At 62.6% G+C, this 112,263-nt stretch carries 80 protein-coding genes; 45 read left to right on the plus strand and 35 right to left on the minus strand.

The window, feature by feature from the left end:
• The first annotated feature begins 197 nt into the window (after window positions 1–197).
• Both NPS56_RS15805 and NPS56_RS15810 read left to right on the plus strand, forming a co-directional pair.
• Complete coding sequence (locus NPS56_RS15805; protein ID WP_274075444.1) at window positions 198–479, plus strand: BrnT family toxin; 282 nt, start codon at window positions 198–200, stop codon at window positions 477–479.
• 3 nt (window positions 480–482) lie between these two features.
• Window positions 483–806 (plus strand): BrnA antitoxin family protein, encoded by a 324-nt coding sequence (locus NPS56_RS15810; RefSeq protein ID WP_274075445.1) that lies wholly within the window; start codon window positions 483–485, stop codon window positions 804–806.
• A gap of 59 nt (window positions 807–865) precedes the next feature.
• On the opposite strand, the gene NPS56_RS15815 is transcribed toward NPS56_RS15810, so the two are convergent.
• Window positions 866–1,693: an arylamine N-acetyltransferase family protein gene (locus NPS56_RS15815; RefSeq protein WP_274075446.1), complete on the minus strand. Its 828-nt coding sequence runs from the start codon at window positions 1,691–1,693 to the stop codon at window positions 866–868.
• Window positions 1,694–1,804: 111 nt separating this feature from the next.
• Window positions 1,805–2,599: an exodeoxyribonuclease III gene (locus NPS56_RS15820; protein ID WP_274075447.1), complete on the minus strand. Its 795-nt coding sequence runs from the start codon at window positions 2,597–2,599 to the stop codon at window positions 1,805–1,807.
• A 157-nt stretch (window positions 2,600–2,756) separates the two neighbouring features.
• On the opposite strand from NPS56_RS15820, the gene NPS56_RS15825 reads away from it, so the two are divergent.
• The gene (locus NPS56_RS15825) at window positions 2,757–3,056 is read left to right on the plus strand and encodes a hypothetical protein (RefSeq protein WP_274075448.1); all 300 of its coding nucleotides are present in this window, start codon (window positions 2,757–2,759) and stop codon (window positions 3,054–3,056) included.
• Between the two features lie 54 nt (window positions 3,057–3,110).
• Here NPS56_RS15825 and NPS56_RS15830 read toward each other — a convergent pair whose 3' ends face one another.
• Window positions 3,111–4,517, minus strand: a complete 1,407-nt coding sequence (locus NPS56_RS15830; protein ID WP_274075449.1) for a DUF1254 domain-containing protein — start codon at window positions 4,515–4,517, stop codon at window positions 3,111–3,113.
• 116 nt (window positions 4,518–4,633) lie between these two features.
• A complete protein-coding gene (locus NPS56_RS15835) occupies window positions 4,634–6,205 on the minus strand; it encodes a sensor domain-containing diguanylate cyclase (protein ID WP_274075450.1) in 1,572 nt (523 codons plus the stop codon).
• A 212-nt stretch (window positions 6,206–6,417) separates the two neighbouring features.
• On the opposite strand from NPS56_RS15835, the gene NPS56_RS15840 reads away from it, so the two are divergent.
• The gene (locus NPS56_RS15840) at window positions 6,418–6,885 is read left to right on the plus strand and encodes a hypothetical protein (protein ID WP_274075451.1); all 468 of its coding nucleotides are present in this window, start codon (window positions 6,418–6,420) and stop codon (window positions 6,883–6,885) included.
• On the opposite strand, the gene NPS56_RS15845 is transcribed toward NPS56_RS15840, so the two are convergent.
• From NPS56_RS15845 to NPS56_RS15855, 3 genes are all read right to left on the minus strand, one after another.
• On the minus strand, window positions 6,886–7,545 hold the full coding sequence (locus NPS56_RS15845; protein WP_274075452.1) for a ribonuclease T2: 660 nt from the start codon (window positions 7,543–7,545) through the stop codon (window positions 6,886–6,888). It abuts the gene before it with no gap.
• A gap of 122 nt (window positions 7,546–7,667) precedes the next feature.
• On the minus strand, window positions 7,668–8,456 hold the full coding sequence (locus tag NPS56_RS15850; RefSeq protein WP_274075453.1) for a lipopolysaccharide biosynthesis protein: 789 nt from the start codon (window positions 8,454–8,456) through the stop codon (window positions 7,668–7,670).
• A 105-nt stretch (window positions 8,457–8,561) separates the two neighbouring features.
• Complete coding sequence (locus NPS56_RS15855) at window positions 8,562–10,316, minus strand: L,D-transpeptidase family protein (RefSeq protein WP_274075454.1); 1,755 nt, start codon at window positions 10,314–10,316, stop codon at window positions 8,562–8,564.
• Window positions 10,317–10,398: 82 nt separating this feature from the next.
• Here NPS56_RS15855 and NPS56_RS15860 point away from each other — a divergent pair, with 82 nt between their 5' ends.
• The 5 genes from NPS56_RS15860 to codA all read left to right on the plus strand — a co-directional run bounded on the left by NPS56_RS15860 (window position 10,399) and on the right by codA (window position 14,966).
• Window positions 10,399–11,097: a murein L,D-transpeptidase catalytic domain family protein gene (locus NPS56_RS15860; protein ID WP_274075455.1), complete on the plus strand. Its 699-nt coding sequence runs from the start codon at window positions 10,399–10,401 to the stop codon at window positions 11,095–11,097.
• A gap of 103 nt (window positions 11,098–11,200) precedes the next feature.
• The gene (locus NPS56_RS15865) at window positions 11,201–12,280 is read left to right on the plus strand and encodes a patatin-like phospholipase family protein (RefSeq protein WP_274075456.1); all 1,080 of its coding nucleotides are present in this window, start codon (window positions 11,201–11,203) and stop codon (window positions 12,278–12,280) included.
• Between the two features lie 75 nt (window positions 12,281–12,355).
• Window positions 12,356–12,712 carry a 6-carboxytetrahydropterin synthase QueD gene (queD, locus tag NPS56_RS15870; protein WP_008056290.1) on the plus strand — a complete coding sequence of 119 codons (357 nt, stop codon included), beginning with the start codon at window positions 12,356–12,358 and terminating at the stop codon, window positions 12,710–12,712.
• Window positions 12,713–12,796: 84 nt separating this feature from the next.
• Entirely contained in the window at window positions 12,797–13,627 is an 831-nt protein-coding gene (locus NPS56_RS15875; RefSeq protein ID WP_274075457.1) for an alpha/beta fold hydrolase, read from the plus strand.
• 91 nt (window positions 13,628–13,718) lie between these two features.
• Window positions 13,719–14,966, plus strand: a complete 1,248-nt coding sequence (gene codA, locus NPS56_RS15880) for a cytosine deaminase (RefSeq protein ID WP_274075458.1) — start codon at window positions 13,719–13,721, stop codon at window positions 14,964–14,966.
• A 109-nt stretch (window positions 14,967–15,075) separates the two neighbouring features.
• On the opposite strand, the gene NPS56_RS15885 is transcribed toward codA, so the two are convergent.
• Window positions 15,076–16,068, minus strand: coding sequence for a diaminopimelate epimerase (locus tag NPS56_RS15885; protein ID WP_274075459.1), 993 nt, complete (start codon window positions 16,066–16,068; stop codon window positions 15,076–15,078).
• Between the two features lie 169 nt (window positions 16,069–16,237).
• Here NPS56_RS15885 and NPS56_RS15890 point away from each other — a divergent pair, with 169 nt between their 5' ends.
• Window positions 16,238–17,389, plus strand: a complete 1,152-nt coding sequence (locus NPS56_RS15890) for an MFS transporter (RefSeq protein ID WP_274075460.1) — start codon at window positions 16,238–16,240, stop codon at window positions 17,387–17,389.
• 86 nt (window positions 17,390–17,475) lie between these two features.
• On the opposite strand, the gene NPS56_RS15895 is transcribed toward NPS56_RS15890, so the two are convergent.
• The 5 genes from NPS56_RS15895 to NPS56_RS15915 all read right to left on the minus strand — a co-directional run bounded on the left by NPS56_RS15895 (window position 17,476) and on the right by NPS56_RS15915 (window position 23,792).
• Complete coding sequence (locus NPS56_RS15895) at window positions 17,476–19,905, minus strand: TonB-dependent siderophore receptor (protein ID WP_274075461.1); 2,430 nt, start codon at window positions 19,903–19,905, stop codon at window positions 17,476–17,478.
• A 98-nt stretch (window positions 19,906–20,003) separates the two neighbouring features.
• Window positions 20,004–20,987: a FecR family protein gene (locus tag NPS56_RS15900; protein WP_274075462.1), complete on the minus strand. Its 984-nt coding sequence runs from the start codon at window positions 20,985–20,987 to the stop codon at window positions 20,004–20,006.
• Between the two features lie 157 nt (window positions 20,988–21,144).
• Window positions 21,145–21,645 (minus strand): sigma-70 family RNA polymerase sigma factor, encoded by a 501-nt coding sequence (locus tag NPS56_RS15905; protein WP_274075463.1) that lies wholly within the window; start codon window positions 21,643–21,645, stop codon window positions 21,145–21,147.
• Between the two features lie 96 nt (window positions 21,646–21,741).
• Complete coding sequence (locus NPS56_RS15910; protein ID WP_274075464.1) at window positions 21,742–23,088, minus strand: ATP-binding protein; 1,347 nt, start codon at window positions 23,086–23,088, stop codon at window positions 21,742–21,744.
• Window positions 23,085–23,792: a response regulator gene (locus tag NPS56_RS15915; protein ID WP_274075465.1), complete on the minus strand. Its 708-nt coding sequence runs from the start codon at window positions 23,790–23,792 to the stop codon at window positions 23,085–23,087. The genes NPS56_RS15910 and NPS56_RS15915 overlap by 4 nt, the downstream gene beginning before the upstream one ends.
• A 164-nt stretch (window positions 23,793–23,956) precedes the next feature.
• On the opposite strand from NPS56_RS15915, the gene NPS56_RS15920 reads away from it, so the two are divergent.
• From NPS56_RS15920 to tynA, 3 genes are all read left to right on the plus strand, one after another.
• Entirely contained in the window at window positions 23,957–24,271 is a 315-nt protein-coding gene (locus NPS56_RS15920; RefSeq protein ID WP_274075466.1) for a hypothetical protein, read from the plus strand.
• Window positions 24,271–24,939 carry a DUF3313 domain-containing protein gene (locus NPS56_RS15925; RefSeq protein ID WP_274075467.1) on the plus strand — a complete coding sequence of 223 codons (669 nt, stop codon included), beginning with the start codon at window positions 24,271–24,273 and terminating at the stop codon, window positions 24,937–24,939. Before NPS56_RS15920 ends, NPS56_RS15925 begins: the two co-directional genes overlap by 1 nt.
• A gap of 106 nt (window positions 24,940–25,045) precedes the next feature.
• Complete coding sequence (tynA, locus tag NPS56_RS15930; RefSeq protein WP_274075468.1) at window positions 25,046–27,334, plus strand: primary-amine oxidase; 2,289 nt, start codon at window positions 25,046–25,048, stop codon at window positions 27,332–27,334.
• A gap of 132 nt (window positions 27,335–27,466) precedes the next feature.
• On the opposite strand, the gene feaR is transcribed toward tynA, so the two are convergent.
• The 3 genes from feaR to paaY all read right to left on the minus strand — a co-directional run bounded on the left by feaR (window position 27,467) and on the right by paaY (window position 30,151).
• The gene (gene feaR, locus NPS56_RS15935; RefSeq protein WP_274075469.1) at window positions 27,467–28,381 is read right to left on the minus strand and encodes a transcriptional regulator FeaR; all 915 of its coding nucleotides are present in this window, start codon (window positions 28,379–28,381) and stop codon (window positions 27,467–27,469) included.
• Window positions 28,382–28,466: 85 nt separating this feature from the next.
• Window positions 28,467–29,390 carry a phenylacetic acid degradation operon negative regulatory protein PaaX gene (gene paaX / locus NPS56_RS15940; protein ID WP_274075470.1) on the minus strand — a complete coding sequence of 308 codons (924 nt, stop codon included), beginning with the start codon at window positions 29,388–29,390 and terminating at the stop codon, window positions 28,467–28,469.
• A gap of 164 nt (window positions 29,391–29,554) precedes the next feature.
• Window positions 29,555–30,151, minus strand: coding sequence for a phenylacetic acid degradation protein PaaY (gene paaY, locus NPS56_RS15945; RefSeq protein WP_274075471.1), 597 nt, complete (start codon window positions 30,149–30,151; stop codon window positions 29,555–29,557).
• Between the two features lie 349 nt (window positions 30,152–30,500).
• Here paaY and paaF point away from each other — a divergent pair, with 349 nt between their 5' ends.
• The 17 genes from paaF (at window position 30,501) to NPS56_RS16030 (ending at window position 47,155) form a co-directional block, all read left to right on the plus strand.
• The gene (paaF, locus tag NPS56_RS15950) at window positions 30,501–31,274 is read left to right on the plus strand and encodes a 2,3-dehydroadipyl-CoA hydratase PaaF (protein WP_274075472.1); all 774 of its coding nucleotides are present in this window, start codon (window positions 30,501–30,503) and stop codon (window positions 31,272–31,274) included.
• A gap of 37 nt (window positions 31,275–31,311) precedes the next feature.
• Window positions 31,312–32,103, plus strand: coding sequence for a 2-(1,2-epoxy-1,2-dihydrophenyl)acetyl-CoA isomerase PaaG (paaG, locus tag NPS56_RS15955; RefSeq protein WP_274075473.1), 792 nt, complete (start codon window positions 31,312–31,314; stop codon window positions 32,101–32,103).
• A 3-nt stretch (window positions 32,104–32,106) separates the two neighbouring features.
• Complete coding sequence (gene paaH / locus NPS56_RS15960; RefSeq protein WP_274075474.1) at window positions 32,107–33,624, plus strand: 3-hydroxyacyl-CoA dehydrogenase PaaH; 1,518 nt, start codon at window positions 32,107–32,109, stop codon at window positions 33,622–33,624.
• On the plus strand, window positions 33,617–34,066 hold the full coding sequence (gene paaI / locus NPS56_RS15965) for a hydroxyphenylacetyl-CoA thioesterase PaaI (RefSeq protein ID WP_274075475.1): 450 nt from the start codon (window positions 33,617–33,619) through the stop codon (window positions 34,064–34,066). Before paaH ends, paaI begins: the two co-directional genes overlap by 8 nt.
• Complete coding sequence (gene pcaF, locus NPS56_RS15970; protein ID WP_274075476.1) at window positions 34,059–35,270, plus strand: 3-oxoadipyl-CoA thiolase; 1,212 nt, start codon at window positions 34,059–34,061, stop codon at window positions 35,268–35,270. The genes paaI and pcaF overlap by 8 nt, the downstream gene beginning before the upstream one ends.
• 99 nt (window positions 35,271–35,369) lie before the next feature.
• Complete coding sequence (gene paaK / locus NPS56_RS15975) at window positions 35,370–36,695, plus strand: phenylacetate--CoA ligase PaaK (protein ID WP_274075477.1); 1,326 nt, start codon at window positions 35,370–35,372, stop codon at window positions 36,693–36,695.
• A 311-nt stretch (window positions 36,696–37,006) separates the two neighbouring features.
• Complete coding sequence (paaA, locus tag NPS56_RS15980) at window positions 37,007–37,996, plus strand: 1,2-phenylacetyl-CoA epoxidase subunit PaaA (RefSeq protein ID WP_274075478.1); 990 nt, start codon at window positions 37,007–37,009, stop codon at window positions 37,994–37,996.
• 171 nt (window positions 37,997–38,167) lie between these two features.
• Window positions 38,168–38,449, plus strand: coding sequence for a 1,2-phenylacetyl-CoA epoxidase subunit PaaB (paaB, locus tag NPS56_RS15985; RefSeq protein ID WP_020795551.1), 282 nt, complete (start codon window positions 38,168–38,170; stop codon window positions 38,447–38,449).
• 8 nt (window positions 38,450–38,457) lie between these two features.
• Window positions 38,458–39,219: a 1,2-phenylacetyl-CoA epoxidase subunit PaaC gene (gene paaC / locus NPS56_RS15990; protein WP_274075479.1), complete on the plus strand. Its 762-nt coding sequence runs from the start codon at window positions 38,458–38,460 to the stop codon at window positions 39,217–39,219.
• Window positions 39,206–39,739, plus strand: a complete 534-nt coding sequence (gene paaD / locus NPS56_RS15995) for a 1,2-phenylacetyl-CoA epoxidase subunit PaaD (protein ID WP_274075480.1) — start codon at window positions 39,206–39,208, stop codon at window positions 39,737–39,739. The genes paaC and paaD overlap by 14 nt, the downstream gene beginning before the upstream one ends.
• A gap of 34 nt (window positions 39,740–39,773) precedes the next feature.
• Window positions 39,774–40,850, plus strand: a complete 1,077-nt coding sequence (gene paaE, locus NPS56_RS16000) for a 1,2-phenylacetyl-CoA epoxidase subunit PaaE (protein ID WP_274075481.1) — start codon at window positions 39,774–39,776, stop codon at window positions 40,848–40,850.
• A 166-nt stretch (window positions 40,851–41,016) separates the two neighbouring features.
• Window positions 41,017–41,325, plus strand: a complete 309-nt coding sequence (locus tag NPS56_RS16005; RefSeq protein WP_007978006.1) for a DUF485 domain-containing protein — start codon at window positions 41,017–41,019, stop codon at window positions 41,323–41,325.
• Window positions 41,322–42,968, plus strand: coding sequence for a cation acetate symporter (locus tag NPS56_RS16010; RefSeq protein ID WP_274075482.1), 1,647 nt, complete (start codon window positions 41,322–41,324; stop codon window positions 42,966–42,968). Before NPS56_RS16005 ends, NPS56_RS16010 begins: the two co-directional genes overlap by 4 nt.
• Window positions 42,969–42,990: 22 nt before the next feature.
• Window positions 42,991–44,244 carry an OprD family porin gene (locus NPS56_RS16015; RefSeq protein ID WP_274075483.1) on the plus strand — a complete coding sequence of 418 codons (1,254 nt, stop codon included), beginning with the start codon at window positions 42,991–42,993 and terminating at the stop codon, window positions 44,242–44,244.
• Window positions 44,245–44,302: 58 nt separating this feature from the next.
• A complete protein-coding gene (paaZ, locus tag NPS56_RS16020; RefSeq protein WP_274075484.1) occupies window positions 44,303–46,372 on the plus strand; it encodes a phenylacetic acid degradation bifunctional protein PaaZ in 2,070 nt (689 codons plus the stop codon).
• Between the two features lie 178 nt (window positions 46,373–46,550).
• Window positions 46,551–46,844 (plus strand): type II toxin-antitoxin system RelE/ParE family toxin, encoded by a 294-nt coding sequence (locus tag NPS56_RS16025; protein WP_274075485.1) that lies wholly within the window; start codon window positions 46,551–46,553, stop codon window positions 46,842–46,844.
• A gap of 2 nt (window positions 46,845–46,846) precedes the next feature.
• Window positions 46,847–47,155: an addiction module antidote protein gene (locus NPS56_RS16030; protein ID WP_274075486.1), complete on the plus strand. Its 309-nt coding sequence runs from the start codon at window positions 46,847–46,849 to the stop codon at window positions 47,153–47,155.
• A gap of 54 nt (window positions 47,156–47,209) precedes the next feature.
• Here the strand turns inward: NPS56_RS16030 and NPS56_RS16035 are convergent, their stop codons facing one another.
• Genes NPS56_RS16035 through NPS56_RS16045 form a run of 3 tightly spaced genes read right to left on the minus strand, consistent with a single transcriptional unit; the run spans window position 47,210 to window position 50,677 of the window.
• On the minus strand, window positions 47,210–48,118 hold the full coding sequence (locus NPS56_RS16035) for a LuxR C-terminal-related transcriptional regulator (protein WP_274075487.1): 909 nt from the start codon (window positions 48,116–48,118) through the stop codon (window positions 47,210–47,212).
• Window positions 48,115–49,533, minus strand: a complete 1,419-nt coding sequence (locus NPS56_RS16040; protein ID WP_274075488.1) for an aminotransferase — start codon at window positions 49,531–49,533, stop codon at window positions 48,115–48,117. The genes NPS56_RS16035 and NPS56_RS16040 overlap by 4 nt, the downstream gene beginning before the upstream one ends.
• A 37-nt stretch (window positions 49,534–49,570) precedes the next feature.
• On the minus strand, window positions 49,571–50,677 hold the full coding sequence (locus NPS56_RS16045) for a polyamine ABC transporter substrate-binding protein (RefSeq protein WP_274075489.1): 1,107 nt from the start codon (window positions 50,675–50,677) through the stop codon (window positions 49,571–49,573).
• Window positions 50,678–50,895: 218 nt separating this feature from the next.
• Between NPS56_RS16045 and NPS56_RS16050 the strand changes: the two genes are divergently transcribed.
• The 4 genes from NPS56_RS16050 to NPS56_RS16065 all read left to right on the plus strand — a co-directional run bounded on the left by NPS56_RS16050 (window position 50,896) and on the right by NPS56_RS16065 (window position 55,864).
• Entirely contained in the window at window positions 50,896–51,678 is a 783-nt protein-coding gene (locus tag NPS56_RS16050; RefSeq protein ID WP_274075490.1) for an enoyl-CoA hydratase-related protein, read from the plus strand.
• The gene (locus tag NPS56_RS16055; protein ID WP_274075491.1) at window positions 51,675–52,856 is read left to right on the plus strand and encodes an acetyl-CoA C-acyltransferase family protein; all 1,182 of its coding nucleotides are present in this window, start codon (window positions 51,675–51,677) and stop codon (window positions 52,854–52,856) included. The genes NPS56_RS16050 and NPS56_RS16055 overlap by 4 nt, the downstream gene beginning before the upstream one ends.
• Before the next feature lie 300 nt (window positions 52,857–53,156).
• Window positions 53,157–54,275, plus strand: coding sequence for an HlyD family secretion protein (locus NPS56_RS16060; protein ID WP_274075492.1), 1,119 nt, complete (start codon window positions 53,157–53,159; stop codon window positions 54,273–54,275).
• Complete coding sequence (locus tag NPS56_RS16065; protein ID WP_274075493.1) at window positions 54,272–55,864, plus strand: DHA2 family efflux MFS transporter permease subunit; 1,593 nt, start codon at window positions 54,272–54,274, stop codon at window positions 55,862–55,864. Before NPS56_RS16060 ends, NPS56_RS16065 begins: the two co-directional genes overlap by 4 nt.
• Before the next feature lie 27 nt (window positions 55,865–55,891).
• Here NPS56_RS16065 and NPS56_RS16070 read toward each other — a convergent pair whose 3' ends face one another.
• The 5 genes from NPS56_RS16070 to NPS56_RS16090 all read right to left on the minus strand — a co-directional run bounded on the left by NPS56_RS16070 (window position 55,892) and on the right by NPS56_RS16090 (window position 60,408).
• Window positions 55,892–56,332 (minus strand): carboxymuconolactone decarboxylase family protein, encoded by a 441-nt coding sequence (locus tag NPS56_RS16070; protein ID WP_274075494.1) that lies wholly within the window; start codon window positions 56,330–56,332, stop codon window positions 55,892–55,894.
• A gap of 106 nt (window positions 56,333–56,438) precedes the next feature.
• Complete coding sequence (locus NPS56_RS16075) at window positions 56,439–57,881, minus strand: mechanosensitive ion channel domain-containing protein (protein WP_274075495.1); 1,443 nt, start codon at window positions 57,879–57,881, stop codon at window positions 56,439–56,441.
• Window positions 57,882–58,083: 202 nt separating this feature from the next.
• Window positions 58,084–58,710, minus strand: a complete 627-nt coding sequence (gene ycaC / locus NPS56_RS16080; RefSeq protein ID WP_274075496.1) for an isochorismate family cysteine hydrolase YcaC — start codon at window positions 58,708–58,710, stop codon at window positions 58,084–58,086.
• 54 nt (window positions 58,711–58,764) lie between these two features.
• Window positions 58,765–59,448, minus strand: coding sequence for an isochorismatase family protein (locus NPS56_RS16085; protein WP_274075497.1), 684 nt, complete (start codon window positions 59,446–59,448; stop codon window positions 58,765–58,767).
• 93 nt (window positions 59,449–59,541) lie between these two features.
• Window positions 59,542–60,408, minus strand: a complete 867-nt coding sequence (locus tag NPS56_RS16090) for a pirin family protein (RefSeq protein WP_274075498.1) — start codon at window positions 60,406–60,408, stop codon at window positions 59,542–59,544.
• A 104-nt stretch (window positions 60,409–60,512) separates the two neighbouring features.
• Between NPS56_RS16090 and NPS56_RS16095 the strand changes: the two genes are divergently transcribed.
• Both NPS56_RS16095 and NPS56_RS16100 read left to right on the plus strand, forming a co-directional pair.
• A complete protein-coding gene (locus tag NPS56_RS16095; protein WP_274075499.1) occupies window positions 60,513–61,421 on the plus strand; it encodes a LysR substrate-binding domain-containing protein in 909 nt (302 codons plus the stop codon).
• A gap of 126 nt (window positions 61,422–61,547) precedes the next feature.
• Window positions 61,548–62,087: a PaaI family thioesterase gene (locus NPS56_RS16100; RefSeq protein WP_274075500.1), complete on the plus strand. Its 540-nt coding sequence runs from the start codon at window positions 61,548–61,550 to the stop codon at window positions 62,085–62,087.
• A gap of 73 nt (window positions 62,088–62,160) precedes the next feature.
• Here NPS56_RS16100 and NPS56_RS16105 read toward each other — a convergent pair whose 3' ends face one another.
• The 5 genes from NPS56_RS16105 to NPS56_RS16125 all read right to left on the minus strand — a co-directional run bounded on the left by NPS56_RS16105 (window position 62,161) and on the right by NPS56_RS16125 (window position 68,749).
• Window positions 62,161–65,397, minus strand: a complete 3,237-nt coding sequence (locus NPS56_RS16105; RefSeq protein WP_274075501.1) for a transporter substrate-binding domain-containing protein — start codon at window positions 65,395–65,397, stop codon at window positions 62,161–62,163.
• Window positions 65,398–66,024 (minus strand): response regulator transcription factor, encoded by a 627-nt coding sequence (locus NPS56_RS16110; RefSeq protein WP_274075502.1) that lies wholly within the window; start codon window positions 66,022–66,024, stop codon window positions 65,398–65,400. It abuts the gene before it with no gap.
• Between the two features lie 111 nt (window positions 66,025–66,135).
• A complete protein-coding gene (locus tag NPS56_RS16115) occupies window positions 66,136–66,549 on the minus strand; it encodes a response regulator (RefSeq protein WP_274075503.1) in 414 nt (137 codons plus the stop codon).
• A 237-nt stretch (window positions 66,550–66,786) separates the two neighbouring features.
• Window positions 66,787–68,121: a lysine N(6)-hydroxylase/L-ornithine N(5)-oxygenase family protein gene (locus NPS56_RS16120; protein ID WP_274075504.1), complete on the minus strand. Its 1,335-nt coding sequence runs from the start codon at window positions 68,119–68,121 to the stop codon at window positions 66,787–66,789.
• Between the two features lie 145 nt (window positions 68,122–68,266).
• On the minus strand, window positions 68,267–68,749 hold the full coding sequence (locus NPS56_RS16125) for a sigma-70 family RNA polymerase sigma factor (RefSeq protein ID WP_168758677.1): 483 nt from the start codon (window positions 68,747–68,749) through the stop codon (window positions 68,267–68,269).
• 368 nt (window positions 68,750–69,117) lie between these two features.
• Here NPS56_RS16125 and NPS56_RS16130 point away from each other — a divergent pair, with 368 nt between their 5' ends.
• The 3 genes from NPS56_RS16130 to NPS56_RS16140 are packed head-to-tail and all read left to right on the plus strand — an operon-like array spanning window position 69,118 to window position 73,666.
• Entirely contained in the window at window positions 69,118–70,290 is a 1,173-nt protein-coding gene (locus tag NPS56_RS16130) for an efflux RND transporter periplasmic adaptor subunit (RefSeq protein ID WP_274075505.1), read from the plus strand.
• Entirely contained in the window at window positions 70,291–72,264 is a 1,974-nt protein-coding gene (locus tag NPS56_RS16135) for a MacB family efflux pump subunit (protein WP_274075506.1), read from the plus strand.
• 7 nt (window positions 72,265–72,271) lie between these two features.
• Complete coding sequence (locus NPS56_RS16140) at window positions 72,272–73,666, plus strand: efflux transporter outer membrane subunit (RefSeq protein ID WP_274075507.1); 1,395 nt, start codon at window positions 72,272–72,274, stop codon at window positions 73,664–73,666.
• A 143-nt stretch (window positions 73,667–73,809) separates the two neighbouring features.
• On the opposite strand, the gene NPS56_RS16145 is transcribed toward NPS56_RS16140, so the two are convergent.
• Complete coding sequence (locus tag NPS56_RS16145; protein ID WP_274075508.1) at window positions 73,810–75,429, minus strand: PvdJ/PvdD/PvdP-like protein; 1,620 nt, start codon at window positions 75,427–75,429, stop codon at window positions 73,810–73,812.
• A 185-nt stretch (window positions 75,430–75,614) separates the two neighbouring features.
• Between NPS56_RS16145 and pvdM the strand changes: the two genes are divergently transcribed.
• From pvdM to NPS56_RS16170, 5 genes are all read left to right on the plus strand, one after another.
• The gene (gene pvdM, locus NPS56_RS16150; protein ID WP_274075509.1) at window positions 75,615–76,964 is read left to right on the plus strand and encodes a pyoverdine-tailoring dipeptidase-like protein PvdM; all 1,350 of its coding nucleotides are present in this window, start codon (window positions 75,615–75,617) and stop codon (window positions 76,962–76,964) included.
• A gap of 29 nt (window positions 76,965–76,993) precedes the next feature.
• A complete protein-coding gene (locus NPS56_RS16155; protein ID WP_274075523.1) occupies window positions 76,994–78,274 on the plus strand; it encodes an aminotransferase class V-fold PLP-dependent enzyme in 1,281 nt (426 codons plus the stop codon).
• A gap of 154 nt (window positions 78,275–78,428) precedes the next feature.
• Entirely contained in the window at window positions 78,429–79,292 is an 864-nt protein-coding gene (locus tag NPS56_RS16160; protein ID WP_274075510.1) for a formylglycine-generating enzyme family protein, read from the plus strand.
• 215 nt (window positions 79,293–79,507) lie between these two features.
• Window positions 79,508–81,157 (plus strand): cyclic peptide export ABC transporter, encoded by a 1,650-nt coding sequence (locus NPS56_RS16165; protein WP_274075511.1) that lies wholly within the window; start codon window positions 79,508–79,510, stop codon window positions 81,155–81,157.
• A gap of 234 nt (window positions 81,158–81,391) precedes the next feature.
• On the plus strand, window positions 81,392–83,872 hold the full coding sequence (locus tag NPS56_RS16170) for a TonB-dependent siderophore receptor (protein WP_274075512.1): 2,481 nt from the start codon (window positions 81,392–81,394) through the stop codon (window positions 83,870–83,872).
• A gap of 83 nt (window positions 83,873–83,955) precedes the next feature.
• On the opposite strand, the gene NPS56_RS16175 is transcribed toward NPS56_RS16170, so the two are convergent.
• The 5 genes from NPS56_RS16175 to NPS56_RS16195 form a co-directional block, all read right to left on the minus strand.
• Window positions 83,956–84,912: an alpha/beta hydrolase gene (locus NPS56_RS16175; protein ID WP_274075513.1), complete on the minus strand. Its 957-nt coding sequence runs from the start codon at window positions 84,910–84,912 to the stop codon at window positions 83,956–83,958.
• A 235-nt stretch (window positions 84,913–85,147) separates the two neighbouring features.
• Entirely contained in the window at window positions 85,148–96,904 is an 11,757-nt protein-coding gene (locus tag NPS56_RS16180; RefSeq protein WP_274075514.1) for a non-ribosomal peptide synthase/polyketide synthase, read from the minus strand.
• Window positions 96,904–107,886, minus strand: a complete 10,983-nt coding sequence (locus tag NPS56_RS16185) for a non-ribosomal peptide synthetase (RefSeq protein WP_274075515.1) — start codon at window positions 107,884–107,886, stop codon at window positions 96,904–96,906. Before NPS56_RS16185 ends, NPS56_RS16180 begins: the two co-directional genes overlap by 1 nt.
• Before the next feature lie 228 nt (window positions 107,887–108,114).
• Complete coding sequence (locus NPS56_RS16190; protein WP_274075516.1) at window positions 108,115–108,849, minus strand: thioesterase II family protein; 735 nt, start codon at window positions 108,847–108,849, stop codon at window positions 108,115–108,117.
• A gap of 169 nt (window positions 108,850–109,018) precedes the next feature.
• A complete protein-coding gene (locus NPS56_RS16195) occupies window positions 109,019–110,191 on the minus strand; it encodes an MFS transporter (RefSeq protein WP_274075517.1) in 1,173 nt (390 codons plus the stop codon).
• 242 nt (window positions 110,192–110,433) lie between these two features.
• Here NPS56_RS16195 and NPS56_RS16200 point away from each other — a divergent pair, with 242 nt between their 5' ends.
• Complete coding sequence (locus tag NPS56_RS16200; protein WP_274075518.1) at window positions 110,434–112,254, plus strand: glycoside hydrolase family 15 protein; 1,821 nt, start codon at window positions 110,434–110,436, stop codon at window positions 112,252–112,254.
• Window positions 112,255–112,263 lie beyond the last annotated feature (9 nt).

Genomic DNA, 112,263 nt, shown 5'->3' on the forward strand with positions numbered 1-112,263 from the left:
GTCCATAGAGTTGTATACAACTTGCCAGTCAAATTATGAACGGTCGTTCATGCAGACTGTGTGCCACCACGCTCCTTCTCATAAAAAACCTTGAAATACATCCGTCCGGCCCATTGTCCTGCGCCCACTAGTCTTTTGAATTCATGGCGACCATCGGTAGTAATCGCCGTCTTCCAAATACATATAAAGTATGCATAATGAAGCCATTCGAAATTCAGTATCACAAGGCGAAGAATGCGGCCAACAAACTCAAGCATCTGGGCATCAGCCTCGCAGAGACAGAGCCCGTGTTCTACGACGAACGTGCCCTGACCTTGCAGGACGATCACCATGATGAACCGCGCTGGATCATCATGGGGCTGGATGGCAAGGGGCGTTTGCTGGTCGTTGCGTACACCTACCGTGAACCGAATTTCGTTCGAATCATTTCCGCGCGCCTCGCCAGCAAAAACGAGCGCCGCCAGTATCTGGAGGCTTGACCCATGAAAGACGAGTACGACTTCAGCCATGCCAGCCGCGGGGCGGTTGCCCCCGGCAAAGGCAAGACCCGCATCACCATCATGCTCGACGACGTCGTCATCGAGGCAGCGCGAGCGCTCGCGGAAAGCGAGGGTTATGGCTACCAGACCGCGATCAACAACACGCTGCGCCGGGCGTTGCTGACCGAACACGACAAGGCAGGGACCGGAACTGTTAAACACCTGAAAAAGGGCATCACCGGCTCTGATCTGAAAAGCCTGGAAAAAAAGCTCGCGCAAGCCCTTAGCGAAATTCAGCGGTTGATGGAGCCCGAAGCCCGTCCGTAGGCACGAAAAAGGGGCAGGCTGATCCAATCTGCCCCTTTTTTGTGTGCACGATGATCCGCCTATTGCGGCACTATCAATCTCTCAAGTGTGCGCATCAATGTCGCATTGTTTGGCACCCGAATCCCGAACTCGCTTTCCAGTACACCCATCAACTCCTGCACATCGGCCACTTCCCGGCGTTCGCTGTCATGCCCCATGCGATGGATCGCAAAGCTGCCGTTATTGAGGGTACGACGCCAGCCCTCCCCCGTCCGCGCCACCATCAGTTGCCTGGCGAAGGACGATTCGGGGTGGGTCGAGACATACCAGTTGCCGACGGCGTAATCGATGTCCTCCTGGCGTTGCAGGTCGAAGATGTACATCGCGCGCCACTCCTCCCCGACCTTCGCGCGAAGGGTGTAGCCGTCGGCATGCTGCTCGATCCGATACGGCTCGTGAGGCGTCGACTGTTCATCACGGCTGTCGAGCAACAGCGGTACGGTGGGCACCATGCCGCCGAAGCCGACGTCAGTGATGTAGCGCACGCCATCGAGCGTCACCAGGCTCAAGCGGTGCGTTCGAGCGGTCCAGGCGCCTTCTGGCTGGCCCATCACCACACGCCCGCTGATGCCCCGCGCTTCGTAGCCAAGCGCCTGCAGCAAAGCCAGAAAGAGATAGTTGAGCTCGTAGCAGTAACCGCCACGTCCATCCTGCAGGACCTTTTGCTCGATCGACTTCAGGTCGATGCGCACCGGTTCGCCCGCCAGCGTAGTGAGGTTTTCAAACACAAAGGCGCCGGTGTGGCGCAATTGAAGCAGGCGCAGGGTGTCAAGGGTCGGTGCCGGGGGAGCATCGAAGCCCAGACGTTGCAGGTATGACGCAAGGTTTGTCAGACGTGGCTCGCTCATCGCTAGATCCTTATGCACGCAAGCTGCGGATCGCTCCGCCAGGGGGGCTATGTATAAAGGATGAAGGGCCACGGCCGACAATTGATTTAGCCAATCGGCCGGCAAGACAATTCACCGGCGCTTGCGCGAGCCCAATTGAATCCAGGTGGGCGCATGGTCGCTGGCATGGGGCTCGTTGCGCACCCAGGCATCGACCCCGGCTTCTTCGAGGTAAGGACTCAAGGCCGGGTTGAGCAACAGGTGATCGATGCGCAAGCCGGAGTTCTTTTGCCAGTGCTGGCGAAAATAGTCCCAGAAGGTGTAGACCCTCTCCTGCGGATACAGATGACGTACGGCATCGGTCCAGCCCTGGTCCAGCAGACGCTGATAACACTCACGGCTCTCGGGTTGCAGCAAGGCATCCTTGAGCCAGGAACGCGGGTTATAGATGTCGAGATCGGTGGGCACCACATTGTAGTCACCCGCCAGCACCACCGGATGCTCGCTGCCCTGCAGCGATTGCGCGTAGCGTATCAGGCGCTCGAACCAGGCCAGCTTGTAATCGAACTTCGGCCCGGGTTGCGGATTGCCATTGGGCAAATACAGGCAACCCACCAGCACCCCGTGGACGGCCGCTTCCAGATACCGACTGTGATTATCGTCGTCATCGCCCGGCAGACCTCGGCGGCTTTCCAGCGGCTGCGCATCCCGGGCCAGTATCGCCACCCCGTTCCACGACGCTTGCCCCTGCCAGATCGCCCCGTAGCCGATGGCCTCAAGCTGCGCGGCGGGAAATGCGCTGTCGACCGACTTGAGCTCCTGCAGACAGGCGATGTCCGGCTGCTCACGCTCCAGCCAGGCCAACAGATTCGGCAGGCGGGCGCGCATGCCGTTGACGTTGAACGTCGCGATTCGCAACTTTTTCATGACCACCGTCCCGTTTGGCTGGGCCTTTTGGGTGTGACCGCGCCGCCTGCAAGGTGTTCGGTCGGTCACGGCCTGTGCCACTCGTCATCCAGCCGGCACCAACCACCCTGCCCTTCACACCAACTTCAGGTAACGACTCATCTTTTGGAGACGGACCATGATCAACACCAAAATCACTTCGCTGTTTCTCGCTGGATTGCTCTGCGCGGCGCCCTTGGCCACTTTCGCAGAATCCGGCGATGGCGCTGACGCGACGGGCACCAAATCCGGTGCTACCAGCGGCCCGGTCATGCCGCCCGACAACACGCCAAGCTCGCCCTCGGGCGGCAACGCCGGTGACGGTGGCGCAACCGGCTCTTCGAGTGGGAGTGCGGGTGGCAGCAGCAGTTCGGGTGCCGGAGGGGGTACCGGGGCCGGCGGCGGGACTGGCGGGGCTGGCGGCGGGACGGGTAGCTGAACGCGTAAAGGCAGCCGATGGTGATTCAGCGTCGGCTGCCTTTATAGGATGCGCCTACATCTGCTTGACCGCCGGAGGATTCCACTTGCCATTCAACGCCTCGGCCTTCGGACCGTACAAGCGCATGGTCAGGTTGAACGGCCCCTTGGGCGCCGGCAGCCAATTGGCTTCCAGCTCCTTGCCGGGGCTTTCGTTCTGGAAATAGATATCCAGCGAACCGTCGGCGTTGCTCTTGAACGGCATCCAGCTGCTGACCGCGAAGCGGTTGAGCCCGTTGCCCACCTGGAAACCTTCGGGGTCGTACAGCGTGATCGACCAGAAGGCGTTCACCGGAGGCGTCTCGTCCTTGGGGAAATGCAGTACGTACTTGTGCGCTCCATCGAGGGTCTTGCCGTTTTCATCGCCCATATTCAACGGATAAATCGCGTCTTCGGGCAAGTTGGCGCCGAGCCCCATCTGCGCCACGATCGCGCGCTTGAGGTAGTAGTTGCCGTAGACGCCCATGGTGTCGGTGTTCATCGACCACCCGTTGACTACTCGCGCCAGGGTCGGCACCTTCCACGCCATCAGCGCTTGTGCGTCCTTGGGTGCAGTCTCCAGGGCGGCTTTTATTTCCGGGTCCAGTGCATTCATGTCGAACGACTTGCCCGGCTCGATGCCGATACGCTTGAGCTGCGCCAGTAGCGGCTGATCGGTGCTGTGGGCGGGATGCACCTTGAGCAGCTCGGCGGCATAGGCGAAGTAGTCGGCCGCCGACAGGGTGTCGACCTGGATTTTCGGTGGGGTCGTCATGTCCACGGCCGGGTCGATCTTGACACTGACCGGCTCTGCGCCCTTGCCCAGCCGCGACAACGGCGTCACGGTGTAGCCGGCCTGGATCTTGTGCACCGCCGCGTAGTCCGCCGCGCCATCGGTCTTGGTTCGCCCGATGACCCAGACAAAGGGCGTCGGCGCCGGCAGGTGGTTGAGTCCAGCAGGCACAGTGCCGGTCCAGCCCGGTGGCGTTACCAGGAATTGCGCGGCGTCGGTACCCGTGGTGCGCCATCCGGGCGATGCGAATACGTCACTCCACATGTCGAGCATCGGCAGCAAGTAAAAACGTCCGGCGGTGTCCGGGGCGGCGATGACCAGCGGCTCCTTGGTCAGGTCGAGCCATGCAATGGAATACAAGGTGTCGAAGTTCGAGCGCACCACCCCTTTGAAATTCGCCGGCGGGTACTCGGGCACACTCACGAACATGTTCATCGGGCCCTTGCCGAATTCCTTGCCCGGTTCGATGTTGGTGAATTGCTTGCGGGTGATGTCCATGGTCAACAGCGGATAAAAATAAACGTAGGCATCCACGCCGATGGCGTGGGCTTCTTCTGCGGTCATTTTCGCTTGCGCATGACTGACCAGCGGCAAGACAGCGCTGGACACAAGGGTAAGGGCAATGGCGGTCAATGCTTGGGTTATCGACATGGTGGCGATCGTCCGTGCGATGGGGAGATCTGCCGGGAGCGGCAGAGCTACCGCAACTCTAGACGATCAATTGCCCAAGTTCTGACAGGCGGACAATCGGGCAATCGAACCTCGCCTCAACGATCCGATCGCATCAGCGCCTCGACCCCGCCCTCCATCGACAACACCGCCGAACGGTTTCTACCCGAATGTTTGGCCTGATACAGGGCAGCATCCGCGCGCTGGATGAACACCTCCATGCTGTCACGCCCCGTCGGCACGAACGAATAACAACCGAGGCTTACGGTCACGTATCCGGTAGGCGAGCCCGTATGGACGATGTTCTTGCCCATGACGCTGCGGCGAATCTGTTCGGCGAGGGTCATGGCACCATGGAGATCGGTGTCAGGCAGCAACACCGCAAACTCTTCTCCACCGTAACGCACCGCCAAATCGGCCTTGCGATGGCAGCAGCTCTTCACGGCCCGGGCCACTTCGGCCAGGCAGTGATCGCCCACCACATGACCGTAGGTGTCGTTGTAGCGCTTGAAGAAATCGATATCGAGCATGATCAGGCTCAACGGGCTGTTTTGCCGGGCGCCGCGGCCGAATTCGATATCCAGGGCTCGCTCGAACAGCCTCCGATTGGCCAGGCCGGTCAGGCTGTCGTGGGTGGCAATCAGCTCCAGCGCCTGCTGAGCCATGCGCAGATCCGCCTCGACCTGTTCACCGACACGCACCTGGCGAATGAACACCCAACCGATCAGGCCAACGCCCAGCATCACCAGCACGACGATCGCACTGGAACGAAACGCCGTGTCGTACCAGTCCGCCAGGATCGAGTCCCGGGACGAGGCCGCCGAGACCACGAGGGGGTATGCCTCCAGCTGCCGATAGCCATACAGGCGGACAATGCCATCCACTTGGGAAGCGAACATCGCGTTGCCGGAAGTCGCCTGGGGCAACAGGTTCTGAAAGATTTCCCCCTTGGCCAATGAGGTACCGATCTGCGCCTGCACATAGGGTCGACGGGCCAGCAGCGTGCCATCGGTCAGCGCCAGAAACATCGCGCCGTTGTCGTCGATACTGAAGCTTTTGAAGAACTGCTCGAAGTACGACATCTTGATCCCGGCCAGCAGCACCCCCTGGAACTGGCCATTGCGGTCGTTGACCCGCCGGGAGATCGGAATGATCCATTCGCCATTTTCCCGACTGCGGATGGCCGGGCCGATGTGCGCCACGGTCGAGACGTTCTGTTGGTGAAACTTGAAGTACTCGCGATCTGCCACGCCGCTGCCGCGAGGCAGTGCCGCAAATGAGGTGACGACCCACTGGCCCTTTTGGTCGAACAGCAGGATGCCGTGCAATTGGCTGAGCGCCTGCACCCGTCGGGTGAAGGTCTTCTGCAAGCGCGGACGCTGGGCCGCGCCGAACCCATCGGCCTGGATCCAGTCAACCAGGCTGGTCAGCACCAGGTCGGCTTGCATAAAGGTGTCTTCGGCCTGCTGTGCCATGGCCCGCGTCAGGTTCGACGAAGCGACCTGGGCCTGGCTCAGGTCGTGGCGCCGGGATTGTTCCAGTTGCAGATAAAGCAAGGCGCACAGGCACAGGCACACCGTGCCGATAAACCACACTGCCGCCTTGCGCAGCGGGATGCGCTTCAGGGCGACGCCGGGGGCGTGGTACAGGTCATCAAGGCGTGTTGGCAAAAATGCGCTCCCTGAAAGGGCAAGGCATGAGCGACACCCCATGCCCCTGGTTTCGGGCGCCAAGTCTACGGTGTTCCAAACGGGAAAAGGGCACCAGACGCCAAATGGTTGCCCCGCCCACCTGGAAACCGTCAGAGGGCCTGACGCAGGACAACAACCTGATCGCCCTCAACCAGCTAGGATGTGTCTTACACCACGTCAGGGAATTGAACATGAGCAAGGCAGACGAGCTCGCGATAAAATTGAAACAGACCCGATCTACCGGCATTGGTCAGGCGATCGACAGCTGGCCGGGCCAGGTCTACGAGCTGTATCACCAGATCGAGGCCTGGCTGCAGCCTTTGACCGAGGCCGGTCTGGTCCTGCGGCGCAACCCCACTCACGTCTTCGAGAGTCACCCGCTGGGTGACACGTTCGACTATGCCATCGACCAACTGGTGATCAGCGCCAATCGCCTGAGCATCACGTTCGACCCTGTTGCGCGCTTTACGGCGGATGGCGAAGGGCGAGTCGAAATTCACTGCCAGGGCAACGAACTTGCCCTGTTGCGCACCGTGGACGAACACGGTGCAACACATTGGTGGCTGCAAGGGATCGAGCAGGCTGCCACGCGACCGGATGCGGTGGCGCTGACAGAAAACAATCTGCTGTCGGTGGTACAGGCAGGACTGGCGCTCTGATCAGCGCAAAGGTGGAACCCGGATATCCCCGGCGCGGCATTGGGTCTTCACGCCTTTGCCGCAAGAGGCAAACGCCAGGTCCTTGTCCATGCAGACCCGAACCTCCGACAATTCCGGCCCCCTGCAGATCACCACAATGCCATCCGCCGGAATCTGCGGATTGCTCTGGCGGAACATCCGCGTTATGTCCGCGGCTGTAAAATAATGCGTGGTGCTCAAGGGTTGCAGTTGCTCGGGAATGCTGACCGCGCCCAGGGCCTTGTCGGAGGCCTCCAGGTACCCGTCGGCGCCGAGGCCGCTGCACGTGCCGTGCTTGGCCCATTCGTGCTCGAGTAGTTTCCTCGACGGGTATAACATCAAGCCCTTGGCCCGCTCCTCTGCCGAGAGCTTCTCCCTCGGCGCGCAGGACTTCGGCCAACCGCCCCCGGTGTATTGCGGCCAGAGGCCGTGAAGCACAAAGCCATAGCCTTTGCCGGAACATTGCGCGTCGTCAGCATGGGTCAGGCAGTAAGTGGGTGACCAGGACAGCGCCAACAGGTAGTAATCAAACACCCCTGCCACGGATGCCGGCCCGCCATTTCGCGAGTCCCGGGCGCTGCTCGTGCCGACGCTGGCGAACGTCAACAGGATCAGCGCGACCACGGCGTATAGTCTGTTCATCGGCACGCTCCCGCAGGGTGGCTTGACCGATGATGGGTCGATCAAAAGCCGCTACTTTGGCATAGCCACCAGCGCTTTCGCACCACGAGAGTGAGTCGAAATAATTAATGTCGCGTGATCCGTCAGAGCAACCTGTCGAGCTCTTGCAGCGTCATCCGGGGGATCACCCGCGGTGGAATTTTCGAGATGTCGGACAGGTTGTAAACCTGAAAATCCTTGTTCACCACCTGCTGCGACAGGATCTTGAACGACGGCAGGATTCGCGTATGAAAATGCTCATCGAGCACACAGGGAGAAGCGAAACTGCCCGACCTCTCATAGAAGCGCCCCGCCGTCGGGTCCAGGTCGACGCCCACCAGGAATACCCGGGTAAATCCCAGGTGGTAGGCAAGCTGCAAAGCCAGGTAGGCGACGGTACGGGCGTCAAAAAAACCACGTTTGAGATTCTTGCTGAAACCCAGGGTTTTGTTGCGGCCACTGCCTAGCCTGCGGACCCTGACCAAATCCTTGTCTGTCCTGAAAAATTCGCTCCACGAAAGCCTGGGTGCCCGGCTCAGCAAGTACAGCTTGCCCTGAGGCTTTACCGAGGTGTGCCAGATATGTTTTTCCCACAGCGCAACCCGCTCGCTGAGGCGCATGGCTTCGGTAAACAGTTCCGGTTGCTGCTCGGAAAAACCCTGATCCGTACAGACATAGAAGTACGGCTTGATCCCCGTCCCGGTGAATTTCGAAATGGCACCGTTCATGGTAATCATTGGAACGCCGGCATACTTGTGTAACGGGAAATCTTTTGCCGACGCACCCGACGCCACGATGAACACGGGACCCGTTTGAGTGTTGCGGCACTCATCCAGATCATGCACCCGAAACGAATCTGTGATGTGTGTCATTTTTTTATCGGCAACATCCATCGTCAATGTCTCTATCCCTGTTATTGATCAACTGTGACCCACTTCCATGTCGATAGTTTTCAGCGGGTAAACCTTCGGCTCGGCAGCTCGAAAAGACGCCTGGGGTTACGATTTGTCCTGGCCTGTGACCACCATTGGCGGTTCTGCACGTTGCAACTCCAGAGCGGGCAACTTCGACGGCTGGTTCAAGAGTCGCAGCACCGGGGAATCGTAACCGTAAACGTCGGGTTTGAACGTCACCCGTCCGTCGGTATTCAGGTCCACCGTCCAATAGGCCAGCAGCACGGGCACCTTGACGGGAAGCTTGATGTTTTCGGTTCTACCGTTGGCCAGTTGCTTTTGAATACCCGCCGAATTCCAGCGCACAGGGTCGTTGAACAGCAGTTCGACCAACTGCAACGGATTCTCCACCCGGATGCAGCCGGAGCTGGTGGCCCGCATGGATTTGGCAAACAGCTCGCGATGGGGGGTGTCGTGGAGGTAGATCGCATAGTCGTTGGGGAAGCGGATGACCACCTGCCCCAGTGAGTTTTCCGGACCGGCGTCCTGGCGCAGCGTGATGCCGCGCGCGTTGGACCAGTCGACGGTCGACGGATCGAGCGTGTTGCCTTCGCGGTCCAGGGCGCGAATCCGGTTGGCCGCGAGGTAGCCCGGATTCTGCTGGATCTTGGGCAGCATATCCTTGACCAGAATCGTCGGCGGAACGGTCCAGGTGGGGTTGAACGTGACGTAGGTGATTTCCGACTGGAACACCGGCGTGCTGCGAAACGGTTTGCCGACCTGCACCCGGGAACGCCAGACCGGCTGGCCGTCGCGGTACAAGGCGACCTTGTAGCCGGCGATATCGACGATGACAAAAGTGCCTTGCAGCTTATAGAGCAACCAGCGCGCCCGTTCCATGTTCACCCGAACCTGATCGATTCGCGCCTCGACCGGCACATTCAGTGCCGCCAGCGTCGTCGCCCCCGCCACGCCATCGGCGCCGAGGTACTGTTCGAGCTGATACTTCTTCACCGCGGCGATGACACTGTCGTCGTAATCGGTACGCTTCGATTTGTGCGGGTCCAGATAACCGGCTGCCACCAGGCGTGCGCGCAATTGCCGGACCGCGGCATTGTCCATGCCGGGCTTGAGCGACTGCCCTTCGGCGACTTTTGGCCAGCCACCGGCGTCACGAATCTGGCGCAACTGCGCAAGGCTCTCGCGCAGGCTGCGATAAACCGCCTCCTGAGGTGGCGCCAGAACGAACGCACGAGCGACGTCGTGATCATCCAGGGCAGTAAAGAAGCTGTTCATATCCTCGCGCGGGTCAATGCCCTCGGGCTCGAAGTTCCAGTGAAAATCCAACCGGGCCGGATCTACCTTGCCACGGCGCAACTGCAGCAGCGCCGTGATGTACGTACGAGTTGCCGCGATGTCGAAAGCCGCCCATTGCGCCGGCGTCGGCGCCGTGGCCTGCAGCGCCAGTTGCGCCTGGGCCAGTTCGCCAGCCCGGTAATCCTCGGGGATCAGGCCATCGGCCTGGGTACCATCAAGTCCTTGGAGCAACTGGCTGACATCTCGCCCGTTGGTCCAGGCGGCGCGGAAATTGCGATGCGAATAGAAATCCAGGACTACCCGGGCGACATCCACCCGTTGATGTTTGCGCGAGGTCAACAGAGGCGGGAATGAAGATTGCAGCGGTTCGAGCTCCGACTGGATGGCCTGACCAACGACGTCATCGGGCGCAGCACCGAGCACACTCACTGGCGCCGGAGATACCTGCACGATCGGCGAAGTTTCACCCATCGCAGCGCCGCTGATCAGAAAGACCATAAAAAATACACGGCTTATGACGAATGACCTTGTTAATTGACCCATGGATAATCCTTAATCGCCTGTAATCAAAGGGCTAGCGTCCAACTCACTGCTAGACTCGAAATATTCCTGAAGAGACATTTTTATGGCGCTACATCGCTTTGGCCTGACAGCCCTGTTGCTGACGTCGGCTATCCTCCCGTCAGCCTACGCCGATTCGCTCGAAGTCGCGCTGGCCAAAGCGGCTCCAAACGCCAATGCCAAGGTCATTGCCCTGGCGGTTCGCGCCACACAGTGTACCCGCGCCCAAGGCTCTGTTCCGGCACAGAGACTAGCAGTGATCGATTATTCCCTACCTTCGACCGAACAACGCCTGTGGGTGTTCGATCTGAAAAAACGCAAGCTGCTGTTCCACGAACTTGTCGCCCATGGCCGCAACAGCGGCGAAAACATGACCACCCAGTTTTCCAACCAGAATGAAAGCTTCGCCACCAGCCTTGGCCTGTACCGCACCCAACAGAGTTACGTCGGCAAGAACGGCTATTCCTTGCGCATGGAAGGCCTGGAGCCTGGCTTCAACGATAACGCCTTTGACCGGGCCATCGTCATTCACGGCGCGCCCTATGTCAGCCCGGTGCTGGCTCGCGCCAACGGCCGGATCGGCAGGAGCCTGGGTTGCCCGGCGGTCAGGCCCGCCATCGCTCATCGCCTGATTGACTCGATGAAGGATGGACAGCTGCTGTTTTCCTACTATCCGGACCAGCGTTGGCTGAAATCGTCTTCTTACATCAATTGCGGCGGCGGTACTGTAGCCTCGTCGGACAAAGTCACTTCACGCCAGTAAACGGCCCACGCAAGCGGTCATCGGCCAAAGACGGGAACCACGTCAGGGAAATTGCGTGTAAGCACGCTTATAATCCGCCGGTTCGCCCGCATTCGAGACCGGTATGACCGCTATCCATATCAAGTTCCCCTCCCTGACGCTCAAGGCCGGCGCCCGGGCACTGGCACGCATTCGCCAGAACGGCTTGAGCGCCGCCGATGTCGGCACGCTGCCCGGTGCCGCCGGCGGTCCCAAGGCCTTGGGCATTCAGGGACTGGACCTGGCCTTGTTTGGCGAATGGTTGCCGGCGGTGCCGCGCGAGCGCTCGTTGATCGGTGCATCGGTGGGCTCCTGGCGTTTCGCCAGTGCCTGCCTGCCGGATGCCGCCGCAGGCCTGCGGCGTCTCGGCCAGCTGTACACCGAGCAGAACTTTGCCAAAGGCGTGACCATGGCGCAGATCAGCGAAAGCTCCCGGCGCATGCTCGATGATCTGCTCGACGGGCGTGACGCGGCTGTGCTCGACAACCCCCATTACCGCTTGAATATCATGGTGGTCAAAAGCCACGGACTGCTCGCGGACGACCACCGGGGCCGACTGGGCCTGGGCCTGTCGTCAGTGATCGCCGACAACCTGCGCGGTCGTGCGCGGCTGTCCCGGCACTTCGAGCGGCTGATCATCCACGATCCGCGCCTGGCACCGCCGGTCAACGCGCTGAACGACTTTCCGTCGCGCTTCGTCGCCCTGGACAGCGCCAATCTGCGCCAAGCCCTGCTCGCCTCGGGTTCTATCCCGATGGTGATGGAAGGCGTGCGTCATCTTCCTGGCGCAGGTACGGGTACATTCCGCGATGGCGGTCTGCTGGACTATCACCTGGACTTGCCCTACAGCGGCAACGACATCGTGCTTTATCCGCACTTCACCGACCGGGTGATTCCCGGCTGGTTCGACAAGACCCTGCCATGGCGTCGCGCCTGCCCCAAGCGCTTGCAGGATGTGCTGCTGCTGGCGCCTTCGAAGGAGCACCTGGCGCGCCTGCCCTATGGCAAATTGCCAGACCGCAATGACTTCAAGCGTTTCATGGGCGACGCCCCGAGCCGCCAGAAATACTGGCGCACGACCATGGATGAAAGCCGCCGCCTGGGCGACGAGTTTCTCGAACTGGCGGCCAACGGTCGTCTCGCCGAACGCTTGCTGACCCTTTAGTCAGGACAAGCTGTTAAACTCGCCACCTGCCCACATCGCCGCGGCGATCGCCACCTGAACAGAGCTGAAACCACTGTGGAAATCTTCAAAGAATTTACCTTCGAATCCGCCCACCGCCTGCCCCACGTCCCGGACGGCCACAAGTGCGGCCGCCTGCACGGTCACTCGTTCAAAGTGGCGATTCACCTCAGTGGCGACCTCGATCCGCACACCGGCTGGATTCGTGACTTTTCGGAAATCAAGGCGATCTTCAAGCCGCTGTATGAGCGTCTGGACCACAACTACCTGAACGATATTCCTGGCCTGGAGAATCCGACCAGTGAAGTGCTGGCCAAATTCATCTGGGCTGAACTCAAGCCGCTGCTGCCGGAATTGAGCGCCATCCGGATTCACGAGACCTGCACCAGCGGGTGCATCTATCGCGGCGAGTGAGCCAATCGATCAAAAAAACCACCGAGACCGGTGGTTTTTTTATGCCTATGCTTTTTGGCTCGCACCTGCCAAGAGGACACGCACATGACTGACTGGCCGCTGGCTCAAAGCTATCGCTTCAATGGGCATTCCGTTCGCTATGCCGTGCGCGGCGATGGCCCGCCGCTGGTGTTCGTGCATGGCACGCCCTTCTCTTCCCATGTCTGGCACCGGATTGCGCCGCACTTCATCACCACGCATCGGGTGCACTACTTCGACCTACTGGGCTACGGGCAATCGGAAAAGGTCGATGGCGACGTCTCCCTGGGTGTGCAAAACCAGTTAATGGCGCAGTTGCTGGAACACTGGGGCCTGGATCACCCGGACGTAGTGGCCCACGACTTTGGCGGGGCCACTGCCCTGCGCTGCCATTTGCTCAACGGCAAGGATTACCGCAGCCTCACGCTAATCGACCCGGTGGCGCTGACGCCCTGGGGTTCGCCGTTCGTGCAACATGTGCGTCAGCACCAAGCTGCGTTCAGCGGTGTGCCGGACTACATTCAGCGGGCCATAGTCCCGGCTTATATCCGCGGGGCGATCAAGCGCGACATCCCGGATGACGAACTCGCACCCTATGTGCAACCGTGGCTGGGCGATCCGGGGCAGGCGGCATTCTATCGCCAGATCGCGCAGATGGACGAGCGCTACACCCGCGAGGCCGAGGGGCTGTACCCGACGATTCGCTGCCCGGTGCAGATTCTCTGGGGCGAGGACGACCAGTGGATTCCCATCGATCGCGGGCGGGCCCTGCAGGCCATGATTCCGGGGGCGCAGTTTCATGCGGTGGCCAAAGCCGGGCATCTGGTTCAGGAAGATGCACCGGAAGCCGTTGTCGCTGCATTGATGCGTTTTTTGCCGTTGAACATGACGGTCTGATAGCGCCCGCGAAAAGACCGCTGGCGGCATTTGCCGCTGCCGAGCTAACGTAGAGATATCGTCCAAACGGTTCTCTGAAAGGATCTGCCCGATGCACATCATCAACGCCCGGCTGCGCAACCAGGAAGGCCTGCATGAACTGCACCTGGAAAACGGCCTGATCAGCAACATCGCCCGGCAGACCGAAGCGCCGACCCTGGGTCCCGACGATCTGGACGCCGGTGGCAACCTGGTGGTGCCGCCCTTCGTCGAACCGCACATCCACCTCGACGCCACCCTCACCGCTGGCGAGCCGCGCTGGAACATGAGCGGCACGCTGTTCGAAGGCATCGAATGCTGGGGCGAGCGCAAGGTCACCATCACCGAGGAAGACACCAAGGTGCGCGCCAGGAAAACCCTCCAGGCCCTTGCCGCCCACGGCATCCAGCATGTGCGCACCCACGTCGACGTCACCGACCCGCAGCTCACCGCGCTCAAGGCCATGCTCGAGGTGCGCGAAGAAAGCCGGCATCTGGTCGACATGCAGATTGTCGCATTCCCCCAGGAGGGCATCGAGTCGTACCGCAATGGCCGCGAGCTGATGGAAGAAGCCATCCGCATGGGTGCCGATGTGGTGGGCGGCATTCCGCATTTCGAGTACACCCGCGACCAGGGCGTCAGCTCGATAAAATTCCTCATGGACCTGGCCGAGCGCACCGGTTGCCTGGTGGACGTGCATTGCGATGAAACCGATGACCCGCAGTCACGCTTCCTCGAAGTGCTGGCCGAAGAAGCCCGCAGCCGCGACATGGGCTCGCGGGTCACCGCCAGCCATACCACGGCGATGGGCTCGTATGACAACGCCTACTGCGCCAAGCTGTTTCGCCTGCTCGGGCACGCGGGGATCAGCTTCGTCTCCTGCCCCACCGAAAGCATCCACCTGCAAGGGCGTTTCGACAATTTCCCGAAACGCCGGGGCGTGACCCGGGTCAACGAGCTGCTGGAAGCCGGCATGAACGTGTGTTTCGGCCAGGATTCGATCGTCGACCCCTGGTACCCCCTGGGCAATGGCAACATCCTGCGGGTGCTCGAAGCCGGCCTGCACATCTGTCACATGCTCGGTTATCGCAACCTGCAAAACGCCCTGGACCTGGTCACCGTCAACAGCGCCAGGGCCATGGCATTGGATGAGCGCTACGGGCTTGAACCCGGACGGCCGGCGAACTTGCTGATCCTGTCCGCGGAGAACGATTACGAGGTCATTCGCAGCCAGGGCTTGCCGCTGTATTCGGTGCGTGGCGGCAAGGTGTTGATGAAGCGGACGATGCCGGTGGTGGAGTTCTCCGGCGAGCAGATCTGAAGGTTGCGGTGACTGGGCTGGCCCCTTCGCGGGCAAGCCCGCTCCTACAGTGGATTGCGAACACTGACCCACTGTGGGAGCGGGCTTGCTCGCGAAGGCGACTTCAAATTCAACCGATCAATCGAGCCGTACCAAACAGGCTGACCCGACTCAGCTCTCCCAGCTCTTCTTCCAGCAAAATCGGCGCCGTGCCACCAGGCATCGTCACCTTCACCTCGCCAGCGCGGACCCAACCGACCCGCCACGCCGCACACGCCACCGCCGTCGCACTCGTCCCCGAGGACGCCGTCGGCCCTTCGCCCCGCTCGAACACTCGCGCAACCACGCACTGCCCGGATTCATGCATCGCCCATTGCAAATTGATCCCCGCCGCACAAGGCTGCCCGGCCCCGGTCGGCATGGCGAACGCGATACGCGTCAGCCCTTCGCCCATCGCCGGCTCGCGCATCTGCTCATTGCTCGGCAAGGCCTCGGCGCCGTCCACCAGCGTCACGCAATGGGGATTGCCGACCCGTACTAACTGACTGCGCGACCAGGCGCCATTAAGCGCCGACAATTGCCGCACGTGACTGAGCTCACACCCGTTCAATTGCGTAGCTTCAACGCCAACGGCACTGACCGCCGACGGCCCGAATCCAGGCTGGCCCAGGTCGAGCCAGAAACCCTGCACGCCCTCGACTTGCGCAGCTTTCACTGCGGTCTGCCCCGGTGAAGGCGTGTCGGATTTGTCGTGATGCACCCTGAGCGCGCAGGCTTCGTCGCCGGGAAAAAGCCCCTGGTCGCTCAACGCCTGGGAAAAAATCGTCAGCCCGTTACCGCTGCGCTCGGCCAGGGTGCCGTCGGTATTGACGATCAACAGATCAAAGGGCGGCGCTGACTGAAAGGGGCCGACCAGCAAGCCGTCGCTGCGATGATCCTTGCTGCCCGGCGGTTGCGTGCCGGGTGCCCAGGCACAGCACGCATTGATGGCCGCCAGCGTCCAGGCCTCACGGGTCTGTGCGGCATGGTCGGCCTGATCGGGCACATCGATGCCCTGCCGGCGCAGCGTCTCTGGCGCCACCACCCCGTAGATATTGCCCCGTGCATCGTACATCCGCGCCATGGCGCCCCTCCCTGCTGGATATTTGGCTTTGGCACAACATATCGCGAAACAGGGTCCGGCTGTGCAAGGATGTCAGCCTGTCGGCGTGCAGGACGCCACGACCGCTGAACGAACCCACGGGGCAAGTCATTGTCCCTTGCAGACGCGACGTTTTTTGCCAAGGATTGATATGACCAACCTCAACACCCGGACCTCATTCGTGCCAGGACGCCAGGAACAGATGTCCACGCGCATCGCCTTTTTCATCGCCGGCTTCGGTATCGCCGCGTGGGCGCCGCTGGTGCCCTATGCCAAGGCGCGGGCCGGGCTGGATGAAGGCACCCTGGGTTTGCTGCTGCTGTGCCTGGGTGTCGGCTCGATACTGGCCATGCCCGTGGCCGGCCTCCTGGCCTCGCGCTTCGGTTGCCGCAAGGTGGCGACCGGCGGCACCCTGTTGATCTGTGCGGCGCTGCCGCTGCTGGCTACGGTAACGTCGATTCCAGCCCTGATTGGCGCACTGTTCATGTTCGGCGCGGGCCTGGGCACTGTGGATTCGACGGTGAACCTGCAAGCGGTGATCGTCGAACGGGCCAGCGGCAAAAACATGATGTCGGGGTTCCACGGCTTGTTCAGCCTGGGCGGAATCGTCGGCGCGGCGGGCGTCAGTGCGCTGCTCGGCCTGGGGCTCGCGCCGCTGGGCGCGATGCTGGTGGTCATTGTCCTGCTGCTGGTTGCGCTGTTGAAGGCTGCACCGCACATGCTGCCCTATGGCAGCGAAAGTTCGGGGCCGGCGTTCGCGGTTCCCCACGGCATCGTGCTGTTTATCGGCGGGATGTGTTTCATCGTGTTCCTCGCCGAAGGCGCCGCCCTGGACTGGAGCGCGGTATTCCTGGCGCAGGAACGCGGCATCGACAAGGCCTATGCCGGTTTGGGCTACGCAGCATTTGCCCTGACCATGACGGTGGGTCGCCTGACCGGCGATTCGATAGTGCGGCGCCTGGGTGCGACCCGGGTCATTGTCTTCGGCGGGGTGACGGCGGCGGCCGGGCTGTGCCTGGCCACGTTCGCCCCCAGTTGGGAAGCGGCGCTGGTGGGTTATGCATTGCTGGGCGCCGGCTGTTCCAACATCGTGCCGGTGCTGTATACCGCAGTAGGCAAGCAAACCGTGATGCCGGAAAGCATCGCCGTGCCGGCCATTACCACCCTGGGCTACGCGGGCATACTCGCCGGGCCCGCGGTGATCGGATTTGTCGCCCATGCCGCCAGCTTGAGTTTTGCCTTCGGCTTGATGGCGCTGTTGTTGCTGGCGGTGGCGATTGGCGGGAAGGTGTTGAAGGTTTAAAAGCTTCGCTGGCAAGCCAGCTCCTACAGGGTTTGCGCGACCCTTGTAGGAGCTGGCTTGCCAGCGAATGCAGGCACCTCGGTCTGTCAGAACCCGACGCTGGCCTGCACAAAGAACGTGCGCGGCGTACCCACATACATGCCCGCATTGTTGTCGCTGGAGCGAGTGAAGTACTGCTTGTCGAAGATGTTCTTCACCCCGGCCCCGAGCTTCAGGTTCGACACCTGCGGACCGAAATCGTAGCCCGCACGCGCGTTCCAGGTGACGTAGCCCGGAATGTCGCCGTACTGCCCATCCGCCGTGCCTTCGGTGATGTAGTTGTTGCTGAAGCTGCCGTCAGCGTTCACCGCCACGCCCGGCGAGCGTTGTTTGGACTGGGCGAAGGCATCCAGGTTGTAGGTCCAGCGATTGATGTCGTAGCGCAGCCCGGCGGTCGCCACCTGGCGCGAGTAGAACGGCAGGTCGCGGCCCTTGAAGTCCGGAATCTCGCCTTCATAGACAGCGCGGGTGTAGGTGTAGCCGGCGTTGGCGGTCAGGCCGGCCAGGCGCGGGTCGAGGGCCGCCATGTCATAGTGCACCGAAGCCTCGATCCCCTGGTGCGTGGTGGCGCCGAGGTTGGTCCAGCCGGCATCGTTGCTGATGTATTGCAGCTCTTTATCGAAGTCGATGTAGAACAGCGTCACTTCACCGCCCCACACTTCATCGTTGTAGCGCGTACCGAGCTCGTAGGTCTTGGCTTTTTCCGGCTCAAGGCCATTGGCGGTCTCGTCACCCGTGCCGCCCTGGCCCAGCTGGAAGTACTGCAGGCTGCCGAACGAAGTCTCGTAGTTGGCGAACAGTTTCCAGGCATCGGAGATGTGATACATCACGCTCAGGGCCGGCAGCGGCTCGTTGCTTTCGATACTGCGGTTCTTCTCCGGCACCGGCCTGCCAGCGGTGTCGAGCACTGGGCGGTCATGCCAATCGGTGCTGATGTGTTCGAAACGGATACCCGGGGTGACGGTCCAGTTGCCGACGTCGATCTTGTTGTCGATGTACACCGAGTTGGCTTCAGTGCCACCGGTACGGTCCTGATAGACGTGGCCGTCCGAACCCGGACGCACCACCGGCTCGTTGTTGACCAGCGCCAGGCGGCTGGCTTCTTCGTGCATGGCTTCTTTCAGGTAGCGATAACCGACGCTGACTTCCTGGGTGCTCGGGCCGACATCGAACACATGGGAGACCCGTGGTTCGATACCGAAGGTGTAGTAGGTGCGCGGGAACGAGCCGAGGGTTTTCTGGTCGCGAGCGGCGATGTTGCTGCCACGAAAACTGTCGGTGTAGTAGGTCAGCACCTCGGCCTGGGTGCGGTCGTCAAGTTGCCGAATCCACTTGAACGACACATCCTTGCGCCGGCCGCTGAAGTTGTCGTGGTCGCGGTCGGACTGGAACGGATCGGCGTCATATTGGGCCTGGGTCAGGCCGCCGGGCATGTCGGCGCTGGCGTCGTAGTAGTGGAAATTGAGACTGAAGTCATCCACATCGGTCGGCGCCCAGTGCGTCTTGAGGATCACGTCGTCGATGTCATTGCCGTTGTTGCTTTTGCGGTAACCGTTGCCGTTCACCGCGGAATACAACAGCGCCACGCCCATGCCGTTGTCGGCGGTGCCGCCGGCGAAAACTGTATCGATGTGCTTCCAGCCACCATGCTGGGAGGTTTCCAGGGTGCTGCCGATTTCCGCCGAGGCTGTTTCCGGGATTGCTCGCGTCACGAAGTTGATCACCCCGCCGACGTTCTGTGGCCCGTAACGCACGGAGCCTGCGCCACGTACCACGTCGATGCTGTCGAGGTTGCCGGAGGAAATCGGCGCCATGGACAATTGCGGCTGGCCATAGGGGGCGAAGGCTGCCGGTACGCCATCGATCAACACAGTCGAGCGTGGCGACAGGCGCGAGGTCAATCCGCGCACGCCGACGTTCAGCGAAATATCGCTACCACCGGTGCCGTTGGCCTCCTGCACCTGGACACCCGGCACACGCTTCAAGACGTCGCCGACATTCATTGCGCCCTGCTCGACCATGGCCTCGCGGCGAATCACGGTACGGGCACCGGGGTGGTTCTGTACCACCGCGGCATCGGCATCACCGAGCCAGTCGCCCACCACCTTGATGTCGGTCACGCCGAGCTCCAGCGGGCCGTTCGCCGCAGAGGTCGCTGCCGCGGCTGGCAGCAGCGTCACCGAGCCTTCATCGATCTGGTACTGCAGGCCGCTGCCTTGCAGCAACTGGCGCAGCGCTTCTTCCGGGGCGATATTGCCTTCCACCGCCGGGGCCTGTTTGCCGGCCACCAATTCCGGACTGAAAAATACCTGCAGCGAGGTTTGCTGGCCCAGCTGACTCAGGGCCTGACCCAGGGGTTGCGCCGGAATGTGGATAGCGTCGGCAGCGAATGCCTGAGGCAGCGCCAGGTTGACCGCCAGTGCAAGGGCCAGCGGCAACCAAGTGGATTTGTTGTTTTTAGCGGTGGTCTTTTTCACGTCGAACGTAATCCTGAAGATCGCAAGAGTGTGCGCTTGTTAATGCAAACCAGTTGCAGTTGAACAGGAAGACGATGAACTCGAAAAAAACCTGAATTTTATTTTGAAATTATTTCCTGGCTGCCGTCGTCGAGGGTGCGCACGGCCACCGGCAGGATGTTCGGCAAGGCCTTGAGCAAGGCGTCGGTATTGTCGGACTTGAACACGCTGGTCAGGCGCAGATTGCCCACGGCGGCATTGCCGACCTTGAGCGGCTTTTCCCGATAGCGCGAGACCTGCTCGGCAACGTCGGCCAGGCTGGCGTTGTTGAACACCAGTTTGCCGCTGCGCCAGGCCGTCAGTTCGGCGGAATTGACCGCGTAGGCCGGCGCGACCTTGCCCGCGGCATCGACATGGCTGCCCAGGCCGGCGGTCAGGCTGATGAAGTCGTCGGCGGCGGCGTCGCGTCCCTGCACCTTGACCGTGCCCTGCTCCACCACCACCCGAGTGTCGCTGCTGCCCCGGCGCACATCGAAGCGCGTGCCGGTGACGATGACCTTGCCGCTACCCGCCTCGACCACAAAGGGCCGGTTGCTGTCGTGTTCGACGTTGAACAGCGCTTCGCCATCGCTCAGTTCAATGGCGCGACGATCCTTTTCAAAACGCACCTGAATGCGGCTGCGGCTATCCAGATCGACTGTCGAGCCGTCGGGCAAGGCGACCTGGCGACGCTCGCCCAGCGCCGTGGAGAACTCGGCGGTGTAGGGCGAAGGTTGCTGCAAAACGTTGAATAGCCCCAGGCCGACGGCCATCGCCAACACACTGGCCGCAACCGCGTAGCGCAGCAACGGGCGTCGTTTGCTCCGATTCGGCGCTTCCTCGCACAACGCCTGCAGACGCGTCGTCGGCAGCAGGTCGGCGGCGCTCCACAGGCCCTGGAGCACTTCGAATTCGTTGCGGTGTTGAGGATGCTGGTTCAGCCAGCTGTCGAATTGGCGATACGCCTCGACATCGACCGCGGGTTCCTGAAAACGCACAAACCACCGCGCCGCTTCATCGCGAACCGCTGTTTGCCCGCACGCACAATCACGAGTATCCATCATGGAAGTTCCTGTTTGGCCGGGGATGAGAAATCACGCGGTATGCGGTTGGTGTAGGAGCTGCCGAAGGCTGCGATCTTTTGATCTTCGGCCACTTCAAGACCGCCAAAAGATCGCGGCCTGCGGCAGCTCCTACGGGTATTTTCAAGGCCACCGCACATCATGACTGCAACTCATCCAGGCGGTCGCGCAGATGCCGCAGCGTGCGGATCATATACTTTTCCACCATGTTCTTGGACAGTCCCAGGCGTTCGGCGATTTCAGCCTGGGTCAGGCCTTCGATTTTCTGCCAGACAAACACCTTGCGGCAGTTGACCGGCAGCTCGGTGAGCGCCCGTTCGATGGAATCCGCCAACTGGATCGCTTGCATGAAATGCTCCGGGTCGCCGGATGACGACACACTGAGATCGATCGCCTCCGACTCCATGGCGCCCCGCCGATCCTCACGCCGATAACCGTCCACCGCGATGTTGCGCGCCGTCTGGTGCAGATAGGCCCGGGGCTGCTGCACCACCGCCGAATCCGACTCGAGCACCCGCACGAAGGTATCGTGGGCCAGGTCCTCGGCCTGTTGACGGTTTCTCAGGCGACGGGTCCAGGTGCCAACCAACTCTTCGTAGTGCTCGAAAAAGCCGTGTCTGCGGGGCAGCTTGGGGGTCATTGCGGTGTGCTGTGGGTGCGAGGGCGTGAATAGTAATGCTTCCTATTAAGCCAAGGCAACGGTTTGCGGCCGGACTGACTAACGGTTGATCAACGACTAACGGTCGATAGCCTTTGCGCCGAGAGCGCCCGGCAGTTCAACACGCGCCAGCAACCCCGCGCCGCTGCGATTGCGCAGCGTCAGCTCCCCCCCCTGCTCGCGCACGATCGCCCGCGCGGCGGACAGTCCCAGCCCCACGCCACCGGTATCCCGGTTGCGTGAAGTCTCCAGACGGTAAAAGGGATCGAACACCTGTTCGAGGGCGGACTCCGGGATACCGGGGCCCTCGTCGCTGACTTCGATGCAGACCCTGCGCCCATCCCCCGTCAGCCCGATGGCCGGTTTCTGGCCATATTTCACGGCGTTTTCCAGCAGGTTGACGATCACCCGCTTGATCCCGAGCGGACGGCCTTCGTACACCAGATGGGCTGGACCGCTGAAGTCGACGACGATGTCCTGGTCGCGATAGTCGTCGACGATCGTCTGCAGCAGTTCCGAAAGGTCGAATGCGGTGCTCTGCTCCCCGTGGCTTTCATCCCGGAAAAAACCCAGCGCCGCGTTGATCATCGTCTGCATCTCTTCGATGTCGCGGACCATTTTGCGCTGCTGTTCCAGGTCTTCCATGAATTCGCTGCGCAGGCGCATCCGCGTCAGGGGCGCGCGCAAGTCGTGGGAGATCGCCGCGAGCATCTGTGTGCGCTCGCCGAGAAAGTGGCGGATCTGTGCCTGCATGGTGTTGAAGGCAATGATTGCCTGGCGTATCTCATGGGGGCCTTCGATCTTGATCGGCGGCGCGCGCAGGTCACCTCCAAAGCGCCGTGCCGCGCTGGAAAAACGCTGCAGCGGGTTGGCCAGTTGTCGCGTGGCAATCCAGGCGACCAGCAGGGTTGCCACCAGCCCCAAGGCGATGATGATCGGGATCCGTACATTGGAATCGAGCCCCCAGCTGCGTTCCGGGGGCGTGAACGACAGCCAGCTGCCATCGCGTAGCTGAACCAGGGCCACGTAGTGCGCCTGGGGGCTGTGGTCCGGCCAGTCGCCGGGGTTGAAGACCTGGATGTCCCGGGGGACATCACCGAGCAACTCTTGCAGCGGCGAATGTTCAGTCCCCACCTGCGTACCGTTCGAGGGCAGATGGAAGTCGCCCCGCCGTTCGTGCCAGACCACCTCAAGCGTCGGATGGCTCGCGGCGGTAGCCAATGACGAGCGCAACGGGACGGGCGCCGCCTCGATCACCCGGACGTTCGCGGCAATCTGCTCCAGCAGGCCGGTGCGGTCGATCGGCGGGCGCCCCCAGGTGCCCGCCAGCTGCACGAACAGGCCATTGAGGGCCAGCGAAGCGAGCATCGCCGCGACGATTGTCAGTGCAATCCGCGACCTGAGGGTATCGAGGCGCCGAATCACGAGCGGGTCACCTTGGCGCAGAACATATAGCCCCCATTACGCACCGTGCGAATGAGGTCCGGGCGCTTGCTGTCGGGCTCGATCTTGCGGCGCAGTCGACTGACCTGCACATCGATGCTGCGGTCATAGGCCTCGTGGTTCTGGCCGCGAGCCAGGTCGATCAGCTGTTCCCGGGTGAGAATGCGCTGCGGATGCTCGAGAAACACCAACAGCAGATCGAACTCGCCAGCGGACAACGGAATCATCACGCCCTCGGGCGAGCGCAATTCGCGGCAGGTGATATCCAGGTGCCAATCGGCGAACGTGATGATCGGCCGCGTCGGCTCGCGCCCCTGGCTTTTCTCGCCGGCGCGACGCTGAACGGCGCGCAGTCGGGCGAGCAATTCCCTCGGGTCGAAAGGTTTGGTCAGGTAATCGTCGGCGCCCAGTTCCAGGCCGACGATGCGGTCGCTCAGTTCACCCATCGCGGTCAGCATGACGATTGCAATGTCCGTCTGCGCGCGTAATTTCTGGCACAGGCTCAGGCCACCTTCGCCGGGAAGCATCAGGTCAAGGATGATGATGTCCGGACGATTTTTCTCGATCATCGTCCACATGGCCTCGCCATGGGTGGCCAGGTCCACCTCGTAGGCATGCTGGACAAAAAACTGCTTCAGCAGGGACAGGATTTCCACATCGTCGTCGACGATCAGCAGTCTGCTCACGTTCAGGGGATCCAGGGTCAAAAAAAGAGCGTATCTAAAACCATTCCGCGGCCAGGGTCATATATTTCAACCCGGAAACATTCCTGCCCGCCCGACATCAATCGGACATACGGTCGTTACTGCCCTGCGGCACCCTGCGCGGATTCCAATTCATGAGGTCTTCCATGCAGGGATCGAATTACGCGACCGAGACAACCGACAGCACTCATACGGTGATCCTCAACCAGCGCACCAGTGCGCCAGCGAACGACGAGCCGATTCTATTCCAGCAGGCGTGCCTGGGACTGACCGATGATCGGACCCACGTCGTGTTGCGCCGCTATTTCGAGCAATACAGCCCGAGCACCGGGACCTGGGTGGAATACATCCACCGCGTTCCGATTGCCGAGTTCACCCAGTGGATCATGGCCAACGGCGATTTGCGTATCGAATGCTCGGAAGACCTGCCTAGCTCCCCCCTCCACCCAGGAACCCCTTGATGAGAAAACTCTTCTCGCTGCCGCTTTTGGCAGTCGCCAGCATCGCCCTCTCAGCGTGCAGCAGCAAAACCGTCGCGCCGGACAACTATTCAGGTTTTTTGAACGACTACAGCACCTTGACGGAGCACCAGTCGCCCTCGGGCCAACCGGTACTGAGCTGGGTAAACCCGAAGCTTGAGCTCGACCGCTACACCCAGGTCTACATCGAACCGAGCCGCTACTACCCGGAGCCCAAGCCGAGCGAACGCCTGCCACAGACCACCCTTGGCGACACCACCTGGTACTACGATGCGGTGCTCAAGCATGAGCTGGGCAAGGTCTTGACCGTGGTCAACACTCCGGGACCCAAGACCCTGATCGTGCGACCGGCAATCACGCGGGTGTCTGCCAGCACCCAGGGACTGCGCTTTTACGAATGGCTACCGATCACCCTGGTTGTCGCAGGCGTCAGTACCGCCACCGGAATCCGTGACCAGGACAGTGAAATTGCCACCGAGGTCGCCTTTCTCGATGGCGGGAGCAAAACCCTCGTCGCCACGGTAGTGCGCAAAGGCACGGGAATACCGCTGGAAAACGACAAGCAGGTGATTACCACGGCCAACGTCAAGGGCGTGCTCGACGGCTGGGCCAGCGACCTGCGCAATTCGTATGTGGCGATGCGCAAGTAAAAGGCAGGCAGACAAAGCAATCTGGCAGGAATCCAAAGGCAGGCATCGACTGGCTGTAGCAAAGTGCAACAATGCCAGTCACCGGCTTTTCTCCAGGAATGCACCCATGTCCAGCGCCAAAGCATCGCCCAAAAGATCACCGCTTGCCCGGCTCGCCCTGGCCATTTCCCTGAGTGTCCTCGGCCTGCCTTTGTGCATGAGCAACGCCCAAGCCCACGGTGGCCACGCCGAAATGGTGCCGCTACAGGCGGGGCTGGAGGAGTTCGGTGCCACCGTCAAATGGGACGACTACTCGAACCTGTTCACCATTGCCAAGGACGGCGTCTATCTCAAGGTCAAGCCGGACAGTAAAGTGGCCATGCTCAACGGCAAGCGCATGGAGCTGACGGTGCCCGTGGTGTTCAAGGGCAAGACGGCGTACATGTCCAAGGACTTCATCAACCAGGTCTTTCAGTCCGGCCTGGACACGACCTTCATCGTCGAAACCCGTCCCAGCCCGCTCAACCCCCTGAGTGCGGCTGAAATCACCACGGCGGTGGACATCGTCAAGCAATCGGAACACTACAAGCCAGGTTTTCGCTTCACCGAAGTATCGGTCAAGGAACCGCCGAAGGATCAGGTGTGGAACTTTGTCTTCACCGGGCAAAACGTCACCCAGCCGCGCCAGGCCACTATCGTGGTGCTCGACGGCAAGCATGTGATCGAAGCGCTGGTGGATCTAGACAGCAAGACGCTCAACTCATGGAAGCCGATCGAAGGCGCTCACGGCATGGTGCTGCTGGATGATTTCGCCACGGTGCAGACCGCAGTCGAGACCAGCCCCGAATACGCGCAAGCCTTGGCCAAGCGCGGCATCAACGATGTGAAGAAGGTCGTCGCGACGCCGCTGACCGTCGGTTACTTCGACGGCAAGGACGGTCTGGCCCAGGACAAGCGCCTGCTGAAGATCGTCAGCTACCTCAACGTCGATGACGGCAACTATTGGGCGCACCCGATCGAGGGCCTGGTGGCGATTGTCGATCTGGAGCAGAAAAAGCTCATCAAGATCGAAGACGAAGCGCTGATTCCGGTGCCGATGAAACCGACGCCCTACGACGGACGCGGGCGCAAGGGCGTAGCGGTCAAGCCGCTGGAAATCATCGAACCCGAAGGCAAGAACTACACCATCACCGGCAACAGCATTCACTGGCAGAACTGGGATTTCCACGTTCGCCTCGATTCGCGGGTCGGCCCGATCCTGTCCACGGTCACCTATGACGACCAGGGCAAGAAGCGCAAGGTCATGTACGAAGGCTCCCTGGGCGGCATGATCGTGCCTTACGGCGACCCGGACGTCGGCTGGTACTTCAAGGCCTACCTCGACTCGGGCGACTACGGCATGGGCACCCTGACCTCGCCAATCGCCCGCGGCAAAGACGCCCCGGAAAACGCCGTGCTGCTGGACGCCACCATCGCCGACTACACCGGCGCACCGACCGCGATCCCGCGGGCCATGGCGGTGTTCGAGCGCTACGCCGGGCCGGAATACAAACACCAGGAAATGGGCCAGCCCAACCTCAGCACCGAGCGGCGCGAACTGGTGGTGCGCTGGATCAGCACCGTCGGCAACTACGACTACATCTTCGACTGGGTCTTCCAGCAGAACGGCACCATCGGCATCGACGCCGGCGCCACCGGCATCGAAGCGGTCAAGGGCGTGAAATCCAGGACCATGCACGAAGACACCGCCAAGGAAGACACGCGCTATGGCACCTTGCTGGACCACAACATCGTCGGCACCACGCACCAGCACATCTATAACTTCCGCCTCGACATGGACGTGGACGGCGAGCAAAACTCCCTGGTAGAGGTGAACCCGGTAGTGCTGCCCAACGACCGAGGCGGCCCGCGTACCAGCACCATGCAGACCGAAACCCGCGTGGTCAGCACCGAGCAGCAAGCGGCGCAGAAATTCGACCCATCGACCGTGCGCCTGCTGACCAACTTCAGCAAGGAAAACAAGGTCGGCAACCCGGTGTCCTACCAGCTGATTCCCTATGCCGGTGGCACGCACCCGGTGGCCAAGGGCGCCAACTTCGGCACCGATGAATGGCTGTACCACCGCCTGAGCTTCATGGACAAACAGCTGTGGGTGACGCAATACAACCCGGAGGAAAAGTACCCGGAAGGCAAGTACCCGAACCGCTCGGACAAAGACTCGGGACTGGGGCAATTCACCCAGGATAACCATTCGATCGAGAACACCGACGACGTGGTCTGGCTGACCACCGGCACCACCCACATCGCCCGGGCCGAAGAATGGCCGATCATGCCGACCGAATGGGTGCATGTGCTGCTCAAGCCGTGGAATTTCTTCGATGAAACGCCGACGCTGAACCTCAATTCCCCGAAATAATCATGCGAATGCAAAACCTGTGGGAGCGGGCTTGCTCGCGAAGACGGTGTGTCAGTCGGCGTATATGTTTAATGACACGCCGCCTTCGCGAGCAAGCCCGCTCCCACATGGATAATCGTTGCCAGTGAAATATCACGCATGCTGTTTGCGATACTCCCCCGGCGCTATGCCGAAACGCGATTTAAATGCCGTCGAGAAATAGCTCGAATCGGAAAAACCCCACGAATACCCCAGCACCGACAATTTCTCTTCCTTGCGCGATTGGCGCAGGGATTCGGCGCACAGGTCCAGCCGGCGGTTCTTGATGTAGCGCGCCACCACCAGGCCTTTTTTGGCGAACATCCGGTACAGGCCACGGGTCGACATGCCGACTTCCCGCGCCAGCCATTCCGGGCACAGTTCTTCGCAGCGGATGTGCTGATCGATGAAGCTCAGGGTCTTGCGGAAGGTCCGCTCGTGCGGATCGGTGCAATCGTCGGTCTGGCTGATGGCCGGGCGCAACAGACTGACGATCGCCTCCAGGGTCGCTTCGCTTTCCTGCCGGGTCAGATGCTGTTGGCGCGTGGCGTCGAGGATCAGCCGATGGGAGAGCATGGCAATGGGCGACGACGCAGCGATGCGGTGGCCGCACTTGACCTGGTTGAAGCGCAGGGTCTGCTCAACCAGTTGATACGGCAGGATCAACGACAACTGCCGGGAGTTTTCGCTGTAGGTGAAATCACTGGGCCGCGCCGCATCGATCAAGGTGATGTCCCCGGCGGACAGCAGCACCCGGTCGTCGCCCTGGGCCATGCCCGCAGTGCCATCGAGCTGGAACACCGCAAAGTATTTGCCACCCTCGCCCGCCGCCACTTCCTGCGGCGTGCGGTACAGCCGCGCCTGGCAGGCGTCGACGAAGCTGAGGTTGAGGGCATCGCTGCGGTATTCGCGGATCTGGCCCGCAAAGCCGGTACCCAGGGGTTGTGCGTTGAAGGCGCCACAGATCTGGTTGATCTGATGGATCCACTGATCGAACCCATCCTGGCGCTGTGCAGTTGTAGAAATCATGTCAGGCCTCACGCAGGCTTGTTTTTATTGTCTACGTCAATCAACAGGTTCTCCTGAACAGCGACTCTCCTTTACCCTCGACGGGTTATTTCAACCCGCCAAAGCGTCGATAAAAGCTCTCGCCCACATCCGGCAACGGGCCGTCGGCGGTTTCCAGTGCACTGTTCAGCCATTCCTCGGCCTTGGCGTAGATCAAACGGTAAATGTTGCGGCACAACTGTCGGGCCGCGCGTCCTTCCCAATCGCCGGGCAACAACTCGTCCGGCAGTTGCGGGTCACGCAGCAGCAATTTGCGGTATTCGTGAATAAGCAGGATCCGCGCCAGGAAGCAGTCCGAAGGCTGCAGGTTTTCCTGCTCGCGAAGTGCTTGCCAGAGCGGTCGGAACAGCTGGATGAATTCGCTGTAGTGGGTGGCCAGTTCCTCGATGTTCCAGCTCTCGCGCACCTGCAGGCGCAGGGCCTTGGAGGCGAGAACGTCCTGGGCGGTGGTTTCGAAGACGATGGTTTCTTCCTGGGCGCCGAGGTCCAGCAGCGTGGCGTTGACATCGGTGCGGTCGCTGCGCGGACAGGCCAGCACCACAGGTGATATCGCACCAAAACCTTGCCATTCCAGCTCTTCGCGCACTTGTTTGCGCTTGTCCTGGGTCAGTTGCGACAGCATCACCAGGCACCAGGAACCATCCCAGGCCGGCATCGTGGTGCTGTAGACCCGCTTGAATGCCTTGTCGAAACGCCGGCGACCGGTGCCGGTCAGGCTGTAGTAACTGCGCCGACCGACCTTTTCGGCGGTCAGCCAGCCTTCCTTGGTCAGGCGGAAAATCGAGGTGCGGATCAGACGTTCGTTGATGCCGATCGGTTCGAGCAACTGGATCAGGCTGCCCAGCCACACGGTACCGCCATGGGGCTCGATGGCATCACCGTACAACGTGATGATCAGCGAGCTGGCGCGGATCGGCGTCTGTTCCTGGAAGCGGGTGATCAGGTGATTCAAGGGTGTCAGGGACGACATGGGCGTACCGAGCAAAAAAAGAAAAGGAATATACCGAATGTCTGCGAGTTAATCGCATACACCTGTGGGAGCGGGCTTGCTCGCGAAGGCGTCGTGTCAGTCGAAATTAATGTTCAATGACACACCGCCTTCGCGAGCAAGCCCGCTCCCACAGGGGATCGCATTCACAAGCCGTTGCCTTTAGGGCGATGGCCGCTGTCGCTGATACGCGGGCGATTCGGCTCTGGCTCCGCCAGCGGTTCACACACCTGCATCTGTTCCAGGCACCGCCTGGCCAGCTGTTGATACTCACGAGTCCCCGCCTGTTTCCACGCCACTTCCTGATCGCTGAGGGTGCGCTTGACGCTGGCCGGTGCGCCCATCACCAGCGACTGCTCCGGGCATTCGAAGCCGGCCTTGACGAAGGCCGCCGCCGAAACGAAGGACCGCGGGCCGATGCGTGCGTTGTCCATCACCACCGCATTCATCCCCACCAGCGCATCGGCGCCGATCCGGCAACCGTGCAGCACCGCGCCGTGGCCGATGTGACCGTTACGCTCCACCACCGTGTCGCTGTCGGGAAAGCCGTGCATCACGCAGGTGTCCTGGATGTTGGCGCCCTCCTCCAGCACGATCCGCCCGAAGTCGCCGCGCAGGCTGGCCAGCGGCCCTACATAACAGTGGGGGCCGATGATCACGTCGCCGATCAACACGGCGGACGGATGCACATAGGCACTCGGATCAACCACCGGGGTCAGGCCATCAAGGCTGTAGCAGGTCATGGCAGCTTCCTTCACAAAGCGATGCGGATATTGACTTATTTTGTATCATATCGCTTTTCAATTCACAAAGACTAAAAAGCGTATCACTTGAACCGGGCCTTTCCGACGACCTGCGCCGCAACGCAAAAACAGCCTTAAAACCCAATAAAATATGAACTGAAACCGCCATCCATAGTGCTAAAGCATCACTGGATAACAGCTGAACTCACATCAATAAGACACATTAAATGAATTTTATTATTGCATTCGCGTATCACGTTGCAGGTATACTCCGGCAAAACCGGCCCCTGCGGCCGATCCAATAACAAGCCGGCATCACCGCCGAGCGTTCACCGTGAGGGCCTCCGCCATGCCTCAAACCCTTGCCGTCGAATTCATCGAGCCTGGCGTACGCCTGATTACCCTGCAGCGCCCGCAAGCGCTGAACGCCCTGAACACGCAGCTGCTGGGCGAACTGGCGGACGAATTGAGCGTGGCCCAAGCCGATCCCGAGACCCGTGCCGTGGTCCTGACCGGTAGTCGCAAGGCCTTCGCCGCCGGTGCCGACATCAAGGAAATGGCCGAGCGCGACCTGGTCGGCATCCTCGACGACCCGCGCCAGGCCTCCTGGCAGGCCATCACCCGCTTCAACAAACCGCTGATCGCCGCGGTCAACGGCTTCGCCCTTGGCGGTGGCTGCGAACTGGCAATGCACGCCGACATCATCATTGCAGGTGTTGACGCCCGCTTCGGCCAGCCGGAAATCAATCTCGGGATCATGCCCGGCGCAGGCGGCACCCAACGCCTGCTGCGCGCCGTCGGCAAGTCCATGGCCATGCAAATGGTCCTGACCGGTGAGCCGATCGACGCCCGCCAGGCCCAGCGCGCCGGCCTGGTCAGCGAAGTTACCCAGCCGGAATTCACCGTCGACCGCGCCCTGCAGATCGCCCGCCACATCGCCGGCAAAGCCCCGCTGGCAGTGCGCCTGGCCAAGGAAGCGCTGCTCAAGGCGATGGACACGGACCTGGCCAGCGGCCTGCGTTTCGAGCGCCATGCCTTCACCGTGCTGGCCGGCACCCGCGACCGCGACGAAGGCATCGCCGCCTTCCAGGAAAAACGCACGCCGACCTTCACCGGTCAGTAATCACCGAATTCGAGATCGCCAAGAGAGCGCCAAGACCATGAACTTCGAACACATCCTGTTTTCCATCGAGGCCGGCGTCGCCCTGCTCAGCCTCAATCGCCCGGAGCAGCTCAACAGCTTCAACACCCAGATGCATGGCGAAGTGAAGGAAGCGCTCAAGCAAGTGCGGCAGAACCCCGACGTGCGCGTGTTGCTGCTGACCGGCGAAGGTCGTGGCTTCTGCGCCGGCCAGGACCTGAGCGACCGCAATGTCGCACCAGGCAGCGCCGTGCCGGACCTGGGCGAGTCCATCGAGAAGTTCTACAACCCGCTGATCCGCCAGCTGCGCGACCTGCCGATGCCGGTCATCTGCGCGGTCAACGGCGTGGCCGCCGGTGCCGGCGCGAACATTCCGCTGGCCTGCGACCTGGTGCTGGCAGCGCGTTCGGCCAGCTTCATCCAGGCGTTCTGCAAGATCGGCCTGATCCCCGACTCCGGCGGCACCTGGACCCTGCCGCGCCTGGTCGGCATGGCCCGCGCCAAGGCACTGACCCTGCTCGGCAATCGCTTGACGGCCGAACAGGCCGAGCAATGGGGCTTGATCTATCGCTGCGTGGAAGACGCCGAACTGCGCGATGAAGCCCTGAAACTGGCGCAACACCTGGCCACCCAGCCGACCTACGGCCTGGCGCTGATCAAGCGCAGCCTGAACGCCAGCCTGAGCAACACCTTTGACGAACAGCTGGAACTGGAACGTGACCTGCAACGCCTGGCCGGGCGCAGCGAGGACTATCGCGAAGGTGTCGGCGCCTTCATGGAAAAACGCAGCCCAAGCTTCAAGGGGCGCTGAGTCATGACCGCACTGAACAATTCTGCACGTATCGCGGTGATCGGCGCCGGTGCCATGGGCGCCGGCATTGCCCAGGTCGCGGCGCAGACCGGGCATCCGGTGCTGCTGCTGGACAATCGCCCCGGCGCTGCCGCCCAGGCCATTGCCGGCATCGACCGGCAACTGGGCAAACGGGTCGAGAACGGCAAGCTGTCCGCCGATGCGCGCAGCGCGACGATTGCACGCCTGCACGCCGTGGAAGCGATCGAAGCCCTGGCCGATTGCGCGCTGATCATCGAAGCCATCGTCGAGAACCTCGAGGTCAAGCGCGCGCTGTTCCGCCAGCTGGAAGAGATTTGCGGCGAGCGCTGCATCCTGGCCAGCAACACCTCGTCGCTGTCGATCACCCGCATCGCCGCGCAACTCGTTCACCCGCAACGCCTGCTCGGTCTGCACTTCTTCAACCCGGCGCCGGTCATGCCGCTGGTGGAAGTGGTCTGCGGCCTGGCCAGCGATCCGGCGTTGGCCGAGTGCCTGTACGACACCGCCAAGGCCTGGGGCAAAAAACCAGTGCACACCCGCTCCACCCCGGGTTTCATCGTCAACCGCGTGGCCCGGCCGTTCTACGCAGAAAGCCTGCGCATGCTCCAGGAAGGTGCCGCCGACTGCGCGACCCTGGATGCGCTGATGCGCGAGGCCGGCGGCTTTGCCATGGGCGCGTTCGAGCTGACCGACCTGATCGGCCATGACGTCAACTATGCCGTGACCTGCTCGGTGTTCGATGCCTATTACCAGGACACACGCTTCCTGCCTTCGCTGATCCAGAAAGAGCTGGTGGACGGCGGGCGCCTGGGTCGTAAAAGCGGCCAGGGATTCTACAGCTACGTCCAAGGGGCCGAGCGCCCGCCCGCCGCCGAGATCAGCAGTGCTGCGGCCGTCGAAGCGTGCATTGCCGAAGGCGACCTGGGCATCGCCCAAGGTTTGCTTGCACGTCTGCGCGAGCAAGGCGTCGACGTCATCCAGCGCGATGGTCGCGGCTTGCTGCGGGTCGGTGACGCGGTGCTGGCCTTGAGCGACGGGCGCATGGCCTGTCAGCGCGCCAGGGAAGACGGACTGCGCAACCTGATCCTGCTGGATCTGACCCTCGATTACAGCAAGGCCCAACGCATCGCCATCAGCCATGCGGCGGGCATTGATCCGCTGGCCCTGGAACAAGGAATCGCCCTGCTGCAACGCGCCGGCCTCAAGGTCAGCCTGCTCAGCGACAGCCCGGCACTGGCCGTCCTGCGCACCGTGGCGATGCTGGCCAACGAAGCGGCCGATGCCCTGCTGCAAGGCGTGGCCTCGGCGGCCGACATCGACCTGGCGATGCGCGCCGGAGTCAATTATCCACAGGGGCCGTTGGCCTGGGCCGACGCCATCGGGCTCGAGCAAATCCTGACCGTGCTGGACAACCTGCAAGCCACCTATGGCGAAGAACGCTACCGGCCGTCGCTACTGCTGCGCCGTCGGGTCGCCGAAGGGAGAACGTTCCATGACTAACCACGAAGCGATGAACCTGGCCGTCAACTGTGCACAAACGCTGCTCCAGCGTGACGCCGCGAGCCAGGGGATGGGCATCCGTCTACTGTCCGCGGCCCCCGGTTGCGCCCGTGTGGGCATGACCGTGCGTGCAGACATGGTGCAGGGCCACGGCACCTGCCACGGCGGCTATCTGTTTGCCTTGGCCGACTCGGCATTCGCCTTTGCCTGCAACAGCTACAACGAAGCCACGGTGGCCATCGGCTGCAGCATCGACTACATCGCCCCGGCGCGCCTGGGTGACACGCTGACGGCCGATTGCATCGAGCAAAGCCGCTCCGGGCGCACCGGCAACTACGACGTACGCATCGAAAACCAGCAGGGCCAGCTAATCGCCCTGTTCCACGGCAAATCCTACAAAGTGCGCGGCTCGGTGCTGGCGCAGGAGACCCCCCATGAATGACGCCCTGATCATCGACGCGGTCCGCACCCCGATCGGTCGCTACGCCGGAGTCCTGAGCAGCGTGCGCGCCGACGACCTCGGCGCGGCACCCCTGCGCGAACTGCTGCGCCGCCACCCGCAGGTCGACTGGAGCAGCGTGGACGATGTGATCTACGGCTGCGCCAACCAGGCCGGCGAAGACAACCGCAACGTCGCGCGCATGTCGGCATTGCTGGCCGGGTTGCCGGTCAGCGTGCCGGGCACCACCCTCAATCGCCTGTGCGGCTCCGGGCTGGATGCCATCGGCACTGCCGCCCGGGCGATTCGCAGCGGCGAAACCGGGTTGATGCTGGTCGGTGGCGTCGAATCGATGTCCCGCGCGCCATTGGTGATGGGCAAGGCCGAGCAGGCGTTTTCCCGCTCTGCGGAAATTTTCGACACCACCATCGGCTGGCGTTTCGTCAATCCGCTGATGAAAAAGGCCTACGGCATCGACTCAATGCCGGAAACGGCAGAGAACGTCGCCGAACAGTTCAACATCTCCCGGGCCGACCAGGACGCCTTCGCCCTGCGCAGCCAGCAACGCGCCGCCGCGGCCCAGGCCAACGGCCGCCTGGCCAGGGAAATCGTCGCGGTGGAAATTCCCCAGCGCAAAGGCCCGGCCAAAGTAGTCGAGCACGACGAGCATCCGCGTGGCGACACCACCCTGGAACAGCTGGCCAAACTGGGCACGCCGTTCCGCGAAGGCGGCAGCATCACCGCCGGCAACGCCTCCGGGGTCAACGACGGCGCCTGCGCGCTGTTGCTGGCAAGCCCGGAAGCCGCCAAACGCCACGGCCTGACCGCCCGCGGTCGCGTTGTCGCCATGGCCACCGCCGGCGTCGAACCACGCATCATGGGCATCGGTCCGGTACCGGCCACGCGCAAGGTGCTGGAAGTGGCCAACCTGAGCCTGGCGGACATGGACGTCATCGAGCTCAACGAAGCCTTTGCCGCCCAAGGCCTGGCCGTACTGCGCGAACTGGGCTTGAGCGACACCGACCCACGGGTCAACCCCAACGGCGGCGCCATCGCCCTGGGCCACCCGTTGGGCATGAGCGGCGCACGCCTGGTCACCACCGCCCTGCATGAACTTGAGGAACGCAATGGCCGCTACGCCCTGTGCACCATGTGCATCGGCGTCGGCCAGGGGATCGCGCTGATCATCGAGCGTCTATCCCACTAAAGAATCGCGATTCCCGGGGAGCCGAGAGGTATCCTTGGGGCATGCACTCAAAGCCCCTGCATGCAGTGGCTGGAACACAAAAACAATTCGAGTGAACACATGAACATGCCAATTGCCCAAGCCGTGCTTGATCCCGTGCTGGACCCGCTGGAAACCGCCAGCATCGACGAGCTGCGCCAGCATCAGCTGGAGCGCCTGCGCTGGAGCCTGAACCACGCCTACAACAATGTGCCGCTGTACCGTCAGCGCTTCGATGCGCTGGGCGTGCACCCGGACGACATCAAGTCCCTCGACGACCTGGCGAAATTCCCCTTCACCACCAAGTCCGACCTGCGCGACAACTACCCCTACGGCATGTTTGCCGTGCCGATGCACGACATCGTGCGCCTGCACGCGTCCAGCGGCACCACCGGCAAACCGACGGTGGTCAGCTACACCCAGAATGACATCGACACCTGGGCCAACGTGGTGGCGCGCTCGATCCGCGCCGCCGGTGGCCGGCGTGGCGACAAGGTGCACATCTCCTACGGCTACGGCCTGTTCACCGGCGGCCTCGGCGCCCACTACGGCGCCGAACGCCTGGGTTGCACGGTGATCCCGATGTCCGGCGGCCAGACCGAAAAACAAGTGCAGTTGATCAAGGATTTCCAGCCGGACATCATCATGGTCACGCCGTCCTACATGCTCAACATCGCCGACGAGATCGAGCGCCAGGGCATCGACCCGCACAAGCTGGCCCTGCGCCTGGGCATCTTCGGCGCAGAGCCATGGACCGCCGAACTGCGCAGCGCCATCGAGGCGCGCATGGGCATCACCGCCCTGGACATCTACGGCCTCTCGGAAATCATGGGCCCGGGCGTGGCGATGGAATGCGCCGAAACCAAGGATGGCCCGACGATCTGGGAAGACCACTTCTACCCGGAAATCATCGACCCGGTCACCGGCGAAGTGCTGCCGGACGGGCAGATGGGCGAACTGGTGTTCACCTCCCTGAGCAAAGAAGCCCTGCCGATGATCCGCTACCGCACCCGCGACCTGACACGCCTGCTGCCGGGCACCGCACGGCCGATGCGGCGCATCGACAAGATCACCGGGCGCAGCGACGACATGCTGATCATCCGCGGAGTCAACGTGTTCCCCACGCAAATTGAAGAGCAGGTGCTGAAAGTCAAACAACTTGCCGAGTGCTATGAGATCCATCTGTATCGCAATGGCAACCTGGACAGCGTGGACGTGCACGTCGAGTTGAAGGCCGAGCATCAGCACCTGAGCGATGAACAGCAGAAGGCTATTTGCGGGGAGTTGAGCAAGCACATCAAGACGTATATCGGGATCAGTTCGCGGATCGTGTTGCAGCCGTTCCACTCGATCAAGCGTTCCGAGGGCAAGGCTTGCCACGTATTGGACAAACGCCCTAAAGCATGACTGCTGCACCCCTTATGGCCCCGCTTTTGCGGGGCTTTTTTTTTGGGTTTTTTTCATGAAAAACAGACACCCCTCTCTGTAGGAGCTGGCTTGCCAGCGAAGGCATCCGTCCAGTCGATAAATTTGCCAACTGACCCACCGCTTTCACTGGCAAGCCAGCTCCTACAGGGGAACGGTGTTTCATGAAGGACCGCTCAACCTGAAAGCGATACAAAAATAAATACGACACGTCATTTTCTGTTTGATATTAAATTCTGTATCGCTTATAAAGTTCTCCATGCCTTCAACAGATTCACGGCGGGAGACCCCCCATGTACGCACAGCTCGTAGAAACAGGCGTAAAGCGCATAAAAGACCTCTCGGAGATGTCCGAACAGGAACGCGCCTTCCAGGAAAAAATCGATTCGGAAATCAAGATCGAAGCGAAGAACTGGATGCCAGATGCCTACCGCCAGACCCTGATCCGGCAGATTTCCCAGCACGCCCACTCGGAAATCGTCGGCATGCTCCCGGAAGGCAACTGGGTCACCCGCGCGCCAAGCCTCAAACGCAAGCTGCAATTGATGGCCAAGATCCAGGACGAAGCCGGTCACGGCCTGTACCTGTACAGCGCCATGGAAACCCTGGGTGCCGACCGTGATGAAGAAATCGCCAAGCTGCACAGCGGCAAGGCCAAGTACTCGAGCATCTTCAATTACCCGACGCTGAACTGGGCCGATATGGGCGCGGTGGGCTGGCTGGTGGATGGCGCGGCGATCGTCAACCAGGTGGTGCTGCAACGCACCTCCTACGGCCCCTATTCCCGGGCCATGGTGCGCATCTGCAAGGAAGAGAGCTTCCACCAGCGCCAGGGCTACGAAATTCTCCTGACCATGATGCGTCACGGTACCCAGGCGCAAAAAGACATGGTCCAGGACGCGATCAACCGCCTGTGGTGGCCGTCGCTGATGATGTTCGGCCCGAGCGACGAACACTCGCCGAACAGCGCGCAGTCCATGGCCTGGAAAATCAAGCGCCAGAGCAACGACGAACTGCGCCAGCGCTTCATCGACCAGACCATCCCGCAGCTGGAACTGCTGGGCTGCACTTGCCCCGATCCGGACCTTGCGTGGAACGCCGAACGCGGCCACTACGACTTCGGCGAAATCCAGTGGAGCGAGTTCTACGAAGTGCTCAAGGGCAACGGCCCGTGCAACACCGAACGCGTCGCCACCCGCCGCAAGGCGATCGAAGACGGCGCCTGGGTTCGTGAAGCCGCCGTCGCCCACGCCCGCAAAAAACAAAACAAGAACGCCGCCTGATTCGGCCCGTTTGATGATCTTGATCTTCGGCGACTCCCATGCCGCCAAACGATCGCAGGCTGCGCCAGCTCCTACAGGAGCCGGTGATCCCATGTAGGAGCTGCCGAAGGCTGCGATCTTTTGATCTTCAGCCCCGTCAGCAAAAAACCGAACAGATGTGGAGTAATTGAAATGTCCGAGTGGACCCTCTTCGAAGTCTTCGTGCGCAGCAAGCACGGCCTCAACCACAAACACGTCGGCAGCGTGCATGCCGCCGACACCACCATGGCCATCGAGAACGCCCGCGAGCTCTACACCCGCCGCAGCGAAGGCGTAAGCCTGTGGGTGGTGCCCTCAAAGCTGATCACCGCTTCGTCGCCGGATGAAAAAGACCCGCTGTTCGATCCGTCGGACGACAAGGTCTACCGCCACGCCAGCTTCTACGAGCTGCCGGCCGAAGTCGGGCACATGTGAGGTCGGCCATGAACAACAAGACTGATCTGATCGAATACCTGCTGCGCCTCGGCGACAGCGCCCTGATCCAGGGCCAGCGCCTGTGCCAGTGGTGCGGCAAGGCGCCAGCGCTGGAAGAAGAGTTGGCGCTGATGAACGTCGGCCTCGACCTGGTGGGCCAGGCGCGCAACTGGCTGGACTACGCCGCCGAACTGCTGGACGACGGCCGTGACGCCGATCACCTGGCGTTCCGCCGCGACGAGCGCGCCTATCGCAACCTGCTGCTGGTGGAACAACCCAACGGCGACTTCGCGGTGACCATGCTCAAGCAGTTCCTCTATGACGCCTGGCATTTGCCGGTGTTGCAGGGCCTGAGCCAGTCCAGCGACGAACGCATTGCCGGGATCGCTGCCAAGGCCGTGAAGGAAGTGACCTATCACCTGCGCCGCTCCGGCGAATGGATCGAGCGCATGGGTGACGGCACCGAGGAAAGCCACCAGCGCATGCTCGCGGCCATCCCCGAAGTCTGGCGCTTCACCGTGGAACTGATCGCGGCCGATGACAGCGAGCTGCGCCTGTGCGAAGCCGGCATCACTCCGGACATCGCCAGCATCGCCACCCAGTGGCAAGCCAAGGTCAACCAGATCTTCACCAGCGCCACCCTGCCCGTGCCGGCCGCGCCAAGCTATTTCTATCTGAACGCACGCAAGGGCCTGCACACCGAACACCTGGGCATCCTGCTGGCCGAAATGCAGTTCCTGCCACGAGCGTACCCCGATGCAACCTGGTGAGCTGATCGCCAGCGACCTCGGCGCCCGGCCGGCTCAACCGACCGATCTGGCTGCCGCGTGGGCGATTCTGTCCGAAGTCATGGACCCGGAAGTACCGGTGGTCAGCGTGGTCGACCTCGGCATCGTCCGCGACCTGGACTGGCAGGCCGGCCACCTGCACGTGGTGGTCACCCCGACTTACTCCGGCTGCCCGGCCACCGAAGTGATCGAGGGCGATATCCGCCAGGCCCTGGAACTCGCCGGATTCAAGGCGCCGCAACTCGAGCGCAAATTGACCCCGGCCTGGACCACCGACTGGATCAGCGCCAGCGGCCGCGAACGCCTGCGCGCCTACGGCATCGCGCCGCCCGAAGGCAGCACCAGCAAACGCAGCCTGCTCGGCGAGAGCCCGCTGGTTCTTTGCCCGCAATGCGGCAGCGCCCACACCGAGGTGCTCAGCGAGTTCGGTTCCACCGCGTGCAAGGCGCTGTACCGCTGCGTCGATTGCCGGGAACCGTTCGACTATTTCAAGTGCATCTGAGCGGCGAATCGGCCGACCCAGCTGGAGAACAACAATGAGCAAATTTCACAGCCTGACCATCAAGGATGTGCGCACCGAGACCCGTGATGCGGTGTCCATCGCCTTCGAGATTCCGCAGGATCTGCAAGACAGCTTTCATTACACCCAGGGCCAGCACCTGGTGATGCGTACCCAACTGGACGGCGAAGAAGTGCGCCGCTCCTATTCGATCTGCACCGGTGTCAACGACGGTGAACTGCGTGTCGCCATCAAGCGTGTGGCCGGTGGACGCTTTTCCGCGTTTGCCAACGAACAGCTCAAGGCCGGGCACAGCCTGGAAGTGATGCCGCCCGCCGGGCATTTCAGCGTGGAACTCGACCCCGCTCGCCACGGCAACTACCTGGCGGTCGCGGCCGGCAGCGGCATCACGCCGATCCTGTCGATCATCAAGACCACCCTGCAAACCGAGCCCAACAGCCGCGTCACCCTGCTGTACGGCAACCGCTCCAGCTCCGGCGCACTGTTCCGCGAACAGCTTGAAAACTTGAAGAACCGTTACTTGCAGCGCTTGAACCTGATCTTCGTGTTCAGCCGCGAGCAGCAGGATGTCGACCTGTACAACGGCCGGATCAACGCCGAGAAATGCGAGCAACTGTTCAGCCGCTGGCTCGACGTCAAGGCCCTCGACGCCGCTTTCATCTGCGGCCCGCAGGAAATGACCGAAACCGTGCGCGACAGCCTCAAGGCCAAGGGTATGGCGCCCGAGCGAATCCACTTCGAACTCTTCGCCGCTGCTGGCAGCCAGCAGAAACGCGAGGCCCGCGAAGCGGCGCGCCAGGTGGATGCAGCAGTCAGCCAGATCACCGTGATCAGCGACGGCCGCGCCCTGGCCTTCGACCTGCCGCGCAACAGCCAGAGCATCCTCGACGCCGGCAACGCCCAGGGCGCCGAACTGCCCTACTCGTGCAAGGCCGGCGTGTGCTCGACCTGCAAGTGCAAGGTCATCGAGGGCGAAGTGGAAATGGACAGCAACCACGCCCTGGAAGACTACGAAGTGGCCGCCGGCTATGTGCTGTCGTGCCAGGCCTTCCCGATCAGCGACAAGGTGGTGCTGGATTTCGACCAGCTCTGAAACAACGCAAAACCCTGTAGGAGCTGGCTTGCCAGCGAAGAGGCCCTTGAGATCACTGTATGTTTTCAGGCCGCCTTCGCTGGCAAGCCAGCTCCTACAGGGGGGCCGGTGATCGACCCGAACACACTGTTTCACCCAAAACAAAAACAACAAAGGAGCGCGCGTCATGACACCCCAGGAAATAGAACTCATCCGCCAGCACCCGGATTTCATCCAGCTGGTGCGCCGTAAACAGAAGCTGTACTGGTCACTGAGCCTGGCCATGCTGGTGATCTACTACGGCTTCGTGCTGCTGGTGGCTTTCTCCCCTTCTACCCTCGGCCAATCCCTGAGCGGTGGCGTGACCACCGTGGGCATGCTGGTGGGTGTCGTCATCGTCGGGCTGGCCTTTGCGCTGACCGGGTTCTATGTCTATCGCGCCAACAACGTGATCGATCCGCTCAATGAAAAACTCAAGCAGGAGTGCGCCCGATGAGCCGTCTTCTTGCGTTGATCCTGCTGCCGCTGGCGGTGGTCACTGATTTGGCGGTGGCCGCCGACGGCGCTTCCCGACCATTGAACTGGAACGCCATCGGCATGTTCATGGTGTTCGTCCTGTTCACCCTTGGCGTGACACGCTGGGCTGCCCTGCGCACCCGTTCCGCCAGCGACTTCTACACGGCCGGCGGCGGCATGACCGGTTTCCAGAACGGTCTGGCGATTGCCGGTGACATGATCTCGGCAGCCTCGTTCCTCGGCATTTCCGCGATGATGTTCCTCAATGGCTACGACGGCTTGCTCTACGCCCTGGGCGTATTGGCCGGCTGGCCGATCATCCTGTTCCTGATCGCCGAACGCCTGCGCAACCTCGGCAAGTACACCTTTGCCGACGTGGTTTCCTACCGCCTGGAACAGACGCCGGTGCGCCTGACTTCGGCGTTCGGCACCCTGACCGTGGCCCTGATGTACCTGGTGGCGCAGATGGTCGGCGCCGGCAAGCTGATCGAGTTGCTGTTCGGCATCGACTACCTCTACGCCGTGATGCTGGTCGGTGTATTGATGGTTTTTTACGTGACCTTCGGCGGCATGCTCGCCACCACCTGGGTGCAGATCATCAAGGCCGTGATGCTGTTGTTCGGCACCAGCTTCATGGCGTTCATGGTGCTCAAGCATTTCGGTTTCAGCACTGAAGCGATGTTTGCCGGCGCCACCGCCGTGCATGCCAAGGGCAACGCGATCATGGCCCCCGGCGGCTTGCTGTCCAACCCGATCGATGCGATTTCCCTGGGGCTGGGCATGATGTTCGGCACCGCCGGCCTGCCGCACATCCTGATGCGTTTCTTTACCGTCAGCGATGCCAAGGAAGCGCGTAAAAGCGTGTTCTACGCCACCGGTTTCATCGGCTACTTCTACTTGTTGCTGATCATCGTCGGCTTCGGCGCCATCGTCATGGTCGGCACCGATCCGGCATTCCGTGACGCCAGCGGCGCAATCATCGGCGGCGGCAACATGATCGCCGTGCACCTGGCCCAGGCCGTGGGCGGCAACCTGTTCCTCGGCTTCATCTCGGCGGTCGCCTTCGCCACCATCCTGGCGGTGGTTGCCGGACTGGCACTGTCCGGCGCCTCGGCGGTGTCCCATGACCTGTATGCCTGCGTGATGCGCAAGGGCCAGGCCACGGAACAGCAGGAAATGCGCGTATCGCGTATCGCCACCCTGTGCATCGGTGTGCTGGCGATCATCCTCGGCCTGCTGTTCGAGTCGCAGAACATCGCCTTCCTCTCGGGCCTGGTGCTGGCCATCGCCGCGTCGGTGAATTTCCCGGTGCTGTTCCTCTCGATGTACTGGAAAGGCCTGACCACCCGCGGCGCCGTCGTCGGCAGCCTGTCCGGACTGGTCTCGGCGATTGTCCTGCTGGTGCTGAGCCCGGCGGTGTGGGTCAACGTGATGCATCACGACAAGGCGCTGTTCCCGTACTCCAACCCGGCGCTGTTTTCCATGAGCCTCGCGTTCTTCAGTGCATGGCTGTTTTCCGTCACCGACACCTCGCCCCGTGCAGCCCTTGAGCGCGGCCGTTATCTGGCGCAGTTCATCCGCTCGATGACCGGTATCGGTGCCTCTGGCGCCAGCAAACACTGAATATTGGCAGGGAATAAAAATAATGAAGCCCGCACGTAACGCACCTTGTGAATCACTGTTTTCGCTGGCCGCCGCATTGAGTCTGCCCCTGTTCGCGCCCAGCGCCATGGCCGACTTCATCGGCGACAGCAAGGCCCGTATTGAAATGCGCAACCTCTACCTCAATCGCGATTTCCGCCAGGACAACGCGCCGCAAGCCAAGGCCGAAGAATGGGCCCAGGGCTTCACGGCGCGTGTCGAATCCGGGTTCACCGACGGCACCTTCGGTTTCGGTCTCGACGCCCTGGGCGAGCTGGGGATCAAACTCGACTCCAGCCCGGATCGCCGTGGCACTGGCCTGCTGCCCTTTGGCCCGCAGAGCCATGAGCCCGACGACGACTACAGCGAACTGGGCCTGACCGGCAAACTGCGCGTATCGAAAAGCCTGTTGAAGCTCGGCACCCTGCAACCCTTGTTGCCCGTGGCAACTTACAACGACACCCGCCTGCTGGGTTCGACCTTTGAAGGTGGTTTGCTGACCAGCCAGGAAATCGACGGCCTGACGCTCAATGCCGGACGCCTGACCAAGGCCAACCTGCGCGACTCCTCCAGCAACGATGACATCGGCTACGCCGCCGCCAGTAGTGATCACTTCGACTTCGGCGGCGGCAGCTATGCGTTCAGTCCGCAACTGAACCTGAGCTACTACTACGGCAAGCTCGAGCAGATCTATCGGCAGCAATTCGTCGGGCTGGTCCATACCCAACCCCTGGGCAACGGTTTCAACCTGCGCAGCGACCTGCGTTATTTCGACAGCCGCGGCGACGGCGCGGAAAAGGCCGGACGCATCGACAACCGCAACTTCAACGGCATGTTCACCGTATCCCAGGGTGCCCACAAGGTCAGTGCCGCCTACCAGCAGTTGTCCGGCGACAGCGCCTTTCCGTTCCTCAACGGCGGCGATCCGTATGTGGTCAACCTGGTGACCTTCAACACCTTTACCCGCGCCGAGGAAGATTCCTGGCAGCTGCGCTACGACTATGACTTCGCCGCCCAAGGCATTCCCGGCCTGACCTTCATGACCCGCTACACCGATGGTCGCCACGTCAAGGCAGGCACCGTCGACAACGGGCGCGAATGGGAACGCGACACCGATATCAGCTACGTCATCCAGAGCGGTGTGTTGAAGAACGTCAGCCTGCGCTGGCGCAACGTGACCTTCCGCTCCGGCAATGGCCTGACGACCGCCCTCGATGAGAACCGATTGATCGTCGGTTACACCCTGGCGCTTTGGTAATTCCGCAAGGGTGCGGTCGCGACCGCACCCAGACTTTTCACAATCAGGAGCAATCGTGATGTCCTCCTCACCTACACTGCATGCCCCGACCCTGCAGAGCTTCATCGCCGGTCGCTGGATCGGCCAACACGGCGCACAAGTCTTGCGCAGCGCCCTCGACGGCCATGAAATCTTCCGTACCCATGAGGAGCGCCCGGACTTCGCAGAAGCCATCGAACACGGTCGCCGCCAAGGCGTCAGCGGCCTGATGGCGCTGGACTTCCAGCAACGCGCCCAGCGCCTCAAGGCCCTGGCCCTGTACCTGAGCGAACGCAAGGAACAGCTCTACGCGATTTCCCACCACAGCGGCGCGACCCGTGCCGACAGCTGGATCGACATCGAGGGCGGCAACAGCACCCTGTTCACCTACGCCAGCCTCGGCGCGCGGGAACTGCCGTCGGGTAACGTGGTGCACGAAGGCCCGGCGCTGCAGCTGAGCAAAATGGGCACCTTCGCCGGCACCCACATCCTGGTGCCGCGCGGCGGCGTGGCGGTGCACATCAATGCCTTCAACTTCCCGATCTGGGGCATGCTGGAAAAATTCGCCCCGAGCTTCCTCGCCGGCATGCCATGCATCGTCAAACCGGCCAGCGCCACCAGCTACCTGACCGAAGCCGTGGTGCGCCTGATGGACGAATCCGGCCTGCTCCCGGCGGGCAGCCTGCAACTGATCATCGGCGGCACCGGCGACCTGCTCGACCGCCTGCAAGGCCAGGACGTGGTGACCTTCACCGGCTCCGCCGACACCGCGGCCAAGCTGCGGGTCAACCCGAACCTGATCCGCAATTCGGTGCCATTCACCGCCGAAGCTGACTCGCTGAACTGCGCGATCCTCGCCCCGGACGTCACCCCGGACGACGAAGAGTTCGAGCTGTTCATCAAGGAAGTCGCCCGGGAAATGACCACCAAGGCCGGGCAGAAATGCACCGCCATCCGCCGCGCCATCGTCCCGGCCAAGCACATCGACGCCGTTGCTACCCGCCTGCGTGATCGCCTGGCCAAAGTCGTGGTCGGCGACCCGTCGGTGGAAGGCGTGCGCATGGGTGCGCTGGCCTCCCACGACCAGCAGAAAGACGTGGCCGAACGCCTGGAAGCCCTGTTGCAGAGCAGCGATATGCTGTTCGGCGCCCGCGACGGTTTCGAACCGCGTGGCGAGAATGTCGACAAGGGCGCGTTCTTCGCCCCGACCCTGCTGCAAGCCCGCGACCCGCATGCCGAAGGCGGTGCCCACGATATCGAAGCGTTCGGCCCGGTCAGCACCCTGATGGCCTACGACGATCTGGACGAAGTACTGGCCCTGGCCGCGCGCGGCAAGGGCAGCCTGGTCGCCAGCCTGGTGACCAAGGACCCGCAGATCGCCGCCAAGGCCATTCCGGTGGCGGCTGCGTTGCATGGGCGTCTGCTGGTACTGGATCGCCACTGCGCCGGCGAATCCACCGGCCACGGCTCGCCGCTGCCGCAACTCAAGCACGGCGGCCCGGGTCGCGCCGGCGGCGGTGAAGAACTCGGCGGCCTGCGCGCAGTGAAGCACTACCTGCAACGCGCGGCGGTACAAGGCTCGCCGACCATGCTGGCAGCGGTCACCGGCGAATACGTGCGCGGCGCCAAGGTCATCGAAACCGAGGTGCACCCGTTCCGTCGCTACTTCCAGGACCTGCAGATCGGCGAGTCGCTGCTGACTCACCGTCGCACCGTCACCGAAGCGGACCTGGTGAACTTCGGCTGCCTGTCGGGCGACCACTTCTACATGCACTTCGACGACATCGCCGCCAAGGAATCGCAGTTCGGCAAGCGCATCGCCCACGGTTACTTCGTGCTGTCGGCAGCGGCCGGGCTGTTCGTATCCCCTGGCGTCGGCCCGGTCCTGGCCAACTACGGCCTGGACACCCTGCGCTTCATCAACCCGGTGGGCATCGGCGACACCATCCAGGCGCGCCTGACCTGCAAACGCAAGATCGACCAGGGCAAGAAGAGCCCGCACGGCATTGCGCAAGGGGTGGTGGCGTGGGATGTGGAAGTGACCAACCAGTTGGGTGAGCTGGTGGCCAGCTATGACATTCTGACCTTGGTGGTCAAACGCGAGGATTGATCAGTTATCTGGTTGACCGCAGATCTTGTGGTCAACCACGGATCAAATGTGGGAGGGGGCTAGCTTCCACAAAGGTTCCTCGCCGTGCCACACATTCCTACTCATTCCTCGGAAAAACCAACGGTAATCCAGGAAATGTCTGACTGCGCACCCGTATCCACTTGGATACAGTCGCGCAATGAATTATCTTGTCCAGCAAACAGCGATTTTTTCCGCATGGCACACCTCAATCCGTGATTTGCGGGCAAGGATTGCCATTGCTCGTCGCATTGAACGCGCGTTCGCGGGTAATTTGGGCGATATCAAGTCAGTGGGTGATGGCGTTTGCGAAATGCGCGTGGATGTGGGTGCCGGATACCGGGTTTACTTCACGATGCGCAAGACTGTCATCATTATCCTGCTCGCCGGGGGCGACAAATCATCACAAAACGCTGATATCAAACGTGCAAAAAAAATGGCAAAGGAGGTTTAACCATGAGCCAGACTTTGACGATTTTCGACATGGCGACTTTGCTCGACAGCGATGAGGCCATCAGCGAATACCTGTCCCAGGTGCTAGCGGATGGTGACAATGAGGAGTTTCTTCGTGCCATCGGGTACGTGGTAAAGGCGCGTGGCATGACACAGGTAGCCAAAGATTCCGGAATGGGTCGCGAAAGTCTGTACAAGGCCTTCGCTCCAGGCGCAAAACCCCGCTTCCATACGGTTTTGAAAGTGATTCACGCACTGGGTATCGATTTGTATGCGCAGCCGGGTCATGTCATCAATCACTCGAACCCTTGAATGAATCACAGGGTTTGAGGTGGTTCGGGCCGCGTTCCGACGAGCTTTTGACTTTCAATGCCCGCGCAACCACTCGATAAACAACGCAAACAACTCCGACTGCGACCCCACCTCCAGCTTCAGATACAGATTCTTGCGGTGCATGCGCACGGTTTCCGGTGAGATGTTCATCTGGCTGGCCGTGGATTTCACCGAGTGGCCCCTGAGCACCATGTGCGCCACTTCCCGCTCGCGTTCGGTGAGCAGGTCGCAACCGAATTGCTCGAACGCCGATTGCACCCGATGCTTGAGATCATCGCGCAGGCCTTGATCGTTATCGCCCTGGATCTTGCTGCTACGTTGCAGGCCACGCCGGCTGAATTCGCTGATGAATTCTCGCACCAGCGGTTCGACGGCGCGCAGCAGGTTCAATTGCTCGACGCCCAGGCAGTCGCCGCCGAAACCTTGAAACAGGCTCACGGAGATTTTCGTGTCATTGCCCGTATCGACGATGTAGTAGCTGTCTTCCGAACAGTTCGCCTTCAGGTAGTAGGTCTTGTAGTAGTCACTGTCGAAGAAGTTGTCCGGCGCAATGTCCGCAAGGTGATAGAAACCTTGCGCCAGGCCCTGCTCCACCGCCAGGCAGAACGGGTCCAGCAGATACCCCCCGGCAAAATAGCGCTCGAGGATCGACACCTGGTACTCCTGGGCAATGCCGCGCTGATGCAGCAACTGCGGTGCGCGGTCCTTGCGCTCCAGGCTGATCATCACCGACTCGATGGACACCAGTTGGCCCAACGCCGTCACCAGGTATTGCAGCGCGTCAGGCTCATCGACATGGGCGAAGGCCTCGCGCATGCCCCCATGCCATTTATGCAATGCCCCGAAGGGCACCGCGATCAGCGTATCGTCGTTTGGTCTGCTCATGCCCCGCAGTCTAGCGGCTGAACACCCCCTTGGTAACAGCCGGACTGACGAAATCATTGGCCGGCGTACTGTCCGCTGGCCTCAAGCTCGGCCGCCACTTCGAGAATGCAAACTCGCAGGATCTCGACGATTTCATCGACCTGGGCATAGGTGAGGATCAGCGGCGGCGACATCACGTTCAGGTGCATGATCGGCCGCACCAACAATCCCCGGGCCTGGGCGCGCACATGGATTTTCTCGCCGATGTTGATCTCGTCGGCGAACAACGCCTTGGTGCGCTTGTCGGCGACGAACTCCACGCACGCCATCAGTTTCAGGCAGCGCACATCACCCACCAGGGGCAGATCGCGCAAGGTGGCCAGGCGCTGTTCCAGGTAGCCGCCGACATCGTCGACGTGGGCCAGCAGGTTTTCCCGCTCGATGATCTCGATGTTCTTCAGCGCCGCCGTGCAGCAGACCGGATGGCCGCTGTAGGTGAAGCCGTGGGTAAAGCAACGGCTCTTGCCCGGCTCGGCGATGACCTTCCAGATGCGGTCGGAAAAGATGCACGCCCCCAGCGGCAGGTAGGCCGAGGTCAGGCCCTTGGCGGTGGTGATGATGTCAGGCTGCACGTCGAAGACATCGAGAGAGGCGAAAAACTTGCCCAGGCGCCCGAACGACGTCACCACCTCGTCGGCGACAAAGAGGATGTCGTAGCGCTGGCAGACTTCCCACATGCGCTTGAGGTAACCCTTTGGCGGAATGATCACCCCGCCTGAGCCCATCACTGGCTCGGCGAAGAAGCCGGCGACCTTGTCGGCGCCGATCGAGTGGATCTTGTCTTCGAACTCCTTGACCAGGAACTCGAGGAACTGCCCCTCGTCCATGCCCTCCGGCGCGCGGTAGGGGTTGGGGTTGGACACGTGGTGAATCAGCGGGTTGGCGTAATCGAACTCCGGCACCCGGTCGGCGGCCTTGTTTCCGATCGACATGGTCAGGGTGGTGGAGCCGTGGTACGCGTTGAAACGGGCGATGACGTGCTTCTTTTCCGGTTTGCCACGGCAGTTCTGGTAGTACTGGATCAGCCGGTACGCGGTGTCCACCGCAGTTGAGCCGCCGGTGGTGAGGAACACATGGTCGAGGTCGCCAGGGGCCAGGCTGGCGAGTTTTTCGCACAGCTCGATGGCGACGTTATTGGACATGTCGGAAAACGGGTTGGAATAGGCCAGTTGCCGCACCTGGTCGGCGATGGCCTCGGCCATTTCCTCACGGCCCAGGCCGATGTTGGTGCACCACATGCCACCCACGGCATCGAGAAAGCGGTTGCCCTGGGTGTCGTAGATATAGGCGCCGTCACCGGCAACGATGTTCAGGGAACCTTGCTCGGCGTGCTCGTCGAACACGTGATAGCCGTGCATATGGTGGGCCTTGTCGGCCTTGACCAGCCGGGACTCGTCCGCGGGGGAAAAAACGCTGCGTGTTGGCGTCGCCATAAAAACCTCTAACCGGATTGACTAACGATCGAACGAATCAGATGCCGCTTTTCACGGTGCTCCAGACCCGGGTCATGGCTCGCATGTCCTTGGCGTCCTGGGTCTTCTGCGGGAACAGACGCTCGCGGGTGGCTTCATCGGGGTAAATCGCCGGGTTGTTGCGCACATCGGCGTTCAACAATGGCGTGGCTGCCGCATTGCTGTTGGCGTAATGGATGTAGTCGGTGACGTCCGCCATCACCTGCGGCTGCATCAGGTATTCAAGAAACTTGTGGGCATTGGCGACATGGGGCGCGTCGGCCGGGATGTACATGTTGTCGAACCAGATCAACGAGCCTTCCTTGGGAATGAAATAGGACAGGTTGATGTTCAGCTTGGCTTCTTCGGCGCGAGCCATGGCCGTCGCGTAGTCGCCTGACCAGGTCATGGCCATGCACACATCACCGTTGGGCAGGCTGGTCAGGTAATTGACCGAATCGAACTTGCGGATGTACGGCCGCACCGACAGCAGCAGTTCCTGCGCCGCCTTCAGGTCCTCGGGCTTGGCGCTGCGTGGATCGCGGCCGAGGTACTTGAGGGCCAGGGGGATCACTTCGGTGGGCGCATCGACCAGGGTCACGCCGCAGTCGGCGAAGCGCGAGACGATCTTCGGATCGAAAATCATCGCCAGCGAGCCGATCGGCGCATCCGGCATGCGCTCCTTGATCTTGTCGACGTTGTAGGTGATGCCGTTGCTGCCCCAGGTGTAAGGCGCCGAATAGGTCGGGCCCGGGTCGAACCCTTGCAGGTCTTGCAGGACTTTCGGGTCCAGGTTGCTCCAGCCCGGCAGCAGTTTCTTGTCCAGTGGCTGGAACACCTTGGCCTGGATCAGCGGCGGCGCAAGGGAGGCATTGAGCACGACCAAGTCATACCCGGAGTGGCCGGTGAGCAACTTGGCCTGCACCGTTTCATAGGCATCGAAGGTGTCGTAGATCACCTTGATGCCGGTGGCCTTTTCGAAATCGGCCAGGGTTTTCTCGCCGATGTAGTCCGCCCAGTTGTACAGCCGCAGCGTATTGCTGTCGTTCACCTCGCCAGCGTGGGCACTCAGGGTCAGGGGTACAACAAACAGACTGGAAATCACCTTAAGCAGTGTCTTGCCCATAGCAAATGCACCTTATCAAGCGAGTTCGGCTCTGGATGAGCGGATGACCCTACTATTGGTGGATTCGCCGGACCGCACCATACCCCGAATGGGTGTGTGGGCGGCTTTGACGGCGCGATATGGCAAAAAGCATCAGGTCGGTTGACCCGTTTTGTCATAGCTGTGGGGCTAAGCTGACGCTTAAAGTGGCCGTCGAACCGACTCTGCAAGAGCCAGCAATGACCGACCTGATCAAGCAAGACCATCACGATGGCGTGCTGACACTGACCATCGATCGCCCGGACAAGCTCAATGCCCTGACCAATGGCATGTACACGCGCCTGGCCGACCTGCTGTTTGCGGCGGACGAGAACAACGAAATCCGCGTGGTCATCGTGACCGGTGGCCCGAGCTGCTTTACCAGTGGCAATGACCTGGTGGACTTCCTGCAAGATCCGCCAACGCACCTGGACAGCCCGGCCTTCCGCCTGATGCGCGCCGTGACCCACCTGCAGAAGCCGTTGATTGCGGCGGTGTGCGGGGCGGCCATCGGCATCGGCACCACCCTGCTGCTGCATTGCGACCAGGTACTGGTGACCCGCAACGCCAAGCTGCGCACGCCGTTCGTCAATCTGGGCCTGTGCCCCGAGTTCGGCGCCAGCCTGCTGCTGCCACGCCGCCTGGGCCAGGCTCGCGCCGCGCGCTTGCTGCTGTTGGGCGATAGCCTCGACGGCAACGAGGCGGTGGCCTGGGGCCTGGCCAACGAAGCCTTCGATGACGGCGAGCAATGCCTGGCCGCGGCGGAAAAGATCGCCCAGCGCTTTCTGGCCATGCCTCCGCAAGCTTTGCATCAGTCCCGGCAACTGATGACGCAGGCCGGCATGGCCGAACTGCAAGCCACCTTGCGCGAAGAAAACCTGCTGTTCATCCAGCGCCTCAATACCGTCGAGGCGAAAACGGCCTTGAACGCCCTGCTCAATCGCAGTACAGATAAGAATCCACCGAAAGGAACACAGCCATGAACACTCCGGAAATTTACGTCGTCAGCGCCGCCCGTACCGCCATTGGCACCTTCGGCGGTTCCCTCAAGGACGTACCACCGGCCGAGCTCGCGACCACTGCAGTGAAAGCCGCCCTGGAACGCGCCGCCGTGGACCCGGCGCTCGTCGGCCACCTGGTGATGGGCCACGTGATCCCGACCGAAACCCGCGACGCCTACATCTCCCGGGTCGCCGCGATGAACGCCGGCATCCCGAAAGAAACCCCGGCCTACAACGTCAACCGCCTCTGCGGCTCCGGCCTGCAGGCGATCATCAGCGCCGCGCAGACCCTGATGCTGGGCGATGCCGACATCGCCGTCGGCGCCGGTGCCGAATCCATGAGCCGCGGGCCGTACCTGCTGCCATCCGCCCGTTGGGGCGCGCGCATGGGCAACGTCCAGGCCGTCGACTACATGCTGGGCATCCTGCATGACCCGTTCCACAACATCCACATGGGCATCACCGCGGAGAACGTCGCCGAACGCAACGGCATCACCCGCGAAATGCAGGATGCCCTGGCCTTCGAAGACCAGAAACGCGCCGCCCATGCAATTGCCAACGGCTACTTCGTTGATCAGATCGCGACCGTCGAGATCCCGGATCGCAAGGGCACCAAGCTGTTCAGCGTCGACGAGCATCCACGCGCCACGTCCCTGGAACAGTTGGCGGCGATGAAGCCAGCCTTCAAGAAGGACGGCTCGGTCACCGCCGGCAACGCCTCCGGCCTGAACGACGGTGCTGCGGCACTGGTCATGGCCACCGGCGCGGCGGTACAGGTCAACAACCTGCGCCCACTCGCCCGCCTGGTCAGCTACGCCCACGCCGGCGTCGAACCGACACTGATGGGCCTGGGCCCAATTCCGGCCACCCGCCTGGCACTCAAGCGCGCCGGCCTGACCGTCGCCGACATGGACGTGGTCGAAGCCAACATCGCGTTCGCGGCGCAAGCCTGTGCGGTCAGCCAGGAACTGGATCTGGATCCGGCCAAGGTCAACCCGAACGGCTCGGGCATCGCCCTGGGTCACCCGGTGGGCGCGACCGGCGCCATCATCGCCACCAAGGCCATCCACGAACTGCACCGCACCGGCGGCCGTTACGCGCTGGTGACCATGTGCATCGGTGGCGGCCAGGGTATCGCGGCAATCTTCGAACGCGCCTGACCCCCCTGCTCCCTGTAGGACCTGTAGGAGCTGTAGGAGCTGTAGGAGCTGTAGGAGCTGTCGAGTGAAACGAGGCTGCGATCTTTTGATCTGAAAAATCAAGGTCAAAAGATCGCAGCCTGCGGCAGCTCCTACAGGACCGTCTCAACCGTCAACATCACCGCGCCGCCGCTTCGACCGCCATCCACGACCCGCCCCCTCCTCCAAACGAACACCTGACAGCCGGCAGCAAAAATCATTTGCGACTAAATATGACATACGTCATATTACGTGCGTAATTAAACCCACAGGTACCTCTTCATGACCAGCATGCCCGCCGTAGAGCCCGACCTTGCCGTCCCGGTGAACACTCGCAAGCCGCTGCTCAAACGCCTGCTCCTGCCGACATTGGGCATCGCCGCGCTGGTGCTGGCCGGCGTGTATGCCGCGCACTGGTGGACCAATGGCCGGTTCATCGAGGAAACCGACGACGCCTACATCGGTGGCGACGTGACGGTGATCGGGCCAAAAGTGGCGGGTTACATCGAAGAAGTGCTGGTGACCGACAACCAGAAGGTCAAGGCCGGCGATGTGCTGGTCCGTCTCGATTCGCGGGACTACCGCGCCAACCTGGCCAAGGCCGAAGGCGCGGTCGCGGCGGAAGAAGCCCTGCTCGCCAATCTCGACGCCACCGAACAACTGCAACAGGCCGTGATCGGCCAGGCCCGCGCCGGCATCGATGCTGCCGGTGCCGAAACCGCCCGCTCACGCGACGACGATGCGCGCTATAAAAAGCTCGTCAGCACCAGCGCCGTCTCAGTGGAAAGCGCGCAACGGGCCAACGCCACGTTCAAGACGGCCCAGGCCCAAAGCAACCGCGCCCAGGCCGAACTGCTGGCCGCGCAACGGCAATTGAATGTGATCGCCACCCAGAAACAGCAAGCCCGCGCCGCCTTGATCCAAGCCAAAGCCGAACGCGACCTGGCGCAGTTGAACGTCGGCTACACCGAATTGAAAGCTCCCGTGGATGGCGTGATCGGCAACCGCCGCGCCCGCACAGGCGCTTATGCCCAAGCCGGCTCGCAACTGCTGTCGGTGGTGCCGTCCAGCGGCTTGTGGGTCGATGCCAACTTCAAGGAGGACCAACTGGCGCACATGGTCCCCGGGCAACGGGTGACCATCCGTGCCGACGTGCTCTCCGGCCAGGAATTCCATGGTCACCTGGACAGCCTGGCGCCGGCCAGTGGTTCGCAGTTCAGCGTATTGCCGCCGGAAAACGCCACCGGTAACTTCACCAAGATCGTCCAGCGGGTACCGGTACGCATCCACCTCGACCCGGCCGACAGCGTGCTTGGCCACCTGCGTCCCGGCCTGTCGGTCACCGCCGAAGTGGACACGCGCAAGGAGCCTGAAACCCCAGCCGTGGCCAGCGCGCCATGAGCCGCGCCCTCGCCGCTCCGGCCCAACCGTTCAATGCAGCGAGCATGGCGACGGCGACCAAGGTCTTCGCCTTCGCCAGCATGTGCATCGGCATGTTCATTGCGCTGCTGGATATCCAGATCGTCTCGGCATCGCTGCGCGACATCGGCGGCGGGCTCTCCGCCGGCACCGACGAAACCGCCTGGGTGCAAACCAGTTACCTGATCGCCGAAATCATCGTGATTCCGCTGTCGGGTTGGCTTTCGCGAGTGTTCTCGACACGCTGGTTATTTTGCGCGTCGGCAGTGGGTTTCACCCTGACCAGCCTGCTCTGCGGCGCGGCCTGGAACATCCAGAGCATGATCGCCTTCCGCGCCCTGCAAGGCTTTCTCGGCGGCTCGATGATCCCGCTGGTGTTCACCACGGCGTTCGTTTTCTTCACTGGCAAACAACGGGTGATCGCCGCCGCGACCATCGGCGCGGTCGCGTCCCTGGCCCCCACCCTGGGGCCGGTGATCGGTGGCTGGATCACCGATATATCGTCCTGGCACTGGCTGTTCTACATCAATCTGGTACCGGGGATTTTCGTCGCCGTGGCTGTGCCGATGCTGGTAAAGATTGATCAACCGGAACTGTCGCTGCTCAAGGGCGCCGACTACTTGAGCATGGTGTTCCTGGCGCTGTTCCTCGGCTGCCTGGAATACACCCTCGAAGAAGGCCCGCGCTGGAACTGGTTCAGCGACCGCACCATCCTGACCACCGCGTGGATCAGCGGCCTGGCCGGCCTGGCCTTCATCGGCCGCACCCTGCACGTGGCCAACCCGATCGTCGACCTGCGTGCCCTCAAAGACCGCAACTTCGCCCTCGGCTGTTTCTTCTCGTTCGTCACCGGCATCGGCCTGTTCGCGACCATTTACCTGACACCGCTGTTCCTCGGCAGGGTCCGTGGTTATGGCGCGCTGGACATTGGTCTGGCGGTTTTCTCCACCGGCGTGTTCCAGATCATGGCGATTCCGCTGTATGCCTTTCTGGCCAACCGCGTCGACCTGCGCTGGATCATGATGTCCGGCCTTGGCCTGTTCGCCTTGTCGATGTGGGATTTCAGCCCGATCACCCATGACTGGGGGGCCAGGGAACTGATGCTGCCGCAAGCCCTGCGCGGAATTGCCCAGCAACTGGCGGTCCCGCCCGCCGTGACCTTGACCCTCGGCGGCCTGGCACCGGCGCGACTCAAGCATGCTTCGGGGTTGTTCAACCTGATGCGCAACCTTGGCGGCGCCATCGGCATTGCCGCGTGCGCGACCATCCTCAATGACCGCACCAACCTGCATTTCACCCGGTTGGCGGAGAACCTCAACAGCACCAACGAAGCGCTCAACCAGTGGCTGTCCCAGGTCGGCAACAACTTCGCCGCCCTCGGCCAGAGCGGCGACCTGGGTGTCACCGCGAGCCTGCATCAGCTCTGGTTGCTGACCTACCGCGAAGCGCAAACGCAAACCTACGGTGATGCGTTCCTGATGATCATGGTCTGCTTCATCATCGCCACGGCGATGGTGCCCTTGATGCGCAAGGTGCAGCCACCAGCCGCGCCGAGTGCCGATGCGCATTGAGGCTCGACACGGGGCCGGGACGATAAATCAGGCCTGAGGCGTCTTGCGAAAGCCCACCGCCAGACGGTTCCAGCCGTTGATGGTGTTGATCGCCACGGTCAGGTCGACCATTTCCTTGGGCGTGAACTGGGCGCTGACCACTTCGTAGTCTTCGTCCGGCGCATGGGTCAGGCTCAACTGGGTCAGGGTTTCGGTCCAGAGCAGCGCGGCGCGTTCGCGGTCGGTGAAGAATGGCGCCTCGCGCCAGGCCGTCACGGCGAACAGACGGCGTGGGGTTTCGCCGTCCTTGATCGCGTCGGCGGTGTGCATGTCGATGCAGAAGGCGCAGCCGTTGATTTGTGAAGAGCGCAGCTTGACCAGTTCGATCAGGCTTTTTTCCAGCGGCAGTTTTGATACCGCCGATTCCAGGGCGATCATGGCCTTGAGGGCGTCTGGGGAAGCGGTGTAGAAATCGATACGCTGTTGCATGGCATGTTCCTGGCAAGTGGGTGTGGCACTAAGTTAGCCCCCGGGGCGGCGTGCACAAATAGCCAATCCTGCAGAAGTCGAGGAGGCCAATGGTCCCTCGCGTCCATCAGACCCGACTACGCAGCCACTGCAAGAACCCTTTCTTCGGCACAACGACGGGCACATCCGCGATCAGCGACTGGGCCTTGTTCAGGCGGAATTCCATCAAGGATTTCATCGCATCGTTGATGTCCTGGCGGGCATCCAGACAGGGCTTCAAATACTGCTTTTCGATGCGATAAAGCGTGCATGGGGTTTTCGCGGTGAAATGGGCGGGCAGCGCGCTGTCGGTCAGGATACCGGCCTCGCCGATCACCTCCCCCGGCCCCATGCGTCCGGATTCGATAGGTATACCGTTGCGGTTCAGCGTGACCGAAACCACCCCGGACTCGATGATGAACAGGTGATCGCTGATCTCCCCCGCCTCCAGGATCGTCTCGCCGATGCGGAAGGTTTGCAGGGCCATGTTCTGGCTGAAGGTTTCTTTCTCTTCGTGGCGCAGGGTGGAAAACAGCGGCGAGCTGTCGAGTAGCGCCCGTGGCCGCGTGATGTCGCTTGAGGGGCTGGGTTCGACACTCGACAGCAGATGGATCCCCGATGCTCGCAAATGCCGGTACGCCAGGTCGAACAGTTGATTGCGTGCCGAGCGCTTTTCGCTCATCGAGGCGACAAAGCCGCTGATTTCGTATTCGTTGCCGGAAGCATTGGAGCTTTTGAGCGCGACTTTGGGGCCGGGTGAAGTCAACATGTTCCGGCAGCCCTGCATCGCGCGCTCGAGGGCATCGATCACGGTTTGTGGGCGGACGTGGGGGCTGACCTGCAGGCTGATCGACAGGCCGAACATATCGCTGGGCCGACTGAAGTTGGTGATCTTGGCCTTGGCCGCCAGCGAGTTGGGAATCACGATCATGCTGCCCTGGGAGGTCTGCAATCGCGTGGCCCGCCAGTCGATATCGATGACCCGGCCTTCGGTGCCGTCGATGGCGATCCAGTCATCCAGTTGATAGGGCTTGGTGGTGTTCAGCACGATCCCGGAAAATACGTCGCTGAGGGTGCTTTGCAAGGCCAGGCCGACGATGATCGCCAGGGCGCCGGAAGTGGCCAGTACGCCCTTGACCGGCAGATTGAGCACATAAGCCAAGGCGGCGATGACCGCGACAAGAAAAATCACAGCACCCAGCAGGTCCTGCAGCAGTCGCCCGGTATGTCCCACCCGTTGCATCAGTCCCGCACCGATCAGCACGGTCAGGGTGCGCGCAGCGAACAGCCACCAGCCGATCTGCAACCCCGTGGCCGCCAGATGCAACGGCACGTTGTCGACCCAGGGTGCGGGTTCCAACGGGTTCATGCCTTCGTTGAACAGCACCAGGCTGTACAGGGTGAAAATCACCGGCCGAACCAGAAGCTTCACGTTGTGGCCACGGGTACCGATCAAGCGCCACAACAACAGATCGATCAGGATCAAGGCGAAAGCGCAGATCAACGGGTGTTCGGTGAGCAATGACAGCATCAAGCAGCTCCGGCACGGGACAATGAGCGAAAGATCTCACAGATTGGCCAGAGTGTAGGAGCAATTGGTGGCTTCGGAACACCACAAACTACTGTGGGAGCGGGCTTGCTCGCGAATGCAGTGCGTCAGGCGATATTGATGTGCCTGACACACCGCCTTCGCGAGCAAGCCCGCTCCCACAGGGGTATGAGTGTTGCCTGGTTTATTTACTGTTGGTCAGCGTGCTGTAGCTGGTCATCAGGTTGCGGTAGTCCGGGATGTGGTTGGAGAACAGCGTGCCCAGGCCTTCGATGTCGTTGCGCCAGTCGCGGTGCAGCTCGCAGGCCAGGCCGAACCAGGTCATCAGCTGTGCGCCAGCGGTGGACATGCGGTTCCACGCCGATTCACGGGTCAGCTCGTTGAAGGTGCCGGAGGCGTCAGTGACGACGAACACATCGAAGCCTTCGGCCAGCGCCGAGAGTGCCGGAAACGCTACACAGACTTCAGTGACTACGCCGGCAATGATCAGTTGCTTCTTGCCGGTGGCCTTGATCGCCTTGACGAAGTCTTCGTTGTCCCAGGCATTGATCTGGCCGGGACGCGCGACATAGGGCGCGTCCGGGAACAGCGCCTTGAGCTCGGGCACCAGCGGGCCGTTGGGGCCGGTTTCGAAACTGGTGGTGAGGATGGTCGGCAGCTTGAAGTACTTGGCCAGGTCGGCCAGGGCCAGCACGTTGTTCTTGAACCGGTCCGGGTCGATGTCGCGCACCAGCGACAGCAGGCCTGTCTGGTGATCCACCAACAGAACGGCGGCGTTGTCCTTGTCGAGACGTTTGTAAGAAGTTGTCATGGCAATGGTCCTCGCGTGTTATCGATGCCGAAAAAATCGGCGTGGGTGTCCCGGTTAGCGCTGGGAATCCAGCGTTTCATGTTCGTTCGCCACTTGTTGAGCCTTGAGGTAGCTCTCGATCAACAATTGATAATGCGGCATGGCCTGGGCATAGACGGCTGCCCACTGCTCGGCGTCCGGACGGTTCCACGAGCCTTGCAGCTCTGAGAGCGTAGCCATGATGTCGATCGGCACCACCCCGGCCTGGGCCAGGCGGGCAACTGTCAGATCAGTGGCCAGTTTGGAGTGGTTGCCCGAGGCATCGACCACGGCGAACACTTTGTAGCCTTCATGCACCGCGGCAATGGACGGAAACGCCAGGCACACGCTGGTCAGGGTGCCGGCGATCACCAGGGTTTTCTTGCCGGTGGCTTTCACTGCCGCGTGAAACTCCGGGTTGTCCCAGGCGTTGATTTCGCCCTTGCGCGCCACGTACTGGGCATGCGGTGCAGCCTCGTGGATTTCCGGGATCAGCGGCCCGTTTGGCCCTTGGGGCACGGAAGCGGTGGTGATCACCGGCATCTTCAGCAAGGTGGCCGCCTTGGCCAGGGCAATGGCGTTGGCGCGCAGTTGCGGTACATCCATGTCCTTGACGATCTGGAACAGTCCGCTCTGGTGATCGATCAACAGCATGGCGCTGTCATTGGGGTCGATCGTCGGTTTCTGGCCATTGAAATTGGCTGCATTGACGGTGTTCATCAGTGTTTCCTCTTTTTGACAGGCAACAGCCATCCCTGGCCTGGGAACCGGCCTACTCATCCTGTGTAGAGCGGGTTGTTGAAGCGAAACGGATTAACCGTGCATCTGGCCGAAGCGACCGGACTGGAAGTCGGCGAACGCCTGGTGGATTTCCTGCTCGGTGTTCATCACGAACGGACCGTGTCCGACGATCGGCTCGTCGATCGGTTCGCCGCTGAGCAGCAGCACCACCGCGTCCTCGCTGGCCTGGAGGGTCATCTGATCGCCCTTGCGGTCGAACAAGGCCAACTGCCCTTGGCGCACCGACTCCAGGCCGTTGACCTCGATCGTGCCGCGCAACACCACCAGTGCGGTGTTGCGTCCTTCATGCAGATCCAGCGTGAGCAACTTGCCGGCATTCAGGCGCAGGTCCCAGACGTCGATGGGGGTAAAGGTGCGCGACGGCCCTGTGTGGCCTTCAAATTCACCGGCGATCAAGCGCAGGCTGCCGGCGTTGTTCTTCAAGGCAATGCTCGGGATGTCGCTATCGAGAATCGTCTGGTAACCGGCGTCGGCCATCTTGTCCTTGGCCGGCAGGTTGACCCACAACTGGACCATTTCCAGGGTGCCGCCGCTCTTGGCGAAACCTTCGGAGTGAAACTCTTCATGGAGAATCCCCGAGGCCGCGGTCATCCATTGCACGTCGCCGGGGCCGATCTTGCCGCCACTGCCGGTGGAGTCGCGGTGTTCCAGTTCACCCTTGTAAACGATAGTCACGGTTTCGAAACCCCGGTGCGGATGCTGACCAACGCCACGTCGCGCGGTGGTCGGTGTGAATTCCGCGGGGCCGGCGTGATCCAGCAGCAGGAACGGGCTGATGTGCTTGCCCAGGTTGTCGTAGGAAAACAGCGTGCGAACCGGAAAACCGTCGCCGACCCAATGGGCCCGTGGGCTGGTGTAGATACCGATGATGTTTTTCATGGTGTCTCCTGATGAGGTGAGTGAAGCCATGGACAGAGCTTAAAACTGCGACCTTTGTTGCGCTAGACTGCAAAAATCAGCTTTAGCGTTCTATCTGGAGAACGATGATGGAAGACCTCAACACTCTCTATTACTTCACCCAAGTGGTCGAACATCAGGGTTTCGCCGCGGCCGGACGGGCCCTGGACATGCCCAAGTCCAAGCTCAGCCGACGCATCGCCGAACTCGAAGAACGCCTCGGCGTACGCTTACTGCACCGTAGCAGTCGCCACTGTTCGCTGACGGAAATCGGCCAGGCGTATTACCAGCGTTGCCTGGCAATGCGGGTGGAGGCGGAAAGCGCCGCCGAACTGATCGAACGTAACCGCTCCGAGCCCCAGGGCGTGGTGCGCATCAGTTGTCCGACGGCGCTGCTCAACTCCTGGGTCGGGCCGATGCTGACCCGCTACTTGCTCAAATATCCGCTGGTGGAGCTGTTCATCGAGAGCACCAACCGCCGGGTCGACCTGATCCATGAAGGGTTCGATATCGCCTTGCGCGTGCGATTTCCTCCGCTGGAAGACACCGACATGGTGATGAAGGTGCTGGGCAACAGCACCCAGAGCGTGGTGGGCAGCCCGGCCTTTTTGCCGCGCCTGTCGACACCCGCCTCCCCGGCCGACCTCAGTGGCTTGCCGAGCCTGCACTGGGGGGCGGCGCAACGTGAGTATCAGTGGGAATTGTTCGGTGGTGATGGCAGCAGCGCGCTGATCAGGCACTCGCCACGGATGGTCACCGATGACCTGTTGGCCTTGCGCCACGCGGCGGTGGCCGGCATCGGGATTGTCCACCTGCCCAGTGTGGTGGTGCGGGATGAGATCAAGGCCGGCCAGTTGATCGAACTGGTGCCGGGCTGGGCGCCCAGGAGTGGCGTCATTCATGCGATCTTCCCGTCGCGGCGTGGCCTGCTGCCGTCGGTGCGTAGCTTGATCGACTTTCTGGGCGAGGAGTTCAGCCGCAGCGATATTGCCTGACAGCAGCTGCAGGTTTTCAGCTGCAAGCGTCAAGTTGATTTGAGGGGGTAGCGGAGATTTTATTCTGAACATAATATGGTTTGAAAATTACAACCATAATATTCGTTTTCTTCAGAGGACTTACACATGCAAAGCCCAACCCGCGAGGCCACGCTCGCCCAATGGATCGCCCAGGAACAGGCCATGCGCGCCCGCCTGGCCGGGCCTGGCAGTTTGTCCATGGCCGAAGTCAGCGCGCTGACGCCCGCCGAATTTTTCGAGGGCATCGGCAACGGTGAATTGCCCTCGCCGCCCATTGGCACGCTGATGGATTTCATCCCTGTCGAATGGTCCGCCGGGCTGTTCGTCTTCCAGGGCACTCCGGATGCGCGGCATTACAATCCGCTGGGCACCGTGCACGGCGGTTATGCCGCGACTTTGCTGGATTCGTGCATGGGTTGCGCGATCCATACGCAACTGAAAAAAGGCCAGGGTTATACGACGCTGGATCTGCGCATCAGTTATGTCCGGGCGTTGAACAGCGCCAGCGGACCGGTGCGGGCCGAGGGCAAGATTGTGCATCTGGGGCGTTCGACGGCGCTGGCCGAGGGGCGGATTTATGATGTGGATGGACGGTTGTATGCGACGGGGACGACGACTTGCTTGATTCTTGAGGCTCGGGGTTAAGCCTGTAGACCGAGTCGTCCCATCGTCGGAACGCCGCCCGGGGCAAGCCCAAGGGCCTGGCGCCAGCCTGGGATTAAACCGCCGGGTTCAAGCCGCAGCCCTGCTCAAGACTGCGGTCCAGGCGCGTCATGACTTGGTGCAACTGATCGACGGCGGCGTCGATCAGTGCGGCATCGCCCTCGCCACAGGCACGCTCCAGTTGCTCGCAACACGCCACCAGCGCCTGCGCCCGGACCATCTGCGCGCCACCCTTGATGCGGTGCGCCAGGTCCTTCAAGCCGTGGTAGTTACCACTGGCATGTTCTTGCCGCAGACGTTCGCGATCATCGCGATTGGCAACGGCCAGGTCATGCAACAACTGAGTGATCAGTTCATTGTCGGCCCCTGTATAGCGTTGCAAGCCGCTTAAATCGATTTCGCTGCTGGAAGGCGCTGCGCTCAGGCCTGGCGATTCGCTGGAAAAACGCGTGGCCAACCAGGCGCTCAGGTCGACCAGTCGAATGGGTTTGAACAGGCAATCGTCCATCCCCGCTTCGATACAACGCATTTTCTCCTCGGGTTGAGCGTTGGCGGTGAAGCCCAGGATCACCGTTGGCGACCCCAGCTGGAAGCGTTCCTCATCGCGGATCGCACCCGCCAGTTCATAACCGCTGACCACCGGCATGTTGCAGTCGGTGACGACCAGATCGCAAGCGTGTTCACGCCATTGCTCGAACCCTTGCTGGCCATCCTCTGCGAGCAGCACCCGGTGCCCCAGGTAACTCAGTTGCCGCGAAAGCAGCAAGCGGTTGGCCGGGTAATCGTCCACCACCAGAATCGTCAGCGGCCGGGTCCTTGCCGTCGATTCACTCGGCGCCATTTCAGTGCCGGGCAACGTCTGCAATGCCTGCAGTTCAAGGCTGATGTCCAACCGGGTTCCGCGTCCCAGGACGCTGGAGAGTTGCAAGCGCCCGCCCATCATTTCGCACAGCGTGCGGCTGATCACCAGACCCAGGCCGGAACCCTGACGGCCTGATTGCTGACGGTTGCCGGCCTGTACGAACGGGCTGAACAGGCGTTGCTGGTCAAAGGCGCTGATACCGCTGCCGCTGTCCTCGATACGCACACTGACCGCGAGACGCTCCGCCGACGCGGGCACGACTCGCAAGCGCAGGCTGACCTCGCCTTTGTGGGTGAACTTGATGGCATTGCTCAGCAAATTGGACAGCACTTGCTTGAATCGCGTGGGATCGATCAACACATCGCGGTCGCTGTGCTCGTCCAGTTCGACCCGCCACTGCAGGTTCTTCTGCCGGGCCAGGCCTTCAAAGACCCGGCACACCGACAGCACCAGCGCCTGCAGATTGGCTCGCTCCGGCGTCAGCGACAAGTGCCCGGACTCGATACGGGCAATGTCCAGGATGTCGCCGATCAAGGCAAGCAACTGTTGCCCGGCATCTGACGCCACCTCGATGGCCGGGCGATCGGTCACGCCCTCATCGGCGCTTTTCAGTGCCAGTTCAAGCATGCCGATAAGGGCATTCATCGGCGTGCGGATCTCATGACTCATGGTTGCCAGGAACGTGGTCTTGGCCCGGTTGGCATCGTCGGCGGCGTCCTTGGCCTCCTGCAATCGGGCCAGCCATTGCTGGCGCTGACGGATCTGCCGGCGCTGCCAGGCGATCCAGGCCAGTGCCAGCAAGAGCAAGGCGCCGGCCACCGCGAACGCCTGGAAAATGCTCTGGCGATGGCGCAGCCAATAGCTCTGTTCCACCATCAGGTCATTGCGCCAGGGCAGTATCAGTTCGTCGATTTCTTCCGGGGGGATACTGAGCAAGGCCTTGTCCAGGATCGAGTGCAACTCGCTGGCCTCGCGCCCGGTCGCCAGGGTACTGCGCGCGGGATCGATGCCCACCGTGCTGGTGACCTGGAGGCGATCACGGTACTGCCGGGAGATCAGGTAACGGGCGCTGATCAATGAGTTGATGGCACCTTGTGCCTTGCCTTGGGCGACCATTTCCATGGCATCGGCCGACAAGGGCGCATCCACACACCGGATCAACGGGAAGTGTTGGCGAACGAACTCGCCTGAGATATTGCCCTGGGTCAGCGCCAGGGTTTTTCCGGCCAGGTCATCCAGGGTCCTGGGGCTGTCCGGCGCCAGGCGCGTCACCAGCACCGATGGGCTGGTCAGGAACGCCCGGGTAAACAGCAGGTCTTCCTCACGCAGGGAACTCAGGCCGATACCCGCCAGCACATCGACCTCGCCACGCTTGATCGCTTGCACCATCTGCGCCACCGACGGCATGGCGCGGATGTCGAATTGCAAGCCGGTGCGCAAACTGATTTTCGCCAGCACATCGACACCGATGCCGCGAAACCGGCCTTCACTGTCCAGGAAAGTAATCGGCGGGATGTTCTCGTTGATCGCCACGCTCACTCGCGGGTGCCGGTCGAGCCATCGCTGCTCGGTCACACTCAGTTGCAGGGACTGCGTGCCCGGCATGGACACCCCGCTCGCTCCCCAGCGGCGCTGGATGTTCATCTGTTCATTGGCCGTTATCAACGCCAGGGCCTTGTCGACAATGCGCAGCAGCGCCGGGTTGTCGCCGGCCATGGCAAAGGCGAAGCGCCCGGATTCCATGGGCGAGAAGTCAGCCAGCTGGACGTTGTTCAGGTAGTTTTTGCTGATCAGGTAATGGGCGCTGATCGCATCGCCCAGGTACACATCCGCCTGGCCGAAGGCGACGGCCCCGACAGCCGCCAGTGTCGAGGGGAACAGCTGAACCTGGGCCTCGGGATAGAACCGCTGGACGTTTTGTTCAGGCAAGTAGTGGTAGAGCATCGCCAGGCGCTTGCCGGCCAGTGTCGGGTCCAGCACCTGGAGTGCATCAACGCGGGTCACCAATACCGGCTGATCCACCGCATAGGCGCGGGACATTTTTAGTTGCGGGTCCTGGGACTCGTAGCTGTTGGAGGTTCCCAGCAGGTCTGCCGCGCCTTGCTTGACGGCTCGAACGGCGTCTTCGCGCGATGGATAGCGCCGGACTTCGATCTCTACCCGCAGCAACTGCCGGAGCAGATCGGCGTAGTCGGCGGTCACCCCCTCGAGCGTGTGGTCGGTGGTGATGTCGAAAGGTGGATAATCCGGGGCTGAAACGGCCAGCACCAAACGGTCTTTTTGCTGCAACCAGCGCGCATCGGCGGCCGACAACCGCAGCACTTGGCCCTCCACGCTGGAACGGCCCAGCAAGGTCAAGGTTTGCGGCTGCGCGCAGACACTAGATACCCAAAGGCAAAGGGCCAACAGCAGGTATCGAATGGCGTTCATTCAGATCAAGTGATGACGTTGGGCAAGATCCCTCAGGTGCACCGACGACTCCACGTTGAGTTTTTCAGTCAAGCGGGTCTTGTAGGTGCTGACGGTCTTGTGGCTCAGGTGCATGATTTCGGCGATTGCCTTGTTGCTCTTACCCTGGGCCAGTTGCTGGAAAATCGACAACTCGCGATCTGAAAGCCTGTCGATCATCTGTTTTTCACTGCGTTGCGCCTGGCTCAGGGACACGGAGCTTGTGGGCAACCGGGTGAAATAGGTGTAACCGGCCATCACGGCCTGCACGGCTTTTTGCAAATGCTCCAGATCGTTGGTCTTGGCGACGTAGGCCATGGCACCGGCGCGCATGCAACGATCCTGGAAAAACGCCGGTTCCTGGGCAGTGAACACCACCACCTTACATGGCATCTCCTCGATCTGGATCCGTGCCAGTACATCCAGGCCGTCGAGCGACGGCAGGTTGAGGTCCAGCACAATCAGTTCCGGTTTATTATCGCGGATCATCGGCAAAACTTCGTTACCGCAGGCCGCTTCGTGGATACGCTTGTATCCCAAATGCCTGAGTACGCTTTTGACTGCACCGCGAACCACCGGATGATCGTCCACAGCCATCGCTGACTTCATGGCAACTCCCTATGCATAAACACGACGTTCGGGCACTGACGGCCCATGGGCAAGAACCCGAAATGAACACAGCAGCTGCGCATAGACTCTTGCACGTAAAAACCGATCGGACTACCTGACAGAAATGACAGTTGCGACGAACGGTAGAGGTCGATCAACGACCGCCATCAACCGCTGGATAGTCGCCAGGTCCGGCAGCAAGGCATGGCTCACTTGGACTTTTTGCCTTGCAGAGGGCGCGGTGGGGCGCAGTTGCGCGCGCTCGCCGTCGAAAATCAGCGCGTGCGCCACCTGCCGGTTGTCGAGACAGAAATCCAGCAGGTCGAGCTTGCCGTCGGCCATGCCAGCATTGATGACCAGCAGATCGAAGGGTTCGCAACCGTACTCGACCAGGTTCAGCAGCTCTTCGAGGCTGTGCACCGGCGCCACGCGAAAATAATCGAGCTGGTTGAACAGCCGCTCGATTTTCATCCGGTTGAAGTGTTGTGGGTCAGCGATCAGGATGCGTAAGGACTTGTTGGGCAACGTGCCCCCCCGGGTCAGATTGATGAGGGGGCAAGACTACGGAAGACCTGCCGAGCGTTCTGTAGGAAAAATCCGAAATACTGCCCGCTTAATCTGACGCTGGTGATACGTGGGGGAATCGCAGGGTTCTTCAGGGCCTCATCGCCAGCAGGCTGGCTCCCACAATAGATCTGCGTACACAGGTCAAATGTGGGAGCCAGCCTGCTGGCGATGGCGGCCTCACAGCCGCCGAAGTTCTCAGCTGGCAGTCGCCAACAACAGATCCACCACCGAACGATGCCCACGGTTCTTGCCATGGTCATACAACGACCCGGCAATCTCGTCCGCACGAATCGGCAGGATCGACAGCAAGGTATCGCTCAAGCCATGGCTGGCCTGGCAGAAGCCCTGCATATAGATGCCGGCCTTGCAGCGCTCGTCGGTGATCAACTTGTAGTTGCGGTCCACCTCGAAATCACCCAGGTACTGTTCCAGCGGGGCCAGCAGCTTGCGGTGCATCTGCCGCTCGTAACCGGTGGCCAGCACCACGGCGTCGTAGTGACGGACCGCAATTTCGCCGGTGGCTTTGTTGCACATCGTCAGTTCAATGCCGCGTTCGGTGGCGGTGGCTTTTGAGAGAGTGGTCAGGGTACGGAACGCATGGCGGGCAACGCCCGAAACTTTCTGCCGGTAGAAAATCCCGTAGATCCGCTCGATCAGGTCAATGTCCACCACCGAATAGTTGGTGTTGTGGTACTCGTTGACCAGGCGCTCACGCTCGCTGCTCTCCTGCTGGAACACCAGGTCGGTGAACTCCGGCGAGAACACTTCGTTGACGAACGGGCTGTCGTCCGCCGGCTTCAGGGCCGAACCGCGCAGGATCATGTCGACCTGCACCGACGGGAAGCTGTCGTTGAGGTCGATGAAGGCTTCCGCCGCGCTCTGCCCGCCACCGATAATCGCGATACTCATCGGCTGGTTGTTCACGCACGGCTGCTTGGCCATCTGCGCCAGGTATTGCGAATGGTGGAACACGCGGTTGTCGCCCTTGAGCGCCTTGAACGCCTCGGGAATACGCGGCGTACCGCCCGCGCTGACCACCACCGAACGGGTGGTGCGCACCTGTTGATGCCCGGTGCTATCGCGGGAAATCACCCGCAGCGCTTCGACCTGCTGGTTGTGCAGCACCGGTTCGATGGTCAGCACTTCTTCGCCGTAACGGCTCTGCTTCTCGAATTGCGCGGCCACCCAGCGCAGATAGTCGTTGTACTCCATGCGGCACGGATAGAAGGTGCCCAGGTTGATGAAGTCCACCAGGCGCCCGTGGGCCTTGAGGTAATTGACGAACGAATAAGGACTGGTCGGGTTGCGCAGGGTCACCAGGTCCTTGAGGAAGGAAATCTGCAGCTCGCTCTGGGTCGACAGGGTGTTGCCATGCCAGCTGTAGTTGGCCTGCTTGTCGAGAAACAGTACATCCAGCTCGCCCTGGGTCGGCCCGCGCTCCTGCAGGGCGATGGCCAGCGCCAGGTTCGAAGGGCCGAAACCAACGCCGATCAGGTCGTGAACGATGGGCGATGCAATTGCCTGTGTCATTTCCAGTGTCCTCTGGATAAGCCCCCGAGCGGCGGGGAGATAAGCCTAAGTGACCTGACCGGCCTTGAGCAGGACAGCAGGTCGTCTGTTGATTAGGAACGAGGACAGTGAAATAAAATTTAACAAGAACGGATGTACGCGAAGATCAATGGGCATCCCATTGGCGCATCCGCACCCGGCAATGCTTCATCGCATTGACGATGTGTTTTTCGACCAAGGCCTTGGAAATGCCCAGGTGTTCGGCGATCTGCGGGTGCGACAGGCCTTCGATCTTGCGCAGCAGGAAACTCTCGCGGCACAGGCGCGGCAATTCCGCCAGGGCGCGCTGGAGCATGTCCAGGCGCTGGCCGTGATCGAGGCTGCTGAGGGGCGATGGGCTGAAGTAGCGCTCTTCGTTGTCGAGCACGTCCAGCGACTCGACCTGGCGCAACGCATTGCGCCGGTGATCGTCGATCACCAGGTTCAAGGCCGTGCGATAGAGGAAGGCCCGGGGCTGCTCGATCGGCGTGTCGCTGGAGCGCTCCAGGACTCGCAGATAAGCGTCATGCACCACATCTTCGGCGACCTGGCGGTTGCCGAGCTTGGCGTTGAGGAAACACACCAGCTCTCGATAGTAGTTTTCCAACATGACTCCCGTCCGCACGGGTGCGGTTACTGTCCTTGAGCCCGCTACTCGACCACAAAAGCTGGCAGTGGCACGATAGTGGCAGTTTGAGATGCGTAATTTATAGTAATTCTCATATAGATTTAAAGTATTGCTTTGGCTTGCCCGACAAATAGTCATGGTCTACGGCTTGCACGCCCCCGTAGGAGCTGCCGAAGGCTGCGATCCTTTGATCTTTAAAATCAAAAGATCGCAGCCTTCGGCAGCTCCTACAGGGGCAGGTGTAACGCCGTGTGTCCGGGCCTAAATTCCCTGCTGCTGTCCTCGTCTACAAGGACAGCTCCATGTCCCTGCCGGCTCCACGGCAGTGTTCAACTGCTTTGGAACCCTGCATGAAACGTCCCCGTCACACCCGACGCGCCCTGCTTGTAGCACTCAGCCTGATCCCCGTTATCGCCGTTGCGGCCTGGCAGTTCATCCCGCCCGGGCGTGACCAGTTCGCCACCGTGCAGGTCACCCGCGCCGACATCGAAAGCAGTGTCACGGCATTGGGTACCCTGCAACCCAGGCGTTATGTCGACGTCGGCGCCCAGGCGTCCGGGCAGATCCAGAAGATCCATGTGGAAGTCGGTGACCGGGTCAAGGAAGGTCAGTTGCTGGTGGAAATCGACCCTTCCACGCAACAGGCCAAACTCGATGCCGGGCGCTTCTCCATCGAAAACCTGAAAGCGCAGCTCCAGGAGCAACGCGCGCAACACGACCTCGCCCAGCAGAAATACCAGCGCCAGCAGCACCTCAAGGCCGGCAACGCCACCCGCGAAGAAGACGTGCAGACCGCCCAGGCCGAACTGCGTGCCACCCAAGCGCGCATCGACATGTTCCAGGCACAGATTCGCCAGGCCCAGGCCAGCCTGCGCAGCGATCAGGCCGAGCTCGGCTACACGCGGATCTATGCGCCGATGTCCGGCACCGTGGTCGCGCTGGATGCCCGGGAAGGCCAGACCCTCAATGCCCAGCAGCAGACCCCGTTGATCCTGCGTATCGCCAAGCTGTCGCCGATGACCGTGTGGGCCGAGGTCTCCGAAGCCGACATCGGCCACGTCAAACCCGGCATGAACGCCTGGTTCACCACCCTCAGCGGCGGCACCAGGCGCTGGCAAAGCACCGTGCGGCAGATTCTGCCCGTACCGCCCAAACCCCTGGACCAGACCAGCCAGGGCGGCGGCAGCCCCGCCAGCTCGAGCAAAAGCGGCAGCGCGCGGGTGGTGCTGTACACCGTGCTGCTGGACGTCGACAACGCCGACAACGCGCTGATGGCGGAAATGACCACCCAGGTATTTTTCGTCGCCGATCAGGCGCAGAACGTGCTGACCGCGCCGATCGCCGCCCTGCAGGCCGGCGCGCAAGCCGACAGCCAGACCGCGCAAGTGGTGGCCAGGAACGGCAGCATCGAACAACGCAACGTGCGCACCGGCATCAGCGACCGCCTGCGGGTGCAGATCCTCGACGGCCTGCAGGAGGGCGATCACTTGTTGATCGGCCCGGCCGACGGGAGTGGCGGTTGAATGCAGACGCCCCTGATCTGCCTTTCGGACATCCGCAAAGCCTACGGCGGTGGCGACGCCCCTGAAGTCCATGTGTTGCGCGGTATCGACCTGTCGATCCATGCCGGCGAGTTCGTGGCGATCGTCGGCGCCTCCGGTTCCGGCAAGTCGACACTGATGAACATCCTCGGCTGCCTCGACCGCCCTACCTCAGGCGAATACCGTTTCGCCGGAGAAAACGTCGCCGCCCTGGGCAGCGATGAACTGGCCTGGCTGCGCCGTGAAGCCTTCGGGTTCGTGTTCCAGGGTTACCACCTGATCCCGTCGGGCTCGGCCCAGGAAAACGTCGAGATGCCGGCGATCTACGCCGGCACTCCGGCCGCCGAGCGCCATGCCCGCGCCGCGGCCCTGCTCGAACGCCTGGGCCTGGCCACGCGCACCGGCAACCGCCCGCACCAACTGTCCGGCGGCCAGCAGCAACGGGTGTCTATCGCCCGCGCCTTGATGAACGGCGGCCATATCATTCTCGCCGACGAACCCACCGGCGCCCTTGACAGCCACAGCGGCAAGGAAGTCATGGCGCTGCTCGACGAGCTGGCGAGCCAGGGCCACGTGGTGATCCTCATCACCCACGACCGCGAAGTGGCGGCGCGGGCCAAGCGCATCATCGAGATCCGCGACGGCCTGATCATCAGCGACAGCGCCCGGGACAATCCCGCCGCGCAAACCTCGGCCAATCCCGGTGCGCTGCAGGCCGTGGACCTGCGCAAGCGCCTGACGGAAGGCGCGCAAGCCAACGGCGCCTGGAAAGGCGAACTGGTCGATGCGGTGCAAGCCGCCTGGCGGGTAATGTGGATCAACAAGTTCCGCACCGCGCTGACCCTGCTGGGGATCATCATCGGTGTGGCGTCGGTGGTGGTGATGCTGGCCGTCGGCGAAGGCAGCAAGCGCCAGGTCATGGCCCAGATGGGCGCGTTCGGCTCCAACATCATTTACCTCAGCGGCTCGTCGCCCAACCCGCGAACGCCGCTGGGCATCGTCACCCTGGACGAAGTCAAGGCGGTGGCGAGCCTGCCCCAGGTGATGCGCATCATGCCGGTCAATGGCCAGGAAGCCGGGGTACGTTTCGGCAACCTCGACCATCTGAGCTACGTCGGCGGCAACGACACCAACTTCCCGGCGATCTTCAACTGGCCGGTGGTGGAAGGCAGCTATTTCACCGAGGCCGATGAACAGAACGCCGCAGCGGTCGCGGTGATCGGCCACAAGGTGCGGACCAAACTGCTCAAGGACGTGGCCAACCCCATCGGCCAGTACATCCTGATCGAAAACGTGCCGTTCCAGGTGGTCGGCGTGCTCGCGGAAAAAGGCGCCAGCTCCGGCGACTCCGACAGCGACGACCGCATCGCCATCCCCTACTCCGCCGCCAGCGTGCGGCTGTTCGGTACCCACAACCCGGAATACATCGCGATTGCCGCCGCCGATGCGCGCAAGGTCAAGGAGACCGAGCACGCCATCGAACAACTGATGCTGCGCCTGCACAACGGCAAGAAGGATTTCGAGCTGACGAACAACGCGGCCATGATCCAGGCCGAAGCACGCACGCAAAACACCCTGTCGCTGATGCTCGGTTCGATTGCCGCGATTTCGCTGCTGGTGGGCGGCATCGGCGTGATGAACATCATGCTCATGACCGTGCGCGAACGCACCCGCGAGATCGGCATCCGCATGGCCACCGGTGCCCGCCAGCGGGACATCCTGCGCCAGTTCCTCACCGAAGCGGTGATGCTCTCGGTGGTCGGCGGCCTGGCCGGGATCGCCCTGGCGCTGATCGTCGGCGGCGTGCTGATCCTCAGCGAAGTCGCCGTGGCGTTCTCCCTGATAGCGGTGCTGGGCGCCTTCGGCTGCGCCCTGGTCACCGGTGTTGTCTTCGGCTTCATGCCGGCCCGCAAAGCTGCCCGACTCGACCCGGTCACGGCCCTTACCAGTGAATGATCTCTCGATGAAGCCGCAACTGAGTGTGTTGACCCTCTGCCTGTTGCTCGGCGCCTGTGGCAGTCCCGCCCAGCGCCCGGACAGCGACATAACGCCGCCCGCCGCCTGGCAATCGCCGCACACCGCCGGCGCCAGCCGCGACAACCAGCAATGGTGGAACCGCTTTGGCAGCCCGCAACTGGGTCGCCTGATCGAACAGGCCCGGGTGGGCAGTTACGACCTGGCCGCCGCCATCGCCCGGGTGCGCCAGGCTCAGGCGCAAACGGTGGTCGCCGCGGGCTCCCAGCTGCCGGAGGTCAAGGCCGCGCTCAATGCCAACCGGCAAAAACTGCTGCGCGGCGATGGCTACAGCCAACTGGATGCGGACAGCGACAACAGCGCCGTCGATTACTTCAACGCCAGCCTCAGTGCCAGCTACGAAATCGATTTCTGGGGTGGCCAGCGTGCGTCCCGTGACAGCGCACAATTTGCCTTGCAGGCCAGCGAGTTCGATCAGGCCACCGTCGAGTTGACGCTGCTCAGCGGCGTGGCCAACACCTATGCGCAAACCTTGTCGTTGCAGGAGCAGAGTCGCATTGCCGAGCTGAACCTGGCCAACGCGCAGAACGTGTTGAAACTGGTGCAGACCCGCTTCGACTCAGGTTCCGCGACCGCCCTGGAACTGGCCCAGCAAAAAAGCCTGGTGGCGGCGCAGCAACGCCAATTGCCGCTGGTGCAACAACAGGCCAGGGACGCGCAGATCAGCCTCGCCACCCTCCTCGGCCGCCCCGTGCAGGAACTGGCGCTGGGCCAGGAACACTTCGATCAATTGTCCTGGCCCGCCATCGACGCCGGTGTCCCCAGTGAATTGCTCAGCCGGCGCCCGGACATCGCCCGGGCCGAAGCGCAACTGGCCGCCGCCCAGGCCGACGTCACCGTCGCCCGCGCCGCCATGCTGCCGACCGTTACCCTGAGCGCGGAAATCGGCTCGGGTGCCGACAGTGCTGGCGACATCCTGCGCAGCCCTTTCTACAACCTCACCGCCGGGCTGCTGGCGCCGGTGTTCAACAACGGGCGCCTGGGCGCTCAACGCGACAAGGCTTTGGGCCGCCAGGAAGAACTGCTGGAGACCTATCGCGGGGCGATCATCAATGGATTCGCCGACGTGGAAAAAGCCCTCAACAGCATTCGCGGGCTGGACGGACAGCGGCAATGGCAAAGCGAGGAACTGAGCCAGGCGCAGACCGCGTTCGACATTGCGCAAAGCCGTTATGAAGCGGGGGCCGAGGATTTGCTGACGGTGCTGGAGACGCAACGCACGCTGTATGCGGCGCAGGATTTGAATGTGCAGCTGAGGTTGGCGCGGATGCAGGCGAGTATTGCGTTGTACAAGGCGCTTGGCGGTGGGTGGCAGGCCTTGTGATCGTGATATTGCCGCAATACCTGTAGGAGCTGGCTTGCCAGCGAAGAGGCCGGCACATCCAATATCAATATCTCCTGTCTGGCCGCCTTCGCTGGCAAGCCAGCTCCTACAGGTTTTTTGTGTGCCGCATGGTTGGGGGGCGGTTAACTCGAAACCGTGTTGGCCTTCAGATTCCGCGCATACCAAGGCCGCTGCGGCACCTTGCGGAACAGATCCGCGAGCTTCTTTTCATCCTCACCAAAGGTAATCCGCAACGCCAGTTTCATGGTCTCCGGGTCCATCTCCACCGACTTCCCCGCCTGCAACCCCGGTGTGGTGCTGCAACCATGGGTCCCCGGGCCGAGCCACGGATCATCGATCTCGACCCACCGCCCCGGCGCGAACCATTGCACGCCATTGACCTCAAGCCGACTCACCTCCCCCGGATGAAAACGCTCATGGGCGCGGAACCAGTCTTCCAGGCGATCGTCGATCCAGCCGTGGAAGTGCCAGAACACCGGGTTCACGTGGGACGAGAACGGATCGCCGAGGAAGTCGTTTTCCGGCGCATACCAGCGCGCGGAAAAGTCCGACGGATCGCGGGCGAACGGTACCGGCTGGCCGTTGGACGGATCGCGCGGCACCGAGGCCCAACGCATGTGCAGCCAGTCGTGCAGGCCCAACTCGACCTCTGAGCCGAACTGCCCCAGGGTCAGCTTCGACAGGTAACGCGGATCGCGGTATTGCGACTCCCAGACCTGGAAATTGCTGTGGTAGGTCTCGGCGGTCTTGATGTCGCTGACCCACTGCGAATACTCGTCATCGTCTTCGGCCAACCAGGTCGGCGGCAGCGCCGTACCGTCGTGGTTGTCGAAATAATTGGCGAAGCCGATGCGGTCCCGGGCCAGCTCCGGTTGCGGCAAGGGGAACTGCGTCCACGACGGCAAGTCCATCATCGAACGCGCCGTGCCGAGCATGTGCCGGTGCATGAAGAAAAAGTCCACCCCCGAGCCGTTGCGATCCTTGCGCTTGCCCCGGGCGTCACGCTCCTGGTCCCGCGGCCCGGGCTGCCAGCCGATGCCGCGCAAGGCGTTGCGTTTGTCTTCGGGCAAGGTGTGCCATTTGTCCCGGGACGCATGCCAGAGCTGGTGGAACAACCGATGTTCCTGGGACGTCAGCCAGGCCAGCAGTGGCGGATTCAGACCGGTTCGCTCGCGGGCTTCGGGGAACACTTTCTTGACCGCGACGAAGCGATTGTCCTGGGCCGTCAGCATCAAGGGACGATCCAGATCCAGCACGCGACCACTGAGGCTGCCGCTGCCGGCGTTACCGAAACCGGCCCAGACTTCGTCCAGCGCCATGCTGAATTCGTAATCACAGCTGCCACCGGCGCTGAGCAAGCGCCAACTCAATTGGGCCGGCTTGACCCCGGCCACATCGCCGAGCACCCGATAACGCGGCGCTTCGCTGCCACGCAAACGCTCGGCGGTGTCGAGAAAGCCGATCAGGCCACGGCCCTTGTGGCCGATGTCGAGAAACAGCTCCAACCCGTCCTGTGGCAAGCCCTCAAGCCCGGCATCGCGACCTTCGAAACGGATCTGCCAGACCCCGCGCAGGGTGTCCGCCAGGCGTTGGCCGGCGACATCCGCCACATCGAATGAAGCTTCCCCCGGCGTGATCGTCGGGTCCGGCTTCGTCCATTCACGATGCCCGTAAAAAGCCGCAGGCACGGCAGCGCCGGTCAGCGCCAGGCCTGCCATGAACCATCGTCGAGAAATCGTCATTGCCCTACCTGTGTCAGCCATGAAGCAGGCTTTATCCAAGCTAGAACGTATGTTGCCCGCACAAATTTAAAAGCGGTCTACTGTAGGAGCTGGCTTGCCAGCGAAGAGGCCAGCACAAACACTAAATTCCTTCCTCGGCCACTCGTTCCCCCCAGATAGCAAAGGCGAACCTGACTGAGACGGCAATGACAAAACCACGTTCGAAAAAGGCTCTTTTCATCGGCCTGCCGCTGGCCCTGGCGATCAGCGCGGGCGCAGGCTTTGCGGCCTGGGACTACTGGTTCAAGGACAATCCCGGCTACCCGGTCAAGGTGATGAAACAGGCCGATGATCTGCATGAGCGCCTTCTCTCCTTCGACAGCCACATCACCATCCCCATGGACTTCGGCACCGCCGGCAATGAAGCCGACAAGGACGGCAGCGGCCAGTTCGACCTGGTCAAGAGCGGGCGCGGACGCCTGTCCGGCGCGGCCCTGACGATTTTCGGCTGGCCGGAAATCTGGAACGGCGCCAACGCGCCGCATCGCCCCACCGCCGGGTTCATCGAAGAGGCACGCTTCGAGCAGGAAACCCGCTACAAGATCATCAGCGCCCTGGTGCGGGATTTTCCCAATCAGGCCGCCATCGCCTACACCCCCGACGACTTCCGCCGCCTGCATGGCGAAGGCAAGTTCGCGATCTTCATGAGCATGCTCAACGCCTACCCGCTGGGCAACGACCTCAACGCCCTGGACAAATGGGCGGCGCGGGGCATGCGCATGTTCGGCTTCAGTTATGTGGGCAACAACGCCTGGGCTGATTCTTCCAGGCCATTGCCGTTCTTCAACGATTCCCGGGACGCCCTCGGCGGTCTCTCGGACATCGGCAAGCAGGCCGTGCAGCGCCTCAACGACCTCGGCGTGATCATCGATGTGTCGCAGATGTCGACCAAGGCCCTGGAGCAAGTGGCCCGTTTGAGCCGCACGCCGATGGTCGCCTCGCACTCTGCCCCGCGCGCCCTGGTGGACATCCCGCGCAACCTTAGCGACCACGAGATGCAGCTGATCAAGGACAGCGGCGGCGTGGTGCAGATTGTCGGTTTCCCGACCTACATCCGCCCGCTGAGCCAGGCCACCCAGGACAAACTCAACGCCCTGCGTGCGCGTTTCGACCTGCAACCGCTGCAAGGCCTGGAGATGGCGTTGATGCCGGGCGACCCGATCATCACCGTGTGGTCTGAGCAACGGTTCGGCGAATACGCCAGCGAGCTCTACGCGATCGTCGACGAAGAACCCAAGGCCACCCTCAAGGACTATGGCGACGCGATCGACTATGCGGTGAAGAAAATCGGCATCGATCACGTCGGCATCAGCTCCGACTTCAACGATGGCGGCGGCCTGGACGGCTGGAAGGACGTCAGCGAGGCACGCAACGTGACCGCCGAGTTGATCAGCCGCGGTTACAGCGAGGCTGATATCGCCAAGCTCTGGGGCGGCAACTTCCTGCGGGTCTGGGACCAGGTCGAGAAATCCGCCCGCCCCGTCGCGAAAAACTGATGCCACTTTTGCCAAGCGAAGCCCAAGCCATGACCAACCGTCGTTCCTTCCTCAAGCAGGCCGGCATTCTCGCCGCCGGCCTGCCCCTGGCTGCTGGCGTGAACCTGCCGGCGCTGGCCGGCAATCCCCAGCCCTTGCCAAAGGGCAAATGGGCGCAATTGCGCTCGTTGTTCAATCAGGACCCGGACTACCTGCATTTCGCCAATTTCCTCGTCACCTCGCACCCCACGCCGGTGCGCAACGCGATCGACATGCACCGCGCCAACATCGACCGCAACCCTGGCCGGGCCATGGACTGGGACCTGCAGGAAACCGAGAAACGCGAGCACAACGTGCGGGTCTGGGCCGGTCGTTACCTCAATGCCAAGCCTGAGCAGATCGCGCTGACCGGCAGCACCACAGAAGGCCTGGCGATGATCTATGGCGGGATTCATGTGCGCCCGGACCAGGAAATCCTGGTCAGCGAACACGAACACTACTCGACCAACTACACCCTGGAATTTCGTCAGCAACGCCAGGGGACCCAGGTGCGCAAGCTCAAGCTGTTCGACAACAGCCGCGACGTTTCCGTGGATGAAGTGCTCGCTTCGATCACCCAGGGCATCCGCCCCGAGACCCGTGTGCTGGGCATGACCTGGGTGCAATCGGGCAGCGGCGTGAAACTGCCGATCGGCGAAATCGGCAAGCTGGTCGAAGAGTTGAACCGCCAGCGCGACGAGAAAGACCGCATCCTGTATGTGGTCGACGGCGTGCACGGCTTTGGCGTCGAGGACCTCGACTTTCCCGACATGCACTGCGACTTCTTCATCGCCGGCACCCACAAATGGATGTTCGGCCCCCGGGGTACCGGGATCATCTGCGCCCGCTCCGCCGAGGTCAGGGACGTCACGCCGATCATTCCGACCTTCAGCGAATCCAGCGACTTCGCCACCATCATGACCCCCGGCGGCTATCACAGCTTCGAACACCGCTGGGCCGCAGACGAAGCATTCAAGCTGCACCTGGACCTGGGCAAGGCCGAGGTCCAGGCGCGCATCCATGAACTCAACACCTACGCCAAGAACCGCCTGCTGGAACAGCCGCGGATCGAACTGGTCACGCCAAAGAGCCCGCAATTGTCCGCCGGCTTCACCTTCTTCCGGATCAAGGATCAGGACTGCGAAAAGGTCGCCGTCCAACTGATGCAGAACCGCGTGGTCTGCGACTCGGTGGACCGCGACGTCGGCCCGGTGATCCGCATCGCCCCCGGCCTGCTCAACAACGAACACGAAATCGACCGCTTCATGGTGTTGCTCAATAAAACCGCCTGAAGGTATGACGCGAAACCCTGTGGGAGCGGGCTTGCTCGCGAATGCGGTGTGTCAGTCGACACTCATGCTGCCTGACACACCGCATTCGCGAGCAAGCCCGCTCCCACATTGGACCTCGCACAACACCCGTTTTTTTCTTTGATCGAGATGAGTCATGAACCGAAATCTGCTGACCGTTGGACTGGCTGCCATCCTCGCCAGTCTGCTTCCGGCTGCTGCGCAGGCCGCCACGCCACCCCAACCCGGCAAGGTCTTCAAGGACTGCAAAAACTGCCCCGAAATGGTCGTGCTGCCCGCCGGGACCTTCACCATGGGCACCCCCGATGACGAAGTCGGCCGCGAGCCCGATGAAGGTCCGATGCATGAAGTCACCTTCGCCAAGCCCTTCGCCATGAGCCGCTTCCAGATCACCGCTGGTGAGTGGGACAGCTACGTGAAGGAAAGCGGCGTGACCATCGCCAACGGCGATACCCGCCCCGGCCGCGAATGCGTCGCCAGCAAGCCGCGCTACCCGCAGAGCCCGCGCCAGCCGGCGGTGTGCATGAACTTCGACGACGTGAAAAACTATGTCGCCTGGCTGTCGAAAAAAACCGGGCAGAAGTACGGCATGGTCAGCGAGGCCCAACGTGAATACGCCGCACGCGCAGGCACCAAAGGCCCTTTCCCCTTCCCGTTCGATGAAGGCAAGGGATACAGCATCGCCAAACACGCCAACACCTACGGCCCGGCCGACGGTTTCAGCTTCAGCTCGCCGGTCGGCAGCTACCCACCGAACGCCTTCGGCATGTACGACATGCACGGCAACGTCTATGAATGGGTCGAGGATTGCGAACACCCGAACTACGTCGGCGCCCCCACCGACGGCAGCGCCTGGCTGGAAGCCAACTGCGAAGCCGTGCGCATCCGCGGCAACGACTGGGGTGAAGCCCCGGTGTTCTCCCGCTCAGGCAACCGCAACAGCCAGTACCCGCAGGAGCGTGGGGACTGGATGGGCTTTCGCGTAATCCGCGAACTCTAAGGCGTACCACTTCCCCCTGTGGGAGCCAGCCTGCTGGCGATGACGACTTTTCAGTCAATAAAGATGTCGACTGACCGTCCGCCATCGCCAGCAGACTGGCTCCCACAGGGTTTTGCGGTGTGAGCAACCTCACCGCCAATCAGCACTGTCTAAATTAACCCCTCGACCAGACGTTCTACTGGGTATCTGCCTTCCGACCCAAGGAACCGTCTTCCATGACCCAGCCCACCCGCGGCGCCATCGGCGAGCTGTTCGCCCTGCTCAAACCCTTTCGACTCATCGTCGCCGCGTCCATTTTCCTGGGCATGGTCGGCGGCCTGAGCGTCACGGTGTTGCTGGCGACCATCAACAATGCCCTGCATTCGGACAGTGGCCTGACCCAGGGCGTGGTCGCGCTGTTCGCCGGCCTGTGCCTGCTGGCGCTGGCCAGTTCCATCTGCTCGGACATCGGCACCAACTACGTCGGCCAGCACATCATTGCCAAGCTGCGCAAACAGCTGGGCGAGAAGGTGCTGTCGGCGCCGATCGAACAGATCGAGCGTTATCGCAGCCATCGCTTGATCCCGGTGCTGACCCACGATGTCGACACCATCAGCGACTTCGCCTTCGCGTTCGCGCCGCTGGCGATTTCCGTCACCGTGACCCTGGGTTGCATGGGTTACCTGGCGATCCTGTCGTGGCCGATGTTCCTGATCATGGTCGCCGCGATCCTGATCGGCACCGCCATCCAGGCCTATGCCCAGAGCAAGGGCGTGCAAGGTTTCATGGCCGCTCGCGAGGCTGAAGACGAGCTGCAAAAGCACTACAACGCGATTGCCGAAGGCGCCAAGGAACTGCGCATTCATCGCCCACGCCGCCAGCGCATGTTCACCGCGGGCATCAAGGGCACCGCCGAATTCATCTGCAACACCCAGGTGCGTTCGATCAACACCTTCGTCATCGCCAAGACCTTCGGCTCGATGCTGTTCTTCGTGGTCATCGGCCTGGCCCTGGCCCTGCAAACCTTCTGGCCGAGCGCCGACAAAACCGTGATGAGCGGCTTCGTCCTGGTGCTGCTGTACATGAAAGGCCCGCTGGAGCACTTGATCAGCACCCTGCCGATCGTCAGCCGCGCGCAGATCGCCTTCCGCCGTATCGCCGAACTGTCCGAACAGTTTTCCACCCCGGAACCGCACCTGCTGCTCAGCGACCAGGGTAAGGTCGAGCAGGCCGTGCACGAACTGCAACTGGCGGACGTACGCTACGCCTTCCCGGCGGTCGAGGGGGCGGCGCCGTTCCAGCTGGGCCCGGTCAACCTGTCGATCAAGCAGGGCGACATCACCTTCATCGTCGGCGAGAACGGCTGCGGCAAGACCACCCTGATCAAGTTGCTGCTGGGTCTATACACGCCGCAACAGGGGCAGATCCGGGTCAACGGCGAGGCCATCGACGCGCACAACCGCGACGACTATCGCCAGCTGTTCACCACCATCTTTGCCGACTACTACCTGTTCGACGACGTGGTCCAGGGCGATACGCATATCCCCGAAGACGCCAACAAGTACCTGCAGCGCCTGGAGATCGCGCACAAGGTCAGCGTCAAGGACGGCAACTTCACCACCACCGACCTGTCCACCGGCCAGCGCAAGCGCCTGGCGCTGGTCAATGCCTGGCTGGAAGAGCGTCCGGTGCTGGTGTTCGACGAGTGGGCGGCCGACCAGGACCCGACCTTCCGGCGGATTTTCTACACCGAGCTGCTGCCGGACCTCAAGCGCCTGGGCAAGACCATCATCGTGATCTCCCACGACGACCGCTACTTCGACGTCGCCGACCAACTGGTGCGCATGGAAAGCGGACGGGTCGTGACCGAGCTGACAACCGCCTGATCAAGTCTGGCGCCATTCAAATGTGGGAGCGGGCTTGCTCGCGAAAGCGTCGTGTCAGGCGACATTTAATGCTGACTGACACACCGCCTTCGCGAGCAAGCCCGCTCCCACAGGTTTTGCGCAGTTCCGAACCTTCAAAAATTATTTTTCCGGTTTCCTGTCAGTGCTCCGTCTTAATAATCATTCCCATTAACAAAAACTTCACAAAACACTTTTCAGGAGCACAGGCAAGTAATGCGATCTCTTCCACGCCGTACACCTCTCGCGCTGGCCGTACAGCGCCCGTCACTGCATAAAACCCTGTTGACCAGCGTTCTGCTGACCGCCACCTTGCTGGGGAGCTCGATGGCCAATGCTGCACCTGTGAAAGTCAGTATTTCGGTTCAGCCGCTGTCCAGCGCCCTGACCCAGCTGGGCATGCAGACCAACCTGCAAATCCTCTACAGCCCGGACCAGGTGGCCGGCATCAAGTCCCGTGCGGTGTCCGGCTCGCTGGAGCCTTCCGCGGCCCTGGCCGAGATGCTCAAGGGCACCGGCATTTCGTTCCAGATCAACGGCAACAGCGTGACACTGGTGTCCGGCGGCTCGTCGAGCCTGCAACTGGGCGCCACCACCATTTCCGGCCAGGCCCTGGGACTGACCACTGAAGGCACCGGTTCCTACACCACGGGCGCGACCACCACCGCCACCAAGCTGCCGCTGACCATTCGCGAAACGCCGCAATCGGTGACCGTGGTGACCCGTCAGCAGATGGACGATCAAGGCTCAAAGAGTGTGGGTGATGTCCTGCGTAACACGCCCGGCGTCACCATGCAGAAGTACGACAGCGACCGTACCGAGTTTTCCACCCGTGGCTTTGCCATCACCAACTTTCAGTACGATGGCGTCAACATTCCCTACGACGGTGTCTATGGTGAAAACCCGAACAACAGCGACGACTCCGCCAGCCTCGACCGCATCGAAGTCATCAAGGGCTCGACCGGCCTGATGACCGGCGCTGGTGACCCGGCCGCCACCGTCAACCTGGTGCGCAAGAAACCGACCAAGGACTTCAAGGCTTCGGTCAGCGGCACTGTTGGCTCCTGGGACAATTACCGCACCGAAGGTGATATCTCCGGTTCGCTGAACGACACCGGCAGCGTGCGCGGCCGCTTTGTCGGAGCCTTGCAGGACAAGGACTCCTACATCGACCACTACAGCCAGAAGAAAGACCTGTACTACGGCATCCTCGAAGCCGACCTGACCGACGACACCTTGCTGACCCTGGGTGTGGACAGGTCCAGCGCAACCCCTCGCGGCAGTTCCTGGACCGGTAACTCACCGTTCTATAGCGACGGTGGTCGTACCGATTTCTCTCGCAGTTTCAACCCGGGTTCCGATTGGAGCCGTCGTGATTTCGACAGCACTACTTATTTCGCCTCCCTGGAACAAGCACTGGCCAACGATTGGAAATTCAAGGCCACGTTCGACCAGAAAACCACCGATCACGATACCCAACTGGCCTCCGCCAGCGGCGGCAACCCGGATCGCAACACCGGCGAAGGCATGTTCTTCTACTGGGGGCGCTGGGAAGGCCATCGCGTGCAGAACACCGCTGACGTCAACGTTTCCGGCCCGTTCAGCCTGGGCGGTCGCGAGCATGAACTGGTGGCGGGTTTCATGACCTCCCATTCACGCCAGACCGGTGCGACCTACGACAGCTCCGAGTTCGGACTGGTGCCGGGTGACATCTTCGACTGGAAAGGCCACATTGCCAAACCGGAGTTTCCGAAGAACGGCAAGTACGAACGCACCCAAAGCCAGAACGGCGCTTACCTGGCCACCCGCCTGCGTCCGACAGACGACCTGTCGTTCATCCTCGGCGGCCGTGTCAGCACCTTCAAGTACAACGAGGATTACACCTACTACCCCGGCGCCGGCCTGGCTGACACCCATGCCAGCTACAAGGAACACGGCGTCGTCACGCCTTACGCGGGTGTGGTCTATGACCTCGACGACACGTACTCGGTGTACGCCAGCTATACCAACATCTATCAGCCACAAATCTACAAGGATGCCAGCGGCAAGACCCTGGACCCGGTTGAAGGCGACAGCTACGAGACCGGTCTGAAAGCGGCCTACTTCGAAGGCAGACTGAACGCCAGCCTGGCCTTCTTCCGCATTGAACAGGACAACGTCGCCCAGTACGTCACCACGGATACCACCACCGGCCAGGACGTTTACAAGCCAATCTCCGGCGCCACCACCGAGGGTGTAGAACTGGAAATGGCCGGCGAACTGGCCGAAGGCTGGAACCTGTCGGCTGGCTACACCTACGCGCGTTCGCGTGACGATGACGAACAACGCATCTACGGCTTCCCATTGGCCACCACTAAACCGGAACACGTCGTGCGTACGTTCACCACCTACCGCCTGCCCGGCGCCCTGGATCAGGTCACCGTCGGTGGTGGCGTCAGCTGGCAGAGCGCCTTCTACGGCCAGAGCTTCAACCCGAGCGTGGATGGCAGCGGTCAAGGTGCAACCGCCACTCTCAAGCAAGGCGGCTACACCCTCGTCGACCTGATGACCCGTTACCAGTACGACGAACACCTGAGCTTCACCGCCAACGCCTACAACGTCTTCGACAAGAAGTACCTGACAGGCCTGGGCAACTTCGGCACCACCTTCTACGGCGAGCCGCGTAACTTTCAACTCACGGCCAAGTACGACTTCTGAGTCGCTGAGCTGAAATGAAAAATGCCCGCATTGAGAGATGCGGGCATTTTTTATGGGCCTTTTGATCTTCTGCTCACGTCACCTCAAAGCCGCGAGCGCACCCACTCCACCACTTCCACGTGAATCCCTTCCACCTCCCCCAACAACCCCGCCATGCGCAGAAAGTCATGGGTCATACCCGGCTGCTCCAGCAACGTCACCTCATTCCCCGCCGCCCGCAAACGCTCGGCATACTCAAGCCCTTCGTCATGCAACGGGTCATAACCGGCCAGGTACACCAGTGCCGGGGCCAAACCCGACAAATCCTCGGCCAGCAGCGGCGAGCAGCGCCAGTCCGCCAGGTCCTGGGGGGTGCGGGCGTAGTGGGTGTAGAACCAGTCCAGGGTCGGGGTTTCCAGCAGGTAGCCCTCGGCAAAATCCCGGTGTGAGGCGCGGTGGGTGGTGGCGTCGGTGACGGGGTAAACCAGCAGTTGCGCCTTGGGTTTCAGCGCGAGTTCCTGTGGGTCGCGAACAGAGATGATCGACAGCACTGTGGCCAGTGTTGCACCGACGCTGTCGCCGGCCAGGGCCACCCGTGTGGCGTCCAGGCGGCGGGTTGCGCCTTCGCGTAGCAGCCAGTTGCCGGCGTCGCAGGCGTCCTGTACCGGAGTCGGGAAGCGCCATTCTGGGGCCAGGCGATAATCGACGGTCAGCACGGCGAAACCACCCTGGGCTGCCAGGCGACGGCACAGGGCGTCGTGGGAGTCGAGGCTGCCGACCACGTAGCCGCCGCCGTGGAAATAGAGCATCACTGGTTGCAGGGCTTCGACGGTTTGGCCGTTGCGATACAGGCGTGCGGCGAGGCTGTGGCCGTCGCGGGCGGGGATGGTGAAGTTTTCGCAGGCGATATTGTCCAGCGGTGTATCGAGGAAGCTTGAGGAGGCTTCGAAGTCGATCCGTGCCTCTTGCGGGGTCTGTTCGTGCATGGGGTGACTTTTGCCGGTCAGGCGGCCGAACTCGGCGAGTTCGAGGAAAGCTTCAAGTTCTGGCAGTACGGCCATTGGAGGGATCCTTTACGCAAGAAAGTAGAAAATCTTGTAGTAAACGCGGTCCCCTGTAGGAGCTGGCTTGCCAGCGATGGATTCGAATACGCCGCGTGTATCCAGAAAGCACGCGTTATCGTTAGCGACCATCGCTGGCAAGCCAGCTCCTACAGGGGGTGTGTTTATCCAACAAACACGCGTTATCGTTGGCTACCATCGCTGGCAAGCCAGCTCCTACAGGGGTGCGGTGTTGTCAGGCGGTGGTTGGGGTGCGCTCCAGTAGGTGTTCGAGGTCGTCGAGCAATTCGTCGCTGCGTAGCAGCTCGTAGTGGCCGCCGGCCAACAAGCGATCAATGCCGTGATTGCCGACCTGGGCTTCGAACACCCGGCGTTCGTCCTCGCGTCCGGCTACCCACCAGCGATGGGCCGAGACCTGAATTTTCGGTAGTTGTCGCTGCGACAGCGCAAGCTGTTTGAGCGACGAACCGGTAGCGAAGATCTGCGTCAGTTCACTGGCACCCAACGCCGCGTGGCCATTGGCGCCGTGCATGGCTGCTTCGATCACTGCGGTGGCGCCTTCGCGTTCGTTCAGGCCTGTGGTTTTCGAAGCAATCAAGGCCTGTGCTTCTACAGACGGTTGACCGAGGACAAACTTAAGGAAGTCCGCCAGGTCTTCGCGCCAGTCCCCCGCTTCCGCCGTCCCCGCCACATAAGTGTCGACCAGCCCGGCGAACGCCACCGTCTGCCCCTGGCGTTCCAGTTCATGGGCGACCAGTTGCGTCAATGCGCCACCCAGCGACCACCCGAGCAGGTAGTACGGTCCTTGCGGCTGTTGTGTGCGGATTCGCTGGGCATAGGCCTGGGCCATGGCCAGCAGCGACTCGTCCTGCCACTGCGGGTCGAGCAGCATGCGGCATTGCAGGCCGTACACCGTGCGCCGGCCTTCGAGGCGACGGGCCAGCGGCTCGTAGTCGAACACCGTGCCGAAACCGGCGTGCAGGCAGAACAGCGCCGGCACGTTGCTGACCCGGCCATTCAGCGCCAGCAGCGGGTCCGGCGCTTGTGCAGGTTCTGCGACTTGATAGCCGCTGAGTTCGGCGATGCAGGGTTTCTGCATCAGGTCGCGCAGTTTCAATTCGAAGCCCAGTTGCGGCTGGCTGCGCACCCGCGAGATGACCTTGAGCACCTGCAATGAGTCGCCGCCGAGTTCAAAGAAGTTGTCATCGATGCCCACTTGCGGCACCCCCAACACCTCTTGCCAGATCGTCGCCAGCGCGCTTTCCAGCGCGTTGCGCGGCGCGCGGTAACCGCCCAGTGCCCATTCCGGCACAGGCAGTGCGCGACGATCGAGCTTGCCGTTGGCCGACAGCGGGAAGCGCTCCAGCACCAGGATCCGTGCCGGCACCATGTAGTCAGGCATCTGCGCTTGCAGATCGGCCTTCAAGCGTCGATCCAGTCCGGTGGCAGCAGCGGCCACCACGTAACCGACCAACTGTTTGCCGGTCGGCGTGTCGTGCACCACCACGGCGGCATCCTGCACAGCGGCGCAGTCACGCAGACGGGCTTCGATCTCGCCCAGCTCGATACGGAAACCACGGATCTTCACTTGCTGGTCGAGCCGGCCGAGGTAGTCGATCAAGCCGCATTCGCGCTGGCGCACCAGGTCGCCGGTGCGGTACATGCGGCCACCGGCCTCGAACGGATCGGGAATGAAGCGCTCGGCGCTCATGCCCGGCCGCTGGTGATAACCCCGCGCCAGGCATTCGCCGCCCAGGTACAACTCGCCGCTGACACCCACCGGCAACGGATTGAGGTCGGCGTCGAGGATGTACAGGCCACGGCCCGCCACGCCACGGCCAATCGGCGCATAGGCCGCCTCGCAGGTTTCGCTGGCTTCGGCACGCCACAGCAGTGGTGTAACCACGGTTTCGGTCGGGCCGTAGCCGTTGACCAGGCGCGGCGGGCGCAAGGTGCGCTTGACCTGTTCGAAGCTGGCATCCGGCACCGCATCGCCGCCAAAGCAGTACACCTCGACCGCCGGCGGATTGCCCAGGCGCTCGGCTACTTCGGCCATCTGTTGCAGGTACGCCGGCGGGAAGCAGGCGACGCTGATGCTGTGGCGATGCAGCACCTCCAGGGTGTGTTCCGGGGTCCACAGGTTGTCTTCGCGGATCACCAGGCTGCCGCCGGCCAACAGCACACTCAGCCAGCGTTCCTGGGCACCGTCGAAGGCGAACGACATGAAGTGCAGTTCACGGCTGCGTGGCGCCAGTTCGTAGAGGTCGATGATGCCGCGGCAATGCCGGGCAATCGGCCCACGTTCCACCGCGACGCCCTTGGGTTGGCCGGTGGAGCCGGAGGTGTAGATCAGGTACGCCAGGTGACCCGGCAGTGGTTCGACAACAGGGCACTGGGGGCTGCCCGCAACGCTCAGTTGATCGAGCAACAGGCGTGGCGGGCTGTCGGCCAGGGCCAGGCGATCACCCAGGTCGCTGTCGCACAGCAACAGGCTGGCGGCCGAATCGCTGAGCATGTAGGCCAGGCGCTCGGCCGGGTAGGACAGGTCCAGTGGCAGATAGGCCGCACCGGCCTTGAGCACGGCCAGGAACGCGACGATGGTGCGTTCCGAGCGGGGCAAGGCCACCGCGACCATGCTTTCCGCACCGATGCCGCGGGCGATCAACTGATGAGCCAGCGCATTGGCCTGGGCTTCAAGATCGGCGTAGCTGACTTCGCGATCCTCGCAGAACAAGGCCACTTTCTGCGGCTGGTTGCGCACATGCTGATTGAAGCTGTGCAGCAGATCGGCGTTGTCGCTGGAGGCTTGCGGCAAACTCAGGCGCGCTTGCGGCAGGCCGATGTTGCCCAGCAGGCAGTCCGCATCCTCTGGCAGAGCGCGCAGCAAACCTTCCATCTGCGCACGAATCCGCTCCACTTCCTGCTCACTGAAGCGATCACGCAGGTACAGGTATTCGACTTCCAGACCTTGATCGTTGGCACTGACCATCAGGTCCATCGGGAAGTTGGTGACGCCGCCGCTGCCGACTTCGGCAAAGCGCAGCTCGCCTTCCTCGCCACCGCGCAAGGCACGGTCCACCGGATGGTTTTCGAACACGATGATGCTGTCGAACAGACCCTGGCCACCCTGCCCGGCCCAGCGCTGGACGTCGGACAAGGGCGTGTGTTCGTAGTCGCGCACGGCCAGGTTGTAATCCTGCAGGTCACGCAGCCACTCGCCCAGCGGCTGTTGCGGGTCGAGGGTCTGGATCACCGGCAAGGTATTGATGAACAGGCCGAGCATGTCCTGGGCACCGGCCAGCCCCGTCGGCCGCCCCGCCACCGTGGCGCCGAACGCCACGCTGCGTTGGCCGCTGTGGCGTTGCAGCAACAACAGCCACGCGCCTTGCACCAAAGTGTTGAGGGTGACGCGCTGACGCTTGGCGAAGCTGTGCAGCTTGCGTGTCGCCTGGGCGTCGAGGTCGCTGTACATCACGCCGTGGCCGGAGCCTGTGGCACCGGATGCCGTGGCCAGGATGGTCGGTGCCTCGAGCGACGCCAGGCGCTCACGCCAGAAGCTTTCTGCCTGTGCCTCGTCCTGGCGTTGCAGCCAGGCGATGTAGTCGGCGTAACGTCCGGTCAGCGCCGGCAAGCTGGTGTGGTGGTACAAGCGCAGCATTTCGCCCAACAGGCGCGAAGCGCTCCAGCCGTCCAGCAGCAGGTGATGGTAGATCCAGATCATTTGGTAGCGATCTTCACCCAGGCGCACCAGCACAAAGCGCATCAGCGGCGGGCAGCTCAGGTCGAAACCCTTGGCCTGTTCGGCGGCCGCCAGTTCGCTCAGCGCCTGCTCGGTGTCGCTACGTTCGCGCCAGTCGAGTTCTTCGATCGGCAACTCGACGCTGGCAAACACCGCCTGCAGCGGATCGGCCAAGCCATCGCGCCAGCGGAACGCGGCGCGCAGCACTTCATGGCGCTCGATCAAGGCTTGCCAGGCTGCGCGGAATCGCGGCACCTGCAAGCCGTCAACCGCCACGCTCAACTGGTTGACGTAGGGGTTGAGCTGCGGCGATTCGAGGCAGTGGAACAGCATGCCCTGCTGCATCGGCGACAGCGGATACAGGTCTTGCAAGCCTTCACGGGCGGCGAGATCGATGTACGGCACCAAGGCAAACGCCTCGACTGCCGGCGCTTCGACCAACGCCGCTTCACCACGGCTCGCCACTGCGGCCAGTGCCCGAATGGTCTGCTGCTCGAACAACTGCTTGGGACTGAACACCAGTCCACGCTGCCCGGCACGGCTCACCGCCTGCAGCGAGATGATCGAGTCACCGCCCAGTTCGAAGAAGTTTTCGGTGACGCCCACCGAGTCCAGGCCCAGCAGTTCCTGCCAGATCTCCACCAGCAGTGCTTCGGCCGGCGACGCGGCGGCCACCTGATCCTGATGCTGCCGAGTGGCCTCTGGGGCTGGCAGGCCCTGACGATCGAGCTTGCCGTTCGGCGTCAGCGGCAATGCCGCCAGGCACATCAAGTGCGCCGGCAACATGTGCGCCGGCAGGCGGCTGCGCAGGTGTGCGGTCAGTGCTTCATGCAGGTCCTGCTCGTTGGCCAGCGGATCGCGCGGCACCACGTAGCCGACCAGTTGACGACTCACCGGACCTTCGCGGTCGATGACGAAGGCTTCACGCACGCCTTCGTGCTCCATCAGGCAGGCTTCGATTTCGCCCAGCTCGATACGGAAGCCGCGAATCTTCACTTGCTGGTCGATACGGCCGAGGTATTCGACCACGCCATCGGCACGGAACCGCGCCAGGTCGCCACTGCGGTACAGGCGCGCCCCTGGCACGAACGGGTCCGGTACGAAACGCTCGGCGGTGAGGTCAGGACGTTGGTGATAACCCCGGGCGACGCCCTCGCCGCCCAGGTACAACTCGCCCGCCACGCCGACCGGCAACGGCTGCAGGCCGCCGTCGAGGATGTAGGCACTGCGGTTGCCCACCGGCCGGCCAATCGGCATGAACGCCGAGTCGAATTCGGTATCCGGATAGGCCAGCCAGATCAGCGGCGTGATCACCGTTTCGGTCGGGCCATAGCCATTGATCAGGCGCTTGGGTTGCAGCACTTGCTGCACTTCGTCGAAGGCATGCTTGGCCATGCCTTCGCCGCACGGGGTGTAGGAACGGATCGGCAGATCGCGCCCGGCTTCGCCCATGTAGTCGGCGATCTGCGCCAGGTAACTCGGGGTGAAGCAGGCGATGGTGATGCCGTGTTTTTCGATCTCGGCGCAGGTGCGCTCCACGCTCCACAACTCGTCGTCGCGGGGCATCACCGCCGAACCGAACACCAGCGGCGTCAGCCAGCGCTCGTGGGCGCCGTCGAAGCTGATCGAGGCGAATTGCAGTTCGCGGTCGTCCGGGGTCATGCCGTACAGCTCGCCGATCGACAGGCAATGCATGGCCAGCGGACCGTGGGCCACGCTGACGCCTTTCGGCCGGCCGGTGGAGCCCGAGGTGTAGATCAGGTAGGCGAGGTTTTCGCCGCAGGTCAGGTTGACCGGGTTGCTGTCCGCCATGAATTCCAGCGGCTCGCGGTCGATTTCCAGCACCGCCAGGCCTTCGGGCAATGGCAGTTTTTCCCGCAGCCAGGATTGGCTGATCAGCAGGGAAATGCCGCTGTCGTCCATCAGGTAGCGCAGGCGCTCCGCGGGGTAGGCCGGGTCCAGCGGCACATAGGCGCCGCCAGCCTTGAGGATCGCCAGCAGGCCGACGATCATCTCCGGCGAGCGTTGCATGGCCAGGCCGACCCGCACTTCCGGGCCGATGCCGCGCCCGCGCAAGTGGTGGGCCAGGCGGTTGGCGCGGCGATTGAGCTGGTCGAAGCTCAGCTCCAGTTCGTTGAAGATCAACGCGGTGGCGTCAGGCCGGAGAACGGTCTGGGCCTCGATCAGTTGATGCACGCACAGCGGGTTTTCCTGCGCGCTGAACGGCGGGTTCCATTCCAGCAATTGCTGGGTGCGTTCTGGCGCAGTCAGCAGGTCCAGCTCACTCAAAGCGGCCTGAGGCGCAGCGACCATCGCCGCCAACAGCACGGCCAGGTGCTCGCTCATGCGCGTAATTGCCCCATGGCTGAAATGGCTGCACTGGTAGCTCCAGTTCAGGCTGAGTTGGTTTTCGGCGGTGGCCGCCAGGGTCAGCGGGAAGTTGGTGCGCTCATGGTTCTGCGGAATCGAGAAGCTCAACCCGGCCGGTGCGCCCTGTTGCAAGGCTTCGGCCACCGGGAAGTTTTCGAACACCAGCAGGCTGTCGAACAGCGGCTCGCCGGCGCGCCCGGCCCAACGCTGAATGTCGCCCAGCGCGGTGAATTCATGCTCGCGCAGCTCGAGGTTTTGCGCCTGCAAGCGCGTCAACCATTGCCCGACGCTTTCGAGAGCATCCGGGCTGCTGATCACCGGCAAAGTGTTGATGAACAGGCCGAGCTGGCTTTCGGCCCCAGGCAAATCCACCGGTCGACCGGCCACAGTGGCGCCGAACGCCACGCTGCGTTGGCCGCTGTAGCGTTGCAACAGCAGTGCCCAGGCGCCTTGCACCAGGGTGTTGAGGGTCACTTTTTGCTGGCGGGCGAAGTCGCTGAAGCGCTTGCTGGTGGCGACGTCGAAGGTCTGGTGGTGGTCGGCAAAGCCTGCGTCCGCCTTGCTGGCGACATTGGCCAGGCTCTGGGCCAACAACGTCGGGTTGTCGAGGGATGCCAGTTGCTCGCGCCAGAACAGTTCGTCAGCTTGCGCATCCTGGCGTTGCAGCCAACCGATGTAGTCGGCGAATCGCCCGGTCGGCGCCTGAACCTCCTGCCCCGCATAACGCTGCAGGACTTCGCTCAGCAGCAGCGAGTTACTCCAGCCGTCGAGCAACAGGTGATGGTGGGTGTAGATCAGTTGCTGACGCTCGTCGTCCAGGCGCACCAGGGTCAGGCGCATCAGTGGCGCCCGGGTCGAATCCAGTTGCAGGCGTTCGCTGGCGATCAGTTGCGCCAGCGCCTCGGCCTGATCATCGCGGCCGCGCCAGTCGAGGCAGGTCATCGGCAATTGCAGATGACGATGCACCAGTTGCACCGGTGCCTCGAAACCTTCGGGGAAGTGGAAGCTGCTGCGCAGGATCGCGTGGCTGTCGAGCACCGCTTGCCAGGCGCGACCGAGGCGTTCGGCATCGAGACCACGAGCCTCGACGCTGAGCTGGTTCACGTAGGCGCCGGAATCCGACTCGTACAGGCTGTGGAACAACAAACCGGCCTGCATCGGCGACAGCGGATACACATCTTCGATCTGCGCCGGTGGCACTGGCAGGCCATCGAGTTGCGCCTGGGTCAGTCGCGCCAGCGGGAAGTCCGCCGGGGTCACGCCGCCCGCGCCCTCGCTCAGGCAATGCTCGATCAGCGCCAGCAGTTCAGCGCGGAAATCGTTCGCCAGGGCCTCGATTTCGCGCCGGTCGAAGCATTCGCGGCTGAAGGTCCAGTCGAGTTTCAGTTCACCGCCATACACCTGACCGTCCACCGACAGCCAGTTCGCCAAGGGTGCGTCCGCCGATTGCGCAGCTCCGCTGGACTCACTTGAAGGCGTGAACAGCGCGTCCTCGTCAAAGCTCTGGTCGAACTGGCCGAGGTAGTTGAAGGTCACCCGTGCTTGCGGCAATGCAGCCAAAGCCGCTTGGGCAGTGGCATCGCCCATGTAGCGCAAAAGCCCATAGCCCAGGCCTTTGCCGGGGATGTCCCGCAGTTGCTGCTTGATCGCCTTGATCGAGCCGCCGAGGTCGGCCGTCGGCGTCAGGCGCACCGGGAACAGGCTGGAGAACCAACCCACGGTGCGGGTCAGGTCGATGTCGTCGAACAGCTCTTCGCGGCCATGGCCTTCGAGCTGGATCAGCGCTGATTCGTGACCGGTCCAGCGGCTGAGGGTGCGAGTCAGCGCGGTGAGCAGCAGGTCGTTGACCTGGGTGCGGTAGATCGCCGGAGCCTGTTGCAACAGCTGACGGGTTTGTTCGCGGTCCAGACCGATGCTCACGCCCTGGCGCAGATGCCCGGCCTGGCTTGCTTGCGTGTTGGCCGCTGGCAGCGAATCGCTGGCGCCAGTCAGTTGAGCCTGCCACCAGTTCAGTTCGTCGGTGGCGGTTTCGCAGCGTGCGTAGGTGTCGAGTTTTTCCGCCCAAGCCTGGAAAGCGCTGGTCTTCGGCGGCAGTTCCTCACCTTGATACGCGGCCTGCAAATCTTCCAGCAACACCCGCCACGAAACACCGTCCACCGCCAAGTGGTGGATCACCAACAACAAGCGTTGCGAGCCGTCAGCCTGGGCGATCAGCGCCACGCGCAGCAGCGGCCCGTCTTGCAGGCTGAGGCTGCGCTGGGCTTCGTCGCACACCGATTCGAGCGACGCATCGCTGGCGACGCGGGCGGTCCAGAGCATGTCGATGACATCGGCACTGTCGGCACCGACATAGCGCGCCGACCATTGGCCGTCGACCTGACTGAAACGCAAGCGCAGGGCATCGTGCTGCTTGAGTACCCGTTGCAGGGCACCTTGCAGGCGCGGCAGCTCAAGGGTTTCGCGCGGCGTCAGCAACACCGCCTGGTTCCAGTGCGCACGTTGCGGGATGGGTTCTTCGAAGAACCAGCGCTGGATCGGCGTGAGGGTTTGCACGCCGTCTACCGGACCTTGTTGCGCCACCGGGGCGGCCTGCTCTTTCACCACTGCGGCCAGCGCTTGCAGGGTCTGCTGCTGGAACAGGTCGCGCGGTTGCAGGCTCAGGCCGGCACGTCGGGCGCGGCTGACCACCTGGATCGAAATGATCGAGTCACCGCCCAGTTCGAAGAAGTTATCCTGGCGCCCGACCGGCTCCACGCCCAGCACGTCCTGCCAGATCTGCGCCAGCACGCGCTCGTGTTCACTGCGTGGCGCTTCGAATGCACGCTGGCTGACCTGCGCGGTCGGTGCCGGCAGGCGCTTGCGCTCGAGTTTGCCGTTGGGGCTCAGTGGCATCTGTTCGATCAGCACGGTTTGCGTCGGCACCATGTAGTCCGGCAGGCTGCAGAGCAGATGGCTTTTCAGGGTTTCGCGCCAGGCGCCCTGCTGCGCCGCATCGGCGTCTAGCAACGCACGATCCTGCGGCACGATGTAGGCCACCAGTTGCTTGCCGCTCGGGCCGTCCAGGGCCAGCACCACGGCTTCCTGCACGTCGGCATGTTCTTGCAGGCGCGCTTCGATCTCCCCCAGTTCGATGCGCAGGCCGCGAATCTTCACCTGGTGGTCGATCCGCCCGCAGTAGTCGATGGCGCCATCGGCGCGGTAGCGCGCCAGGTCACCGGTGCGGTACAGGCGCTCGCCGCTGCCGAACGGGTCGACCACGAAACGCTCGGCGGTCAGCGCACCACGGCGGTGATAACCCCGCGCCAGGCCGACGCCACCGAGGTATAACTCACCCACCGCGCCCAGCGGCAGGGGTTGCAATTCGCTGTCGAGGATAAAGGTGCGCAGGTTGGCGATCGGTCGGCCGATCGGCACGCTGTCGCGGCCCTCTTCTACACAGGTCCAGTGGGTCACGTCGATGGCCGCTTCGGTCGGGCCATACAGGTTGTACAGGTTGGCCTGCGGCAGGCTGCGCAGGGTCTGGCGTTGCAGCTCCATCGGCAGCGCTTCGCCGCTGCAGATGATGCGGGTCAGGGAAGTGCAGGCCAAGGCTTCGTCGGCAGCAATGAACGCCGAGAGCATCGACGGCACGAAGTGCAGCGTGGTGATCGCCTGCTCGACGATCAGCGCGGCGAGGCGTTGCGGATCGCGATGCTCACCCGGGGCGGCGATCACCAGGGTGGCGCCTTTCATCAGCGGCCAGAAAAACTCCCACACCGACACGTCAAAACTGAACGGGGTTTTCTGCAGCACGCGGTCCGTGGGCCGCAAGTCATAGGCGGCCTGCATCCACTCGATACGGTTGTGCAGCGCCACGTGGCGGTTGCCGGCGCCCTTGGGTTTGCCGGTGGAACCGGAGGTGTAGATCATGTAGGCGAGGTTTTCCGCCACCGCCAGGTTCGGCAGATCGCTGCCTGGCAAGTCGCTCAACCAGTCGGCATCGGCGTGCAGGCACAGGGTGCGCACGGTGTCCGGCGTCGGCAGTTGCGCCAGCAGGTGTTCCTGGGTCAGCAGCAGTGTTATGCCGCTGTCTTCGATCATGTAGCTCAAGCGATCGAGCGGGTATTCCGGGTCCAGCGGCACGTAGGCACCGCCGGCCTTGAGGATCGCCAGCAGGCCGACGACCATTTCCAGCGAACGGTCGCAGGCGATGCCGACGATCACTTCCGGGCCGACACCCTGGGTGCGCAAGTGGTGGGCCAGGCGGTTGGCGCGCAGGTTCAACTCGGCGTAGCTCAAGGCCTGGCCCTGGAACACCAGCGCCGTCGCCTGAGGATTTTCCAGCACCCGTGCTTCGAAATGCCGTTGTACACAGACTTCGCCCGGATAGACCTGAGCGGTGTCGTTGAGGTCGCCGAGGATGCGCAGGCGCTCGTCGGCCTCCAGCAACGGCAATTCGGCCAGCGGCGTTTGCGGGTTTGCCAGCACCCCGGCCAGCAAGTTGCGCCAATGCCGGGCCAGGTCCTCGATGCGCTCGGCATCGAACAGGTCGGTGGCGTAGGTCAGGCTGGCGAACAGTTGGTCGCCCTGTTCCTGGGTGTCCAGTTGCAGATCAAATTGCGTGGTGTGCGCCGTGGCGTTCAACGCCTCCACACGCAGGCCGGCCAGCAAGCCGCTGACGGCGGCGGGCTTGGCCTGCTGGTGGTTGAACATCACCTGGAACAGCGGGCTGTGGCTGAGGCTGCGTTCGCCTTGCAGCGTCTGCACCAGGCGCTCGAATGGTAGGTCCTGATAATCCTGGGCATCCAGGGCAAAGGCGCGGGTCTGGTCGAGCAACTGAGTGAACGGCAGGCGCCCGTCGAGTTCGGCGCGCATCACCTGGGTGTTGACGAAGAAGCCGATCAGGCCACGGGTCTCGGCGCGATTGCGGTTGCCGATCGGCACGCCGATGCGCAGGTCGGCCTGACCGCTGTAGCGATAGAGCAAGGCCTGGAAACTGGCCAGCAGCAGCATGAACGGCGTGACGCCGCGCTGTCTGGCCAGGGCCATCAGGCCGGTTGCGAGGGTGGCGTCCAGGGCGAAATCCAGGCGCGCACCACGCTGGCTCGGTTGCGCAGGACGCGGGCGATCGGTCGGCAATTCCAGCAGCGGCTGTTCGCTGCCGAGCTTGCCACGCCACCAATCGAGTTGACGTTCAAGCTCGCCGGCTTCCATCCAGCGTCGCTGCCACGCAGCGTAGTCCGAATACTCGATCGGCAGCGCTTGCAGCTGTGCGCTGCGGCCCTGGCAATGGGCGGCATACAACTGGGAAAACTCCTCCACCAACACGCCCATCGACCAGCCGTCGGTGACGATGTGGTGCAGGGTCAGCACCAGCACGTGGTCATCAAAATCCAGCTGCAACAGGCTGACGCGCAACAGCGGGCCGTGTTGCAGATCGAACGGTCGGGCGATTTCCTGCTCGACTTTTTGCATCGCCAATTCGAGGCGCTGGGCCTCGGGCTCGCCGCGCAGGTCGTGCTGCTCGATGGGGAGCGTGGTGAACGTGGCCAAGGTCTGCAGCACCTGGCCGTCATCCTCGACGAATCGGCTGCGCAGGCTCTGATGCCGCTCCAGTAAAACATCGAAACTCTGCTGCAACGCCGCGACATTCAGCGGGCCTTGGAGACGCAGGGCCGCGGGAATGTTGTAGGCACTGCTCTGCGGGTCGAGCTGCCAGAGGAACCACTGGCGCTGCTGCGCATAGGACAGCTCGAACGACGATTGCAGCGCGGCGGCAGGCGGGATCGGCAGTTGGCCGAAGCTCACGCCCTGCTCCTGCATTTTGCTCAGAAACTCGCGGCGCTTGTCGGCAGGCAGGCCAGCGAAGCGGGTGGCGATACGCGAGGCGGTGCTGTGTTCCATCAGTTGATCTCCATCTCGTCCAGCAGCGACTCAAGCGCATCCAGACGGGCATCGTTGTCGGTCGGGGCTTGTTGCCCGGCGGTGGCGGCATAAGCCTGAAGGTCGTTGCTTTCGAACAGCGCGCGCAGCGGCAGCTCGATGCCCAGTTCCAGTTCCACTCGGGCACTGGCCTGGGCGGCGAGCAGCGAATGCCCGCCCAATTCAAAGAAGTTGTCGCGCCGGCCGATCTGCGCCACGCCCAGCACCTCGGCCCAGATCGCTGCCAGTTGCTGTTCGAGCTCGCCCTCGGGGGCCTCGAACGGTCGTTGCCAGTCCTCGGCATCCGGTAGCGGCAAGGCCCTGCGGTCGAGCTTGCCGTTGCTGGTCAGCGGCAAGGCATCGAGCAATAGCCAGTGGCTGGGCACCATGTAGTCCGGCAGGTCGACCTTGAGCGCGGCGCGCAGGTTGTCGCGCCAGTTGATCGGATCGTGCGGGGTTTGCTCGGCTACGACGTAGGCGCACAGGTGTGGCCCGCTGTCGCCGGCATGCACGCTCAGCACCGCCTGGCGCACGCCCGGTTGCGCCAGCAGCGCGGCTTCGATCTCGCCCAGTTCGATGCGGAACCCGCGGATCTTCACCTGTTGGTCGATGCGCCCCAGGTAGTCGATGCTGCCGTCGGCGCGCTGGCGCGCCAGGTCGCCGCTGCGATACAGGCGTTGCGCGGCATCGAACGGGCTGGGCACAAAACGCTCGGCGGTCAGGCCGAAACGCCCGTGGTAACCCCGTGCGAGGCCGGCGCCGGCGATGTACAACTCCCCCGCCACGCCCACCGGCACCGGTTGCAACTGGCTGTCGAGCAGGTACCAGCGCAGGTCGCGGATCGGCAGGCCGATCGGGCTCTGGGCCTTGCCGTCGAGGTCGGCAAGGCGGATCGCGCGGTAGGTCACGTGCACCGTGGTTTCGGTGATGCCGTACATGTTGACCAGGGTCGGTTGCTGGTCGCCAAAGCGTTCGAACCAGGGACGCAGGCTGGCCACTTCCAGGGCTTCGCCACCGAAAATCACCTGGCGCAACGCCAGTTGGCGCGGGCTGGCGCAGGCGATCGGCAGCAACTGGCGGAAGGCCGTCGGGGTCTGGTTCAACACCGTCACCCCTTCATCGCAAAGCAGGCGGTGGAACTCCTGGGGCTCGCGGCTGATGTAATACGGCACGATCACCAGGCGCCCGCCGGTGCACAGCGAGCCAAACAGCTCCCACACCGAGAAATCGAAGGCATAGGAGTGGAACAGGGTCCAGACATCGTCTGCGCCGAAGTTGAACTCGGCCGCGGTGGCGGTGAGCAGGCGCCCGACGTTGCCATGGCTGAGCAAGGCGCCCTTTGGCCGGCCGGTGGAGCCGGAGGTGTAGATCACGTAGGCGAGATTGTCCGGGGTCGCCAACGGCGCCAGGTTGTCGTCGCTGTAGGCGTCCAGTTGCAACGCCGCCAGGTCAAGGACCTGCACGCCGTCGCGGTCCGGCAAGCCATCGATCAGGTGAGCCTGGGTCAACAGCAACGCGATGCCACTGTCATCGATCATGTAGCTCAGGCGCTCGGCCGGGTATTGCGGATCGAGCGGCACGTAGGCGCCACCGGCCTTGAGAATCGCCAGCAAACCGACCACCAGCGGCACCGCCCGCTCGGTAGCGATACCCACCCGCACTTCGGGGCCGACACCCTGCTCACGCAGTTTGCGCGCCAGGCGGTTGGCCTGGGCGTTGAGCGCCGCGTAGCTCAGCTGCTCGCCTTCACAGGACAGTGCGATGGCGTCCGGGCGTTGCGCGGCCTGGGCTTCGAACAGCTGATGCAGAGTTGGCGATGGCGCTTGCGCCTCGAACGCCGGGTTCCAGTGCTGGATCAACGCCTGCTGTTGCGGCGCTTGCAGCAACGGCAGTTCAGCGACACGCTGCTGCGGATCGGCAACCACCGCGCGCAACAGGTTCAGCCACTGCTCGGCGAAGCGCTGCATCGAGGCCTCGTCGTACAGGTCGGTGGCGTAGCTGAGGCTGGCGGCCAGCGTGTCGCCCTGCTCCTGGGTATCGAGCACCAGGTCGAACTGCGCGGTGTGTTGCTGCCAGTGCAAACGCTCCACCTGCAGGCCGGCGACCTCGCGCTCGACACTCGCCCCCATCTGCTGCTGGTGGTTGTAGAGCACCTGGAACAAGGGGCTGTGATTGAGGCTGCGATCCGGTTGCAGGGCATCCACCAGTTGCTCGAACGGCAGGTCCTGATGCACCTGGGCGTCGAGCGCGACCTGCTTGACCTGTTGCAGCAACGCACTGAACGATTGCTGCCCGTCGATCTCGGCGCGCAGCACCTGGGTATTGATGAAGAAGCCGATCAGGCCTTCGGTTTCCAGGCGCGAACGGCCGGCGCTCGGCACGCCGACGCTGATGCTCGACTGCCCGCTCTGGCGGTGCAGCAAGGTCTGGAAACTGGCCAGCAACAGCATGAACAGCGTCACTTGCTGGTGCTGTGCGCGCTCGCGCAAACCGGCCAGCAGTGGGCGATCGACGTTCAGCGTCAGACTGGCGCCGCGTTCGCTGCGGCGAGCCGGACGGGTCAGTTCACTCGGCAATTCCAGCGGCGCCTGGCTGCCCGCCAGTTGTTCGCGCCACCACGCCAGTTGCCGCGCGCCCTCGCCGGCTTCCAGCCAGTCGCGCTGCCAACGAGCGTAGTCGCTGTAGTTCACCGGCAGGCTCGAGAGGTTGGCTGCACTGCCTTCGACAGCCGCCTGATACAACGCGCTGAATTCATCGACCATGACCTGCATCGACCAGCCATCGGCGGCGATGTGGTGCACGGTGAGCACCAGCACATGCTCTTCGGCGCTGACTTGCAGCAGCAATGCGCGCCACAGCGGACCGTTGCGCAGGTCGAACGGCCGGGCGATTTCTTCGGCAACGGCGGCGTCGACCGACGACTCATTGAGCTGCCGTTCGCTCAGTTGCAACGCCAGTTCCGTGCGCAGCAATGGACGCGCCTGCTGACCGTCCTGTTCGAAGGTGGTGCGCAGGGTCTGGTGCCGGGCCTGCAATTGCAGGAAGGCTTCGCGCAGGGCCTGGCGGTTCAGTGGTCCCTTGAGGCGCAGTGCGGCGGGGATGTTGTAGGCGCTGCTCTGTGGGTCCAGTTGCCAGAGAATCCACTGGCGCTGTTGGGCGTAGGACAGAATCGGCGCCTGATCATCGGCTGCACGTTGCAAGGTCGGCTGAGCGCTGGTTTCGGCAAGCATTGCACGCTCGGCAAATTCCGCCAGATTCGTGGCGGAGAACAGGCTGCTCACCGACAGTTCGATGTTCAGTTGCTGGCGAACCCGCGAGATCACTTGCAGCACCAGCAACGAATGGCCGCCCAACTCGAAGAAGTTGTCGTCGCGACTTACCTGCTCGACCTGCAACACGTCCTGCCAGACCTGCGCCAGTTGCGTTTCCAGGCCTTCGGCCGGGGCAATGAAGGCACGTTGTGCAGCGCCGGCCTCAGCACGCGGCAAGGCCTTGCGGTCGAGTTTGCCGTTGTTGTTGAGCGGCAATTTCGCCAGCATGATCAGATGGCTCGGCACCATGTATTCCGGCAGCGACTGGCGCATGACGGCCTTGAGCCCTTCCAGATAGTCGGCCTCGGAAACCACCGCGCCGCTGGCGACGATGTACGCCACCAGTTGCGTGCCATCCTGGGCGATGACCGCCGCTTCGCGTACCTCGTCCCGGGCTTGCAGACAGGCTTCGATCTCGCCCATCTCGATGCGGAAACCGCGAATTTTCACCTGATGGTCGATGCGCCCGACGTATTCCAGATCACCGCTGGCGTTGTAGCGCGCCAGGTCGCCGCTGCGGTACAGCCGCGCACCCGGTTCGCGGGCGAAGGGGTCCGGGAGGAAACGTTCGGCAGTCAGCGCCGGACGGTCGAAATAACTTTGCGCCAGGCAGGCCGGCGCGCCGATGCACAACTCGCCGACACCGTCGGCGGGCAGCAACTGGCCGGCTGCATCCAGCACATACAGTGCGCGGCCGGAAATGGCGCGACCGATCGGAATGCCGAACGCATCGCTGGCATCCTCCAGGCGGCACTCATGCACGCTGGACACCACCGTCGCTTCGGTCGGCCCGTAGGTGTTGAGCAGGCGCACGTGGCCCAAGCCGGCCTGATGCCACTGGCGCAGTCCTTCTACCGACATGGCCTCGCCGCCGACGTGCACCTGACGCAGAGCGCCAAAGTTACGCACCGCACCGCTGGCACATTCACCGGCCAGCAGGAACCAGTAGGCGGCGGGCAAGTCGGCCACGGTCACACCTTGCTCGACGATCTGTGCAGCCAGTCGACCGGCGTCCCACAGGTCATCGCCACGCATGATCAGTGCCGCGCCGACGCACAGGGTCGGGAAGCATTGCTCGACGAAGCCGTCGAAGCTGAAGGTGGCGAATTGCAGTACGCGATCTTCTTTCGTCAACCTCGAATAATCGGCGGCGGTCTGGCAGAACTCGCGTAAAGCGTCGTGGGCGATGGCCACGCCTTTGGGTTGGCCGGTGGAGCCGGAGGTGTAGATGATATAGGCCAGGTCTGCGGCGACGGCGTGGTTCTGCGGATTGCCTTGTGGATAACCGGCGCTGTCGTCGAGGCGCAGGCGTGCCAGCCCCGTCGGCAGCGGCAGGTCTTCCAGCAGGCCAGGCTCGCACAGCAGCACGTCAAGACGGCTGTCGTCGATCATGTAAGCCAGGCGTTCAGCCGGGTATTTCGGGTCCAGCGGCACATAGGCCGCGCCGCTTTTCAGCACCGCCAGCAGGCTGACGATCAACTGCGGGCCACGACGCAACGCCAGACCGACACGCTTGCCGGGGCCTGCGCCATTGTCGATCAGGCGATGGGCCAGGCGGTTGGCCTGGGCATTGAGTTCGCCGTAGCTCAGGCTTTGGCCGTCGACCTGCAACGCCAGTGCATCCGGAGTCGCGGCGGCTTGAGCGGCGATGCGTTCATGGACCAGAAGCACTGTGGATAACTCAACCGTGGCCGGTTGGCTGATGGCGAGTACCGCGTTCTTGCCTTCGGCATCGAGCAGTTCCAGCGCACCCAGCGCCGCGTCTGGTGAAGCCACCAATTGCATCAGCAGGTGCTGCAGATTGGCCGACAGTTGAGCGACTTGAGCGGCACTGAAGCGCGCCGCGTCGTAGCTGAAATCCAGGCTCAGGACTTCACCCAGTTCGACGCCCAGAGTCAGCGGATAGTGCGTACGCTCGTGGTTATGCAAATTGCCGAACGACAACCCCGCCGGTGCGCCCTGCTTCAGCGCCTGGGCAACGGGGAAGTTTTCGAACACCAGCAAACTGTCGAACAATGCCGAGCCCTGCTGCCCCGCCCAGCCCTGAATGTCATACAACGGCACATGCTCGAACTCGCGCATGGCCAGGTTCAGGCCTTGCAACTCGCCGAGCCACTGGCTGACGGTCTGGTCCGGCTTCATCGCGCACACCAGCGGCAGGGTGTTGATAAACAGCCCGAGCTGTTCTTCGATCCCCGGCAGCGGCGCCGAACGGCCGGCCACGGTGGCGCCGAACACCACGCAGTCCTGGCCGGTGTAGCGCTGCAACAACAGACTCCACGCCGCTTGCAGCACGGTGTTGAGGGTGACTTTCTGCTGCCGGGCGAACTCGGCCAGACGCTGGGTCGCGCGTGGGTCGATGGTCACGCGACATTCCTCGCTGCCTGCCCCCCCGACGGGAGGACGCAAGGCTTCGGCCAGCAGCGTTGGCGCTTCAAGCGGTGCCAGTGCGGCTTTCCAGAATTGTTCGCCAGCGGCCGTCGATTGCTGCTGCAACCAGCCCAGGTAATCGCGGTACTGCCCAGTCGGTGCCGGCAGCGCATGCCCGGCGGCATAGTGCTGGATGACTTCGGCGAGCAACTGCGCGTTGCTCCAGCCGTCCATCAGGATGTGATGGCTGGTGTAGATCAGGTGCCAGGTATCAGCGCTGGTGCGCACCAGCTTCAAGCGCAACAGCGGTGCCGTGCCCAATTCGAAACCTTGCGCGCGTTCGGCATCGGCCAGGGCGTCGGTATCGGTCGCTTCCAGCACTTGCAGTGGTAATGCGACCTGACGGGCAATCGCCTGGTGCGCCACGTCCAGGCCTTGCCAGTGGAAGCTGCTGCGCAGGATGTCGTGACGCTCGACCGCGGCCTGCCAGGAGCGGGTGAAGCGCTCACAGTCCAGGCCACCGATGTCCAGGCGCAGCTGACTGATGTAGGCGCCGACTTGCGGCTCGTACAGGGTGTGAAAGAGCATGCCCTGCTGCATTGGCGACAGCGGATACAGGTCTTCGAGCGCCGCGACATTCATCGGCAAAACATCGAGCTGCGCCTGATCGATCCGCGCCAACGGGAAGTCTGACGGAGTGGCCTGGGGTGCTGGCAACGAGCAGCAGTGATCGATCAAGGCGTTGAGCTCCAGCGCGTAGTCGTCCGCCAGACCCTGGATGGTCGCGGTGTCGAACATCTCGCGGCTGAAGCCCCAGCTCAGGGACAGCTCGCCACCGTAGACCTGACCTTCGACCACCAGCCAATTGCCCAGGGTTGCCGCCGGGTCCTGCGCCATGCCGTTGCCTTCGGTGGACGGGGTGAACAACGCCCCCTCATCGAACTGACGGTCGAACTGTCCCAGGTAGTTGAAGGTGATGCGCGGTTGCGCCAGCGCCGCCAGTTCGGCGCGGACTTCAGGTGTGCCGAGGTAACGCAGCGCGCCGTAGCCCAGGCCTTTGTCCGGGACTTTGCGCAGTTGCTCCTTGATGGATTTGATCGATGCGCCGAGCTCAAGGGCCGGTGTCAGGTTGACCGGGAACAGGCTGGTGAACCAGCCGACGCTGCGGGTCAGGTCGATGTCGTCGAACAGGTCTTCGCGACCATGGCCTTCGAGCTGGATCAGCGTGCTGCCCTGCCCGCTCCAGCGGCAAACGGTGCGGGCCAGGGCGGTCAGCAGCAGGTCGTTGACCCGGGTACGGTAGGCCGCCGGGGCCTGTTGCAGTAGCTTGCGGGTTTGCTCGGTGTCGAGCTTGAGTTCGAGTTTTTCTTCGAAACGGTTTTCCAGCGCGCCGTTCGGGCGCTCGCACGGCAGGTCTTTTGGCGCGTGTTGCAGTTCGGCCTGCCAGTGGCCGAGGCTGTGCTCGAAGGCTGGTATATGCGCCTGCAAGCGCGCGACCCAACGCTGATAGGTGCTGGTTTTGGCCGGCGCGCTGCCGCCGTTGTAGAAGTGCTGCAGATCTTCCAGCAGTACGCGCCAGGACACGCCGTCCACCGCCAGGTGGTGGATCACCAGCAGCAAACGTTCAGAGCCGTCGGCCATCGCCACCCACATTGCGCGCAGCAACGGGCCATTGTGCAAGTCGAGACTGCGCTGGGCGTCGTCGCACAAAGCGTTGAGCTGCTCGACCGATTGCGCCTGACGCTGCCACAGCACCGACTCCGTAGTCGGCGCGTCGTAGGTTTGCTGCCAAGCGTTTTCTACCTGTGCATAACGCAGGCGCAGGCTGTCGTGTTGGGTCAGCAATTGTTCCAGGGCGCGCTCCAGCGCTGCGACGTTCAACGGCTCGCGCGGCACCAGCAACAGCGACTGGTTCCAGTGCTGACGCTCGGGGATGTTTTGTTCGAAGAACCATTGTTGCACTGGCGCCAACGCCACTGCGCCAACCGCAGGGCCTTGGTCGATCTGCGATTGCTCGCCACTGCGAGCCGCCTGGGCGAGGCTGCGGATGGTCTGGTGCTGGAAGAGATCCTTGGGGCTGAGCACGATGCCGGCCTGGCGCGCGCGGCTGACCACCTGCATGGAGACGATGGAGTCGCCGCCCAGTTCGAAGAAATTGTCTTCCAGGCCGACGTTGTCGATGGCCAGCACGTCCTGCCAGATCGCGGCGAGGGATTTCTCCAGCTCGCTGCGTGGCGCGACGTGTTCGCGTTGCTGCTGGCTGCCATCCACCGCTGGCAAGGCCTTGCGGTCGAGCTTGCCGTTGGGGGTCAGCGGCAGTTGTCCGAGGAACAACAGGAACGCCGGGACCATGTAGTCCGGCAGGTGCTGGCGCAGCGCTGCTTTCAGGGATTCACGCAGGGTCGCTTGCGCGTCGGGGTCGTCCAGCAACGCCGAATCGTTCGGCACGATGTAGGCCACCAGTTGCTGACCGCTGGCGCCGTCCTGGGCCAGCACCGCCAGTTCGCGCACCGCCTCCTGCTGCAACAGCCGCGCTTCGATTTCGCCCAGCTCGATACGGAAGCCACGGACCTTGACCTGATGATCGATACGGCCGACGTATTGCAGGGTGCCGTCGGCCTGATAGCGCGTCAGGTCGCCGGTGCGATACAGGCGATCGCCAGTGCTGGAAAACGGATTGGGTACATATTTTTCAGCGGTCAGGCCCGGCCGTGCGAGGTAACCACGGGTGATGCCCGCGCCGCTCAGGTACAACTCGGCGGACACGCCTTGGGGCACCGGTTGCAGTTCGGCATCGAGCAGATAGCTGGCGGTGTGCTTGAGCGGCCGGCCGATATTGGCGTGGCCACCGGCTTCGCGGCGGGTCCAGGTGGAATAGGTGGTGTCTTCCGACGGGCCATACAGATCGTAGACATGCTCGACGGTCGGCTGCTGGTACAGAGCCTCCACCAGGCTTTGCTTGAGCGGCTCACCGGCCAGGTTGATGATGCGCACGCTCGACGGGATCTGCCCGTCGCGCTGCAGTGCGTTGATCGCCGATGGCACGGTGTTGATCAGGCGTACCCGATCCCGCGCCGGCAGTTGCGGCAACTCCAGGGCGTTGCGGGCGATGATCAGCGAGCCACCGTTGGCCAGGGTGACGAACAGCTCCCACACCGACAGGTCGAAGCACACCGAAGTCGACGCCAGTACACCCTGGATGTCCTCGCGGCTGTACACCGATCCGGACCAGTCGATCAGCGCCATCACGTTACGATGGGCAATCGCCACGCCCTTGGGCTTGCCGGTGGAACCGGAGGTGTAGATCACGTAGGCCAGGTTGTCCGGGGTGACGCGGGTGACCGGGGCGCTTTGCGGGTAGGCGGCGAGCGACTGGATCTCGTCCATCAGCAGGACTTGAGTGTCTGCGCTCACACTCAACGATTCGGCGACGGCCTGCTGTGTGATCAGCACGAGCGCGCGACTGTCCTCGAGCATGTAGGCGACGCGCTCGGCCGGGTAATCCGGGTCCAACGGTACGTAGGCGCCGCCAGCCTTGAGGACCGCCAGCAAGGCCACCAACAGTTGCTCGGAACGCTGCATGGCCACACCGACCCGCACTTCCGGGCCGACGCCAAGCTCAATCAGCTTGTGGGCCAGGCGATTGGCTTGCTGGTCGAGTTCGTTGTAGGTCAGTTGCTTGTCCGCAAAGGTCACGGCCAATGCATCAGGGCTTGCAGCCACTTGCTGGCTGATCATCTGATGAATGCACAGGTCCTGCGGGGCGCTGTCATCAGCGCGGTTCCAGTCGTGGACGATGCGCTGATACTCGGCCTGTTCCAGCAACGGCAAATCGCTGATGCGCTGCTGCGAATCACTGACCATGCCTTGCAGCAAGCGTGTCCAGTGCTGCGCCATGCGCGCGATGGTCGCGGCGTCGAACAGGTCGTTGGCGTAGGTCAGTGCCGCGTGGAGCTTGCCGCCCTTTTCATAGGTGTCCAGTGTGAGGTCGAACTGCGTGGTGCGCCCTTGCCATTCGATCATGCCCAGCGCCAGGCCGGACGCTGTGGTGACTGTGGAGATATCCGCGACCTGCGGCTGATGGTTGTACATCACCTGGAACAGCGGCGTGTGGCTGAGGCTGCGTTCCAGTTTCAAGGCTTCGACGAGGCGCTCGAACGGCAGGTCCTGGTGAGCCTGGGCGCCCAGCGCGGTTTCCTTGATGCGCCGCAGCAGTTCGTCGACCCTGGTCTGCCCGTCCAGTTGCGTGCGCAGCACCTGGGTGTTGACGAAGAAGCCGATCAGCCCTTCGATTTCGGCGCGGTTGCGGTTGGCGATCGGCACGCCGACGCGCAAGTCGGTCTGCCCGGTATAGCGATGCAGCAGCACGTTGAAGGCGCCGAGCAGCAGCATGAACAGGGTGATGTTGTGCTTCTGCGCGGTGGCCCGCAGTTGCTCGGCCAACTGCCCGTCGACGGCGAATTCGTAGCGGGTGCCGCGGTAGCTCGGCATCGCCGGGCGTGGGTGATCGAGGGGCAGTTCCAGCACCGGATGCTCGTCACCCAGTTGCGCTTGCCAGTAGTCGAGTTGGCGCGCCTGCTCGCCGGCCTCCAGCCAGCGCCGTTGCCACAGGGCGTAGTCGCTGTACTGGATTGGCAAGGGCGCCAGTTGCGGTAACGTGCCGGCATCGAAGGCGTCGTAGCAGCGGACGAACTCGTCGATCAGCACGTTCATCGACCAGCCGTCGGACACGATGTGGTGCAGGGTCAGCAGCAGGACGTGTTCCTGTTCGGCCAGCTTGAGCAAGGTGACGCGCAGCAACGGACCGACGCCCAGATCGAACGGCAGCACCGATTGCAGCTCGGCGGACTCGGCCACGGCCTGCTCGCGCTCGCTAGCCGGCAAGGCGCTGAAGTCCACATGATCGATCACCAGCGACGCGGTGGCCGGCACTTGCAGCAGGCTGTCGTTGGGCTGCGGCGCAAACACCGTGCGCAAGGTTTCGTGACGCGCCACCAGGCTGGCGAATGCCTGTTCCAGCGCCGCCAGGTTCAGACGACCAGTCAGGCGCACCGCACCCGGCAAATTGTAGGCGCCGCTTTGCGGATCAAGCCGCCAGAGAAACCACATGCGTCGCTGGGCGTACGACAGCGCCTGGTGATCCTCGGCAAGGGCCCCGGCCGGAATCGGAAACCGGGCGAAATCCACGCCCTCCTTGTGCAAGGCCGCAAGGAACAGCTGGCGCTTTTCCAGGGGCAACCCGATAAACCGGCGAGCAAGTTTCAAGGAGTCTTCAGCATTCATTTCTCAGCATCCGGATCAGTAGGCAGGAAGCACAAAGGCGCGTCGTCCCTATAAAACGAATGCAGACGGGAAAAATTAGCGAATGAGAATAAGTATCAGGATGGCAAAACATTGTGGGAGCGGGCTTGCTCGCGATAGAGGTGTATCAGACACCATTGATGTCGACTGACACTCCGTTATCGCGAGCAAGCTCGCTCCCACAGGGATTCGGTAATGTTTGCGATTGGGTTAACCCACAGCGGCCATGGCGTGCCGACGATGATGAACTTCAAGCTGATCCTTGATCACCTTGAGCACCTTGGCCTCATGCTCATGAATGAAAAAATGCCCACCCGCCAACATGTCCACGGAAAAGCTGCCGTGGGTTTCCTTGCGCCAGCCCATCAGTTGTTCGGTCGTTGCCCGGTCCGCCTTGCCGCCGAGCACGTGCACCGGGCATTTGAGCAGCGGTCGCTGCATCGGCTCGAAGCGCCCGCACAACTGGAAGTCGGCGCGCAGGATTGGCAACGTCAGGCTCATCAACTCTTCGTTGGCCAGGACTTCTTCGCTGGTGCCGTTGAGGCTGCGCAACTGCTCGATCAACTCGGCATCGGATTTGGGTTCGGCAAATCCACGGTCGTAGTCCTCGCGCAGGGTTGGCGCCGCCGTGCCCGAGGCAAAGAGCGCCACCGGTTCCGGGCAGCCAAGCGAGCGCAAGGCGTGGGCCATTTCGCAAGCGAGCAGCGCACCCAGGCTGTGGCCGAACAGGGCATACGGCGCCTTGAGCGTGGTTTTTTGTTCCTGTGCGAGCTGCAGCGCCAGACGACGCATGTCGGTATGCAATGGCTCGCCGAAACGGGCACCCCGCCCCGGCAGTTCCACCGGTTGCAGCTTGATCCACTCCGGCAGCTTGCGCCGCCAGCGGCTATAGACCATGGCACTCGCGCCGGAATAGGGCAGGCACAGCAATGTCAGCGGGGTCACGGGGCTTACCTCGAAATGTTGTCTAGGTAAGAGAACGGATAAGCGCCAAGGAGAATTAGTCGGATGAATCCCCCCCTGTGGGAGCGAGCCTGCTCGCGATGGTATGTCAGACACATCGGTGTCGCCTGACACTCCATCGCGAGCAAGCTCGCTCCTACAGGTAAATGCTTTATTTCAAATGGCGATAGCTTTGGATCGCGGAACCGAGGACGACACCCCCCGCCGCAATCGCCAGCCAAAACCCGCTCCGCGCCCCGAACGCATCCACCAGCCACCCCGACCCCGCCGCGCCGATCGCCACGCCAATGCTCAGCCCGGTGACCAACCAGGTCAGGCCTTCAGTGAGTTTGGCCGGCGGCACGATCTGCTCCACCAGGGCCATGGCGACAATCAACGTCGGGGCAAAAAACAGCCCGGCAACAAACACCGCCAGGGACAACCCGAGAATGTTCACCGCCAGCAGCAGCGGCAAGGTCGTCACCGCCGTCGCCACTCCACCATAGAGAAACAAGCGCGGCAGCGGCACTTTCGAGCGCAACGCGCCGAACGCCAACCCCGCCAGGCACGAACCGATCGCATACACCGACAACACGATGCTCGCTGCGGCTGGCTGGCCCTGTTGCTGGGCGAAGGCCACGCTGACCACATCCACCACACCGACGATGGTGCCCATGGCGACCATCAACAGCATCAGCCACTGGATGTCCACGGAGTGGATGATCGATGCGGCATGCTGTTCTTCGTGGGGATGCACCGGCGGCTCGGTGCCGCGTTGCAACACGAACGCCGTGACCCCGATCGCCAGCATCAGCAACGCCGCCAACGGCCCCGCCTCGGGGAACGCCACCACGCACAACCCCACCGACAAGGGTGGCCCGACGATGAAGCAGACTTCGTCCAGCACCGACTCCAGGGCGTAGGCGGTTTGCAGTTGCGGCTGGCCGCGATAGAGCTCGGTCCAGCGCGCCCGAACCATCGCTGACATGCTCGGCATACAGCCGGCGATCGCGGCGAACACAAACAACGTCCACTGTGGTGCCTGCAAACGGGTGCAGAGCAGCACCATCAACAGCGCCCCGCCCCCGATCAGCGCTGACACCGGCAAGATCCGGCGCTGACCAAAACGGTCCACCAGCCGCGACACCTGCGGTGCACAAAACGCTGTCGCCAGCGCGAACGTCGCCGCCACTGCACCCGCCAAACCGTAACCACCCTGCAACTGCGAGAGCATGGTGATCAGGCCGATACCGGTCATGGAAATCGGCATGCGCGCGATCATCCCGGCCAGCACGAAGGCGCCGCTGCCAGGTGCATCGAACAGATCGCGGTAGGGGTTGGCCATGGGTCTGAGGTCTCGACAAGGGCCTGCAAATTGCCATAAACACTGATCGAGGGGAAAGCAGCCAATTGTTGCTTGAATGTGAAAGCCCCATCGCCAGCAGGCTGGCTCCCACAATGACTGATGTACACCCATCCAAGGTGGGAGCCAGCCTGCTGGCGATAGGGCCAGAACAGTCACCGCAAAATGAACTCCAGCCCGCCAAGACCAGTCAGCTATTTAGGCCCTCAGCTCCCGGAGCCCCAATGCCCGACCACGAACGCCAAAGCCCCATCGACGCCCACGGCATCATCGGCGACATGCGCAGCGCCGCGCTGGTCAATGACAAAGGCAGCGTGGATTTTTTCTGCTGGCCGGAATTCGACAGCCCGTCGATTTTCTGTTCGCTGCTGGACACGCCCGAGGCCGGTATTTTCCAGCTGTCCCCGGACCTGCCTGACGCTCGCCGCGAGCAAATCTACCTGCCCGACACCAACGTCCTGCAAACCCGCTGGCTCAGCGATCGCGCCGTGGTGGAAATCACCGACCTGCTGCCCATCGGCGACACCGAAGACAACCTGCCCGTGCTGATGCGTCGGGTCCGGGTAGTCAGCGGCCAAGCGACGTTCAACCTGCGCTGCGCCGTGCGCCATGACTACGCGCGCGCCCGCACCCTCGCCCGCCTGGATAAACAGGACGTGATCTTCGAAGCCGCCGATCAGCCGTCCCTGCGCCTGGCGACGGATCAGGTCATGCGCATCGAAGGCCAGGCAGCGGTCGCCGAATTCACGCTCAAGCAAGACCAGACCGCCGAGTTCCTCCTTGGCGACATCGACGACCCGCGCTTCAAGGAAGGGGCGGCCACACTGTGCCTGGAACGCACGCTGAAGTTCTGGCGCGACTGGATCGGCCAGTCCAATTACCGAGGCCGCTGGCGGGAAATGGTCAACCGCTCGGCCCTGGCGATGAAGCTGCTGACGTCGCGCAAACACGGCGCAATCCTCGCTGCGGCGACCTTCGGCCTGCCGGAAGTCACTGGCGGCGAACGCAACTGGGATTACCGCTACACCTGGATCCGCGACGCGTCCTTCACCGTCTACGCCTTCATGCGCCTGGGTTTCACCGAAGAGGCCAACGCCTATATGCGCTGGTTGCGTGGGCGGGTCAGCGATTGCCAGGGCAAACCGATGAAACTCAATATCCTGTATGGCATCGACGGCCGCCAGGAACTGCCGGAAATCGAACTCGCGCACCTGTCCGGCCACGGCGGCGCCACGCCGGTGCGCATCGGCAACCTGGCCTACGCCCAGGTCCAGCTCGATATTTTCGGCGAGCTGATGGACGCGGTGTACCTGGTCAACAAATACGGCGAAGCCATTTCCCACGAGGGCTGGAAGCACACCGTGGAAGTGATCGATCAGGTCTGCGAAACCTGGCAGCAGGAGGACGTCGGGATCTGGGAAATGCGCGGCGAACAGCACCATTTCCTGCACTCGCGACTGATGTGCTGGGTCGCCCTGGACCGGGCAATCCGTCTCGCCTCGAAACGCTCGTTGCCCGCGCCATTCGCCCGCTGGGACCAGACGCGTCAGGCCATCTACTCGGACATCTGGGACAACTTCTGGAACGAAGAACGCGGACACTTCGTGCAGCACCTCGGCGGCACCGGCCTCGACGGTTCGATGCTGCTGATGCCGCTGGTGCGCTTCGTCAGCGCCAAGGACCCGCGCTGGCTCGCGACCCTCGACGCCATCGAGAAAAACCTGGTGCGCGACGGCATGGTCTACCGCTACCACAATGACGACAACCACATCGACGGCCTGCCCGGCACCGAAGGCGCCTTCGCCGCGTGCTCATTCTGGTACGTCGAATGCCTGGCCCGTGCCGGTCGGGTGGAACAGGCTCATCTGGAATTCGAACAACTGCTCAGGTACGCCAATCCACTGGGGTTGTACGCCGAAGAATTCGACAGCCACGCGCGGCACATGGGTAATACCCCGCAGGCACTGACGCACCTTGCGTTAATAAGCGCGGCGTGTTTTCTGGACAGGAAATTGAGTGGCGAAAAGAGTGTTTGGCAGCCGTGAAACCGTTTC

The sequence above is a fragment of the Pseudomonas putida genome (genome assembly GCF_028682635.1).
Classification (GTDB): domain Bacteria; phylum Pseudomonadota; class Gammaproteobacteria; order Pseudomonadales; family Pseudomonadaceae; genus Aquipseudomonas; species Aquipseudomonas putida_AE.

Excerpts from the sequence above, each read along its gene's own strand:
- feaR (WP_274075469.1), bottom strand. The coding sequence starts at position 28,381 with ATGATTTCTACAACTGCACAGCGCCAGGATGGGTTCGATCAGTGGATC.
- paaX (WP_274075470.1), bottom strand. The coding sequence starts at position 29,390 with ATGTCGTCCCTGACACCCTTGAATCACCTGATCACCCGCTTCCAGGAA.
- pcaF (WP_274075476.1), top strand. The coding sequence starts at position 34,059 with ATGAATGACGCCCTGATCATCGACGCGGTCCGCACCCCGATCGGTCGC.
- paaC (WP_274075479.1), top strand. The coding sequence starts at position 38,458 with ATGAACAACAAGACTGATCTGATCGAATACCTGCTGCGCCTCGGCGAC.
- NPS56_RS15820 (WP_274075447.1), bottom strand. The coding sequence starts at position 2,599 with ATGAAAAAGTTGCGAATCGCGACGTTCAACGTCAACGGCATGCGCGCC.
- NPS56_RS16175 (WP_274075513.1), bottom strand. The coding sequence starts at position 84,912 with ATGGCCGTACTGCCAGAACTTGAAGCTTTCCTCGAACTCGCCGAGTTC.
- NPS56_RS15805 (WP_274075444.1), top strand. The coding sequence starts at position 198 with ATGAAGCCATTCGAAATTCAGTATCACAAGGCGAAGAATGCGGCCAAC.
- NPS56_RS16025 (WP_274075485.1), top strand. The coding sequence starts at position 46,551 with ATGAATTATCTTGTCCAGCAAACAGCGATTTTTTCCGCATGGCACACC.
- NPS56_RS16130 (WP_274075505.1), top strand. The coding sequence starts at position 69,118 with ATGAAACGTCCCCGTCACACCCGACGCGCCCTGCTTGTAGCACTCAGC.
- NPS56_RS15890 (WP_274075460.1), top strand. The coding sequence starts at position 16,238 with ATGACCAACCTCAACACCCGGACCTCATTCGTGCCAGGACGCCAGGAA.
- paaA (WP_274075478.1), top strand. The coding sequence starts at position 37,007 with ATGTACGCACAGCTCGTAGAAACAGGCGTAAAGCGCATAAAAGACCTC.
- pvdM (WP_274075509.1), top strand. The coding sequence starts at position 75,615 with ATGACAAAACCACGTTCGAAAAAGGCTCTTTTCATCGGCCTGCCGCTG.
- NPS56_RS15865 (WP_274075456.1), top strand. The coding sequence starts at position 11,201 with ATGACCGCTATCCATATCAAGTTCCCCTCCCTGACGCTCAAGGCCGGC.
- NPS56_RS15840 (WP_274075451.1), top strand. The coding sequence starts at position 6,418 with ATGAGCAAGGCAGACGAGCTCGCGATAAAATTGAAACAGACCCGATCT.
- NPS56_RS15825 (WP_274075448.1), top strand. The coding sequence starts at position 2,757 with ATGATCAACACCAAAATCACTTCGCTGTTTCTCGCTGGATTGCTCTGC.
- paaG (WP_274075473.1), top strand. The coding sequence starts at position 31,312 with ATGAACTTCGAACACATCCTGTTTTCCATCGAGGCCGGCGTCGCCCTG.
- NPS56_RS16105 (WP_274075501.1), bottom strand. The coding sequence starts at position 65,397 with ATGAACGCCATTCGATACCTGCTGTTGGCCCTTTGCCTTTGGGTATCT.
- NPS56_RS16185 (WP_274075515.1), bottom strand. The coding sequence starts at position 107,886 with ATGAATGCTGAAGACTCCTTGAAACTTGCTCGCCGGTTTATCGGGTTG.
- NPS56_RS16100 (WP_274075500.1), top strand. The coding sequence starts at position 61,548 with ATGCAAAGCCCAACCCGCGAGGCCACGCTCGCCCAATGGATCGCCCAG.
- NPS56_RS16075 (WP_274075495.1), bottom strand. The coding sequence starts at position 57,881 with ATGCTGTCATTGCTCACCGAACACCCGTTGATCTGCGCTTTCGCCTTG.
- paaZ (WP_274075484.1), top strand. The coding sequence starts at position 44,303 with ATGTCCTCCTCACCTACACTGCATGCCCCGACCCTGCAGAGCTTCATC.
- NPS56_RS16040 (WP_274075488.1), bottom strand. The coding sequence starts at position 49,533 with ATGGCGACGCCAACACGCAGCGTTTTTTCCCCCGCGGACGAGTCCCGG.
- paaI (WP_274075475.1), top strand. The coding sequence starts at position 33,617 with ATGACTAACCACGAAGCGATGAACCTGGCCGTCAACTGTGCACAAACG.
- paaD (WP_274075480.1), top strand. The coding sequence starts at position 39,206 with ATGCAACCTGGTGAGCTGATCGCCAGCGACCTCGGCGCCCGGCCGGCT.
- NPS56_RS15810 (WP_274075445.1), top strand. The coding sequence starts at position 483 with ATGAAAGACGAGTACGACTTCAGCCATGCCAGCCGCGGGGCGGTTGCC.
- paaF (WP_274075472.1), top strand. The coding sequence starts at position 30,501 with ATGCCTCAAACCCTTGCCGTCGAATTCATCGAGCCTGGCGTACGCCTG.
- NPS56_RS16165 (WP_274075511.1), top strand. The coding sequence starts at position 79,508 with ATGACCCAGCCCACCCGCGGCGCCATCGGCGAGCTGTTCGCCCTGCTC.
- paaY (WP_274075471.1), bottom strand. The coding sequence starts at position 30,151 with ATGACCTGCTACAGCCTTGATGGCCTGACCCCGGTGGTTGATCCGAGT.
- NPS56_RS16120 (WP_274075504.1), bottom strand. The coding sequence starts at position 68,121 with ATGACACAGGCAATTGCATCGCCCATCGTTCACGACCTGATCGGCGTT.
- NPS56_RS16145 (WP_274075508.1), bottom strand. The coding sequence starts at position 75,429 with ATGACGATTTCTCGACGATGGTTCATGGCAGGCCTGGCGCTGACCGGC.
- NPS56_RS15925 (WP_274075467.1), top strand. The coding sequence starts at position 24,271 with ATGAGAAAACTCTTCTCGCTGCCGCTTTTGGCAGTCGCCAGCATCGCC.
- NPS56_RS15875 (WP_274075457.1), top strand. The coding sequence starts at position 12,797 with ATGACTGACTGGCCGCTGGCTCAAAGCTATCGCTTCAATGGGCATTCC.
- NPS56_RS16160 (WP_274075510.1), top strand. The coding sequence starts at position 78,429 with ATGAACCGAAATCTGCTGACCGTTGGACTGGCTGCCATCCTCGCCAGT.
- NPS56_RS16170 (WP_274075512.1), top strand. The coding sequence starts at position 81,392 with ATGCGATCTCTTCCACGCCGTACACCTCTCGCGCTGGCCGTACAGCGC.
- paaE (WP_274075481.1), top strand. The coding sequence starts at position 39,774 with ATGAGCAAATTTCACAGCCTGACCATCAAGGATGTGCGCACCGAGACC.
- NPS56_RS15815 (WP_274075446.1), bottom strand. The coding sequence starts at position 1,693 with ATGAGCGAGCCACGTCTGACAAACCTTGCGTCATACCTGCAACGTCTG.
- NPS56_RS16030 (WP_274075486.1), top strand. The coding sequence starts at position 46,847 with ATGAGCCAGACTTTGACGATTTTCGACATGGCGACTTTGCTCGACAGC.
- NPS56_RS16125 (WP_168758677.1), bottom strand. The coding sequence starts at position 68,749 with ATGTTGGAAAACTACTATCGAGAGCTGGTGTGTTTCCTCAACGCCAAG.
- NPS56_RS16155 (WP_274075523.1), top strand. The coding sequence starts at position 76,994 with ATGACCAACCGTCGTTCCTTCCTCAAGCAGGCCGGCATTCTCGCCGCC.
- NPS56_RS15905 (WP_274075463.1), bottom strand. The coding sequence starts at position 21,645 with ATGACCCCCAAGCTGCCCCGCAGACACGGCTTTTTCGAGCACTACGAA.
- paaB (WP_020795551.1), top strand. The coding sequence starts at position 38,168 with ATGTCCGAGTGGACCCTCTTCGAAGTCTTCGTGCGCAGCAAGCACGGC.
- NPS56_RS16140 (WP_274075507.1), top strand. The coding sequence starts at position 72,272 with ATGAAGCCGCAACTGAGTGTGTTGACCCTCTGCCTGTTGCTCGGCGCC.
- paaH (WP_274075474.1), top strand. The coding sequence starts at position 32,107 with ATGACCGCACTGAACAATTCTGCACGTATCGCGGTGATCGGCGCCGGT.
- NPS56_RS15830 (WP_274075449.1), bottom strand. The coding sequence starts at position 4,517 with ATGTCGATAACCCAAGCATTGACCGCCATTGCCCTTACCCTTGTGTCC.
- NPS56_RS15860 (WP_274075455.1), top strand. The coding sequence starts at position 10,399 with ATGGCGCTACATCGCTTTGGCCTGACAGCCCTGTTGCTGACGTCGGCT.
- ycaC (WP_274075496.1), bottom strand. The coding sequence starts at position 58,710 with ATGACAACTTCTTACAAACGTCTCGACAAGGACAACGCCGCCGTTCTG.
- NPS56_RS16065 (WP_274075493.1), top strand. The coding sequence starts at position 54,272 with ATGAGCCGCGCCCTCGCCGCTCCGGCCCAACCGTTCAATGCAGCGAGC.
- NPS56_RS16060 (WP_274075492.1), top strand. The coding sequence starts at position 53,157 with ATGACCAGCATGCCCGCCGTAGAGCCCGACCTTGCCGTCCCGGTGAAC.
- NPS56_RS16110 (WP_274075502.1), bottom strand. The coding sequence starts at position 66,024 with ATGAAGTCAGCGATGGCTGTGGACGATCATCCGGTGGTTCGCGGTGCA.
- NPS56_RS15855 (WP_274075454.1), bottom strand. The coding sequence starts at position 10,316 with ATGGGTCAATTAACAAGGTCATTCGTCATAAGCCGTGTATTTTTTATG.
- NPS56_RS16090 (WP_274075498.1), bottom strand. The coding sequence starts at position 60,408 with ATGAAAAACATCATCGGTATCTACACCAGCCCACGGGCCCATTGGGTC.
- NPS56_RS15900 (WP_274075462.1), bottom strand. The coding sequence starts at position 20,987 with ATGATGGATACTCGTGATTGTGCGTGCGGGCAAACAGCGGTTCGCGAT.
- paaK (WP_274075477.1), top strand. The coding sequence starts at position 35,370 with ATGAACATGCCAATTGCCCAAGCCGTGCTTGATCCCGTGCTGGACCCG.
- NPS56_RS16050 (WP_274075490.1), top strand. The coding sequence starts at position 50,896 with ATGACCGACCTGATCAAGCAAGACCATCACGATGGCGTGCTGACACTG.
- NPS56_RS16180 (WP_274075514.1), bottom strand. The coding sequence starts at position 96,904 with ATGGAACACAGCACCGCCTCGCGTATCGCCACCCGCTTCGCTGGCCTG.
- NPS56_RS16035 (WP_274075487.1), bottom strand. The coding sequence starts at position 48,118 with ATGATTTCGTCAGTCCGGCTGTTACCAAGGGGGTGTTCAGCCGCTAGA.
- NPS56_RS16070 (WP_274075494.1), bottom strand. The coding sequence starts at position 56,332 with ATGCAACAGCGTATCGATTTCTACACCGCTTCCCCAGACGCCCTCAAG.
- NPS56_RS16015 (WP_274075483.1), top strand. The coding sequence starts at position 42,991 with ATGAAGCCCGCACGTAACGCACCTTGTGAATCACTGTTTTCGCTGGCC.
- NPS56_RS16045 (WP_274075489.1), bottom strand. The coding sequence starts at position 50,677 with ATGGGCAAGACACTGCTTAAGGTGATTTCCAGTCTGTTTGTTGTACCC.
- NPS56_RS16010 (WP_274075482.1), top strand. The coding sequence starts at position 41,322 with ATGAGCCGTCTTCTTGCGTTGATCCTGCTGCCGCTGGCGGTGGTCACT.
- NPS56_RS16085 (WP_274075497.1), bottom strand. The coding sequence starts at position 59,448 with ATGAACACCGTCAATGCAGCCAATTTCAATGGCCAGAAACCGACGATC.
- NPS56_RS16095 (WP_274075499.1), top strand. The coding sequence starts at position 60,513 with ATGATGGAAGACCTCAACACTCTCTATTACTTCACCCAAGTGGTCGAA.
- NPS56_RS16005 (WP_007978006.1), top strand. The coding sequence starts at position 41,017 with ATGACACCCCAGGAAATAGAACTCATCCGCCAGCACCCGGATTTCATC.
- codA (WP_274075458.1), top strand. The coding sequence starts at position 13,719 with ATGCACATCATCAACGCCCGGCTGCGCAACCAGGAAGGCCTGCATGAA.
- NPS56_RS15850 (WP_274075453.1), bottom strand. The coding sequence starts at position 8,456 with ATGGATGTTGCCGATAAAAAAATGACACACATCACAGATTCGTTTCGG.
- NPS56_RS16195 (WP_274075517.1), bottom strand. The coding sequence starts at position 110,191 with ATGGCCAACCCCTACCGCGATCTGTTCGATGCACCTGGCAGCGGCGCC.
- tynA (WP_274075468.1), top strand. The coding sequence starts at position 25,046 with ATGTCCAGCGCCAAAGCATCGCCCAAAAGATCACCGCTTGCCCGGCTC.
- NPS56_RS15885 (WP_274075459.1), bottom strand. The coding sequence starts at position 16,068 with ATGGCGCGGATGTACGATGCACGGGGCAATATCTACGGGGTGGTGGCG.
- NPS56_RS15845 (WP_274075452.1), bottom strand. The coding sequence starts at position 7,545 with ATGAACAGACTATACGCCGTGGTCGCGCTGATCCTGTTGACGTTCGCC.
- NPS56_RS15920 (WP_274075466.1), top strand. The coding sequence starts at position 23,957 with ATGCAGGGATCGAATTACGCGACCGAGACAACCGACAGCACTCATACG.
- NPS56_RS16055 (WP_274075491.1), top strand. The coding sequence starts at position 51,675 with ATGAACACTCCGGAAATTTACGTCGTCAGCGCCGCCCGTACCGCCATT.
- NPS56_RS16200 (WP_274075518.1), top strand. The coding sequence starts at position 110,434 with ATGCCCGACCACGAACGCCAAAGCCCCATCGACGCCCACGGCATCATC.
- NPS56_RS16135 (WP_274075506.1), top strand. The coding sequence starts at position 70,291 with ATGCAGACGCCCCTGATCTGCCTTTCGGACATCCGCAAAGCCTACGGC.